The sequence below is a fragment of the Bacillus cereus group sp. BfR-BA-01350 genome, from assembly GCF_022663775.1.
Taxonomy (GTDB): domain Bacteria; phylum Bacillota; class Bacilli; order Bacillales; family Bacillaceae_G; genus Bacillus_A; species Bacillus_A paranthracis.
This window is the reverse complement of the sequence record NZ_JAKUGD010000005.1, coordinates 1-115,343: the sequence shown is the minus strand read 5'-3', so window position 1 is coordinate 115,343 and position 115,343 is coordinate 1. Positions and strand designations below refer to the sequence as shown.

The following is a 115,343-nucleotide window of genomic DNA, read 5'->3' as shown; positions in this document are numbered from 1 at the left end:
GCACGAGCTACGGTTTGTACTTTCTCTAAGTTTGCGTTTGTTTTTACGCGCTTAAATTGTTTGTTCTTAAAAACTGTTTTTCCATTCTTATCTAATCCATTGTTTAAGACGAGACGTAAAGTTAAATCCATTACGATTGTTTCGACTGCCATGTTTATCACCCCCTTTCACTATATAAATAGGATGCAAATGTCATGTTTTGGCGTGAAATTTATTCTTTTTTTTGGTACTCTTAAAAGAATAAGAGAGGGGTTTCGGAAGAATGAATCGTAAATGGTTATTTTGGATTCCTGTTTTACTATGGATGGGGCTGATTTTCTATTCCTCGGCACAACCATATAAAAAGCAGGATATGCGTTCGGATATTGAACAATATGTAAATGTGGAGTTTGTGAAAGAGCATTTTTCATGGGTATCTATCGATTACGGTGGTGGTACACCTGTTAGTATTGCAAATAAAGGTGTAGGCGGATTTATTGAGTTTTTCCTTCGTAAAGGTGCTCATTTTATGGTGTTCTTTATGCTCGGTTCATTGACGTATTATGCATTTCATCGATCGGGTTGTTCGAGAAAACGATGTTTCATGTACGCGCTCCTTTTCGTTGCGGGATATGCAACGTTTGATGAAATTCATCAATGGTTTACGGGCGATCGTACACCGATGTGGCAAGATTCATTACTGGATACGTGCGGCGGATTAACAGGTATTATAATAAGTAATTGGTTTTGGAATAGAAAAAAGAGCTAATCTCGAAAAGATTAGCTCCTTTTGTTTATACACCAAGTAATTCTTTTAGTTCATCTGTAGATAGTTCGGTCATCCAACTATCGCTTGTAATGACGGCGTTGTTTAATGACTGTTTTCTTTCTAACATTTCATCGATTTTCTCTTCAAGTGTCCCCGTTGTAATCAGTTTATGAACGTGAACGAAACGCTTTTGACCAATGCGATATGCACGATCTGTTGCTTGATTTTCTACCGCTGGATTCCACCAACGATCGTAGTGAATGACATGGTTGGCAGCTGTTAAGTTTAACCCTGTACCACCTGCTTTTAACGATAAGATGAAGATGTCATACGTTCCGTTTTGGAACTGTTCGATCATTTTGTCACGTTCTTTCTTCGGTACACTACCGTTTAAGAAGAGGACGCGCTGACCGAAATGTTTTTCTAACACATCTTTTAGCATGTTCCCCATACCGATATATTGCGTGAAGATTAAGCAACTTTCATTTTGATCTTTTATATTTTCAATGAGTTCCATGAGCGTGCTCGTTTTCATGGAACGTTCGATGATGTTTTTCGGTTCCGTTTCTTTTAAATAAAGAGCGGGATGATTACAAATTTGTTTAAGTTTGTTCAGCATGAGTAATATAAATCCGCGTCGTTCAATTCCGCTTAATCCTTCTACATTTTGCAATGTATCTTGAACAAGTTGTTCATATAAGGAAGCTTGTTCACCAGTTAGTGGACAGTAAGCTTTCTGTTCTTGTTTATCTGGTAAGTTTAATGCGACTGTTTGATCTTTCTTCGTACGACGCAGTAAAAACGGCGAGATAAAACGTTGAACTTGTTGGATTTTTCCTTCGTCACGGTCCTTTTCAATTGGTGAGACGAAGCGGCGCTGGAATTGTCCTAAGCTGCCAAGATATCCATGATTAATGAAGTCGAAAATAGACCAAAGCTCGGCAAGGCGGTTTTCCATCGGTGTTCCAGTTAATGCGATTTTGTGATTTGCTTGTAAGTTTCGCACTGCTTTAGACTGTTTCGTATGTGGGTTTTTAATATTTTGTGCTTCATCCAAAATAACAGCATCCCAGCATAACGTACTAAGTTCTTCCTCATCAAGCTGAGCTAATGCATAAGACGTTAATACAACATCTGCTGATTGAAGGAAGTCTTTAAATGATTCGCCTTTCGCCCTATTACTTCCATAATGTAACTGAACGCGTAAATTCGGTGCGAAACGCTCAAATTCTTTTTGCCAATTTCCAAGAACAGATGTCGGAGCCACGATTAAAGCAGGACCTGTTTGGAGATTGTTTTCTTTTATATATAGTAAGTAAGTGATCGTTTGAATACTCTTTCCAAGCCCCATGTCGTCAGCTAACAATGCGCCGAATCCAAGCTTTCTTAAATATAATAACCACTCAATGCCATGTTGTTGATACGGGCGGAGTGTAGCGTTTAGTGAAGAAGGGACATCTACTTTCGGAATATCTCCAATGTGCAATAGTTTTTGGAATAGCTCTTCATAATATCCATCTAGTTCAATTTCAATATCGTTAAATGGACTATCTTCTTCTACAATTTCTGTTTCAGCCGTGTTTGATAAATGTTGCTGAAGGACATCTTTCATTTCAAGTCCATATTTATCGGCACGATTCATGAGCTTTCGTACTTCTTCAATAAAGGCTGGATCTAGTCGCATCCATTGACCATTTATATTGAATAACCGTTTGTTTTGTTCAACGAGTTCAAAAAATTCGCTTTCTGATAAATCAATGCCGTTCGTTGAAATGCGCCAGTCAAAATTAACGAGCGTATTCATACCGAAGAAAGATTGCGTTTGCGTTGCATTTTGCTTCAGTTGCACACGTAATTTTGGTTTTGTCGCTTTTAAATTTTGCCACCATGATGGTAGTAAAATCGTAATACCTGCAGCGAGTAATTCGTTACTTGCTTCTGTTAAGAAGTTCCACGCTTCTGTTTCAAAGAGTTCACTTCGGAATGTATCACCGTCTTTTAACCACGGTACGAGCTTACTGAAGCCTTCTTGTGTTTCAAGAATACGTTCTTCATAATCGTGCCATCGTTTTGGTAAAGAATCGATACTTTCATATACATATATGCGATGTGCCCCGCGCTTTGGTGTAACAATTGTTTCAAGCTTCCACATTTCAAATTCTTCTTGCGGCTCTTGTAGTCGTAGTCCGATTGTAAAGGGAAGGTCATCTTCAATGTAACCAATTTTTCGAAGCCAATCTTCTTCATGTAGTGCTGCGTCTAATTGTCTTTTCGTAAAGTCGTAATGTTCATAAAGTCTCTTTGCATCTTCCCATCCGTCATTTGAACGGTTATCTTGTAATATGCTTTCATTTACTGCAGCCGAGAAAAGAGATGCCAATGTTTCATCTTCGATTGGAGTATTTTGAACTTTCCAAGATGGTTGTTTAGGCCAGCGCTCCATATCAGGTACGAAGCTACCGCTTGTGAAGGCATCCCACAATTCGTTCGCATCTTCCGTAAGTGCTGTAATAGGACCGTTCATTTGAATACGGGCAAAGGAGTTCATCGGTTTATTCGCGATGTATTCAAATGCTTGTGCGTTTGTTAGCATAACACCTTGTCTTCCTTCAAAGCTTGCTTCTTTTAGAAACGTGCCGTAGAAGGAAGTGGAGTGCCATGTAAATGCATTTCGTTTCCAACTTGTTACGGATAATGGAGTACCGCTATCATCTTCTCCCCAAAGGAACCAACCGTGACTAACGTGCTGGAGCCTAATTGTTACTTCAGTTTGATTGATCATCGATTAATTTTCCTTTCCGTAATTCCTCTTGTAGTGCACGCAGACGTGAATGTAAGTTTGCGATGTGAATAATGAAAGCATCCCATTCATCGGTACGCTTTAATCGTTTATATAATGTACGTAATTTCTTTAAGTAACGAACTGCACGTCTATATGATTTGCGATTTCGCTCTTCAATGGCTTCGGTAGTAGCAAGGTGATAAAGAGGAAGTGCTGCTTCTGGTGCTTCCTTTTCAATATCTTTCAGCGGCTCTTTCAAAAGTTCAATCGCTTCAAAACCGTGTAAGAGCTGAAGTTCCGTCCATGTGCGATACTGCTTTTTCGCGAGTACGTATTGTTCATAGTTTGCGAAACTATATGGTAATAGCTCTTGCAAAATCATTTCGAGTCCAGCTTGTTCATTTGTATGGGTTGCATACGTTTCATACATGATGACAAATAAGCGAACGATATCTTTTATGAAAATCGTATTTTCTTGCTCCTGTATCGTTGTTTTTACTTGTTTATACGTAAAGGAAAGCCAGTTTTTCGCACGATCCCACTTCATTGTATTTAATAACTCTTCTAACCAGTAAAAGTACAGACTTACAACAGAAGCAGGCTGTTTTTTTAATAAGTCCATCGCTAATAGATCTTCATCATTTAAAAAGAGTAGATGAGAAGATGCTAGTGCTTTGGAAAGTGGATTCATTTTCGTATCGATTCGTTTTTCTTCTTCACGAATTTGCTCTTTATTGTGTAGAAGTTCACTCCATATGTGACGATAAATAAAAAATCTCTCTTGCGTATAGGCGTCGGTCGAGAAGAATACTTCATGAACGAGACGAGCTGTTTCTTGCAAAATTGCTTCAGACTCTGAAGAAGTCGCTTCTGATTGTAAGTCCCGAACGATGGCTTCCACTTTATCTACAAAGAGACGAACGACGTTAACAGGCTGGTGATAAGAATACGTTTTATTTGCTTCAAATTCCTGAATTTCTTCTAATAATTTTTGAAAGCAATAAAGCGCTGCATGTAACCTGAACAATTCATGTATCACGATGATACGCGGAGCTTTCCGCTCGAGTTTCGTATAGAAGTCCGTAAAAATACTCATAAGAAAATACATTTGTTTATAAGTAAGCCGAGCTTGTTCTTTTTTAAATGATTCATATTCGTTATCAAAATAGGATTGCCAACTTTTATAATCCGTTTCTTCAAAAGCTGATGATTGCAATACTTGTCTTGCAGTTCGAATAGGAGGAAGAGAAGGTTTCGTATTATTTTTGAATAAAGTTAATACATCTCCTACTTGCCCGAAACTAGATGCTGCCGATAGTAACACAGCGAGCATATGCTCACACTGCGTTGGTGCGAAGCAATCGCAATAGCTTTCAGCTACGTTACGAATCGGGATATGGACGCTATATACGCTGCCTTCAGCATCTACAGTTCCTGATAGCGTATAGCCATCAAAGTCAACGTTGTAGACAACACCACTACGATATAGGTGCCGAGCTGTAGCGACATGTTCCTGATCAGCTGTTTGCTGTGGATCTAGTCCTTGAACGAACTCATTCGCAATCATCATAATTTCATCTTTCGTAATTGAGTGTTGCAGCATAATATTCCTCCGTACACATATTTCTTTCCTTTACCATTATAAACAAAAAATGCTCAAAACAGAAAAAATGAAATTTAGATTACATTACTTGAAAATCATGGTAATATATAAAATGTTAATTTTGTATATTACTATATATTTATAGGAGGAGAATAGGTTTGTCAGATTTGCAGACGAAGTTAGGCAGTGGAATGAATAAGTTACAAGAAGGAATTGAGCAAGGGAAGATGAAGCTACAAGTTGCACAAGAGATTGCTCAATTGAAAAAGGGAATGCAAGTACAAATGCAGAAAAAGGCAGAGGTTCTATTAGAGGTTGGACAACAAGTATATGTTCAATTAAGAGGGAACGGAGTAAATGAAGAAAGTTTGAAAGAGATGATTGCTCCAGTTCAAGAATTTGATGTGGCTATTTATCAAGCGAGAAAACGCATTGTTGAATTGCAAAAACAACAAGGCGAGAAAGCTACATGTGAATGTGGTGGACCTTTATCGATGAACGATAAGTTTTGTGGTTCATGCGGAAATCCTAACCCAATGTTAGCGGTAGAAAATGACGGTGAAACGGCAAATTGTATTTCATGTGATGAGCATATCGATAAAAACTCTACTTACTGTCCGGTTTGTGGAATTAAGCAAAGTGGGGAGTGAATAAGATGTATTGTCGCACGTGCGGAAAGCAACATGGTGAAGAAGTAAATTATTGCCCAAATGAAGGTAGTATGGAGATGGCTGGAGCTACTGATGTAGTAACGTTAGAACAAGATAACGCGAAATATTGTAAAGGCTGTGGTACTGAAAATGCTCAGCAAAATTTATATTGTCAAAAGTGTGGGCACTCGTTATTTGTTGTAAAGAAAAAAGAACAGGCTATAAAATTACCTACGATGGACGGTGCTCCTAATGTTGAATTCAAAGCAGATAAAGCCGTGTTAAAAACAGGTTTTATTGGTGGGGCTGTTGCAAGTATTCTCATGTTAATTGCAGGATGGATTGGTAGTGTATTATTTGCGTCTATATTAAGTGAGATGATGAGTAAATTTGCGAAAGAGTTAGAAATGCTACCAAGCTTTTATGCAAGTGCAACTGCTACGTTGTTAAATTACCATTTACTTGGTTTTACAGCTAGTGATGATAGTGGATTGATATTATCTTTATCTTGGCATACTCCATTTACATTATTATTAATCATCCCATTTATTATTTTCGCTGGAACAGGAATATGGTTAGGAAAACAGCGTGTTGCAAAAACGATTAAAGATCAAATTTTTATAGCGGCAACAGTTGGTATTATTTACGGCGTCTTTTTATTCATTATAAGCTTTATAGCGTCACAATCTGTTACAATTCCATTCTCGGATGCAGGTAAGATTACAGTTGGATATTCAGCAATTAAGAGCTTCTTGAGCGGTTTTGTATCCGGAACGTTATTTACTTTAGTAGGATTTATTGCTCATACAAGCAAAAACAATATGGCAGCGGCATTTCAAGAGTTAATACCATATGGAGCGTCTATTTATTATGGAATTTCATCTATGATAAAAGGTTTTTTAGTGACAGCGGTAGTAATGTGCATCTTAGCTGTAGCGTTAGTAAGTAATGTAGAAGACAGTGCTGCACCGTTAAAAGAAATGAAAGAATCTAAAACACAAGGTGTATTATTAGCGCTAGAATTAACACCTCAATTATGGAGTATGGCTCATTTTTCTCCATTAGAAGTAGAAAGTCCAGCATTGGATCATGAATTTAAAAAGTTTAGTAAGAAAGCATCTGATAACAAATTAGTATTTTCATTTGTGTCAGGTATTTCTGTAAATGGTATCGGAATGAAGGATATTGTAGTTGCACAAGGCGGAAACCAAGAGGATCTCGCTGAAGTAGAAGAAGTAAATGGTGCATTCCATTACGGTTTATTACTACTTATTATTCCGGCATTCTTTATGTTCATAACTGGGAGAAAATTAGCGGAATTACCAACTGCGAACATGTATATCACACTAGCTGTTTGTAGCGCTTCTTACACAATTATGATGATTGTAATGAACATCATTTCTAAGTTCCAAATTGATGTATCTGGAAATGTAATGAATTTATTTGGAGCGGGCGGTACTGTATTATCTATGCAAAATTCATTTATATATTTAACTATGTTTAGTTTTATTGTGACATATGTGGCGGCATTTGCTGGAATGAAATTAGCCAAAAAATAGGGGGAGAGCATGTTGAAGTTTTGTGGAACATGTAAAAAGAACGTTGCAGACCATTTGAACTTTTGTCCTGAATGCGGAAGCAAAGTTGAAGTAATTGTTGATAACAATGCTGCTTCATACACAGAAGTACAAAATGAGATAAAACCAGCGAAAAGTAAGAAAAATTTATTTTTCATCATCGGTTTCCTCATCGTTGCGGCTGTATTATTTGGGGCGTATAAGTTTGGAGCAAATAAGTTTTCAAAAGAAAAGCAAGTGAATGTAATGATTGAAGCATTCCAAAAGAAAGATGTAAATGCAATTGATGAAATTGTGAAAGCAGATGATCCAAGCTTAAAGATTAAGATAGAAGATATTAAGGCGTACATGCGTTATTTAAAAGAGAATCCTTCGTATAATAAAGAACTACTATCTTATTTACAGAAAGAGACTATAAATCAAAGGTTAGTAAAAGATAAAGCGTCCTTTAAAGATGGACAAATTGTCGAAGACGGAAAAGAGTGGTTCTTATATCCGAAGTATAAGTTCAGTATGAAATCTTATTACATGAGAGTTAGCACCACTGCAAAAAATGCTGAAATATATGTGAATGACAAAAAAGAAACCGAACTTTCTAGTGATAAAACTTCGAAAGAATTAGGGCCATACTTCCCAGGTACGTATGTTGTAAAGGCGACTGCGAAGACTGAACTGACTGAATTAGAAACAGAAGAAGAAGTAGATTTAGCAGATGAACAGAGCGGGAAAGTAGAAGTCGATTTATCACTTGAAGGAAAGTATGTAACGATTTCTTCTGATGAAAATGATGCAACTGTGTTTGTGAACGGTAAAAAACGTGGGAAATTAAATTACGGAAGTTATAATCTTGGTCCTGTATCGACAGACGAAACAGTGGAAGTACATTTAGAGAAAACTACTGATTTTGGTGTGATGAAATCTGAAAGTATTAAAATTGGAGATCAAAGTACGTATTACTTAAAATTCCCGAAAGAAACATCAAGTTCGGCTGTCGGTGACTTTGTACGAAATCATCTTTATGATAATGTGCGTGCGATTTCATTAAATGATTTTAGCCTAATTGAAAATAATTATGATAAGAGCGGGAAATCGTACAAGGAAGACCGTGATTACATACAATATTTACACAAAAAAGGAATTACAGAAGATTTATTAACAATGGAAATTCGTAATGTAGAGCGTCAAAGTGCTACGAAATATAAAGTAACAACATATGAAGAATATCATATTCGTTACGGTGATGGCTCTGTGAAGTTCAAAAGCTTTAATAATGATCATATCGTTACTGTGAATGGAAATGGAAAGATATTGTACCATTCTCTTGGAGCGAATAATACGCTTAAATCAGAGGAAGTATCTGGTCCAACTCGTTAATATGAGAGAGGTTGTTCAATATTTGAACAGCCTCTTTATTTTGTAGCTACTCAATATTTCGTGTCAAACCGTTGATATATTGTAAGTTATGATAGATATAATTGAAAGATCGTTGATATATTTTTTTACCATTATGAGCGCGTCTCTTTTAATATTGCTTGTACATACGGATCATGTAATATTTGCTCTATGATTGGTAACATGTTTTGTTCGAATGGAATGTCGATAGGGAATGGCTTTTGTGAGCCGGGTTTGATTCCATATTGGACAAATTTGTAATGTGTATTTTCTTCAGACTTGAGCACAATTAATTTATAGCGATTATCGTCGCCAGCGAGTGAAAAATCAATAGAAGTAGCGTCATATGTTACTTCATCTTTATATATATACGGTTTTGGTGTACCGATCCAGTCTACTTTTGCTTGTACATTCATGAGTATAGCCTCCTTATAACTATTATAAAAAAATAAAAGCCAGCTCTCAACAAAGAGAACTGGCCTTAGCAGTCATTGGTTATTTTAAAATTTTCACTTTAACAGTTTTGCGTCCCCATTTTTGAGCAGCGCTATCTGATCCAAGTAGGATGTCGATACGGTTACCTTTAATTGCACCGCCAGTATCTCCAGCGATAGCTTCTCCGTAACCTTCTACCCATACTTTAGATCCTAATGGGATTACTTTCGGATCAACAGCGATCATTTTCATGTTTGGGTTCGCTGTTAAGTCATGACCCATTGCAGTTAATACACGGCCGCCATATGTGCCACCGTTTTCGCTCGGATGAGCTGTATATGCTGTAGCTACAACTGTTAACTCACGACCACCAGAAGGTGTGCTAGTTTCAGCAGCCTTTACAGCAGGCTTAGCAGCTTGTTTTGCTTGTGCTGCAGGTGCTTTAGCTGGCGCTTGCGCTTTAGCAGGAGCTGGTTGTTCTTGTTTCTCAATAACAGGTGCTGTACCTGTTAAGAAAGGAACGTGAACGTAAGCTGTTTTTCCGTTATATTCGAATTGTAACCACTCATTTTGTACTTGGTTCGTTGTTTCAATCATATCATCTTTCTTAAGCGTCCCAAGAATTTCTGAGTTTGTGTTCGCTTCAGCACGTACGTTTAATACGTTAGCTGTTACGTAGTAGATGCTTTTAGTGAACTCTGCACTTACGAATGCGTCTTTACCATCTAAAGTGATTTTTGACCATCCGTTCTCTGTATTTTGAACATCTATTTTATTACCGTTTAGTAATTTACCGACAACTTTTGATTCAGTAGTAGGGTTTTCGCGTACATTTAGTACGTCTGTTGTTACAACAGTTTCTGCATTAGCAGATGATGTGAAAATCCCAAGACCAAAAACTGCTGCTGTTGCTATTCCAATTAATTTTTTCATGATAGCCTCCATTGCGTTTGTTTTCGTGTCCTCATTATAGCAACAGATTTTTTCGGATTTCGGGAAAACACACAATTACAAACCATTCGTAATAAGTCGTTAACATGCTGTAATATAACAAAAAATATAGGAAAGCGTTTTTCACTCTATATGATTAGTAGGTTTCTACTTATATTCAAAATATTTAATACAACATATTGTTTTCGTCGTAAATAAAAATATTACATGAGTGTTACATGATGTTTACTAAACGATTACATTCCTTGAGTATTTTACCGTTTTATGGGTAATATAGTTATATAAACATAAACATTTCATTTGTGAAACTATAAACACGTGCTATATACTAGCAAAAAAACCGCATAATTGTTACAAAAAGAAAGGGGTGCAAGGAAGAAAAATGCCCTTTTTTACATCTGTAACACACCTTTTTTGGGGAAATACATTCCCATCCGCATTTTTCTCGCACAATTTGACAGCAGTATTTCGATCTTATAGCTCTTGCAGAGTGAAAAGGTTATACGGAAGGTAAGGCTGTCCATAAGAATTCGAATTGGTGAAGGTGAAAGTAAGAAAATCACCACAAAAATCATAGTTTTCTATCCGATTTTACATATCGGAATTTATGTTATTTACAAAAGTGAAACCTACGAAGGGGGATTTGATGAGGAAACTGACAAAAACATTCATCGTTTCATTAACATTATGTATTGCATTTACACTTTGGGGGATTATTCCCGAATCTATTATTGGAAAAGGTAGCCTAGGAAATGTAACAACTGCAATTCAAACTGCATTAGTTAGTAAGTTTGGATGGTTCTATATTATTTCTGTTTCTATTATTTTAGGTGTGTCTATCTTTTTAATTGTTTCGAAATACGGTTCTATTCGTTTAGGTAAAGATGATGACGAGCCTGATTATAGTTATATGACATGGTTTGCTATGTTATTTAGTGCTGGTATGGGTATCGGCTTAGTCTTCTGGGGCGTTGCGGAACCATTAAACCATTTGTATGCACCTCCGTTTGGAGAGAGTGCAACTGAGGAAAGTGCACGTCTTGCACTGCGTTTTTCATTTTTCCATTGGGGATTACATCCTTGGGGACTATATGCATTTGTAGCGCTTTGTATTGCTTACTTTACTTTTAGAAAAGGAAAAGCAAGTACAATTAGTGCGACAGTAGGACCGTTATTTAAAGGCGGGGACCATGGACGTATTGCTCATTTATTTGATGTGTTAGCTGTTTTCGCGACTGTGTTTGGTGTGGCAACATCATTAGGTCTTGGTGCAAAACAAATTGCCGGTGGTGTTAGTTATTTAACATCCATCCCGAATTCATTAACGACTCAGTTAGTTATTATCGCAATCGTAACAGTGTTATTTATGTTATCTGCGCAAACAGGTCTTGATAAAGGAATTAAATATTTAAGTAATACGAATATTATTTTGGCATTTGCACTTATGATTATTGTATTATTTGCGGGTCCAACAAACTTTATTATGAATTACTTCACCTCAACAATTGGTGCTTACATTCAGGAATTACCAAGCATGAGTTTCCGATTAAGTCCATTAGATGAAGGTGGAAACCAATGGATTCAATCGTGGACAATTTTCTATTGGGCATGGTGGATTGCATGGTCACCATTCGTAGGTACATTTATTGCTCGTGTTTCACGAGGACGTACCATTCGTGAATTTGTTATCGGTGTGTTACTCGTACCGACCGTAATTGGTGCCCTTTGGTTCTCTGTTTTCGGCGGAACTGGTATTCATATGGAGCTGTTCGGTGATGCACATATTTTTGAAAAAGTGAAAGAGATGGGAACAGAAGTAGGATTATTCGCTATGTTTGATCAGATGGGAAGCTTTGGATCGGCTTTATCTGTTCTAGCTATTCTTCTTATTTCTACATTCTTTATTACATCTGCAGATTCAGCGACATTCGTTTTAGGAATGTTAACAACACATGGTAGTTTAAATCCGCCAAACCGCATTAAAATGATCTGGGGTATCGTTTTAGCTGCTCTAGCTTCTATCTTATTATATGTAGGTGGATTAGAAGCCTTACAAACGGCAGCTATCATTGCAGCATTCCCATTCGTCTTCGTTATTTTCTTTATGATGGCAGCATTATTTAAAGAGTTACAAAAAGAAGGGCGTATGAAGCGTCATAAATAATAGAAGGAAAAAGAGCTGATTATGTATCAGCTCTTTTTTATATAGAAGGAACTTGAACTGCAAGTAAGGGAAATAAAATACTTTACAGATTTTCCGAATAGGAAAGCCCACTACGGTGCGATAGTACCCCCTTTAGGGGTGGGATGATAGTGAGGTCAAATGCGATGTACAGATAAAATACCGAAAGTATGTTCTGTACATCAAGTATTTGAAATGGTATAATTTTCATAACAGACAAGTAAAAGTCTCTAAAACAATCTTGTTCTCTGAAAACAGAATACATATGAGGTTGGAGTAACAAATTCTTCTGCTCCGTAAAATGTATTGAGTCGTCAAGTACAAGACGCTAAAACACATTTGAGAACTCAAAATCTGACTCGTTTGGTAATAGAACGAGTGCCGTATCTGCTAGATGCACTGGATATGGAGTGGTGATGGCACACCGCAATCTTGCACGTCAGCGATACTAGAAATAGACGTCGCCTTTGGTAGCAAGAATCCCACTGACGTTAGTCAGCTTGCGGCTTTAGCCGTGGGAGTGTCAATATATTAGTAGTATGCCTTTTATATGGAGAAAAATCGATACATTTCGACAATGTTCGATATATGGCGGATTCTATTCGTATTTTTGACAAAAAATTGTCGGAAATGTGTTGTCACGTTTATATATATGTGCTATATTATTTCCTGTAAGCGATTTCAAATAGTTTTAAAGCGCATTCAAGGGGGACATCTAGAATAATGAAACGTTACGAAAGAAAGTGGAAGCATATTTGTTTGAAACGTGTGGCACATCGTAGTGTCCAAGAAAGCACGGAACCTAAGACTGAAACGCGCAAAGAGCAGCAAGAGAAGCAATTGGTTCTACAAAAATAGCAATCACTTTTTCGTATATAAATGAAGGTCGATCGTTCGTTGGGGGATGGACGTGAAATTACTTTCAGCTAAGGGGTATTGTCTGATATATATTTTATACGGCAATAAATAAGCACAGAGCATACGGCGCTCTGTGCTTATTTTTATTATTTATCTTTTTTGAATCGAACAGTTTTATCCCAGCCAATGACTTGTTTCTTGCTCTTTGCACGTAAGTATAAAATTAAGCTACGAATGAATAAGTACGTAAAGAGCTGTGCGTACGTAAAGTACATGATAACACTAATAAAAATATTAGTTGGTGTAAAGGTTCGTTCCACACTCTGGGCACTAAATAATTGAGAAACATATGTAACATATGCGACATACCACATAAATAGTAGTGGAATGCTATATTGAATTTGGAATATCCCGAGTAACCCAATTACAAACCAAACGTTCGAAATGATTAAGAATAACCAAAATACAACATACACTAAAACTTGTTGTAAAGAATGGACGAGCAGTTTTCCTTTAAAGAAACTTAATGAAGAAAACATTTTTTCTAAAATGTACAAGTTCCCTTGAAGCCAACGTGTACGCTGCTTAATAAGGATTTTTAAATGTTCAGGTTCTTGTTCCCATGTAACCGATTCTGGAACGATTGGCAGGAGATAGCCTTTTTGTGTAATTCGTAATGTTAATTCAGCATCTTCTGCAATTGCATAAGGGTCATAGCCGCCAAGTTCCTCTAATGCAGCGCGGCGAAGAAGCATGTTTGTTCCTGTTAGTGAACCTGTTTGGAATAGTAACCAACGTCCGGATTGCATAAGGAGCTGGAAGATTTGAAATTCTAACGAAATCATTCGTGTTAGCCAGTTTCTTTTTTCATTTACAGTACGAACATGCCCAACAGCTCCAACAGCATCCTCGGTTGTTTCAGCGTGTTCTACGAGCATTCGCAGTGCATGTGGTTCAGGCTGGTTATCTGCATCATAAACACAGAAGTATTCACCATCTGAAATACTAAGGCCATAGTTTAATACACGTGATTTTCCTTTTGGTTCACCAGGTGGAACGCGAATGTGACGAATATGAGCATAAGCTTTGTCAAAATCGTCACCAATTTCAGGTGTCTCATCTTGCGAGTTATCGTTCAATAAATAAACAGTTAGTTTGCCTGGATATTCAATCTTCGCCATCGCCTCTAAAGTATCTTTAATAACGACCCCTTCATTGTGAGCTGGTATTAAAATATCGACGCTTGGGTAATGTTTTAGCGTACGATCTTTTCGTTTACTATTTCGGTGAACTAGACCTGCGAGTGTTAAGAAAGAATAGTAAACGAGTAAGCCAGAGAATAGAAAGGCTGTAAAAATAAGTACATACTTAATCGAAAATGTGATGCTAATCCAAAAAACAAGTACGCAAAACAAGAGGAATAAAAGAAGTATAACGAGTGTCATCATAATAACGTCTGTCCTTTGTTCCCAATTTGCTCGCGTGAAATTTTTATATCTTGGATCGCTTCAGCAGCAAGCCATTGCTCCATTTTTGGCTTTAGGCGGTTCATTACAATGTCAGCACCGGCTTCATTTGTATTTTGTAATAAAATAACGAGCGTATTATTATCATATTTAGCAGCAAGGTCAAAGTCAGCTCTTACCGTTCCAACTAATAAGGAAGCTACACGGTCCATAACACTTTCCTTCGTATATTTACTAAAGGAAGTGAAATCAAAATAAATCATAACGCCTGTTTCATTACGACGATTCATTGCATTGATTAATAATGCTTGTCGTCTCTCAAATTCTTGTCTTGTTAATAATTTCGATTCTCCGATGTATTGTTCTAACGTTCTCACACGTTCGGTTAATTCTTTATTTTCATGAATAACCTTCTTTAATAGATGAGTGGAGATATATACAATGAAGAAATTTGCTGCCATTAGGAAGTGAGTAATAATGTATTCCCATTGTTCTGATGTACTCCATAAGTAAAGCCATGCTTGGTAGAACAGGTAGAATACCGAAATAATGGTTCCTAATATGAAGAAAACAAATGCAGTTTTATCAGGCAAAAATAGAAATAGTACATTAACAATTACATATATAATTGTAAAAATGAGAGCATGCTCATATTGCGTTACATGTACAGTTGTAAAATAAAATAAAATTTGTAAAATCCACATAGAGAGGACTTTATAGAAGTTATCTTTCACAAAACTTTCCTCCTTAAAGATAATCCATACAAGGATACTTGTAGTATGCGCAATTATTAAGAAATAGACCGGATGACTATATTCTTTTTGAGAGAGCAACAATAAGTAGTATCCCTCTTTTGTAAGAAAAAATAAACAGACTTGATAATTATTGTATCATAATGTTTTTATATTTCGGCATAAAGTATTTAATATATACTAAGAAAATAAAAAGTCCCCTCTTTAGAAAGAGGGGACTTGCTTTATTTTATAGGAACATCATACCTGCAACTGCTGCGTTTAAGAAGTTAGCTAGTGTACCAGCGATAACTGCTTTAATCCCTAATTGTGCAATTTGTTTACGGCGAGTAGGAGCTAATGTTCCTGTTACACCTAATTGAATTGCGATAGAAGAGAAGTTTGCGAATCCACAGATTGCGAATGTTAAAATTAGATTTGTTTTTGCAGAGAACTCTGCCATATGTGGTCCTAAGTTTGCGTATGCAACGAATTCGTTGATTGCAAGTTTTTGACCGATAAAGCTTGCTGCTTGTACAGCTTCACCAGGAGAAACCCCGATTAAAATTGCAAATGGTGATAGTAAGTAACCGAAGATTAAATCAAGGCTAAGTTTAATATCGAACCAAGAGCCAATCCATCCTAATAGGCCATTTAATAAAGCAATTAATGCGATGAAAGCCATTAACATTGCTGCTACGTTAATAACAAGTTGCATACCTTCTGATGCACCACGTGCTGCTGCATCAATAACGTTTGCATCTTCACGCTCTGTAGAAAGTTCAACGTTATTATCTACTTTTTCTGTTTCTGGCATAATTAGTTTTGCAATTAATAGACTTGATGGAGCTGCCATAATTGCTGCTGCTAATAAGTGTTCTAACGGAATACCCATTGCTGCATAGCCGACAAGAACTGATCCAGCAACAGCTGTCATACCGCTTACCATAATAGCGAAGAATTCACTATTTGTTAAACGTGCTAAGTAAGGTTTGATTAAGATTGGAGCTTCAGTTTGTCCTAAAAATACAGTTGTTACTGAGTTTAAACTTTCTGCTTTAGAAGTTCCAAGAAGTTTACTTAATGCGCCACCAACGATACTAACAAATTTCTGCATAATACCGAAATGATATAAGATTGCTACTAATGAACTAATAAATACGATTGGAAGTAGTGCTTGAATAACGAATACAAATCCCCAAGGTCCTTTTGCGTTGACTAAATCCCCAGCAACGAACTTAATTCCCTCGTAAGAAAAATTAATTAATCCTTGAACGCCATCTGCAGCGTGTTTTAAACCTGCTTTTCCGGCATCCCATCGTAATACGATAAATGAAAATGACATTTGTAATGCTAGCGCGATTAAAATCGTGCGCCAATTAATAGCTTTGCGGTTGGAAGATAGTAAGAAAGCGATTGCTAATACTCCAATCACGCCGCCAATTCCCCATAAAAGATTCATGCAGTGTATGCTCCTTCCTCATAGTAAAAAAATGTATAAAACAGTTGTCTATACTTCTGCAAATATAACATCTTAAGTAACTTATCATAATGGACATCAGAGGTCAAACGTCTAACGAAAAGTTTAAATAAAAAGAAAATTCTTCAAAAAAACACATATAAAATGATTAGACATGAAATAGGTTATGTTTTTTATGTAAAAATATACATTATGATAACGTTATGGATCATTATTGTAGAATATAGTGTATGAAATAGGAAAATAGATACATTATTTTTTTAGGGAAATAGGTTATACACATTAAAAAAGAGCCTTCTAGTAATCTAGAAGGCTCTAAAAATATAACTTAAGGTGCTTTCGTATAACCTAAGAAGTGCTTACTCCAATAAGAATTGCTTAATGAAGCGATTGCTACACCTTTATCTCCAGCTTGGATAAATGATCCGCCCCCAAGGTAAATACCCATGTGAGAAGGACCCGATTTATAAGTGTTTTGGAAATAAATTAAGTCGCCTGGTTGTGGATTTGAAGTTTGTGGTAGGCTACCCCAATATCCCGCAACACTTTGACGGCTAATGTTATGACCAAATTTCTTAAATACGTGGTAGATGTAGCCACTGCAGTCCACACCGTTAGCAGAAGTTCCGCCCCAAACGTATGGTACGCCTTGCATTCCTTTTGCATATGCAAGTATAGAAGAACTGTTGCCGCTATTATTACCTGTATTGTTGTTATTGTTTTGATTGTTATTTTGATTGTTGTTAGGCTTATTATCTACTGCGCCGCCAACTGGTGTTTTAGAAAGGTAACGTGTTCCGATATAACCAGTTTGACCGTTGTAGTTAATTTTGCTCCATCCAGAGTTTTCAGAGATTACTTGAACCTTCTGTCCTTGTGGAAGTGCGCCTATGATTCTATAATTTGTACCTTCACCACTACGTACATTTAAGGCAGAAGCATTAATGTAGTAGTCACCAATTGCACCTTGATTAGGTTGTTCAGGTTGTTTTGGTTGCTCAGGAGTAGTAGTGCCACCTTTAACGAATTTCATGAATTCGCTACTAACGTAGCCTGTTTTTCCTTGATAGTTAACTTTAAACCAGCTACCTTCAGAGCCAATTACGTTTAATGTCGTACCATTTAATACGCCACCAATTACGCTATGGTAAGTAGCAGGACCTGTACGAACGCGTAGAGATGTTGCGTTAACAACGTAAGTACCACCAGTTTGAACAGTTACATTATTGTTTTGGTTATTATTTTGGTTGTTATTTTGGTTGTTTCCTTGTGTAGCGTTATCGCTAGAACCGCCTTTTGTTACGTAGTCTTTGCTTACGTAAGCCGTTTGACCTGCATAATTGATTTTGAACCAATCTTGAACTTCGCCAACAACTTGTACTACTTGTCCTTTTGTAACAGAACCTACAGTTGTGTGAGAAGTGCTAGGACCTGTACGAACACGAAGGGAAGATACATTTACTGTATAGTTTCCGCTTGCTGGTTTTACAGATTCTTGGTTGTTATTATTCGTATTGTTGTTTGAAGAACCTGTATTAGCAGAAACGCCAGATACAAATTCACCACTTACATAACCTACTTGTCCATTATGGTTGATTTTTACCCAACCATTTTCTTGACCAATTACGTTTAATGTTTGTCCTTCATATACACGTCCTGAAACAGAACTAGAAGTGTTAGGAGCGGTACGTACACGTAATACATCAGCAGTAACTTTATTCTTTCCACCTGTTGTACTTACATTGGAATTGCTTCCACCATTTTTTGATACAAATTCACCACTAACAAAGCCTGTTTTTCCATTCATGTTAATTTTGTACCAACCATTTTCTTCGCCAATCACGTTTAGTGATTGACCGTTATAAACGCGCGAGATGATGTCGTGAGAAGTACTTGATCCTGCACGAACATGTAATACGTCAGCGTTTACCGTATAAGATGAGCTGTTTGATGCAGAAGCTTGGACAGTTGTAGCAGCTTTTTGTGTATTTTGTTCAGGGGCAGCTTGAACACTATCAAGTGTAGGTGCTGCTCCTCCTGCTACAGACACTGCCGCAAGACCGGCAAGGTATTTTTTCATAATTTGTCGATTCCTTTCTGTCTGTAATGTAGTGAAGAAATATTTACCAACTGTTAAAAATTCTAAAGAGCATGTCGATTACTGTCAAGACTTATGCGGGAATCTGAATATGACAAAAAGATTACAAGAAAAAATCAAGGCATAAATCTATACCTTGATTTCCATTTAAATACATATATTGAATGTAGAAAGGATAGAAATTATTCGTGTTTAAGAAGATGACATATTGGATTGTAACAAACTCTGAGAAAATGATCGTTGCAGCATTTTCGTGATAGGGCCAACTTGACCATCTTGGATTGCGGTTCCATCAAGATGAGTCATCGGCAAAATTTCAATCGTCGTTCCTGTAAAAAAGCATTCATCCGCTTGATAAACATCACGAACGCTGAAAAGCTCTTCTTGTACTGGAATACGAAGGGTTTTCGCTAAAGAAAGAACATATTGACGAATAATGCCATTTAAAATAAGGTGATTAGCTGGATGTGTGTAAAGAGTTCCGTTTTTAATGAGAAAGAAGTTAGAGTGGCTGCCCTCAGTTACAGTACCATTTCGTACGAAAAGGGCCTCTTTACAACCTTTTCGTTCCGCTTTCGTAGTAGCTAATATATTCGGTAATAAGTTTAATGATTTAATATCACAGCGTAGCCAGCGCGTATCCGGTTCTGATATGGCACGTACACCATATTCAATCCATAACGCTGGTCTTTCTTTCTTTGTAATATAGGCATAGATTGTTGGAGGGACGTCATATGAGAACGTATGGGTACGAGCTTGTACACCACGAGATACTTGCAAATAAATCGTTCCATCTTCGTGGAAATTATTATTTTCGATTAGTTTATAAAGTAGGGTAATCAGTTCCGCTTTTGAGAAAGGGAGTGTTAATTCTATTTCTTCCATGGAGCGATATAATCTTGTGATATGCGGATCTAATAAGTGAAAGTTCCCTTTATATAGACGAATAACCTCGTAGACACCATCACCAAACTGCAAGCCTCTTTCCTCAAGGTCTATGTACGTTTTTTGTTTCGTTGTATCAATAACTGCATCATTCCAAAGTACAAATCTTTCATATGCCAATTTTCGTCCCATCCTTTCGTAAGTGCATAAGTAAAGTGAAGTTTTCATTCATTTGGAATAAAAATCACTACAGTAATTTTTATGTGAGTAATTCTTTACATATGACGTATATGTATTTGTAAATGGTAGAGAAGTGGTAGTGATTTACAGCATTTCGTATATACAAATTCGAAAATAAGAAATAAGAATCCTGCTTTTAAATAAAAAAAAGCAACATTCTCATGGAATGCTGCACAAGGAGGGTAGCTATCTTTCATAGGGACATCGTCTTATTGAATGTTTTGTGTATGGAAACAAAACATATTGAAAGACAATTATAAGAAAGTAGAAATAAACGATTCACATATTTCTTTAAGGGATCTTATTACAGATGAGAGATAAGAAATATATAGAACCTCGTTTACATATTTTATTATAGAGATACTTCATTAATTTTATATGAATATTTGGTAAAGGTTATGTAATGTTAAAGTTAATGAATATAAGTAATTGTATGGAGAAATATAAAAAAAGAGGCTGAGATTACTCAGCGCTCTTCTTTTCTTCTTTAATAGCTGTCTTTACTTCACCAGTTTTGATCTTGTTGCTTTCAGAGAAGCGAAGTAAGTCACCCTCAATGATTTTGTCAGACATGCTCAATTCATTTTGGGCGCGATCAATAAGTGGTTGAGATTCTTCTTTTGGTAGTTGTACAACTTCGCCAGTAGCACGGTCGTAGAATGTACTGTTCGTGTACATGTACTTATCTGTAACGAAGCTACCATCACGAAGAACAACGAACCCTTTATTGTCAGGTGAGAATACGTCATGACCGAATCGAACGTCATTCGTAGAGTCTACACCAAGTAAGTTTAGAATAGTTGGTTTAATGTCAATTTCACCAGTTGGCTTTGAAATTGTTTTACCTTCTTTTTGACCTGGAACATGAATAAACATCGGTGTTTTTTGTAAGTTCATATGGTCAAACGCAGTAATTTCTTCTTTTCCTAAGAACTGTGCCATTGCACGGTTATGGTTTTCAGAAATACCGTAGTGGTCACCGTAGAATACGATAACTGAGTTGTCGTAAATACCTTCTGCTTTTAGACGTTCAATAAAGTGTTTCATTGCTTCGTCTAAGTAGCGAGCTGTTACCATGTAACGGTCAAATACGCCATCACCAGAATTGTATTCATCAATTAATTTTGTATTGTCATCATAAGTGAATGGGTAATGGTTTGTTAAAGTAAGGAAGCGAGTATAGAACGGTTGCTTCACTTGTTTTAACATATCGATAGATTGATCAAAGTACTCGATATCTTTTAATCCCCAGTTTAATTTCGTTTCTGGCGTAATCTTATAGTCAAGCTCGTTGTAGTAACGATCATAACCAAGTGCCGGATACATAATGTTACGGTTCCAGAATGTTGCGTTGTTTGCGTGGAATACTGCAGTGTAGTATCCTTGCTGACGTAAAATTTCTGGAGTTGCTGTGTATTCGTTGTTACCGTGTGTGAAGAATACAGCACCACGGTCTAGTGGATACATTGAAGTATCTACTAAGAATTCAGCATCAGATGTTTTTCCTTGCCCAGTTTGATGGAAGAAGTTATCAAAGTAATAACTTTCTTTCGTAAATTGGTTTAAGAATGGTGTAACTTCTTGTCCGTTAACTGTTGCACCAATTAAGAATGTTTGTAATGACTCAAGAGAGACAACGATTACGTTCTTCCCTTTTGCAGTACCAAACATATTTGGATCTGGTTTGCTTTGCGTTGTTTTTACGTAGTTCTCTGTTTCCTGTAACTTACTACCGTCAGCAAATGCCTTTTGTGAACTTGATTTTGCTTGTAAGCCAAGATCATACACTTGGTGTACATATAAACCTAAGTTTTTAACAAGCATAACGCGGTCGAATGAACGTGTTAATAGTTCTGGACGCTCAGCTTCTGCCAATCCTAAGTTTGCGAAGAAAATAGCAATTGTTGACACGAAGTATAGGGAACGCATTGGGCGTGCTACACGTTCTGTCGGTGCAAAATTCTTCATCTTCTTCAATAAAATGAAGAATACGATAATATCAGCAAATGCGAGGATAATTTTGTAGTTAAACAATTCTTTTACACTAGAACCTAAACTTCCGAAGTTAGATGTTTGTCCTAGTACTGGTAAAGTAACGAAGTCATTGTAGAATCCGTAGAACATTACGTTACCAACAAGAACGATTGTTAAGACAAAATTAATTCCAAGTGCTATATAGTTACGTTTTTTCCCTTTTGCAAATAATGCAAGACCAACAAGCAGTAATGATGCTGCTAATGGGCTCAGGAATAAAATGAATTCTTGCATGAAAGATTCAAGTTTTAAATCAAAGCTTGTGCGTGTAATAAGATATGTCTTCAACCATAAGGCTAAAGCTACGAATGCAGTGAAACGCACATTTTGAAATTGTGATTTCAAGGTTTCTTTCATTCATTTCCACCCTTTCTCTATCAGGCTTGGTCGATTTTGGAGCGAAAAATGCTAAAATAAAAAATACATAGTTTTCTTGGCCATAATTAGAGGTTCTATATTCACCCATATACGACTATAACTATGCATACCCTTTTAGTTTCTTGTGTTACTCATAAGCATAACGTCATTTCTGTATTATACAACAAAATTCATTTCTGAGAAACACTATAACATTTTACATTTTTTGTATGAGATTTGTCACTACCAGAGAAAACTTTAACATTCGTTTATATGTCCGTCAACTAGAAAATATAACAAAGGTAGAGCAGAATGTTAAGTGAAAGTGAAAAAACTCTTGTTGAGAAATAAGAAATGACAATGGGTAAGTGGTTATCTAGAAACCTATTATATGAAGGGAAATATGTAAAAATTAACGAACACTTGTTCTTTTTGGGTTTGTTTGTTACAATGAAAGTTCATTGATAGATTATGTGTAATTTTGATGAACTTTTACTGAAAACATATTGTAGCTTATTTCTTTTAAAAAATAGGGAGGCCTTTACATGGAGCAAAAATTTTCAGTTGAAGCATTTTGGAAGAAAGTAAAACATGTCGCAAAGCAGGCAGGGCAGTCAGTTATTTATGCAAGTTTACTGTTGTTTTACGTTTTGCAGAAACCAGATGTTCCAAAACGAGTGAAAATTATTGTAATTGGAGCACTTGCTTATTTTATTGCACCGATTGATGCGATTCCAGATTTCGTTGCTGGAATTGGTTATACGGATGATTTAGGGGCGTTAATGGCTGCATTATTACAAGCGTCGCTATACGTCGATGATGCTGTAAAAGATAAGGCGCGAGTGAAGTTGGCAGAATGGTTTGGTTCGGATATAGACACATCCTTTATCGATCAGAAATTAGATCAATAGGTAAGAACTGTCACATGGTGACAGGGCGAACGTAAGCGAGGAAGTGCATTATGCCATCAGGAAGAACGCATACGAAAATAAACTTAATATCCCTTCCGGTTGTTTTGTTTATGCTCTTTTCGTATGGACTAACAAATTTTGATTTTTTATTAACTTTTGCAATTGGCTTTTTAGTAGGTACTACATTTTTAACACCGGATTTAGATACGTATAGTAATGCGTATAATAAATGGGGATTCCTGCGTATATTTTGGTATCCGTATAAGAAGGTGATGCCGCATCGCTCCTTCTTTACACACACAATTATACTTGGTGATGTGATTCGTATTGCATACATGTTAATTGTGTTTTCTCCGTTTTTATTCCTATTAAATGTAATCGCGCTTGACGGGAATTTAATAGAAATGGCGAAGGAACATGAGGTTGAAATTGTAACGTTCGTAATGGGAATTGTTGTGGCAAGCACGCTTCATATTATAGCGGATAAAGTGAATACGCGCCGTAAGAAAATGATGAGAAAAAAGAAGAAACGCAGAAGATAAAAAAACCGTCCCAAAAAGTATTTTGGGACGGTTTTTTCTTATTAATCAAACGTTTGTTTAAAATTAAGCTTTCAGTACTTTTATACCTTTCACGATGTTCCAAATGAAGTAGTATAAGCTAATGATTCCGCAAATACATAAGACAATCATCGTACCGATGCCCAGTGTTACATCCGGTTGATCAGATCCAAGACCCATAACTCCTAAAATAATCATGCCAATGAATGTAGCAATACTTGGGATAATGTGTGTCCATAGAGCACGTTTTGCATGTGGTTTCGTTTCCGCGTCTCCCACAATCCACACAATAATCGGGAATAAGATAGGGGCAAATAATACACTAAAGTATGATAAAGCTGCTAATATTTTGTTTCCGTTCATATATATCACCTCATAAATAATATCCGTTGTTATACCTTTATTATGCAGGAAAGGTAGCGAGCTTTCTATCGATGAACATTACAAGAACGTGACGATTTTGTAAGATTTTTTCGTTAAATGATAAAATTTTCAAAAAAATCTTTTTAAATGGAAATTGTTATGGTACAGTATAAATGAAAGTTATTGAAAACGTTTTCTTAAACGTTTTTTTATTTTTAGACTTAAAGGTATGATGACCTGATAGTCTATTGATGAGGTTATTCTATTTAAAAGGGGATTCTTTAGGGGGAGAGAATAATGAACACATGGACACAAGTTTATGATCCGTTCGGAAACATTTGGATTTCGGCAGCGGTCGCACTTATTCCGATTATCTTTTTTTTCTTAGCTTTAGCAGTTTTCCGCATGAAGGGGTATGTGGCAGGATTTATTACAGTTGTACTGACAATTTTAGTGGCGTTATTCGCTTATAAGATGCCGTTCACGATGGCGATGGCAGCGACCGGATATGGTTTCTTATACGGATTATGGCCAATTGCTTGGATTATCATTATGTCGGTATTTTTATATAAAATATCTGTGAAGACAGGTCAATTCGATGTGATTCGTGCATCTGTATTATCCATTACGAATGACCATCGTTTACTCGTTATTTTAATCGGTTTTTCATTCGGAGCATTTTTAGAAGGGGCAGCGGGATTCGGTGCACCAGTCGCGATTACGGCAGCGCTTCTTGCAGGCCTTGGGCTAAATCCTTTATATGCAGCAGGTCTTTGTTTAATTGCAAACACAGCACCAGTAGCGTTCGGAGCGATGGGTATTCCGATTACAGTTGCTGGACAAGTAACAGGTATTGATCCACATAAAATTGGACAAATGGCTGGACATCAATTACCGTTCTTATCATTATTTGTTCCGTTCTTTATCGTATTTTTAATGGACGGGTTGAAAGGAGTAAGACAAACGTGGCCTGCTTTACTTGTAGCAGGTAGCTCATTTGCAATTACGCAGTTCATTACAGCGACATTCTTAGGACCAGAACTTCCGGATATTACGTCAGCACTTGTAAGTTTAGTTAGTTTAGCGCTGTTCTTAAAAGTATGGCAACCGAAAGAAATTTATCAATCTGGGCAAGCAAATAGAGAAGTAGCCGCAACAACGGCGGCATCGATGCCGAAATTAACGTTAGGAAAAGTAGTAAAGGCATGGTCTCCATTTATCGTATTAACGGTTATGGTAGTCATTTGGAGTCAAAGTTTCTTTAAAGCATTATTTGCTCCAGGAGGCGCGTTAGAAAGTCTTGTATTTAAGTTTGAAATTCCGGGCTTGCACAATTTAGTAATGAAAGCAGAGCCGATTGTAAATAAACCGACGCCTTACGAGGCAATTTTGAAGTTTGATGTATTATCAGCAACGGGAACAGCAATTTTAATTGCTTGTCTCATTTCCATGCTGATTTTGAAAATGAGTGTAAAAGATGCAGTAGTAACATTTAAAGAAACTTTAAGTGAATTAAAAATGCCAATTCTATCTATTGGATTTGTATTAGGATTTGCATTTATTGCAAACTATTCTGGGCTATCTTCTACACTAGCATTAGCACTAGCAGGAACTGGCGGACTATTCCCGTTCTTCTCACCATTCTTAGGATGGATCGGTGTATTCTTAACAGGATCTGATACGTCAGCGAATGCATTATTTTCAAATTTACAAGCAATTACAGCGCAGCAAGTCGGTGTATCTGAAGTACTTCTCGTTGCAGCGAATACAACGGGCGGTGTAACCGGAAAAATGATTTCTCCGCAATCGATTGCGATTGCTTGTGCAGCAGTTGGACTTGCTGGAAAAGAATCAGATTTATTCCGCTTTACAGTGAAGCATAGTTTGTTCTTCGTAATAATTGTGGGGATTATGACTTATGTTCAGGCCTATTATTTAACTTGGATGATTCCGTAAAGAGCGAGAGAAATAAACTTTGCATTTTTCAGATTATCGTGTATGATGAGAAAGTATTGAAAATTAAATCAGTGATAAACTAGGGGTGCCTAACGTATGCGTAGGCTGAGAGAGAAGCGCGTGAACTTCTTAACCCTTTGGACCTGATCTGGCTCGTACCAGCGTAGGGAAGTTAACGGCTTTACATAATGATGTCTTTATGAGCCAGGTCCTTATTTTTTTATGGACCTGGCTCTTTTTATTTTGGCATACGCTGGCCATATCTCGTCCTTGTCACGTACAGGGGGGCAACAAAGGTTATGAAACAGTCTGTTTCAGCTGAGCAAATTGAATTGAAATCGAGTTTACCAGGAAGTAAGAAAGTGTATGTGGATGGACCACGAGAAGGTATGAAAGTACCGATGCGTGAGATTGAACAAAGCGATACAAATGGCGTCCCGAATCCGCCAATTCGTGTGTATGATACAAGCGGTCCTTACACAGATCCTGCGTATAAAGTCGAGTTAGAGAAGGGGTTGCAGGCGCCGCGCCACTCTTGGATCCTAGAGCGCGGAGATGTAGAGGCATACGAAGGACGCGAAGTAAAACCAGAGGATGACGGTGTGAAGGTGGCTTCGAAACATACACCTGTTTTCCCGCAAATGGATCGCAAACCGCTTAGAGCGAAGCAAGGTGCAAATGTTACGCAAATGCATTATGCACGTAATGGCATCATTACGTCTGAGATGGAATATGTTGCGATTCGTGAAGGAGTAGACCCGGAGTTTGTTCGTAAGGAAATTGCGGAAGGTCGCGCTATTTTACCAGCAAATATTAACCATCCGGAAGCAGAGCCGATGATTATTGGACGTAATTTCCACGTGAAGGTGAATGCAAATATCGGAAACTCTGCTGTATCTTCTTCTATCGCGGAAGAAGTAGAGAAGATGACATGGGCTACTCGCTGGGGTGCAGATACGATTATGGATTTATCTACAGGTAAAAACATTCATACGACGCGCGAGTGGATTATTCGTAATGCGCCTGTACCAGTTGGAACTGTACCGATCTATCAAGCTCTTGAAAAAGTAAACGGAATTGCAGAAGATTTAACGTGGGAAGTGTATCGTGATACGTTAATTGAGCAAGCGGAGCAAGGCGTAGATTACTTTACAATTCACGCTGGCGTATTACTTCGTTACATTCCGATTACTGCAAAGCGTACGACAGGTATCGTTTCGCGCGGTGGTTCAATTATGGCGCAGTGGTGTTTATACCATCATAAAGAAAACTTCCTATACACTCATTTTGAAGAGATTTGTGAAATTATGAAGCAGTATGATGTTTCGTTCTCTCTTGGAGATGGATTACGTCCAGGTTCGATTGCAGATGCAAATGACGAAGCGCAGTTCTCTGAGCTTGAAACACTTGGTGAATTAACGAAGATTGCTTGGAAACATGATGTGCAAGTTATGATTGAAGGGCCTGGGCATGTACCGATGCATTTAATTAAAGAAAATATGGAGAAAGAGCTTGATATTTGCCAGGGCGCACCATTCTATACACTTGGACCGTTAACGACAGATATTGCACCAGGTTATGACCATATTACATCCGCAATTGGAGCTGCGATGATTGGCTGGTTTGGAACGGCGATGCTTTGTTATGTAACGCCGAAAGAACATTTAGGTTTACCGAATAAAGATGATGTACGCGAAGGTGTTATTACGTACAAAATCGCTGCGCATGCAGCTGATCTAGCGAAAGGGCACAAAACGGCTCATCAGCGTGATGATGCACTTTCAAAAGCTCGTTTTGAATTCCGTTGGCGCGATCAATTTAATTTATCTTTAGATCCTGAACGCGCGATGGAGTATCACGATGAAACGTTGCCAGCAGAAGGTGCGAAAACGGCTCATTTCTGTTCCATGTGTGGACCGAAGTTTTGTAGTATGAGAATTTCACATGATATTCGTGAATACGCAAAAGAAAATGATTTAGAAACGACAGAAGCAATTGAAAAAGGAATGAAAGAGAAAGCGAAAGAATTTAAAGAAACTGGTAGTCATTTATACCAATAACACGTTACACCTCTTTACTTGATTGATCACACTGTAGTACCTAACTTAAATATAGAAGAAGCCCGCTTTGCTAAGACGGTAGCAAAGTGGGCTTCTGTTGTTTATCCCGCTATTTGTGGGCAGTAAGACCCCCACCTCAAAATTCAGCGGAAGCAAAGAAGTTAGGTGGGGGGCAACTGCCCGTAAAAGCCCGATTGGTTAGGGCTGATAATCAGTGGTGGATGTACAAAACCCCCACTGATTAAAGTTTCACTTTATAAGGCGAAGAAGAGATGTACCCAATAGAATAAGAGGAATAATGTAACGACTGTTGTGAGTGGAATAACGATAAGGGATACACTTAAATAGTCTTTCCATTTTACTTTAATTTTGTTTTGTTTCAGGATATACATCCAAATGAGAGAAGCTAGCGTACCGATTGGTAATAATAGTGAACCGATGTCACTACCAATGATATTTGCGAGATAGATAGTTTTTAATGTGACTGGATCTAATCCCATTTCTGTTAACGTAATGGTACCAATCATAAGTGCAGGGTGATTATTGAAGACATTGGAGAGGAGAGAAACGAGTCCACCCATTGCAAAGCTAGCATAAAGCAGATGTTGACTTACAACTGGTTCAAGCCATTGGACAAGCGCTGCTGTTAATCCTGCGTTGTGGAGCCCGTAAATAATGACATACATAGAGAAAGCAAAAATCAAAATGTGCCAAGGTGTCTTTTTCAAAATGTCGACAGGGTTCGTTCGTAAGTAGTACCATCTCCAAATGAGAAGAACGAGTGAACCGAGTACGGCAACAATCTCGATTGGGATGGATAAGAAGGATGCAACGAATAGAAGACAGCGCATAAGGAAGACGAAGCCTAATACTTTTAGCATGAACCTTGTCCGTTTTTGTTTCGTATCAACTGAATTTTTTCCTTTTAACGGATGAAAGTTTTTCGTGAAGAATATTTCTTCAATATCATATGAAGAAACAGGCAATTTTTTCGGAAGTTTTTTCTTCAAAACCGTATACATAAGCCATGACATAAACAATAGTCCTAATGTTGCAGGTACAAACATCATAGCAGTATGCATATAAAGAGTCATATTCACGATATTTAATGCGATTAAGTTTACGATATTACTTACACCAATTGGTGCACTAGATGCAGTAGCGATTAAAGCACCGCTTAATAAATAAGGGATTTGTTGATGCGGTTTTAATTGAAGATTTTTTAGGAGAAGAATTAAGATTGGCGTTGTAATTAAAATACTACCGTCGTTATTAAATAAAAGAGTCATAAGAAAACATAATAATTGAATATACCAGTATAAGCGGCGCCCGGAGCCTTTTGCTAAGTTTGCAAGTTTCGCTGCGGACCAGTGGAAGAATCCGAAGCTTTCTAATATAACCGCCATAACGATGGTCGCTAATATTGTTATGGAGGCACCGCCAATTTTACTAATAATGTCCATGACGTCTGGTTTTGATACAAGTCCAGTAATCAGGATAATGCCAGCGCCAATTGCTGCCGGCCACGCCTCATTTAAACCACGAGGTCGCCAAAAGATAACAATCATTGTTAAGAAGAATACAATAATAGTAATCCATATTTCAATGCTCATATTTTACCTACCTTTCTACTTTTCCTTAAAGTAATGTAGCTTGTCTTAAGGTTTGTATTGGTAGTATATTCAGCGGAAAATAGGAAGAACTAGACATATAATGGAATAAAGTGAATATGTGTTTTTCAAGCGAAAGGACATGTGTCACGAATAGTGAAATAACTATTGTGAGAGGAGTCTATAAATTAGAAGGGCAGTAAGATAGTAAATGAAATTTATATGGGCGATTATTGAGATATATCGGCGCAACTCAAAATATATCAGCGATTATTGGAATATATCAGCGCAACTCAAAATATATCAGCGATTTTTAAATTATATCGACTTATCGACAAAACATGACAAAAGGAGCCCATCCCAAAATACCTTTTGGAACAGGCCCTACAATATTATTTTTCCTTCAAAAAAGTTCGATCCTTCAAGAATAAATTCCAGAAGAAAATAAATCCTGGTAATAAAATTGCAATCCCAATTGCATATAGAATAAGCAATGCATAGAATGTTTCGACCGTTGTAAAGCTTGTAAATACAGTTACATCAGGATAAATAATATACGGTAAATGCGCAACGCCGTAAGCATAACTTGCAAATGCATATTGAGCGACGACTGCTAAAACGGCAATGCGAGGGTATCCTAGTGTGTCATACTTCTTGTTTGTCCACCAAAGAGAAGAGTATCCGATAATGAATAAAACGATAGAAACTGTAAACCATGTGAATTGCTTTATTAGCCCTTGCATAAGCCAGTGTGTTTCCGGATCCATTACAACGAGGGCAATAATCGCCGTAACGAGCGTTGCAGGACCAAGGATAATCGCGTTTCTTCTATAAATTCTATATGCATCTTCTGAACCTTGTTCTCTCGCAAAATCAGCAAGAAAGAGGGAGGAAAGAAATAGTTCCGAAGTTAGTCCGAAGAGCATATAACAATAAATAACAGGACTAGAAAGAAGTTTTCCATATAGGAGTACTTCTTTTCCTTCAGACATTGTAATATAGGCACCTTCTGTAACAGGTAAAACGGTAATTAATAGGGCTGGAATTAAGAGTCCTGTAATACCTGAAATAATACGAAGAAGGTGTTGGTACTTCGGCAGGGAATAAGCAAATACCATAAATGTACTGCGAATTGCCACGAGTACTAGAATTAACATAACGGGTACGAACATTACCGTTGCTAGGGTAAAAGCGGCTTTCGGAAAGAAGCCAAGAAAAGCGACAACGACAAAGACGAGAAATGTATTTGTTACTTCCCAAGTCGGTGATAAGTATCGGTTGGCAAGCTTGGCAGCTAGCGTTGGATGTTTTGCGTATACCATGCCCCAAAAACCTGCTCCAAAATCGATGGACCCTAATATACTGTATACGAAAATAAGAGCCCATAAGATGATGATTGCAATACTTTCCTCATGCACGAGAATCGCCTCCTTCGTGATGTAAATCATTTGTAAGCGGATGTTTCTTAAAGAATGTCCGTAGTACAAAAACTGTTAAAATACCGAGTCCAATATATAAAATGATGAATAGAATAAATAAAGGACCGACAAAATCAGCGCGTGTAGAAGCATCGACTGTACGTTGCATACCGTAAATGGTCCATGGCTGACGACCGCTACAGCTGAAAATCCACCCAAATTCAATGCCGAGCATCATAACTGGTCCACATGCGGCAGCTCCCCAAAGAAGCCACTTCGGTAGCTCTGTTTCTTTTTTTCGGTAAACAAAGTACCAATATAAGAGGGCAATTGCTGCAACTGCAAAGGTAAAGGCAGCAGTGCCAACCATTAAATTGAACAGTGTATGCGTGTAAAATGGTGGCCATGTTTCTTGTGGGAATTCCTTTAGTCCTTTTACGACAGTGTTAGGGTCTAGTCCTACTAGTAGGCTAAGCATGTTCGGAATTTCTAGTGCATAGTTTAGTTCAAGTGTGTTAGGATCTACAACGCCGCCAATTGATAACGGTGCATGTGATGTCGTTTCAAATAAAGCTTCAGCAGATGCCAGTTTTTCAGGGGAATGCTTATGTAAAGCAATTGCCGATTCGTGTCCCGAAAGCCACATCGTAGCGCCTGTAATAAATGTCACGACGAGTCCTAACAGTAGTCCTTTTTTATGATATGCCACTTCACGTTCACTTACATTCTTCTTTAATAATTTAAATCCGGCGATAGAGGCAATGACGGCAGCTCCAGTTGCGTAGGCTGTAATCACAACGTGGAATGCGCTCGTGCCAAAACTCGGATTAAAGAAAGCTTTCCACGGATCAACGTTAAAAACTGATCCATCTGGTCCCATTGAAAAGCCCGCGGGTGTATTCATCCATGTATTTGCCGATGTAATAAGCACGGCGGATGCCGTGGCACCAATCATGACGAAGAATAGCGAGATTAATCTCATGAATGGAGGTAGTTTGTCAGCTGCATATACATAAATGGACATGAACAAAGCCTCTAAAAAGAAGGCGAAAATCTCAATTTGAAAGGGAACAGAAATAACCTGCCCAACAATTTTGGCAAAACCAGGCCAAAGCAGTGAGATTTGTACACCAACGATTGTTCCAGTTGGAATTGCTACACCAAGAAGGATGGCAAAGGCCTTTGTCCATCTTTTTGCCATAATGGCGTAGTCGGAATCTTTCTTCCAGTGATAGAGTATTTCACTTATAAAAATCATTAATGAAAGTCCGACACCAAGTGTTGCGAAGATAATGTGGAATGCTAGTGAAGAACCGAAAAATGCTCTTGCTAATGTTACCGTATCCATATGTAAACTCCTCTTCTTTTTTGCCATTATTTTCTGATTGAATTGGAAGATTTATTCAAAAAAACTTCCAAAAATATATATGTATTTAAAAAGTGGATATGATAATATTGTGTTTGAATATTCTAAATAGAAAGAAGTTAATATTTTGTTTGTTTTTTAGTAAGGAATATTTTATAATCTTTTATGCGAACATAAGTTCTGTTTTCGAAGTGAAGAAGTTTATGTGAAATGGAGAGGATGTTTTATGTATCCTGAAGTCATTAAAAAGATGGCATTTTCAAAAGAGCATAGAGATTTATTATTGAAGCTGTATAATAAAGAGATTACGCGTAGTGAGTATGATCGACTCGTAGAATCGCTATATAGACCTTCTAAAGAGGCTTGCGAGGGATGATAAAGGAACGGGAGACAATCTAATAGATTGTCTTTTTTAAATTTGTGTATGTTCTGGTAAAATTAAGGTTAGCCTTAATAGGGAGGTGAAAGGATTGCGGAAACGTTTATATATAGGGGTTGGGGTTGTTCTCTTAATCGCTTTAGGTGGAATTGTATTTTGGTCAGCTTTGCAAGGAAACCGTACGGAACATTTTATTTTAAGACATATGGTGAATGAAAATGGGACGTTTGCTACATATCGTTTAGCGGATACAAAGGCAGGAACGGGTGAAGCGAAGGGCCGTGAAGCTTTATCGGAATCAGCGGGACTATGGTTACAATATACACTCGATAAAGACGATCAAGCGTTATTCGATGAACAAGTTAAGGTTATTCAAAATAACTTTGTACATAAGAACCAAATTGTTTTATGGAAAATCTCTGAAAAGGGAGAAATGCAGTCAGCTACAAATGCACTTATTGATGATCTTCGTATTATAGAACAGTTATATCGCGCTTATGAAATGTACAAGGAAGAGCGATATAAAAACTTGGCAGATCAATTGAGTGATGCTGTAATTCGTTATAATAAGAAAGATAATTATTATGTTGATTATTATGATGCAGATGCAAGGAAACAAAATAATTTTGCAACAACGTCATATATAAATCCGCGCGCATTCTCCTATATGAAAAAGTATGGAAAAGTTTCTGCTCAGCAATATGAGGAAGTCGTTCAATTTTTAGCGGATTATCCAAGGCATGGATGGGCATTCCCGAAAGAGTATAAAGCAGATGGTACATTTACGTACGACAAAGAAGTGAATCTTATTGACCAATCATACGTTGCATATCATCGTAGTTTAGGTGGTCTTTCATCAGATGCTTATTTGGAATTTATAAAGAAGAAATTCCAGGAGGATGGAAAGCTATACGGTCGTTACAATTTAGAAACGGGAAAACAAACTGTGAATTATGAATCGCCAGCCGCTTACGGATTAACGATTTTGTACGTACTACAAACAGGTGATACAAAGTTCGCAAAGGAATTATATGATCATATGGCCACATTCCGAAATGACAACGTATTTAGTAGATATTACGGTGGATATGTAACAGGCGAAAATAACAATACGCATATTTTTGATAATGTTTTGCCGCTTTTAGCTGAAATAGAATTAGAGAAGAGTGAAAAATAAAAGGTGCCACCCTATGGGGATGGCATCTTTTATTGTTTAATATTATTTTAAGTCCTAATATTGGAGAAGTAATCAATTACGAATTCACGGAATTTCTGAGCAGTTTTCGATAAGTAACGTTTTTTTGACCAGCTTAACCCAATCGTTCGCTCACAATTTGGTTCAATAATACGTAACTTATTTAATGCTAAAGTAGAGTTTTTTAATAAAGTTAAACTTGGGACAAAGGCGATGCCGAGGCCTTGCTTAATAAGATCGCTAATCACGGTTGGTTCATCTACTTCAAAAGCGATATGTGGAGTGAAGCCAGCTTCTTTACAAAATTCATCTGTTAAGTGCCGAAATCCGTAACCAGTGTTCATACTAATGAACGGTTCATCCTTTACTTCATGCAAATATACACTTTCACGTTCTGATAAACGGTGGCCTGAAGGGACGACTAAGAAAATTTCTTCTGTAATAAGTGGTTCCCAAATAATCTCTTCGCCTTCAATTGGCACAGAAGAAATGCAAAAGTCAATTTCTATATTATCTAGTTGTCGTTTCATAGAAGGAGTAGATGCGAGAAATTGTTGGAATCGAACGTTAGGATGTTCTAGTAAAAAAGAACCAATTAGTTCGGGTAATATTCTTGGAATAGAAACAGCCAACGTAATAGAGCTTTGTTGTAAGTTAGCTAAATCTTTAATTTCTCGTTCGCCTTCACTTAATTCATGAAAAATGCGCTCTACTCGTTTTAAAAATACTTTCCCGAAAGAGTTTAATGTAATTTGTCGACCTTGGCGGTCAAATAATGGAACGCCTAAGTCCTTTTCTAATCTAGCAATTGTTTTGCTAAGCGAAGGTTGTGCGATATGCAATTCTTCAGCAGCTTTTGTCATATGCTCTAATCTTGCGACTGTCTGAAAGTATTTTAGTTGAAGAAGTTCCATTTTGATTCTCCTTTCTATAGACCAAAAGGAATGGATTGATAATTAAAGATGTATTATACAGTATGGAAATGGACGTGTATAGTAAATCTGTTAAACCATTCTAATGGTGTGAAATTCGGAGAAGGAGTATGTTTCATGAAAGGAATTCAACTTGTATTTAAAGATTGGAAAGCGATGTGGCACCATAAACATGGGCGTATCGCTTTAATTTTTTTATTAATCGTTCCTTTAATTTATTCAGGGTTCTTTTTAGCTGGATATTGGGATCCGTACGGACGATTAGATAAATTACCTGTTGCGATTGTAAATTTAGATAAGGGTGCTGCGATGGATGAGAAAACAATTCGTGCAGGAGACGATTTTGTAAAAAATTTAAAAGAGAATAAGGAACTAGCTTTTCATTTCGTATCAGAAAAAAATGCTGATGAAGGGCTAAAAGAAGATAAGTACTATATGGTTGTTACGATTCCAGAGGATTTCTCTAAAAAGGTAAGTACACTTATGGATGAGAAACCAGAGCCAGCGCAGCTTCAGTACAAAGTAAATCCGGGTAAAAACTTTGTAGCAGCGCAAATTGGAACGACAGCTGTTGAAAATATGAAAACAAAAATTTCAAATAGTATTACGAAATCTTATACAGAAGGTGTCTTTTCAAAGTTTCAAGACTTAGCACAAGGGTTGAGTGATGCAAGTAATGGTGCTGGGAAGTTACAAGAAGGAACGACAGATGCAAGAAATGGGGCAAATCAGCTTGCAGATGGTATTCATCGTTTAAGTGACGGGACATCAAAAGTGAAAGAGGGAAGTGAAAAACTTGCTTCTAGTCAATCAGCTTTAACTGATGGAGCGAATGAGCTGAGTGAAGGGGCAAAATCCCTTCATAGTGGTATGGAGTTATTAGCACAAGGTGAAAAAAACTTACAATCAGGGGTTAGTGAATTAAGTGCTGGTACAAATGAATGGGTGAACGGAAGTGAGAAACTTGCTGACGGGCAAGTGAAAGCGGACAATGCAGCAAATAGTGTAAAACAACAATTAGAAGAGTACGTGAAAAGTCATCCAGAAGTGCAGCAAGATCCTGATTTTCAAAAAATCGTTGCTACTTCTAATGGATTAGCTAAAGCAACAAACACCTTAAATAATAGCCAGCAACAATTGACGCAAGGTGCAAAGAAGCTTGCGGATGGTCAACATAAGATGGAAGAAGGTATAAATACATTCGGAGTTAAGTTAAATGAGGCTACTGCTGGAACGAAAAAGATAGCAGATGGTGCGGCGAATTTAGCTAGTGGATTTACGAAATGGGGAACTGGATTTACATCATTACAAGAAGGTGTAAATCAACTTGCGAGCGGGGGAACAGAGCTGAATCATGGTGCTGATCAGTTAACGAACGGACTTGTTAAACTTGACGATGGTGCGAAAGAACTTTCTACGAAATTAGGAGAGGGCGCAGAGAAGATAGCAGATGTTCGGAATGATGATGCACGCAATACGATGTTCTCAGAGCCGGTTCAATTAGTGAAATCAACAGTTTCTGACGTGCCTAATTACGGTTCAGGTATTGCACCATATTTCTTATCGCTTGCATTTTATGTTGGCGGAATTATGGCATCAAATATTTTACCGCTTGGCCGTAGACAAAATATGAAAGTAAGCGGAACGGTACATTTTATTAATAAATTAGGATTAGTATATTTAATTGGACTTATTCAAGCATTACTAGTGGATGTGGTTGTGCTAGGAGTTATGAAATTAGAAGTTGCAAGTGTGCCACTCTTTGTTTTATCAAGTATCGTTATTTCCTTTACGTTCATGACGTTTATTCTTATGTTAGTAACGGTATTTGGTCTTGTTGGAAAGTTCTTAGCGGTAACGCTTCTCGTCTTGCAATTAGCGACGAGCGGTGGGACTTTCCCAGGAGAATTAAATATAGCTGTTCTTAGCAAGATTGGACAATTTCTCCCAATGTCCCATTCTCTTAGAGGATTGCAAGATGTGATTTCTTTAGGAGATTGGTCGCAATTACAAATGCAAATTTTAATATTGTTATGCTATCTCGTTGTTGCTGGTGGAATTGCTTGGATTACGAGCCATATACAACATAGGGAAACGAATGTAGAAAAAGTTTCTTAAAATGAAAGAAGCTATCCGATTTTTTCGGATAGCTTCTTTTTTATTTACGTTCCATTACCGCAAAGTAATTGTTTTCATTATCAGCAAAGTTAAAAGCTCTGCCAGTAGGTAAATCTACAACTTGTCCAACAGTAACGTTTTTCTCAGAAAGATCTTTATATAGTTGATCTAAGTTGTTAGAGAAGAACATAAGTGAAGGAGTACCTAAGTTTAATTCAGGTTGCATCTTTGCAATTAACGCTTTATCGTGAAGGACGATGCTTGTCCCTGCTTCTTTTGCTGGCGCAATTTCAATCCAGCGAAATCCTTGTCCATTATTTTCTTCCGCAATAATTTGGAACCCTACTGTCTCAGTCCAAAATTGCATGGCTTCATCTTGATTATTTACATATAACATAATTTGTCCAATTTGATTAATCATAGGTGTATCCTACTTTCTTTTCTTGTATGGAATTCTATTATATCAAAGATATGGTTTGCATACTTTTTCGTGATTTTTTCGAAGTACGATCTTCGCCCATCTCACATTTGCCCTAGGAGACGGTCCTGTAATCCATGTATGAAATGGTAGTGTACTGCATATGACCATTGTTGAAATCGAGATTGTGGCTGTTATTGTAAATAATAATAAGCTATACAATATTGTGTTTTCTTGCAGTATGAATAAAGAAAGAAACTTTGTACATAGTTGCAAGAAGAAAAAGTGAGCTAAATAAGCACCATACGTGTAATTCCCGATAAATCGTAAAGCTTTATATAAGAAACCGCGTCGTTGTACGATTGTAATCGATAGCACGTAAAGTATGATAATTTCGCATACGATATATAAAAACATAGATGGCTTTAAATAAGTCGAAACGGTTAAATGAATAGAGTTTGCTCCGTAAAAACTAAATAACTCATAATTGATGAATAAAAATAAGATAAAAAATAAGATTGTAATAAGCGGAATATGTTTTATGACAAATGTACGCCACGCTTTTAGTGCGACAGCAGCGATTCCTCCCATGACGAAATAGAATGAGTAGAAGAAAAAGGAACGGTCTGTATAATGTAAAATGGTTGAGCTAGTCAATTTCTCTCCATTAAAAATGTAGTGCGAAGAATACCACATTAAGAGGAAATATAGGCAAGCAAAGACGGTCATATATTTATATATGTCTTTTTTATTTTCTGTTCGTTTTTGAAACCAATAAAATAGTGTGCACAGCAAAGGGAACAGTAGGTGAATTTGAAACATCATAATCACATACCAAAGATGGGGTGCGGCTGTTCCGAGTAATAAACTTTTTATTCCGCCTTGTAATGTGATCATATCGTTTGTTGTTAATAAGTAAAGAATAGACCAGAAGAGATAAGGAATGAGTAAATGTGCGGCTTTTTCAGAAATATATTCTTTGTATACTAATTGCTTTGTATAGTGACGAATTAAGTGGAAGCCGACGATAAATATGAATGCAGGTGCTGAAAATTTTGCAAGGTTAAATAGCATGCCCATAATGAGGGATTGCTCAAGTAAGACATTTCCTTGATTCATTGTATATAATAAGGAACTTTGCAAGACGACAGCAAGGAATGCAATGCTTTGCAGAACTTTAAATTCAGGTGCGCTTTGAGTCATTATGTCCATCTCCTTTTCCATACATGATTATAGTACGGAGAATGGATAATGGATGTGGAATATTTGTGAAGATTTTAACAAATTTGTGGCGGAATAGATTATATCGACGATTTTTCGGATATATCGTTCATAACTTCAAATATATCAACGATTTTTTCAATATATCGACGTTTCGACAAGGGATATCGACTTATCAACAAATAACGACAAAAAGAGGATGCTCAAAACGAGCATCCTCTTTCTATCTATTAAGCAAATTTGTTTTTGATCCAGTTCTTACCTTCTACAAGGCGAGCTGTCATTACGGCACAAGCGTTATCTGCTGTTACGTTTAACATCGTTGCAGGAGGATCAATGATTGTACTGATTGCTGCGATAATTGGCAATGCTTCTGGCGGGAAGCCATATAAAGAAACGATTAACATTTCACCAATCATACCGCCGCCTGGAATAGCGCCCATTACTGTTCCTACTAATAGAGAAACAACAAGTGCGATTGCTAATGTTTTCGGTCCTTCGAATTCCATGTTGAAAATACCGAATAAGAAAGCAATTTTTAATACGCCGCCTAAAACAGAGCCGTCTTTATGAAGTGTAGATCCAAGAAGGACAACTGTTTCACGAACGTCAGAAGAGATACCCATTTTCTTCGTTGCTTCTAAGTTCGCTGGAATACTTGCGGCACTACTACAAGTTGCAAGAGATGTAACTGTAGGAGAGACCATGTTCTTCCAAAATACTTGTACACCTTGCTTGCGACCTGCAAGGTATGCATAGAACGTAAAGAATACAAAGAAGTAAATAAGAGACGCTGGATAGTATACCATTGCTGCTCGGAAGTAAGTTCCAAGAAGCTGTGGTCCGAATTCACCAACTAATGCTGCGAAGTAAGCAGCAAGTCCGATTGGAGCGTAGTACATAATGAAAGATACGACTTTCATTGAAATTTCTGCACCAGCTTGTAAGAATGTAGCGAATGGTTTTCCTTTTTCACCAACTGCTGAAGTTGCAATCCCCATTAAAATAGAGAAGAAAATAAGAGCTAACATATTTTCACGAGATAGTAACTTCGAGAAGTCAGATACTGTTAGAATACCGACGATTTGATCTGCAACACTAACTGCTTTTTCAGCTTTGTCAGGTTGGGTTAGTTCTAATACAACACCTTGTGCTGGCGGGAATACTTTCACGACAATAATCATAAAAATAGCAGCTAAAATACTTGTAAATAAGAAAGTCCCAGCCATACTAGACATAATTTTACCGAAACGTTTTAATCCATCCATATTAGCAATGGATGACGCGATGCTAAAGAACACTAACGGTACAACAATCGTAAACATTAAGTTTAAGAAAATGTCACCAAGCGGCTTTAAAGCAACTGCATCGGCACCCATGAAATAACCAATGAAACCACCAATTAGGATAGAAGATAATAAAATAAGTGGAAAGCGATATGCCTTCATAAATATATCCTCCTATCAATTAAAAAAATCATACTGAATTATTATAGCGAGTTAAAGCCCTCTTTACTAGGAGAATACGGATAGATGGAATAGCGTGAAAACCGAGAAATTTTTGTTTTTAAGCTCGGCATACAGCAGGAAATCTAGACATATATATTTGTAACCTAGTTGTGGTAAGGGATGCACCATAATTTAGGTTTAGAAAAAGGGGGAGGGAAGCGAGATGAATATTTTGCTTTGCTGTGCAGCGGGAATGTCTTCCAGTTTGATTGTTACTAAAATGGAGAAAGCAGCAGAGGCAAGAGGAATAGAGGTAAAGATTTGGGCTGTATCAGGTTCTGAAGTAAATAGCCATATTGATAAAGCCGATGTACTTTTACTTGGGCCACAAGTACGTTATTTATTACCGAAAATGAAGGAATTATGTAAGGAGAAAGGGGTACCTGTTGATGTCATTCAATCCGTTCATTACGGACTTTGTAATGGGGAAGCTATCTTGCAAGCAGCTTTGTCAATGAAACCATGAGGAGAGTGGGATAGATGATACGGTTTTTAGAGAAATATGTAATGCCGGTAGCAGGGAAGGTTGCAGAGCAGAGGCATTTGCTAGCAATTCGTGATGGACTTGTATTGACGATGCCGTTCTTAATTATAGGATCAATTTTTCTTATTATTAGTACATTACCAATCCCAGGGTATAGTGAATTCATGGCGAGTTTGTTCGGGAAAAACTGGAACGTAGCATTAGGGTATCCAGTTAGTGCAACTTTTAATATAATGGCTTTAATAGCCGTTTTTGGAATCGCTTACAGGCTTGGGGAATATTATAAAGTGGACGCTTTAGCATCCGGGGCATTGTCGCTTGTGACATTTTTACTTGCAACTCCATTTCAAGTTTCATATATCATGCCGGGTACGAAAGAAAGTATACTGGTAGATGGAGTAATTCCAGCGGCATTAATGGGAAGCCAAGGTTTATTTGTAGCGATGATTATTGCAATTATATCTACTGAAATATACCGATTTCTTGTACAAAAAAAGATGATTATAAAAATGCCTGAGACAGTTCCGCCGGCAGTAACGCGTTCATTTGCAGCGCTTATTCCTGGGTTTATTGTTGTGACAGTTGTTTGGATCATTAGATTGATTTTTGAACACACAACTTTCGGAAGCATTCATAATGTTGTAGGGAAGCTACTGCAAGAACCGCTGAGTATACTTGGTGCTAGTCTTTGGGGAGCAGTTATAGCGGTTATTCTCGTTCATGTCCTTTGGGCGTGTGGAATTCATGGAGCTACAATTGTGGGCGGTGTAATGAGCCCGATTTGGTTATCGTTAATGGATCAGAACCGGATTGCTTTTCAAGCGGGCCAAGATGTACCGAATACGATTACCGCACAGTTTTTTGATTTATGGATTTATATGGGCGGCTCTGGTGCAACACTAGCCTTAGTTGTCGGAATGTTATTGTTTGCGCGAAGTCAGCAATTAAAAAGTTTAGGACGATTGTCAATTGCACCTGGTATTTTTAATATTAATGAAATGGTAACTTTCGGTATGCCAATTGTCATGAATCCACTTTTACTTATTCCATTTATAGTAGTTCCTGTTGTATTAACGATTGTTTCTTATTTCGCAATGGAATGGGGATTGGTAGCTCGCCCAAGTGGTGCTGCTGTAACATGGACGACACCAATTCTATTTAGTGGATATTTAGGATCGGGTGGCAAAATTTCAGGTGTGATTTTGCAACTCGTTAACTTTGCACTAGCGTTCGTCATATATTTACCGTTCTTAAAAATATGGGATAAACAAAAAATAGCGGAAGAAAAGGGGGCGTAAAGAACTAAAATGGATACGGTAGAAACGAAGGCCTTTCACTTAATCTTGCATGGGGGAAATGCGAGAAGTTGTTCAATGGAAGCAATTGATTGCGCGAAGCGTGGAGAGTTTACAGAAGCAGAAGCGAAATTACAAGAAGCGTTAGAGGAATTAAAAGAGGCACACCGTGTACAAACGGATCTCATACAGAAAGAAGCCGGTGGTGAAAAGACCGAAGTTACCCTTCTGATGGTGCACGCACAAGATCATTTAATGAATGCAATTACGGTGAAGGAATTAGCGAGTGAATTTGTAGAATTATATAAGAAGATGTCGGTAGCTGAATGAACCTTGCGTATGCAAGGTTTTTTATGTATGTGTCTGTACCATCAGTGGAGTGTTTGTTCCACTGATGGTATTTACAATCCTCCTTTTTACAAATGAGTAAGAGTGATATTTAATCGACAGTAACAATTTCTCCTATACCACGAATCAGTTTTTTTATATGCATCTCATTTGGTTTCAATATACTTACGATATAATCAATCGCTATTTGCGGTTCAACGGTTGTACCGCACGTATAACAGTCGATAGCTGCAAAGTTTTTTTCGGGATAAGTGTGAATAGAAAGGTGGCTTTCTGATAGTAAAACTAAAACAGTAACGCCATGCGGATCAAATTCTTTTGTACTTACGTTTAAAACGTGGGCACCAGATTGATCAGCAGCGTGAACTAAATGATGTTCTAAAAAGTACATATCATCTAATAGGGAAAAATCCACTCCCCACAAATCTACTATTATATGCTTACCGAAAGTAGAATATTCCATAAGGTAGCACTCCTTCCTGTGATATCGTCAAAACTCCATTTCCTGTTTATAACATTGATGCAGGATAAGGTTCGATTCTGAGTTTAGAAGAGCGAGATTACGTTGTTCTAAATGTTCTTCTCTAAATTGAAATAAAGGAGAAAGAAGAGAAGGTAATGTTCGAGGTGTTGGCACTACATATAATTGCTCAATTTGATCGAGTACATAGGCAGAATTAGCGGCAATATGAAATCCCCAGTCAGTTCCGAAAGAAGGAACGATTGTATGATAACTTTTCACAGTTAATCCCGCATGTTCAATTGTGTTACCGATACTCCAATATACTAGAGGTGCATCAGCGGGTGAGTTAGATTGGCAGACGAATGCACCATCTTCTGTTAAGAATGTAGCTATCCGAGCAAAAAGTTCGCTTGTATATAAAGTACTTAAAATTTCTGTTGCTGGATCAGGAAAATCAATAATAATTACATCGTATAAGGATGAAGGAGAATTTAGAAATTCTTTCGCATCACATACGTGCACATTCACGCGACTATCCAAAAATGCATTGTTGTTTAAAGATACTATTTCTGGAACATTACGTGCCATATTAATCATTGCCTCATCTAAATCAACAAGGTCTACATGTAGCACAGTTTCATATTTCAAAACTTCTCGCAGGGCAAGACCATCGCCACCGCCTAATATGAGAACACGTTTTGGATCAATTACTTTTGACATAATTGGATGCACAAGTGCTTCATGATAAATTTGCTCATCGACGGAACTGAATTGTAGTTGCTTGTCCAAATATAAACGGATATCACTAACTTGTACCAAATTAATATTTTGATAACTACTTTGTTCCGCAAATAAATTTGTATGTTCACCAGCTTGTATTTCTTTTAGAGAAATTTCATCCCATATATCTAGGTTGTGTGAATCCGTGGGTACTATGACTACATTTTCCGTTTGTGCTTGCTTGTCCTGTTTATCCTGTTTATCCTGTTTGTCGTGCTTATCCTGTTTGTCCTGTTTGCCATGCTTGTCCTGCTTATTTTCTACCGCCTGCTGTTCTAGTTCAAATTTGTTAGAGTCTAATTCAGAACGTTTGTCTTTTTTATAGCTTGTTATTCTATAAATCTTTATTTTGCTTTGTTTTCTATGTTTTGGCATAGGAATCCCCTTTCGAATTGTGTTACTTTACTCTATTCTATGTGATTTAGTAGAGTTTGCTTGGACAATAGATAGAGGAGTTTTTTTAATAGATTTTTACGCTAAAAAAATTTTTTTAGTGTTTTTTTGTTTTAAACACAACTAGACAACTAAACACTAATCTATTTTCATACAGTTATGTGTTAAAAGCGTGTTGTTTTATAACACACTGTGTGTTTTTTGGTCGACACACTAATTGAAAGCGTTAACACACAAAGAAAATGGTCGAAAAAGTGCTGAATTTAGTGGTTTTAAAAAGTTGGCACGCTAATTGCATTAATAAATAGCGTAAAGAAAAATAAATAAAATATAAATTTTTTATACTACACAAGGGGGATTTTCAAATGAATATTTTATTATGTTGCTCAGCAGGGATGTCTACAAGTTTACTAGTTACAAAAATGGAAGCGGCTGCAAAAGCTCGCGGTCTAGAAGGAAAGATTTGGGCTGTATCTGGGGATGCAGTAAAAACAAATATCGATCAAGCAGATGTATTATTACTAGGACCACAAGTTCGTTACATGCTTTCTTCAATGAAAACGCTTGCTGATGAGAGAAACGTTGGAATCGACGTTATCAATCCAATGCACTACGGCATGATGAATGGAGAAGCAGTTTTAGATCATGCATTGACACTTAAAAAATAATTAGGGGGGAAGTAAAATGCAAAAGTTTATTGCATTTATGGAGAAATATATTGTTCCTGTCGCTGGTAAAATCGGGTCGCAACGTCATTTAGCTGCGATCCGTGACGGATTTATCGCAGTTATGCCACTTATTTTAGTTGGTGCACTGGCATCACTAATTAATGGTTTTCCATCTGAAGCTTTCCAAGATTTCATGAAAGGTTTGTTTGGTGAAACGTGGAAACAAGTTGGCGGTGGAATGTGGACTGGTTCTTTTGCGATTCTAGCACTGATCATAGCATTTACAACAAGTTATAACTTAGCAAAATCTTACGGCGTTGATGGTTTGTCAGCAGGTATTATTTCATTTGGTGCGTTAATTATTCTTACGCCAACAACACCGAAAGAAGGCGGATTGAACTTAGTTTGGACAGGTGCACAAGGGTTATTCGTAGCAATTATTGTGGCACTCCTTGTTACTGAAGTATTCCGTTTCTTCGTACAAAGAAACATTACTTTTAAAATGCCTGATGGAGTACCACCAGCAGTTTTAAGATCTTTTGCAGCTATAGTTCCAGCATTTGTTATTTTAACAGTAGTTGCGGGTATTCAATTAGCAGTGAAATTAGCTGGTACAAGTGTTCATGAATTTATCTTTAATACGATTCAATCACCACTGCAAAGTTTAGCAGGGACATTACCAAGTGCAATTGTCATTGTACTCCTTGTTCATCTTCTTTGGTTCTTCGGTTTACATGGTCCGAATATCGTTGGTGGTATTATTGAGCCATTATACTTACCGGCATTAGAGAAAAACATGAAGTTATTCCAAGGTGGTACATCTGCATTTGATGTTCCAAACATTGTTACAAAACCATTCTTTGATACTTTCGTATATCTGGGTGGTTCTGGTGCAACATTAGCGTTCTTAGTAGTTGTATTACTTGTAGCAAAAAGTGCACAATTACGCGGTGTATCTCGCTTATCAATTGGACCAGGTGCATTTAATATTAACGAACCAGTAATCTTTGGTACGCCAATTATTTTAAATCCAGTTTTATTCTTACCGTTTATCATAACACCAATTGTATTAGTAATTACTTCTTATACAGCTATATCTATTGGTTGGGTACCAAAAACAGTTGCGATGATTCCATGGGCAACACCACCAATTATTAGTGGTTATCTTGTAACAGGTGGGCATCTTTCAGGCGCAATTCTACAGTTATTCAACTTTGTAATTGCGATGGTAATCTATTATCCATTCGTTGTATTATGCGATCGTTCTGTTGTTCGTACTGAAAAAGCAGCAGCACAAGGAAATAACAACTCTGTACCTATGTAACACAGTAATTGTTCTCACAGATAACATTATCTGTGAGGACAATCACCTTTATATCATGTTCAAAAAGATGAGACCCATCTACAAGAACACCAAACTATCATTCATAAATTAATATTTTAATAGAAATGTTCAAACTGAAGGGGTATGTAAGTCGGTTGAACGATAATAGAGAGGGCGGTAATTATGATGACTACAGCAGAACAAATTCCATTCCAATTGATTTTAAATAGTGGTAATGCACGAAGCTTTGCGATGGAGGCACTTCAATTTGCCAAACAGGGGAAAATGGCAGAGGCTGATGAAGCGATGGTAAAGGCGAAAGAAGCGATTAATGAAGCGCATCATTTCCAAACGGAGCTCATACAATCAGAAGCAAGAGGAGAAAAAACAGAGATTAGTGTTCTTTTAATTCACGCACAAGATCATTTAATGAATGCGATTACAGTAAAAGAATTAGCAGCAGAGTTTATCGATCTTTATAAAAAGCTTGAAGCGAAAGGGGAATAAAGCATGACTGGAATTAAAATTGCTACAATCGGCGGTGGATCTAGTTATACACCAGAGTTAATTGAAGGATTTATTAAACGTTATGATGAGCTTCCTGTTCGTGAAATTTGGTTAGTAGATATTGAGGCAGGAAAAGAAAAGTTAGAAATCGTTGGTAACTTAGCGAAACGTATGGTAAAAAAATCTGGTTTACCAATTGAGGTACATTTAACGCTTGATCGTCGCGAAGCATTAAAAGATGCTGACTTCGTAACGACGCAGCTTCGCGTAGGTTTATTAGAAGCTCGCGCAAAAGATGAAGCAATCCCGTTAAAATATGATGTAATCGGTCAGGAAACGAATGGTCCTGGTGGTTTATTCAAAGCATTGAGAACGATTCCTGTTATTTTAGATATTTGTAAGGATATGGAGGAGCTTTGTCCGAATGCATGGTTAATTAACTTTGCAAATCCAGCTGGTATGGTAACAGAAGCTGTTCTTCGTTATACAAATATTCAAAGAGTAGTTGGTCTATGTAACGTTCCAATCGGAATTCGTATGGGTCTTGCGAGATTACTTGAAGTAGATGCAAGTCGTGTACACGTTGACTTCGCAGGTTTAAACCATATGGTATACGGACTAGACGTATACTTAGATGGCGTCAGTGTAATGGATCGTGTGTTAGAGCTTGTAACAGATCCAGAAAAGCAAATTACGATGGAAAATATCGCAGCGCTTAACTGGGAACCAGACTTTATTCGTGGCCTTCGTGCAATTCCATGTCCATATCACCGTTACTACTACAAAACACGTGAAATGTTAGAAGAAGAGAAAGAAGCTTCGGTTGAAAAAGGTACACGTGCAGAAGTAGTAAAACAATTAGAAGATGATTTATTCGAGTTATATAAAGACCCGAATTTAGATATTAAACCACCACAATTAGAAAAACGTGGAGGCGCTTATTATAGTGATGCAGCATGTAGCTTAATTACGTCTATTTACAATAATAAAGGTGATATCCAGCCTGTTAATACACGAAACAACGGAACGATTGCAAGCTTACCACATGATTCGGCTGTTGAAGTGAACTGTATTATTACGAAAGAAGGTCCAAAACCAATTGTAGTGGGAGATCTTCCAGTACCAGTTCGCGGTTTAGTACAACAAATTAAATCATTTGAGCGCACAACAATTGAAGCTGCTGTTACAGGGGATTATCATAAAGCGCTGCTTGCTATGACAATTAACCCACTTGTACCATCAGATAAAGTGGCAAAACAAATTTTAGATGAAATGTTGGAAGCGCATAAAGAATATCTTCCGCAGTTCTTCAAAAAGGTAGAGAAATAAAAGCGGCGCTATTTAGCCCGCTTTTTTTATTCTATTAGGAGGTGTTACGATGATTAAATTAATTGTAAATGCAGATGATTTCGGTCTTACAGAAGGTACAAATTACGGCATTATTGATGGACATATAAATGGACTTGTAAATTCAACGACGATGATGATGAATATGCCAGGAACAGAGCATGCGGTACGCTTAGCAAAAGAGTATAAAACATTAGGAGTAGGCGTACATCTCGTATTAACAGCAGGGGAACCGCTTCTTGGAGACGTACCATCACTTGTAAGTAGCGATGGATTGTTTCATAAACAAAGCATCGTATGGGAAGGGAAGATAAATCCGGAAGAAGTGGAGCGAGAATGGACTGCTCAAATTGAGAAATTCTTATCTTACGGATTAACGCCAACTCATTTAGATAGTCATCACCATGTGCACGGCTTACCGATTTTGCACGATGTTCTTGAGAGATTAGCGACTACATATAATGTTCCGATCCGTCGTTGTGAGGAAGAGCGAGCAGTACGCCCATTTTCTGACGTATTTTACAGTGACTTTTACGCAGATGGTGTGACGGAAGATTACTTTGCGAAGTTAAAAGAAAGAGTACAAGGTGAACAAACGGTAGAAATTATGGTTCATCCAGCGTATATTGATCCAGAGCTTGTGAAGCGTTCTTCTTACGTAATGGATCGCGTGGAAGAATTGCGCATTTTAACAGAGAGTGAGTTGCCTGAAGGAATAGAGCTTGTAAAGTTTTAATAGAAAAAAGACGGCTACATTATGCCGTCTTTTTTTATTTACAAAATGGATAGAATATATCCGCCAAAGGCTCCAAGTATAACGATAACCCAAGGTGGTGTTTTCCAAAAAGCGAGCAAGCAAAATAGAAGAGATGCAAAAACAAAATCTACAGCATTCATAATCGTGCTTGTCCAAATCGGATCATAAAAAGCTGCTAATAAAATACCGACAACGGCCGCATTGACTCCAAGTAGTGCGCCTTGTATGAAAGATATTTTTCTCACACTGTCCCAAAAGGGTAAAACACCAATAACGAGTAAGAAAGCAGGAAGAAAAATCGCAATGGTTGCGAGTATTGCCCCAAGCGTTCCGTTTAACACTGCTCCTATATAAGAAGCGAATGTAAATAGTGGTCCTGGCATTGCTTGTGTTAATCCGTATCCAGCTAGGAACTGTTCTTTCGTCATCATTCCGTTTTGTACGAACTCACCTTCAAGAAGGGGGAGGACGACGTGTCCGCCTCCAAATACAAGTGCACCAGAGCGATAGAAACTATCAAATAAAGCGATGTAATAAGAGAACGGTCTTAATATTGGTAGCAGTAGTAATAGTCCGAAGAATAAGACGAGACAAGAAACTGCTATCTTTTTTGAAATAGGTACTTTTATATGTTGAGATTGGCTAATTGGTTGATTGCGATATAAAAACCAACCGATAAAGCCAGATATGATAATGAGAATGACTTGTGTCCAGCTACTTGGCCATAATAAGGCGATTGCGGCAGTTGCAATTGCAATCGTCGCACGATTTCGGTCTGGCGTTAATTTTTGCGCCATTCCCCATATGGCATGAGCGACAATAGCGACTGCTACAAGTTTTAGCCCATGAATCCAGCCAGCACTTCCAAGATCGAACTGATTAAAGAATGAAGCGAAGAAAACTAAAACGAGCACAGACGGTAGTGTGAATCCAATCCATGAAATAATAGCTCCTAATAGTCCGCCCCTTAATAATCCAACCCCCATACCGACTTGGCTGCTAGCAGGACCAGGAAGGAATTGACTTAGTGCTACTAAATCTCCATAGCTCCGTTCATCCATCCATTTTCTTTTTTGTACATATTCGTGGTGGAAATAGCCGAGATGGGCGACGGGGCCACCAAACGAAGTAAGTCCTAATTTAAATGAGACGAGAAAAATCTCTAATAATGTGTGAAAAGTGTATTTGTTTTTTTTCAAAATGACCTCCTAGAATGTTTTTCTAAGTGCATTATACAAGAGGTAGTAAAGCAAAAGGAACGATTCTAATGTAAAGATTGTGTGAATCTTTTCTTCGTAATTAAAGCTTGAAAAAGTCATAAATGATTATGTATAAACCATAAAGTAGTAGAAGTAGTGCTGGGAAATTTATATAAGGAGAATGCCCGTATGACAACACATTTCTTTGCGAGGTTAACAGGTAAGAGGGAAATACCTCCTGTAAATACAGAAGCTTATGGCGTAGCAGAGTTTATATTTAGTGAGAATTTAAAGAAGTTGCAATATCGGGTCATATTGAAAAACATCGAAAAAGTTACATCATGCCAAATTCATTTAGGGAAAGCAAATCAAATTGGTCCAATTGTTTTAAGTTTATTTGGTCCATTAAAGCAAGGTATTAGTGTTAATGAAGGAGTCGTCACTGGTGTAGTTAATGTGGGGGATTTTGAAGGGCCTTTACAGGGGCGAGCGTTTGATAGCTTACTGCAAGAAATCATTCAGGCGAATGTATATGTAAATGTTTATACGAAGTCCCATAAGAAGGGTGAAATAAGGGGGAGAATTAGGAAAGTAAAGAAGTAGCAAAAAGGCTGTTCATCTGGAACAGCCTTTTTTGCTATAAGGTACAAATTTTAATGAATATAGCCGGTAAATCGATATATCTTGAAAATCGCTGATAAAATCTGAGTTGCGCTGATATATTTTGAAAATCGCTGATGAAATCTGCGTTACGGTCGATATATTACAAAACTGCCACGATTAATTTTTTACAGGCTGATTTTTAATGAAGAAGTCCATAACATAAAACACTTCGTCATCAGGTATTTGTATTTCAAATGTATTTTCAATTGGCTGCAATGCTTTTTTTACTTTCATATACATCCAGTATTCATCTTGTCTTCGTTTCTCTTTATCTGGATGAGGGAGGAGGCTTTCTCCTTTTTGAAGACGGTCAACCATACAACTCATATGCAGAATAACACCCATTAAACTGTCAGGAGTTAGCTGTAAGGAAATTAATTCTTGAATTGTATTCAATGCGTAACGGATCGTTTTAATAAGTAATGCTCCGTCGTTACGCTGCATTTGTTGTTCAAGGATATCAGCCATTTTTGCATATGTTTCTTCATACGTAATTAATTCTTGAATTGGCTGAATCGCTGTGTAGTTTACAATGTCTTGGAAATGATATGTTAAGCATGGCACTTGCACATCGAAATTCGTGACGATACAAATGATATTCCGCTCTTTTTTTATGTTCTCAATCATTTTCGTTAAATCTTTTTCATGGACGATACTAATCGGAATGATTTCAATTAAGTCTTTGTCAAATCGTAAATAGTTCTCCAACATTTTTTGAATAGCTAAAGCACTGCCTTCCCCAGTTAAACAAGCTGTCAAAATAACAGATTTCATTGGTGATAGCGGTTTTTTCTTTTCTTCTTGTACGTTTAAGTAAAACGGTGTTAAGTTCTTCACCGTTTCATATAATGCATCTAACGAGTAGCCAAGCTGAGCTTTTCGAGCCGCTTCTAGTGCATGTGGAGTGCTTGTCATGGAAAGAACACGCACTGGAATTTTGAACTCAGTTTCTAATATATCACCAATATAAGCGAGAGATCCCATATCAACGAGTAAGAGAAGCCCGTTTACATTTTGGAGTGTTTTCATATACACTTTCACACGCTCTAAGAAATCTTTCGGCGATTCATGTAACGGCATATCGATACCGGTTACTTCGTTAATGCCGAGCAGTTCATTTGCGACGTTTGCCATTTCTGTTGCTATGCCGTTGCCGTGCGCTAATATTAATACTTTTACTTCTGTTTGTGAGGCAGGAATTGGATCAACAACGAAGAACATTGTTAAAAAGCCTGCTTCATCGATAGGCATTGTTATTTGTAATTCGTCTTCCAGTAGTTGAATGCATTGCATAGCTACGGAAAAAGCTTCTTTATATTTCGTACGAATTTGATTTAATTGCGGGTGATGAATTTGTTTTCCGGCCTGTAAACGTTGTAGAGTTGTCTGTACATGTAAACTTAAAGCGAGAAATACTTTTTCATCGAACGTTTTGGATAAATGTTTTTCAGCAAGTTCAGCAATTTTTTCACAAACGGAAACGATATTACGATCTACAATTTTAAAAACATTTTCATGACTTGTCTTTTTTGACATTTGGTTAAAATATTGTACGAAAAAGCTTTGAATATCATTTTCTATTAGTAATTCTAATTCTTCCTCTTCAATACCACGAGCTTGAAGTTCTTCATATTTATAGTCAATATAATCGTAAATAGAAGACTGTTTTTCATTTTCTATTTTATGATTACTCCAACCTTCATCACCTGTAAATATAAATGTTTCATTCGGTATTTGGTATAGATGACGGCTCTTTCTTTCAATGAATAGTCCTTCTTTCATATACCAAGGTAAGTCTGTGCTTGAAACATAGACAGAATCACGTTTCTTTGTCACGAAGTCAGAATAGGCTTTCGCACAGGCAATTTGTACATCCGTTTTTAATTGGCCGATGTTATTGGGACAATTGTAAAAGACGAAAGCACGCATTGCATTCGGGCTAACGTGAATTTCTTTTCGCAAGCGAATTGCTTCATTTGTGAAAAATAGTTGCAGTAAAGCAAAACGTTCTTTATGTGTACGCTCACGAAGTGGTGGCAGCGTGACAGTCATTGGTATACGTCTTGTAAATGTTTTTAATAAAAATGAATTTGGTTCTTCTGTTGTTGCAGTAATGATCAATACTTGTGCTTTACGTTCGTTTTCTGTTTCTCCAAGGCGGCGATATACTCCGCGGTCAATAAAGGTGAAAAGCATTTCTTGTCCCTCTGGAGGAAGGCGATGTACCTCATCTAAGAAAAGGATCCCTTCATGTGCTTTTTCAATTAACCCTTTTTGATCACTTGCCCCTGTATACGCTCCTTTTTTAATCCCAAATAATTGCCCGAGTAGTAGCTGTGGGTTATTTGCATAATCAGCACAGTTAAAGACGATAAATGGTGCATTTTTAGGAAGCTGTTCAACTTCAATTGCATATTCGTGCATTAAAGAAGCAAACATGGATTTTCCGACGCCTGTTTCTCCGAGCAGTAAAGTATGCATACCGTTTGGAGGATAGAGAATAGAAGCTTTCGCTTTTTCGATTGCGATTTTAAGGCTCGTATTTTCAACTGCAAATGTATCTAATGAAGTTGTTTCTTTTGAATGCGTTTCCAACGAAGGGTTCGTTTCTATATAAAAACGAACAGGACGCGTATTTGTTTTTAATAAACGTTTATCTTTTACGAGTTTGTTTAAGTCGCTACTTACATTGGCTCGATCTAGCTGCAACAGGGTAGCGAGTTCTGATGCAGTTACACCTTCTGTATAATTGCTTTTTTGTATTGCGTTAAAAATGAGATCTATTCGTTTCATTTCTATTCACCTCGAAACTTCATCACTATTTAAAATTTTACACAAAAATGGGAAGGGTGGGAAGAGAAAAATAAAACAGCTTTAGCACATAGGCACTAAAGCTGTTACAATCTTGTGTCTTTCCAAAAGTTTACTTCGAGATGAGAAGATGGATTATAGGGAAGAAGCTTGTATCCTTGTGACTGTAAGTAATCAATTACTTGTGGCAGTATTTGTACGGTTACACTCGAATCATGCATTAAAATTACTTCGACTTGTTCATCGCTCTGATTACGTACCCTTTCTAGTATGGCAGAAGGGTTATCATAGCTTTTCCAGTCGTATGTATCGATTGTCCAATCCCACATTTTATACTGGGCTGATACAAGTGCATCACGGTAATTCTTTTTTAAATAAGGCATGCTACCATACGGGACACGAACGAGATGTGAATTTAATTTTGTAACTTGCTGAACGATGCTTTGTGTTTGTTCCATCTCTGTAATTAAAGCAGATGGATTACCGGTGTAAAGGCGTTTTACATCATGTGACATACTGTGAAGCCCGATATAATGTCCGTCTTTAATTAATCGTTGCATTGTCTTTTTATAATGTGGCACTTTTCCACCAATAACAAAGAAAGTTGCTTTTCCGTTCTTTTCTTTTAAGATGTTTAAAATTTGCGTAGTATATTTGTTTGGTCCGTCATCAAATGTTAAGTACGCGATTTTTTTGGTAGAAGAGGTAGTTTCGGTATTTGGATGATGTTCAGCAGGGGGAATGGTAGTCGCTCCTGCATGAGATGACGCGTACATAGTAATCGTTAAAAATAAAATAATGTATTGAAATACTCGCTTGATCATAACATTCACCCTCAGTTTGACAATCAAGATGTAAAAAAGAAAATATAATCCTTTTCTTATTATGTATATCTTTCTCCAATAGTGGAACTCTCAAACAAGCTATATTTTGGAAATGTAAAATAATGAATAAAAAATAGCATCCTCTTATAAGAAAGAGGATGCTATTTGAATATTTCATAATAGTAAAGGCTATACTACAATTAGTCTTCGCGTTTTTTCACTTTTTTATAAAAGGAAATAAGTGGTTTGTAACGTTCATGTACAAGTCCAATTACTTCAGCAATAATCTCTGTAAAGAAGATTAAAACGAAAAGAAGAATAATGGATAACCATAATGTTGCACTAGTAAAAATAATAGCATTTACGCTAAAGAAGATACCAAACGCGTATATAATTAGTACCGTTTTGCGATGTGAGAAGCCCATTGCAAGTAAACGGTGATGTAAATGCGATTTATCTGGTGCTGAAATAGGTTTTTTATTTACGATACGACGGATAATTGCAAATGCCGTATCAAATACAGGTACGCCTAAAATGATAACTGGAACGATAAAGCTGAATAGCGTTACACTTTTGTATAATCCAAGTAACGATATAACAGAAATACAGTATCCTAAAAATAGTGCTCCTGTATCTCCCATGAAAATTTTTGCTGGATGGAAGTTGTAGAATAAAAATCCAATTGTACTTGCAAGTGCAATTAGTGCTAGAGGTAAAATGATAGCCGTTCCAGTACCCCATGGGCTAGTGAAGGCCATGTATGCTAGCGTTGCCAGTACGATAGATGAAATACCAGCGGATAATCCATCTAAGCCGTCAATTAAGTTGATGGCATTTGTAATACCTACAATCCAAAATACTGTAATTGGGTAAGCAAGCCATCCAAGTTCAGTATCCCCGAGGATTGGAATATATAATACTTGCACTAATAATCCACTTTTTACAATCATAATGGCAACTACTAGTTGTCCACCGAATTTTACCTTCGCAGATAACTCGTACATATCATCTAAAATACCGATGATTACAATGATAATCGCACCTAGCGTTATCGATAACATTCTTTGTTCGTATAAGCCACCGACAACAAATCCAACAGCCACACCAATAAATATTGCTAACCCGCCAAGACGAGGCATGATCTTTTGGTGCACTTTACGCGCGTTTGGCTTATCTGTTGCTCCTATTTTAAAAGCTAACTTAATAACTAAAGGAGTAACGACGAGTACAGTGATGAAAGATGCCAAAATGGCATAAATCACTTGTGAGTCCATTAATACCCCACCCTTTTATAGTCTAACGTAATTTTTTTTTTAATATATTTATCTGAAAATTATGATGTTTATTTACAGGCTCATAACATATGGTATCACAAAAAGATTAGAATTCAATCTTTTTTTCGTTTTATGGTAAATGGAAGCGGATAGAATATATGACAATGGTATACAGAATGTTGAATCGTTTGAGAAGGTTAATCGTATTGGGCTTTGGAATATGACATTTTCTCTTTCTCTTTAATAGCGAATAATTTTATTTCAATATTATAAGTGTTACACGTAGAAATGAGTAAGTTCCGTGTTAAAATGTGGGAATTTTTCAAGCCTGAATGTGCAGCTTTAATCTCGGTAAAATTTCTATTGGTTTTATGGACAATATTTAATTTTACAAAAACTTAAAAAAGAATGAAGAAAGCAATTCATATAATAAAGAAGTAAAAGAGTTTTCTCATTTTTAATGTGAGAGGGGGAAGCACAGGGGAAATTCTATGCATTCGTATATTTTCTATTGTATATTCCTGTGCGAAAAGGAAATGAAAATTACGATAATAGGTACCGGATACGTTGGATTGATTACAGGAGTAGGATTGGCAGTATTGGGACATTCGGTTACAGGTTTTGATATAAATGATGAGAAAATGGAACGGATAAAACAAGGGGATCTGCCTATTTATGAAGCTGGCTTATATGAATTAATACATGATGCGTGTGAGAATAATCGTTTAACTTTTACAACAAGTAAAGAAGAAGCATTTCATGATGCAGAATTTATATTTATTACAGTTGGAACGCCATCGTTATTAGATGGGACAGCAGATTTAACATATATTCAAAATGCATGTTTTGATATTGGAGCATATGCGACTAAAGACATTATTGTTGTTACAAAAAGTACTGTTCCTGTAGGGACGAATGGTGCTATGAGGGGATGGATTGAGGAGACATTACAAAATAGGCATGAATTACATATTGTATCGAATCCCGAATTTTTACGGGAGGGTTCAGGGATTTACGATTTTTTTCAGGGAGATCGTATTGTAATTGGAGCTGATAATGAGGAAGCGGCGCGAAAAGTTGAGAATTTATATAGTAAATTACATTTGCAAACGTATGTTACAGATATAAAAAGTGCAGAGATGATTAAATACGCATCGAATGCCTTTTTAGCGACAAAAATTAGTTTTATCAATGAAATTTCAAATATATGTGAGAAGGTAGGAGCTAATGTATTAGATGTTGCAAAAGGAATGGGAATGGATAAGAGAATTGGGTCGTCTTTTTTAAATGCGGGCATTGGTTACGGGGGATCGTGTTTTCCGAAAGATACGAAAGCGCTTGTGCAAATTGCAGGGAATGTGGCACATGATTTTCGTTTGTTAAAAGCCGTCATTGAAGTAAATAATAAACAACAGCTATTATTGATTGAGAAAGCGAAGAAAGTAATAAATATGAACAAGAAGCGGATTGCAGTGCTGGGAGCAGCATTTAAACCGAATACAGATGATATAAGAGACGCACCGTCCCTTATTATGATACAAGAATTAATGAATATAGGTGCAGACATAGTATTATATGACCCGAAGGCGATTCAAAATATGAAAAATATCTTTGGGGAGACTATACAATATAGCGAATGTATAGATGAATCGATTAGAGGGGCGAGTGCGGCTTTTATCGTGACAGAATGGGAAACAATCAGGGCTTATCCGTTAGAAAAGTACGCACAACTCATGAGAGAACCTATTTTATTCGATGGAAGAAATTGTTATACTAATAAGGATGTTGAGAAACAAGGAATAGATTATTATTCTGTTGGAAGAGAAAGTGTTTGTAAGAGGGATTTTTCCATTAGTCGTTAAAAAGGCATGTATTCATGTATATTCTTATATGTCATAATAGAATTTGTAACTAGTGAAAGAAAAGAGGCAATGAAATGACTGAACGTTTAAAAGTAATGACAATTTTCGGGACACGTCCAGAAGCAATTAAAATGGCACCTCTTGTGTTAGAGTTGCAAAAACATCCAGAGAAAATTGAATCGATTGTGACTGTAACAGCGCAACATCGTCAAATGTTAGACCAAGTATTAAGTATCTTTGGAATTACACCAGATTTCGATTTGAATATTATGAAGGATCGCCAAACTTTAATCGATATTACAACGCGTGGTTTAGAAGGTTTGGATAAAGTAATGAAAGAAGCGAAGCCGGATATCGTACTTGTACATGGTGATACGACGACAACGTTTATTGCAAGCTTAGCTGCTTTCTATAATCAAATTCCAGTAGGTCATGTCGAGGCAGGACTTCGTACATGGGATAAATATTCTCCATACCCAGAAGAGATGAATCGTCAATTAACAGGTGTAATGGCAGATCTTCATTTCTCACCTACAGCGAAATCAGCAACGAACTTACAGAAAGAAAATAAAGATGAATCACGCATTTTCATAACAGGAAATACAGCGATTGACGCACTAAAAACGACTGTAAAAGAAACATATAGTCATCCTGTACTAGAGAAACTTGGAAGTGATCGTCTTGTACTTATGACAGCTCACCGTCGTGAAAACCTAGGAGAGCCAATGCGTAATATGTTCCGTGCAATTAAGCGTCTTGTTGATAAGCATGAAGACGTACAAGTTGTGTATCCGGTTCATATGAACCCTGTTGTTCGGGAAACTGCAAATGATATTTTAGGCGATCATGGCCGCATTCATTTAATTGAGCCGCTCGATGTAATTGATTTCCACAATGTTGCAGCTCGTTCATACTTAATGCTAACTGATTCTGGTGGTGTACAAGAGGAAGCTCCGTCATTAGGTGTACCAGTTCTTGTTCTTCGTGATACAACAGAGCGTCCAGAAGGTATTGAAGCAGGTACGTTGAAATTAGCGGGAACAGACGAAGAGACAATCTTTAGTCTTGCAGATGAGTTGTTATCAGACAAAGAAGCTCATGATAAGATGTCAAAAGCATCTAATCCGTACGGTGATGGCCGTGCATCAGAGCGTATTGTAGAAGCAATCTTAAAACATTTTAATAAATAAAAAAACAGCCAAATCGCATGCGATTTGGCTGTTTTATTGCTGATTTCTCATAATCCACTCTGCATGAGCATTCGTAGAAGGAGGGGGATCAGTTGGTGTTTTGTTCTGATTCTGATTCGTTTCTTTCTTCGCTTTCTCGTTAGAGTTCGAATTTGAAGAAGGAGTGGATTCCGTTTTTGTTGTTGAATTTTCTTGCGTGGTTACCTTTTCTCCTAGTTCTTTTTTAATTTCGTTACGTACTGCCTCAACACCGTTTGGATCTGGAAGGAAGTAATAAATACCACCTATTTTTTTGTCTTCTCCTTCAAGTTTGAGTGTTTGTATTGTGGAAGGATCAAACCCAGAAAGTTTCTTGTAAAGAGCAAGGCCATCAGAAATAGGAATGTCAGTTTTTATATATTTTCCAACGACTGCTGTCAAATCTTTAATTTTAAATACGGTAGAGGTGGAATTTAGTTTTTGAACAACAGCAGCTAGTAATTGTCTTTGTCTAGCGGCACGACCATAGTCACCATTCGGATCTTGCTTTCGCATACGAACGTAAGCGAGTGCTTCTTCACCATTTAATTCTTGTTGTCCTTGCTTAAATTCGATTTTTTTGTAGTAATCCACGTCTGAACGCTCCCAAAAATCGAAGGGGACATCAACAGTCACACCGCCAACAGCATCAACAATACCTTTAAAGCCTTGGAAATCAATTTTAAGATAATGGTCGACAGGCACTTTTAGAAAACCTTCGACAGTTTTGATTGCCATTTCTTCTCCGCCGTAAGCATGCGCAGCGTTAATTTTGTCCTCTTTATTCTTTCCGACAATTGGAACGCGACTATCACGAGGGATACTCATAAGCGAAATCTTTTGCGTTTTCGGATTGACTGTCGCAAACATTAATGAATCTGTACGACCGTTTTGACCGTCTGTTGCATAATCTTCTATACCCATAATAAGGAGTGTAAAAGGCTCCTTTGTAATTTCTACATCTTCGGTTCTCAAATCCGATTTTTCACGAGTAAAACCACTATACATCCCCATGAGAGAAGAGTAGGAATTTAATATATAAAGTCCTACACTGCCAAATAAAAATAAGAAAATAAGGAAGTAGAAAAACTTTCTTCTTCGTTTCTTTTTTATTCTGCTATTTTGGAGATGATAATAACGTTCTTCCATATATAATCTCCTTAGTTCATTTGTAGGAAAGTAATTCACTACATTAATCTTTAAAGGCGATACAGTATTTATTCTTAGATAACATCTTGTTCTAAGTACAACATATCTCCTTCTGTAATTGTACATTTCCCATTTGTTAATTCAATCATCCAATCCGTGAATGGTTGTTTTCCATCTTCTTCTACATACGTATCAAATGTGACATTTTCGAGGTAATGTATATCTTTAATGGCATATTTTGAATTGCGTAATTCATTTTCAATTTTGCCAAGTAATGTGTAATCAATTTCGGTCTGCATAACACGCATTAATTTTCGCTCGACAACACCGACATGATTAATGCCTTCGCTTGTACATTTTCCATATGCGCGAATTAATCCACCAGCGCCCAGTTTGATGCCACCAAAATAGCGGGTAACGACAACGACGGTATCTTTTAAACCGCGTTTTTTTAGTACCTCTAACATAGGTACGCCAGCTGTACCGCTAGGTTCACCATCATCATTTGCTTTTTGAATTTGATCTTGTTCGCCAATTAAATAAGCAGAACAATTATGTGTTGCATTCCAGTTTTGTTTTTTGATTTTTTGTATGAATTCTTGAGCCTCTTCTTCGGTTGTAGCACGACTAACATAACAGATGAATCTTGATTTTTGAATAACAATTTCGTGTTCACCGTAGTCTTTTATTGTTAAATATTGTAATAACACTTGTATACGCTCCTATCCATCAAAATGACTAGTACTTTACATTTTAAAAGCGGGCGTTTTTATATTCAAACATTTTTTATAAATAAGCTGAAATTTTTGGTGAGTGTTTTACCTTTTTGTTGTAATTTGTCGAGATGATGAGTATAATTTCAAACCCGCATTTTCATGTATGGATGCACCATTTTTAGTTTTCGTGTAAAATTAGGAAATAAAAACTTTTTTATAAGGCAGGTACGAAAATGAAAACAGCTATTGTTACTGATAGTACAGCATATATACCGAAGCATATTCGTGATGAACTCAATATATATATGATTCCATTAAACGTTGTGTTTGGAACGGAATCTTATCAAGAAGAAGCTGAAATTTCAGCAGATGATTTTTATGTAAAAGTACGTGAGCAAGAAGAACTTCCAAAAACTTCTCAACCAGCAATCGGAAAGTTTGTTGAGCTATATGAAGAATTATCTAAGGATTATGATGCAGTTATTAGCATTCATCTTTCAAGTGGGATTAGTGGTACATATCAAACTTCAACGACAGCTGGTCAAATGGTAGAGGGTATTGATGTATATACGTACGACTCTGAAATTAGTTGTGAAGTACAAGGATTCTACGTGCGTGAAGGTGCAAAGCTAGCAAGCGAAGGGAAGGATTCAAAAGAGATTATCGCCCGTTTTGATGAAATGAAGAAAACGATGGACGCTTATTTTGTAGTAGATGATTTACACCATTTACAACGTGGAGGCCGATTAAATAGTGCGCAAGCTTTCATCGGTAGTCTGTTACAAGTAAAGCCGGTTTTATATTTTAGAGACAAAATCATTATCCCGTTTGAAAAGATTCGTACGCGTAAAAAAGCGTTAAAACGTATCATTGAAATTTTTGATGAGCAAGCAAGTAAAGGTGTACCTATGGAAGCAGTTATCATTCATGCACAACGTGAAGAGGAAGCGAATGAATGGAAGGCAGAATTAGAAGCAAAATATCCTCATGTTACAATCCGTACAGGTTATTTCGGTGCTGTAATTGGAACGCATTTAGGTGAAGGTGCACTAGGTCTTGGATGGTATACGAAGTAATAAAGATATAAAAAGCTCTCTTTCGGAAGAGGGTTTTTTTACGGATATTTTACGTGAAGTTGACAAGTTAATATTTGGAAATGGTAAAATGTACGTAAAATAAAATAACGAGGAAAGTTTTATAACTTACTTTTTACAAGAAACTATATTATAATAGAAGAGAGGTGAAACATATGGAGCATAATTCTTGTTTATGTCCAAAGTTTGAGTCAGCTTTTACTTTGCTTAGTAAGAAATGGACTGGCTTAATTATTAAATCTTTGCTGGAAGAGTCAAAACGTTTTAGAGAAATCGCAGATATTATACCGAATATGAGCGATCGTATGTTATCAGAGCGTTTAAAGGAATTGGAAAGCGAAGGCATTGTAGTTCGTAATGTTTATCCAGAAGTACCAGTTCGAATCGAGTACGGCTTAACGGATAAGGGAAAAGCGTTAGAAAGTGTTATGGATGAAGTCCAAAATTGGGCTGAGAAATGGATGAAATAACGTTTTGATTTCATCCGTATTAGTATATTTAATAAAACGTAAGGGAAACCTTGCGTTTTTTTCTTTGCTTACAAAAAGTATTTGAAATTCTACACATACGTACAAAAATATGCATATTTTGCGATAGTGTTACATATAATATTACATTTGTTTTACAAAAGCGTAACATTAGCAAAAAAAATCCCGAATTATGGTATAAATTTTATAGGTTATATACGGAAAAAGAAAAAAGAAAGCGGTGTAAAAAATAAAATGAAAAAGCTAAAAATGGCATCTTGCGCATTAGTGGCAGGGTTAATGTTTTCAGGACTAACACCAAATGTATTTGCAGAAGATAAAATTTCTGACGTGAAATCACAAATTAATACACAAAATGACACTTTACATAAACAACAACAAGAACGTGATGAATTACAAAAACAAATGAATGACTTAAACAAAACAATTCAAGGTTTAGATAAGTCTGTTCAAGAGAATGCTGCAAAGCTTGATGAAACAACGAAAAAAGTTGCGGACACTGAGCAATTAATCGAAAAGAAAAATAAAGATATTGCAGAATTACAAACGAAAATTGCAAAACGTGAGGAGTTATTAAGAAAACGTTTAGTTGCACTTCAAGAGCAACCAAACACAAACGTTGTAACAGAAGTTCTTGTAAACTCTAAAAACGTTGCAGATTTAGTTGATCGTTTAAATTCAGTTTCTAAAATTCTTGAGTCTGACGAAGATATCATGAAAACACAACAAGAAGATCAAGCGAACGTGAAAAAAGATGTTGAAACGGTAAAAACAAAGCAAAAAGAATTAAAAGAAGCACAAGCTCAAATTGAAACTGCTAAGAAAGAACTTGACGCTGAAAAAGAGAAAAAAGCAGCGGCAGTAAACGATTTAAGCGGTAAAATGGATACAGTTGTAACTTCAATGACAAGTACGGAAAGTCAATTGAAAGATCTTGAAAAACAAGCATTACAATTACAACGTATTGCTGAACAAGAAGCGCAAGAAAAAGCTGCACAAGAAGCTGCTGCTCAAAAACAAGCAGAGCAAGCTGCTAAAGATGCGCAAGCTCAACCAGCACAAGCGGCACCTGCTCAGCCAGCAGCGCCAGCAAACAACGGTGGACAAGCTCAAAAAGAAGAACCTAAAAAGGAAGAGCCTAAAAAAGAAGCACCTAAAAAAGAAGATAAAAAACCAGAACCGACACCAGGCCCAGCTCCAGCTCCTGGCGTAATTGGTAAAGCACAACAATACTTAGGTTTACCATATGTTTGGGGAAGTGCATCTCCATCAAACGGTGGTTTTGACTGTAGTGGATTCATTTCTTACGTATTCGGTGTAGGTCGTCAAGACGTTGCAGGTTACTGGAACTCAGTTTCTAAAGTAAGTAGCCCACAACCTGGAGATTTAGTATTCTTCCAAGGTACTTATAAACCAGGCCCATCTCACATCGGTATTTACGTTGGTAATGGCCAAATGATTCATGCTGGTGATAAAGGTATTGCTTACGCTAGCTTAAGCAGTAGCTACAACCAAAAACATTTCTTAGGATACGGTAGATTCTAGGATTTATAATCGAATAAAACATGTGTATAAAGTCGATAGCTTACTATTTTATAAGTAGGTTATCGGCTTTTTTGCGTTTTTACGAGATTATAAGAAAGGCTTATAGTAGTGCTGGAGGTGAGTGCTAATGCTTGCTGGAAAACAGTTGCTATTAGAAGAACTCTCTTCAGATTTACGGAGAGAATTAAGTGATTTGAAAAAGAAGGGAGAGGTTGTATGTGTACAAGGTATAACAAAGAATACTTCTAAATATATATGTCAGCGCTGCGGAAATATAGAGCAGCGGCTATTTGCATCATTTTTATGTAAAAGGTGCGGTAAAGCATGCGCGTATTGTCGGAAGTGTATCACGATGGGGAGAGTTAGCGAATGTACTGTACTTGTTCGCGGGATTCATGAAAGAAACGGAGACGGGGAGCTAAATCCATTACAGTGGAATGGGGCTTTATCGATTGGTCAGGAGTTGGCGGCGCAAGGAGTTATAGAAGCGATTAAGCAGAAAGAATCTTTTTTTATTTGGGCTGTGTGCGGGGCTGGAAAAACAGAAATGTTATTTTACGGTATAGAAGAGGCGCTCCAAAAAGGAGAAAGAGTTTGTATCGCAACGCCAAGGACTGACGTTGTACTGGAATTAGCGCCGAGATTACAAGAAGTGTTTCCAAGTATAACTGTAGCTGCTTTATACGGAGGGAGTGTAGATCATAAAAAAGATGCAGCGTTAGTCGTTACAACGACTCACCAACTGTTACGTTACTATAGAGCGTTTCATGTGATGATTGTAGATGAGATTGATGCCTTCCCGTATCATGCAGATCAAATGTTACAGTATGCAGTTAGGCAAGCAATGAAAGAGAAAGCAGCGCGTATTTATTTAACTGCAACCCCTGATGAAAAGTGGAAGCGTAATTTCAGAAAGGGGAAACAAAAAGGTGTTATTGTGTCAGGACGATACCATCGTCACCCGTTACCAGTTCCTCTATTTAGTTGGTGCGGAAATTGGAAGAAGAGCCTCCATCATAAAAAAATTCCTCGCGTGTTACTACAATGGTTAAAAATGAACTTAAATAAAAAGTATCCTATTTTTTTATTTGTTCCTCATGTGCGATATATAGAAGAAATAAGTCAGTTGTTGAAAGGGGTGGATAATAGAATCGATGGCGTGCATGCAGAAGATTCGATGAGAAAAGAAAAAGTAGCATCTTTCAGAAAGGGAGACATTCCGTTATTAGTTACAACGACAATTTTAGAAAGAGGAGTAACTGTGAAGAACTTACAAGTGGCTGTGTTAGGAGCTGAAGAAGAAATTTTTTCAGAGAGTGCGCTCGTACAAATTGCAGGCCGAGCGGGGCGTAGTTTTGAAGAGCCATATGGTGAGGTTATGTATTTTCATTACGGTAAGACAGAGGCAATGGTACGCGCGAAAAAACATATTCAAAGTATGAACAAAAATGCGAAAGAACAAGGATTGATCGATTAATGCATTGTTTACTTTGTGATGAGTATATGGTGGAAACAGTTAGTTGGTACACCTTCTTTGTAAAGTCCCCCAAAAAATATGTATGTGATAGATGTGAGCAAAAACTTTCCTATATTATAGGAGGAATTTGCATGGATTGTGGTCGTCCTTTAGATGACTTACCTACTCGATATAAAGAAAATGACATTTGCATGGACTGTGTAAGATGGAGGAATGAGGAAGGATATCGTCCTTTTAAAAATCGTTCGTTGTACGTGTACAATGATGACATGAAAGGTATACTAGCGCAGTTTAAGTTTCGAGGTGATGCGGAGTTAGTTCATATTTTTTATCAATCTTTTCGGGAGTTATTTCAAAAGTATTTTACGGACGTTTCAACTGTTATTGCTGTTCCGCTTAGTAGGGAACGGGAATATGAACGAGGTTTTAATCAAGCAGAGTTATTAGCAGCATGTTTGCCTGTCAAAAATTTTTATTCATCATTAAGAAGGAAGGAAACAGAAAAGCAAAGTAAGAAATCGCGTAAAGAAAGGCTTTCGGGAAGTAATCCTTTTTATTTTCAGAGAGAAGAGATGTTTCATGGTCAACACATTTTACTTGTTGATGATGTATATACGACAGGAATTACAGTGAGACAAATTGGAAGTCTTTTCTATGATAAAGGAGCAAGCGAAGTTTCTAGTTTGACGCTCTGTAGAAGTTAATCTGTAACTGTCGAAAGAGATAATAAAAAGACGATAAGTCTTCTTTGACTTCGTATGTTGTCATTCGTTATAGTGAAATTATGGGGCAAATGCCCTGATTTTTAGAGTGAAGGGAATGGAATGAACATGCAAGGAAGAGTAAAATGGTTCAATGCAGAAAAGGGATTTGGGTTTATTGAGCGTGAAGATGGTGATGATGTGTTTGTTCATTTTTCTGCTATTCAACAAGATGGATATAAGTCATTGGAAGAAGGGCAACAAGTTGAGTTTGATATTGTAGAGGGAGCACGTGGACCGCAAGCAGCTAATGTTGTAAAACTGTAGGTATATTGTTTTTGGGAAGAGAAAGCTGCGCTTGTGGCAACGTTATATATATGGTAGAACCTCTTGTTTTTTTGCAAGGGGTTTTTGTTATAAAATGAGTTGTCAAAAAGTTGTTTCTTTTCTGTAACGAATTGTCCACAGTTATATTCGTTATTCACGATGTTAATAGGATAAAATAAAGATAGAAACGATGCATCTTTTCATTTCAACAAAAAACGATAAAAAAATCGCAATTCCACTAATTTTTTTAAAAAAGTTAGAAGGAGTTTTTAAGCCGGTGTCGAAATTATAGTACATAGGCTTGAAAGGAGGAATTCATCTATGAAATTCAACATTCGTGGTGAAAATATTGAAGTAACTCCAGCATTAAAGGAATATGTAGAGAAAAAACTAAGTAAGTTAGAGCGTTATTTTGATACATTCCCAGAGATTAAAGTTAATTTAAAAGTATACTCTGACAAGCAACGTGTCGAGGTAACAATTCCATTTACTGATTTATTACTTCGTGCAGAAGAAACTAATAGCGATATGTACGCTGCTATCGATTTAGTAGTTGATAAACTTGAGCGACAAATTCGTAAACATAAAACAAAAGTAAATCGTAAGTTACGTGAGAAAGGTTCTATGAAAACGAACTTTATCCTTCCAGAAGCAGTAGCTGTTCTGGATGAGGTAGAAGAGGATGAACTAGAACTTGTACGTACAAAACGATTCGATTTAAAACCGATGGACGTTGAAGAGGCAATCCTACAAATGGATATGCTAGGACATAATTTCTTCGTCTTCACAAATGCTGATACAAATGAAACTAACGTTGTATATGGCCGTAAAGATGGGAAATATGGTTTAATTGAAACTAAATAATAATTCAAAAGCGCAGCCGAAATGGCTGCGCTTTTTTGTATTTTTATTTTTCGCAGCAAGGTTAAAAAGCTTTGTAAGTAGCCGATTTCATTAAGAAGTGATTTTAGGCATTATTTCGTTAAAATCGCATGAGAAAATTCAAAACTTAGAGAAGTGAGTTACTCGTTATTATTTGGAACAAGCATAGGAATGTAGCTATCTTTACAAGTAATTCTTTGCTAGGAGTATATGATTGTTTTTGAAAATTTAACAAAATGTTCGCAAGTGTAAAAGTAATATTAAATATTCTGAAATCAATTGAAGATATGTTGAGGTGTTGTTACTATAATATCGTATTATATGGATTTTATTCATTCAGTGGAAAAATAAAATCAATATAATGCTACAAATTATCGGAGGTGCTTTTAGTGAGCATTAAGAAAAAAAGTCGTTTTATGCTTGGATCTGTTTTATCTTTAGGTATTTTAGCTAGTACTTTCGTTTTAACCGAACCAGCTAATGCTGATACAAGGGATGATCATGTAGAATTTACCTTTAGACTTTGGAATGCATATGATTATACTAATGCACGTCCTAAAGAGACACCTACTTCTATGTATATGCGTGTGAAGAGTAGTGAAAAGGGCGGTGGTTCTTTCAACGTTTGGACAGAAGCAGATAAAAATAAAGGTAAAGGTGATAGAGATTGGGTAAATGTTTCAGGTGAGTCAGGTAAGCATGAAGGAACGGTGCGACCAGGTAAAACGTATCTTTTCCAAAATTACGCATATGAAAACTATGGAAAAAATGTACCTGTGAGATTCGGTGGTTATTCTAGAGAAAATAATGCTTATCCTACTGCTTGGAGTCCTGATAGTGTAAGACCTAGTGGATCTTACACTGAATATTGATTTAGAAATTATAAATTAAAATTATTTATTGTGTAACGTTAGAAAAAGTCGTCTAGTTCGTCATCTGGATTATACGACTTTTTCTACTATTTCATTTTTTGAATAGGAGGGGCTGCAATGAAGCTTATTTCAAAATATATTTTATTCTGTTGTTTTATATTAATTATTTGTTTATTAGCTTCTTGCCATAAGAAAGTAGATGAACCTATTGTAAATATTGAAGATACTTTAACGGAAAAAGATAATTTGAAAAGTATTCAGTTGAAAGAAATTAATAAAAATACTGTTTTTGAACAAGTATTTATGGAAAATGAAACTGGTGATGATTTCTTTCAAGGGCAAATAGATAGAAATGATATTGCAATAAAAGATAATCTTTCAAATAAAAAAATAAATTCAGGAGTTATACCAGAAAATTATTATGTTTTTTTGACAGGTGTTACGAGTAAGAAAAAACCAACGTATCTTTTGGGACGGATTGAACAAATTGATGGAAAAATAATTCAGTGGAAACAAGAAGTTAAGAGTGTAAAAAGAAAAGGTACAAATGATGTTTATCAGTATGAAGTTGAGTTTCCTAAATTTGAAGGAGAGAGAGCAAATGTTTCTTTTCGTTACATCTGGTTAAATAGAGAAAATAAATGTTATGGTGTTGCGGATCAACTGTTCATATTAAAAAAGATTTGAATTTCATTAATGGTTTATGGAGGAGCTGTAGATGAGTTACTTTTTAAGAAGGATTTTAAAAGGCAAAATGTTTTGGTTGTCTTTATTTATTATGTTAGTAATTATTACTGCTCAATATATTTCTATGCTAGTAACAACTAAAGGATTTAATGATACTGGGATTATAAAGGTATCACCGTATTTATCTAATATTTTATATTTTACTAGATTACCATTTTATAGTGAGTTTTATCTACTTATATTTCCTATGATCTCTGCAATGGCTGTAGCAGGGATTTATAGAATCGATAAAAATTACGGATTTATTTATCCTGTTATTTCTAAAATGGGAACGGGTTATTATTTTAAGCTACTTTATTTTATTAATTTTATTGTATCTTTTTTTATTATAAGTGTCCCTTTACTATTTAACTTTTATTTATATGCAATGACTTATCCAACAGTTGCTCCGCATCCGGTATTAAATTATATGGCTGCTACTGTTTCACCAACAGCTCAATTTCATACGGTTTATTATGAGTATCCTACTTTATATTTTCTTATGTATGTATTTTTAAATGGTTTATACGGTGCGGTTTTGTCAAGTTTGGCTTTATCAGTTTCGTTTTTTATAAAACGAGTTTATTTTATTTATTTAGTGCCATTTATTTTACATATTTTTTGGCTTGGTATTGGAAAGGGAATTCTCAATCCTAAAGATTATTTAATTAAAGATCTCGGTTTTTTTGAATTAAAAATTTTTCTTAGTGTATTGTTATGTATTTGGTTTTGTTCTGTAGTTCTTTATTTACAGGGGAGTAGGAAGCATGTTCTTTTATAATGTAATGAAAGAAACTATAAGGATGAAATATATTTGGTTAAGTATTCTTTTTTTACTTAATGTCAGTATCATAGGTTGTTTGTTCAATTATTTTGAACCTGGAATTGTAAAAGAGAAAATGAACGAATTGGAAACCTTGTATAAGGTTATGTCGTTTTATAATTTGTCGACCATATTTATTCCTTTAACAATCGTTTTTTCTGTATATTCTATGTCGAATTTTTTTAGTGTTTATGTTGTTTACAGAGTGAATAATGCATTGAAATTAGTTTCTATCTATTATTTGAAACTAATTGTTTTTGTTTGCTTTTTTGCTGGGAGTATGATTTTACAGTTGTTTTTGATGTCAAATATGATGGCTGTAACTAGTATTGATGTAAATTATCCATTATTATTGTGCATTCAACTATTTGCGAATATTTTTATATGCATGATAAGTGCTTTCTTGCAATTATTTTTACCTAGTTTACTTGTAATAATATGTATGATTACTGCTGTTTTATTAGATAGATTTATATTACATGGATTTTTATTTACAAATGCTTTTTATATAAATGTGTTTGAAGATGCTACTGGTTTACTTATACGCTTATTTGGATGTTTTTCTATCTTTTTTATAAGTGTATGGATTTTATCTAAAAAAAGTTATATTTCTATGAATGATGAGACAGAGGTGATCTAGTTTACATTATGATTTTATATTATTTGTTAAAAAGAGATTTACATGTAAGGTTTCGAGATTCCATCAAGATAATGGCTTTTTTATTCTTAATTTACGCTATGATTGTAGTTACTTTTTTATACAATCAGCCTCTTAGTAATGGTAAAGAATCTGTATTAGTAGATGTTACCTTTTATCGATTTTTTCATGGAGTAGACTTTGTGGATTTATCTTATTTTTATAAGGAGGGGCGATTTTCTATCCCTTTTTATTGGATATTCTTTCAAATCGTTCCTTTGTTGCTAGTAGGGAAGTTTGCCCTTTCAGATATTCAACAGAATGGTGTTTATTTATTTCCTCGTGTTAAGAAGAAGCATTTTCTGTGGTTAACGAAAATGCTATCTTTGTTTTTTTACATAGTTTGTATTTGGGTTGTTATGTATTTTATTTGGTTTACGGTGTACTATTTGCTTCCTTATGGCGAGAGTTCTTTATATAGTCAATTTCCTTATAAGATATTAGGTACTATGCTAATTCAAATCATTATCAGCTTTTTATTAGCTTTAATTTTTGAGCTTTTAACGTTCTATATGCCAATAACTATTGTTTTTGTACTAATGTTGTTGTACCTATTTTTGTCTATTTTCTTTCATAGTATTTATTTTTTAGGATCTTTTGTTATGCCAAATCGTTGGTATTTTGTTGATCACAGTTCAATTCAATTGACTTTAGGTAATAATCAATCTATTCAATGGAATGATTTACTTCTAATAGGAGTAGTAATTGTTGTTGTAATGATTTTATTAGGTAGTTTTTGTTTTAAAAAACTAGATGTGATAGGTGAATAATTTATGGACAATTATATTAAATGTGAATGTATGACGAAAAGATTGAAGGGAAATATTGTGTTAGATAATATTAGTTTGTCAGTAAAAAAAGGAGAGTTTTTAGTTTTGAAGGGGCATAATGGTTCTGGTAAAACAATGATTTTACGTGCTATATCAGGATTAATGCGTTTAAATTCTGGAGCTGTTTACGTAGATAATGAAATGATTGGAAAACAAAAGCAATTCCCGGATTCTATGGGGATATTGATTGAATATCCAAGTTTTATTCCAGGGTATACTGGTTTTCAGAATTTGAAATTTTTATCATCGATTAACAATAAAATCTCTGATGAGGAAATTTATAATATTATTCAAAGGGTTGGACTTGATAAAACAGATAAGAGAAAGTATAAAAGATACTCTTTAGGTATGAAACAACGTTTAGGGATAGCGCAAGCTTTAATGGAGCAACCAACACTATTGTTATTAGACGAGCCAACGAATGCTTTAGATAGTGATGGGATAAAAGATGTTTTGGATATTTTGAAAGTAGAAAAGTCTAAAGGAACGACTATTGTTGTAGCCAGTCATGATGTGCATGTTCTAGATAATGAAATGGTAGATCGTATTGTACATGTTAATAATGGAAAGTTGGTAGATTAAGAGTGACAAGAAAACATGTCTTAATAAGCGTTGGATTGTGTCTGTTGCTATGTATATTTGCTAGTTTATTAAGATTTAAAACATTAAATCTTAATAATGAATCTTATAAAGTGGTAAAAGATGAGTTTTTATCTAATAGAACTTTTGAAGATGGGCAAGGAGTTACTTTTCATGCACTTAATCCTCTTGATCCTACAAAAGTTTATGATCCTTATGAAGACCGTGAAGTAGTGACGTATGTATTACCTTTAGATATTACAAATACAATGAATCGGGATATTAATTTGCTTAGTAATAAGTCTATTTCTAATACAATGTTTTATTCTAAAATAGGAGAGTTTTATAATGTAATTCCGTATTCAATGGAATTACCTGAAAAATATCAGTTTGAGCCTGTAATACCTGCTGGTAAAACAGTGCGAGGATATATAGGGACAAATTATTTTATAGGAGATGACCCTTATAAAAATTATAAAAACTTTTCAAATGAATCAACTAAAGTGAAATTCATTTCTTTTATGAAGGATCAGAAAGGGAAATATCATGAATTAGAAATACCGATAAATTAATGCATGATTGATACAAATATATTTTAAGTGTGCTTTTTGGGTGCCGTGGTTGAGTAGATCTTGCAATATAATATTATCTTTTAAAGTCGGAGGTTTTGCGTAGGTGTAAGTATCCATGGATGCTGCACCTGCGAAATTTCCGGCTTTTTGTAATTATCGATTTAGATTTAATACGAAATTTGTAACGTGAAATTGAAATAGCGAGACAGAGAAAAGGAACGTAACAAATAAAATAAAAACTTTTTTTGAATATAAGGCCCGACATTTTGCCGATTGTTGTCATAGTTATAAGACAAGTGTTACAATTATCATTAGGTATATACATTTTAGTTTTTTTAATTAGGAGAAAAATTGGCATAACATACATTTGATTTTTATAACGACTGATTGTAATAGAGAAAAAGAAAAACAATCGGAAGTTTTATTTTAATAAAAAAGAGGAGCGTATTTCCTATGATCGGTATTTTAAAAAAGGTATTTGATGTAAATCAACGCCAAATTAAACGTATGCAGAAGACAGTTGAGCAAATTGATGCATTAGAGCCATCTATTAAGCCATTAACTGATGAACAATTAAAAGGGAAGACGCTTGAATTTAAAGAACGTCTAACAAAAGGTGAAACAGTAGATGATCTACTACCTGAAGCTTTTGCGGTTGTTCGTGAAGCTGCGACTCGTGTTCTTGGAATGCGTCCGTATGGTGTACAGTTAATGGGTGGTATTGCCTTACATGAAGGGAATATCTCTGAGATGAAAACGGGTGAAGGTAAAACGTTAACATCTACATTACCTGTATATTTAAATGCTTTAACAGGAAAAGGTGTTCACGTTGTTACAGTCAATGAATACTTAGCACAACGTGATGCGAGCGAAATGGGACAACTTCATGAGTTCTTAGGATTAACAGTAGGAATTAATTTAAACAGTATGTCACGCGAAGAGAAACAAGAGGCTTATGCTGCTGATATTACGTATAGCACAAATAATGAGCTTGGATTCGATTACTTACGTGACAACATGGTTTTATATAAAGAGCAGTGCGTTCAACGCCCACTGCACTTTGCTATTATCGATGAAGTCGATTCTATCTTAGTCGATGAAGCACGTACGCCACTTATTATTTCTGGACAAGCTCAAAAATCAACAGAGCTGTACATGTTTGCAAATGCATTCGTTCGTACGTTAGAAAATGAAAAAGATTATTCATTTGATGTGAAGACGAAAAATGTAATGTTAACAGAAGATGGTATTACGAAAGCGGAGAAAGCTTTCCATATTGAAAACTTATTTGATTTAAAACATGTAGCGCTTCTTCACCATATTAATCAGGCACTTCGTGCGCACGTTGTTATGCATCGTGATACAGATTATGTTGTACAAGAAGGCGAAATCGTAATTGTAGACCAATTTACTGGTCGTCTTATGAAAGGTCGTCGTTATAGCGAAGGGTTACACCAAGCTATCGAGGCAAAAGAAGGCGTAGAAATTCAAAATGAAAGTATGACGCTTGCGACAATTACATTCCAGAACTACTTCCGTATGTACGAAAAGTTATCTGGTATGACTGGTACAGCGAAAACAGAGGAAGAGGAATTCCGTAACATTTATAATATGAACGTTATCGTAATTCCAACGAACAAACCGATTATTCGTGATGACCGTGCAGATTTAATCTTCAAATCAATGGAAGGTAAATTTAATGCTGTTGTTGAGGATATTGTAAATCGTCATAAACAAGGGCAACCAGTTCTTGTCGGTACAGTTGCGATCGAAACGTCAGAACTTATTTCAAAAATGTTAACGCGTAAAGGTGTACGTCATAACATCTTAAATGCGAAAAACCATGCGCGTGAAGCGGATATCATTGCAGAAGCAGGTATAAAAGGCGCTGTAACGATTGCGACGAACATGGCAGGTCGTGGTACAGATATTAAGCTTGGAGACGATGTGAAAAACGTTGGTTTAGCCGTTATCGGTACAGAGCGTCACGAAAGTCGTCGTATTGATAACCAGTTACGTGGTCGTGCTGGTCGTCAAGGGGACCCAGGTGTTACGCAATTCTACTTATCAATGGAAGATGAACTAATGCGTCGCTTCGGTTCTGATAATATGAAAGCGATGATGGATCGCCTTGGTATGGATGATTCTCAGCCAATCGAAAGTAAAATGGTTTCTCGTGCAGTAGAATCTGCGCAAAAACGTGTAGAAGGAAATAACTATGATGCACGTAAGCAGTTACTACAATATGATGATGTACTTCGTCAGCAACGTGAAGTTATTTACAAACAGCGTCAAGAGGTAATGGAGTCTGAGAACTTACGCGGTATTATTGAAGGTATGATGAAATCTACAGTAGAGCGTGCGGTTGCACTTCATACACAAGAGGAAATTGAAGAAGATTGGAACATTAAAGGTCTTGTTGACTACTTAAATACAAACCTTCTGCAAGAAGGAGATGTGAAAGAAGAAGAATTACGTCGCCTTGCTCCAGAGGAAATGAGCGAGCCAATTATCGCGAAATTAATAGAGCGTTACAATGACAAGGAAAAGCTTATGCCAGAAGAGCAAATGCGTGAGTTCGAAAAAGTTGTTGTATTCCGTGTTGTAGATACGAAATGGACAGAGCATATCGATGCGATGGATCACCTTCGTGAAGGTATTCATTTACGTGCTTACGGTCAAATTGATCCACTTCGTGAGTATCAAATGGAAGGGTTCGCAATGTTCGAATCAATGATTGCTTCTATTGAAGAGGAAATTTCTCGTTACATTATGAAAGCTGAAATTGAACAAAACTTAGAGCGTCAAGAAGTTGTTCAAGGTGAAGCTGTTCACCCATCTAGCGATGGCGAAGAGGCGAAGAAAAAACCAGTTGTAAAAGGTGACCAAGTGGGCCGCAACGATTTATGTAAATGTGGTAGCGGTAAAAAATATAAAAACTGCTGTGGCATTGGGAAGTAATATAGGGCGGTAGCCCAGGCTGCTTTGCAAACTTTTACATCAAAAATGTATAATTAAGAAGGATTAAACTCTCTCCGTCATAAGTGGAGAGAGTTTCCCTTGTTTTCATACGAAAGTAACAGCAATTACATAGAGGTGAAGGAAATGGAATTAGTAGAAATTAGACAGGAATTAGAGAAAATGGCTAAGAGATTAGCGGCTTTTAGGGGGTCTCTTTGACCTCCCTACTAAGGAGAAACAAATTGCAGAATTAGAAGAGAAAATGATGGGCGCAGGATTTTGGGATGACCAACAAGGCGCACAAGCTGTAATTAACGAAGCAAATGCACTGAAAGATATGGTTGGAAAGTTCCGTCAGCTAGATGAGACGTTCGAAAACCTGGAAATTACGCATGAGCTTTTAAAAGAAGAGTATGATGAAGATTTACATGAGGAACTTGAATCAGAAGTAAAAGGCTTAATTCAAGAAATGAATGAGTATGAGCTGCAGTTACTACTTAGCGATCCTTATGATAAAAATAACGCCATTTTAGAATTACACCCAGGTGCTGGTGGAACAGAGTCACAAGATTGGGGCTCTATGTTACTACGTATGTACACACGTTGGGCTGAAAAACGTGGGTTTAAAGTAGAAACTGTTGACTACTTACCAGGTGATGAAGCTGGTATTAAGAGCGTTACTTTATTAATTAAAGGTCATAACGCTTACGGTTACTTAAAAGCTGAGAAAGGTGTACATCGTCTTGTACGTATTTCACCATTCGATTCTTCAGGCCGTCGTCATACATCGTTCGTATCTTGTGAAGTTGTACCTGAGTTCAATGATGAAGTTGAAATTGAAGTGCGTACAGAAGACTTGAAAATTGATACGTATCGTGCAAGTGGAGCGGGTGGACAGCACGTTAATACGACAGATTCAGCAGTTCGTATTACGCATACACCGACAAATACGGTTGTAACGTGTCAGTCAGAGCGTTCTCAAATTAAAAACCGTGAGCATGCGATGAAGATGTTAAAAGCGAAATTATATCAAAAGAAATTAGAAGAGCAACAAGCGGAGTTAGATGAAATTCGCGGAGAACAAAAAGAAATCGGATGGGGTAGCCAAATCCGTTCTTACGTATTCCACCCATATTCTCTTGTGAAAGACCACCGTACAAATACAGAGGTCGGTAATGTGCAAGCAGTTATGGATGGAGAAATTGATCCATTTATTGATGCTTACTTACGTTCTCGCATCTAATAAGCTAAGTGAAAAAAGGCCAACAAAATTGTTGGCGCACGTTGAGGATATAGAGGACATACAGAGTGCTATTTTATTTATATGGATGAAGTACAGAGGAAGAGAAGTTGGAAACGACAACTTCTCTTTTTGATGGGATTATATGTAGCATACAATGTTGTATATTGTTTTGTAAAAAGTAGAAAATAGTAAAACAGATTGGCAATAGAGTAAGGCTTTCTACAGAAATTTTCTAAATTCCCGTTCAAAAAGAATCCTTTATAGAAGTTTATAAGTTGTTCACAGAATTGAAACAACTTATAAAAGCTTTATATCATTAGGGTTCTCACTTTATTTTTGAAGAATATGAAATATACCTTAGTTTTTCTATATAAAGATAATGCTTATAATGAAAATGAGTGTGTTAGGAATGAAAAGAATATCAACAATGGGGAGTGATAGAAGTGAAAAAGAAATTATTGGCTATTGCGCTAGGAACATCAGTCGTTTTTGCTTTAGGAGCGTGTGGAAATAAAGAAGAGAGTAAGCCTTCGAACCAGTCTGCAAGTACAGACAGTGCAGAACAAATTTTCCAAAGAAGTTGTGCTGGGTGTCACGCAACAGATTTATCAGGAGCAACTGGACCTGATTTAAGAAAAGTAGGCGGGAAGTACGACGCTGCAGATATCGAAGAAATTATTAAAAAAGGTCGCGGTTCAATGTCGCCAGGACTTATTCAAGGTGAAGATGCGAAAAAAGTAGCTGAGTGGTTAGCTGAACATAAATAAAAAGGGGTAAAATGGACGAGTTGATTCATATAATCAACTCGTTTCCCTTTTTTTGGAATGTAACATAACTGTAACAAAAATGTATCCAAACTGGAAACCGTTTGATGTTACAATGAGGTTTGTAGAATTTTGCTGAAATATATTACATAGAGTAGTATTGCTTAGAAAAAGAGTATAAGTAGACTACCTTCAACAAGAGTGGTTTAAAAGAGAATAAAGGTTTAGCTTTTATTTTCAAATGTACAGAAAAGTATTTCGAAAAAAATCATTAAGTATTGGGTGATAAATAATGATAAAAATGACGAATGTTTATAAGGAGTACCCGAATGGTATGAAAGCCATTGCTGGTCTCACAGTTAACATTAAACAAGGCGAGTTTGTATACGTAGTTGGACCGAGTGGAGCCGGAAAATCTACATTTATTAAAATGATGTATCGTGAAGAGAAGCCATCTACAGGATCAATTAATGTAAATGGTCTTACTATCGAGTCATTAGCAGAAAGAGACGTTCCATATTTCCGTCGTCAATTAGGCGTGATTTTCCAAGACTTTAAATTACTACCTAAATTAACGGTATATGAGAATGTTGCGTTTGCCTTAGAAGTAATTGAAGAAGAGCCAGATGCAATTCGTGAGCGTGTAACAGAAGTGTTAGGTCTTGTAGGTCTTGAAGATCGTGCAGACGCACTTCCAAGCGAACTTTCAGGCGGGGAGCAGCAACGTGTTGCGATTGCGAGAGCAATTGTTAATAGACCAAAGGTTGTAATTGCCGATGAGCCAACAGGTAACTTAGATATTGAAACAGCTCTTGATATTATGAAGATTTTCACGCGCATTAATGAGCGTGGTACAACGATCGTTATGGCGACACATAACGCAGATATCGTAAATACAATCCGTCATCGTGTAATCGCGATTGAAGGCGGAAAAATTGTTCGAGATGAGATGGAGGGAGGATACGGATATGAAGGCTAAGACCCTTAGTCGACATTTGCGAGAAGGTGTAAAGAATCTATCACGTAACGGATGGATGACGTTTGCTTCTGTTAGTGCAGTAACAGTTACATTATTACTTGTAGGTGTCTTTTTAACAGCGATTATGAATATGAACCATTTTGCGACGAAAGTAGAGCAAGATGTAGAAATTCGTGTACACATTGATCCAGCAGCAAAAGAAGCTGATCAAAAGAAATTAGAAGATGATATGAGTAAGATTGCAAAAGTAGACTCTATTAAATATTCTTCTAAAGAAGAAGAGTTAAAACGTTTAATTAAAAGCTTAGGCGATAGCGGAAAGACATTTGAGTTATTTGAACAAGATAACCCACTTAAAAACGTATTCGTTGTAAAAGCAAAAGAACCAACAGATACAGCAACAATTGCGAAAAAGATTGAAAAAATGCAGTTTGTAAGTAATGTTCAGTACGGAAAAGGGCAAGTTGAACGATTATTTGATACTGTAAAAACTGGTCGTAACATCGGGATTGTGTTAATTGCTGGTCTTTTATTCACAGCGATGTTCTTAATCTCTAATACAATTAAAATTACAATTTATGCTCGTAGTACAGAAATCGAAATTATGAAACTTGTAGGTGCAACAAACTGGTTTATTCGTTGGCCGTTCTTATTAGAGGGATTATTCCTAGGAGTATTAGGATCAATTATTCCAATTGGCTTAATTCTAGTTACGTATAATTCATTGCAAGGTGTGTTTAACGAAAAACTTGGCGGAACAATTTTCGAACTTCTACCATACAGCCCATTCGTATTCCAATTAGCTGGTTTACTAGTGTTAATCGGGGCTTTAATCGGTATGTGGGGAAGTGTAATGTCAATTCGTCGCTTCTTAAAAGTATAAAAAGTTGCAAACATAATTCGTACAAGCTTATCATATAGTAGAAATAGGTAAAGGCATCACACACTGTGTGATGCCTTTTGCTACACCACCTGTGTGTTTTGGAAAGGGGAATTCCGCATTGAAACGTAGAGTTGCAATTATTGGAATGGTTGTTGCATTTTTAATTGGTGCTGGCGGAATGTTTGCAGGTATGTCTTTATTTGGGGTTAACCCAGCAGAAGTAACGCAAACAATTTCGAATGGAAACGCTAGCACTGCGCAAGGGAATTTGGCAAAAATTAATGAGGCGTATGCACTAATTGATTCACGTTATGTGGAAGACGTGAAAGATGAAAAATTAGTCGAAGGTGCAATACAAGGCATGTTGTCTACGCTGAAGGACCCTTATTCCACGTATATGGATAAAGAAACGGCTAAACAGTTTAGTGAATCGCTTGATCCCGAGTTAGAAGGGATTGGGGCTGAGGTGAACAAAACGGACGGTAAGCTTATTATCGTATCTCCAATTAAAGGCTCACCAGCAGAAAAGATTGGAATTAAACCGAATGACCAAATTTTATCTGTAGATGGAAATAGTGTGAAAGATTTATCACGTGAAGAAGCAGTATTAAAGATTCGTGGTAAAAAAGGAACGACTGTTGCGATTGAAATTAAGCGTGCAGGAGTAGCTGATCCGATTGTATTTAAAATTAAGCGTGAAAAAATTCCAATCTTCACAGTGTTTAGCTCTGTGAAACAAGAGAGTGGAAAAGATATCGGTTATATGCAAATCACTTCTTTTGCTGAAAATACAGCGAAAGAATTTAAGGATCAGTTAAAAGAGTTAGAGAAGAAAAACATAAAAGGCTTAGTTATTGACGTACGTGGTAATCCAGGTGGCTACTTAAATAGTGTAGAAGAGATACTAGGAGAAATTATGACGGATAAAAAGCCGATGCTACAAGTAGAGCAAAGAAATGGTGAGAAGAAGAAATTCTCTACGGAACTAAAAGAGAGAAAGCCATATCCAATTTCAGTATTAATTGATAACGGAAGTGCTTCTGCTTCAGAGATTTTAGCGGGTGCGCTAAAAGAGGGAGAAGGATACGATTTAATTGGTGAAAAAACGTTTGGCAAAGGTACTGTTCAGCAAGCTGTTCCATTTAAAGATGGCAGCAATATCAAATTAACGATGTTCAAATGGTTAACACCGGATGGAAACTGGATTCATAAAAAAGGAATCAAGCCAACTGTAGAAGTGAAACAACCAGATTATTATCATGCAACACCAATTCAAATTGAAAAGACACTTTCATACAATGCAAATGATGTACAAGTAAAACATGCCCAAGAAATGCTTAAGAGTTTAGGATATGTACCAGGACGTGAAGATGGCTACTTTAGTAAAGAGACAGAATCAGCACTGAAAGCATTCCAAAATGCGAATAAGATGGAAGCGACAGGACAGCTCGATAAAAAGACAGCTGAGGCGATTCAAACGAAAATTATTGAAAAAATCCGTTCTGGAGAAAATGATCTACAATTACAGTCAGCATTAAAATTAATGGCGAAATAAAAAGAAATACAGGCAGTTTGCTGCCTGTATTTTTTTGTGTTAAACAAACGCTTGTCCAGTTATGATAATATAAAAAGAAAGAATGATATAAATGGTGGTGAATGGGTTCGTGGAGGCATGGATTTTTGAAATAATGCGGGCAGTTGGACGTTTTTTCTTACACCCTGCTGTCTATGTATTTTTAATAAGTAGTATCTTCGTTGGATACTTACGTATGTTACGAGAACGAAAAGATTTTTCTTTTAAAGTTTATGATATTTGGTTTGAACTGCGAACATCTTTATTTGCGGGGATTGGATATGGATTCGTGGTATCTATTATTACGATTGGGCTCGGACTTGTTGTTTCTAAAGCGAGCTTATGGGCCATTTTACTTTGGACATTACTATTTGGATTAACTGCTATGTACCGATATTTATCAGCAGCTTATACGTTCAGTATCGCAATTGTATGTGTTCTATTATCTTCTAAGCTACCAGTTTCCTTCTTACAGCTTGGAGAAGGTGAAGAGAATACAATTGTGTCCCTTGCTATTTTGCTAGGCATTATGCTCGTTGTAGAGGGCTTGTTGATTTCTAAAAATGCAGTAGGATATTCGACGCCGAAGATTAGGAAGGGTAAGCGTGGACTAAAGATTGGTTTACACGAATCAAAGCGTTTATGGATCATTCCTATTTTTATTCTCGTACCAGGTGACGCAGTAACGCAGTTTATTTCATGGTGGCCTGTCGTTTCAATCGGTTCTGATACATATTCTTTATTCCTCGTTCCATTTTTAATTGGATTTATGAGAAGGATTAGAAGTTATGAGCCGACGGAAGCTTTATTATTTACAGGAAGACGTGTGTACGGATTAGCAGGACTTGTGCTTGTTTTAGGAATCGCAAGTTATTGGTGGCACGTACTTGCCATTATTGCAATGGGCGTTGCAATGCTTGGACGATTCACGATTTCCATGCAAGAGAAAATTTCTGATGAGACAAGACCGGCGTATTTCGCTGCACGTAATGATGGACTTGTTGTATTAGATACTATCCCGAATACAATTGGGGCAGAGCTGAATTTACTACCCGGAGAAATGATTACGAAAGTAAATGGAGTCATTCCAAGAAGCGCTGAGGAATTTTATAATGCGCTTCAAACGAAGACGACAGGAGCATTTTGTAAATTAGAAGTATTAGATACAAATGGTGAGCTTCGCCTTGCTCAAACGGCATTATACGCCGGAGGACATCACGAATTAGGTATTGTATTTGTTCAGCAGGAGCATGAGTGGGATTCGGAAGCGATGTAATAAAATATGATACGAAAGAAAAGACTGTATAGCATTATAGCTATACAGTCTTTTTTTCTTATAATTTATGGTTTTACTTGAGCATAATGTTGTACAACAAACTCGCGAAACGTTTGTGCAGCAAGTGATAAATAGTGTTTTTCATTCCACAATAAATGAGACGTCCATTGGCAAATAGGCTCTTCAATATGTAGAAGCGTTAGTGGTGGCAATTCTTTTTTTGCTGCGATTGGCAAGAAGGCAACACCAAGGCCGGTACGTACTAAGCCGCTGATGGCTGCCGGTTCATCTCCTTCACATACGATATTGGGTGTAAAACCAGCTAGCCTGCAGAAATTGTCTGTGATTTCACGGAAGCTGTATCCTGGTTTTAGGGAGATAAATGGATCATCGGCTACTTCGCTTAGCTTGATACAATGGCGATCTTTGAGGCGATGTGTACTTGGTACAGCTAGTACAATCTCTTCAGTCATTAATGGAAGACTATAGATTCCAGGTTGTTCAATAGGCGAAGGAGTGAAACAAAAGTCAATTTCACCTTTTTCAAGGAGCTGAACTTTCAATTCTTCTGTGGATGCTTGTGTAATGCGGAAGTTAATTTGTGGATATAAGGCTAAAAAAGGCGTCAGTAGTTCCGACACTCGATTTAAGGTTGTAGTAGCTATGAAAACACTCCCATGCTCTAATCCAGCCATGTCTGTAACTTGTCGTTTGCCTACTTCGAGCGCTTCAAGGGCTGTATCCACTTGCTTGAGAAAAGCTTTTCCGAAAGTGTTTAGCTGGATTTTCCGTCCGATTCGATCAAATAAGGGAACTCCCAACTCTTCTTCTAATCGAGAGATAGTAACACTTAAAGCTGGTTGGGAGATATGAAGTTCTTGTGCCGCTTTCGTTATATGTTCCGTCCGAGCGACTGTCTTAAAATACTTGAGTTGCAGCAATTCCATAAAATATATTCACCTTCCCTTATATACTGTAGGTTATTAATATGATAGTTATTTTATATTTTTGTTTATCAATAATCAATTTTATAATATGAGTGTGAAAAGAAATATTGTAAAAGTTTATATATAGATAAAAATGAGGTGGATGATTTTTGGACATTCAAAAATATTTAGAACATATTCAATCTGAAAGAAGAGAGGTAAGTTTCAATTATTTATCTCATCTTCAAAAACAACATGTACTCAACGTACACTTTGAGAATCTTGATATTCTTGCAAAAAAACCTTTGTCTTTGCGTGAAGAAGACCTGTATCAAAAAATTGTTCATGCGAAACGGGGAGGCGTGTGCTACGAGTTAAATGGAATATTTTATTTTCTGTTAGAAGAATTAGGTTTTAATCCATACCTTATGGCAGGAACTGTATATGTAAGAGAAGGAATCTGGGCTCTTGAAAATGCTCATTTATTTATAATCGTCCCAATTGATAACAAAGAGTACTTGGTGGATGTAGGCATGGGGGGGAATTCCCCAAGAATTCCTGTTCCGCTCAATGGAGAGGAAGTTGTGGATAGTGATGGTCTTTATCGAGTAAATAAAGATGCAGCAACATCATTTTATTATTTGCAAAAAAAGACTGATGATGACTGGGAGATTCTATATCGATTTGAACAACCTTCTCATAAATGGGACTTGGAGAATATTCATCCAATCTGTGTCTTAACTGAAACAGCTCCAGAATCAATGTTCAATAAAGTATATTTCCTTTCAAGAGTGACAGAAAATGGGCGCATCACCTTGTTAGGAGACACGCTAATTATTGTGGATGGAAAAGAAAAAACAAAAGAAAAGCTAGAAAAACATGAGATTGAAGAAACTGTTCGTCGTTATTTTCAAATTCAAGTGTAGTGAGGGGATTTTAGGGTGGGTTAATACGTAACTTTAGACCTACCAGTTAAACCGTTTAATGCACAGTTGGAAGTTACCGGATAGAACAGAGAAGCAAAAGATTTATCGGGAGTATGATAAGTTTTGAACTATGTAAAGAATGTAGTTGTGAAAAAATAAAAGGAACGAAATTTATCAGTAGAGCACTTCTTTTTGAATACGATCAGTAACATACAGAAATGAAGCCTAATTTCTCATGGGTATAAATGAGGAGTTAGGCTTTTTATATTTATCTACTTTTTTAATTTTATAGACGGATAACTTGAATAATTATTTGATAATGGTTATCATTTAGGGAGTCTTTTTAATTTTGGAAAATGGAGGGAAGATATGCTACGTAAATTTTTTTCTTACTATAAACCTTACAAAGGTTTATTTATACTCGACTTTTCTTGCGCAGTTGTCGCAGGATTACTAGAGCTTGGCTTTCCACTTATCGTAAATCAATTTATTGATAAGTTATTGCCAGGGCAAAACTGGACGCTTATTTTATGGGCTTGTTTCGGGTTACTTGCAGTTTATATGTTAAATGCAGGTTTGCAATACGTTGTTACATATTGGGGACATATGCTTGGTGTTAACATTGAAACAGATATGAGGCAGAAATTATTTGATCATATTCAAAAGCTATCATTCAGATTTTTTGACAATAATAAAACCGGTCATCTAATTTCGCGTCTTACAAACGATTTAATGGAAATTGGAGAAATTGCTCACCACGGGCCAGAGGATTTATTTATCGCTGTTATGACTTTAGTTGGGGCGTTCTCATTTATGATGATGATCAACTGGAAGTTAGCGCTATTAACGTTCTTTGTCATTCCATTCTTATTATGGTTAGCGCTTTACTTCAATAAAAAAATGACAGGTACATTTAGACGTTTATTCTCAGACGTTGCTGATTTCAATGCATGTATTGAGAACAACGTTGGTGGTATTCGCGTTGTACAAGCATTCGGAAATGAAAAGTTTGAGAAAGAGCAATTTGCTGTGAACAACGCTCGTTTCCGTACAACGAAATTAATGGCATATAAAATTATGGCATTAAATTCATCGATTAGTTATATGCTTATGCGTCTCGTAACGCTCTTCGTCTTAATATGCGGTACATGGTTTGTTCTGCAAGGTGAATTAACGTACGGTGGATTTATCGGATTTGTTTTATTAACGAATATTTTCTTCCGCCCAATTGAAAAAATTAATGCGGTAATTGAAAGCTATCCGAAAGGGATCGCCGGTTTTAAAAGGTATGTAGAGCTTCTTGAAACAGAGCCTGACATTGTAGACTCTAAAGATGCAATGGAAGTGAAGCATGTACACGGTGATATTCAATATAACAACATTACGTTCGGTTATGAAAATAAAGAACCGATTTTAAATGATATTAGTTTGAAAATCCACGCAGGTGAAACGGTTGCGTTCGTTGGACCATCTGGAGCTGGGAAAACGACGTTATGTAGCCTATTACCACGTTTTTATGAGCAATCATCTGGATCGATTCAAATTGATGGTATTGATACGAAAGATATGACGTTATCTTCACTTCGTAAGCAAATCGGTATTGTGCAGCAAGATGTGTTCTTATTCTCAGGAACGATTCGTGAAAATATTGCTTACGGAAATTTAAAAGCATCAGAGGCTGAAATTTGGCAGGCGGTAAAGAGAGCTCAATTAGAAGATTTAATTTACTCGCAACCAGACGGTTTAGATACTGTTATCGGTGAGCGCGGCGTGAAACTTTCAGGCGGACAGAAGCAACGTTTAGCGATTGCTCGTATGTTCTTGAAAAATCCGCCAATTTTAATATTAGATGAAGCAACTTCTGCGCTAGATACAGAGACGGAACTTGCGATTCAAAAATCACTTGCTGAACTATCTGTCGGTCGTACGACGTTAGTTATCGCTCATAGACTTGCAACGATTAAAAATGCAGATCGCATCGTCGTTGTAAATAAAGATGGGATTGCAGAACAAGGTTCACATGATGAATTAATTGAGCAAGGCGGAGGATACAGCAGGTTATACGAAGCGCAGTTTAGTTCGTAAATATAATTTTTGCCGAATTAGCGCACCATAAGTAAGTGGAAATCTTATATGGGAGGCTATACGGTATGATTGTAACAACAACTTCTACAATTCAAGGGAAAGAAATTATTGATTATGTCGATATCGTGAATGGAGAAGCGATTATGGGGGCGAATATCGTTCGTGACCTTTTTGCTTCTGTCCGTGACGTTGTCGGTGGTCGCTCAGGCGCTTACGAAAGCAAATTGAAAGAAGCACGTGACATTGCAATGGAAGAGATGAAAACTCTCGCAAGACAAAAAAATGCGAATGCCATCGTTGGTATCGATGTGGATTACGAAGTAGTTCGCGAAGGGATGCTAATGGTTGCTGTGAGCGGGACTGCTGTCCGTATATAAAGTAAAAGGCCGTGCTGATGAACTGCACGGCTTTTTGTATGCTATGTCGAAGATTCAATATTTCTTGGGAAATGCGGAAGGTCCCGTCGATATATAGGGAAGACATTAGAGTGCTTCTTTACATTTCCGGATTTTAACTAATAATGTTTCGTATTCTTGTTTGAGAGATGTGATGTCATCGTGATGACTTGGTATGGAAATTCGGCCGATGATTTCTGTTAATTTTGTTTGTAATCGTAATAATTCTTGTGCAGTAACGTTTACAGAAGCATCGGCTGTTCTGTTTGTGTATTGCTCGTAATTACCGTGGAATACTCTTGGTTCACTTTCATCTACTTGTAGAATATGGTCTGCAACAGAACGAATGAAGGCACGGTCATGGCTAATGAAAAGTATAGTGCCAGGATATTCTTGTAACATGCTTTCTAATTCTTCTTGCGTCGCTAAGTCTAAATAGTTTGTCAAACTTATTTCTGCTTGTGATTTTTGAATTCTTTATTATAAATTTGTGCCTTCGCCAGCGCCTCAGCATCATTTTGAATTTCATCTAACCCATTCGCATCTCCAATAATATAACCCTCAAACGATGAACCAATAAAATCAAAGATATATTGGAACTGGGAGATAAGCGGTAATGCTTTTAGTTTCGGATTATCGCCGCCAACGATAACAACGTACATTTTTTTACCTTTCATTTTCTCTTTGAAATGAAGTGATGTATCGCGTAAGCTTTGTGACCAGCGATCAACAAAGTTTTTCATATGTCCGCTCATTCCGTACCAGTATAGCGGTGTAGCAAAGATAATTGTGTCGTGCTCTAACATGCGTTTCGTTAACTGCTCGTAGTCATCATCTACAGGTTGGAATCCTTCTGCATCATGACGTTGGTCTGTAATAGGATGGACTGTATGGTCTCGCAAGTAAATTTGTTCTGTTTCAATGCCCTCTATCATCATATGTGTTAAAGCTTCTGTATTTCCGTTTTGTCTTGAACTGCCATGTATAACAAACATGTTATCATTCCTTTTCTTTTGCTTGTTTTAGGAGTGAAACGTGTTTTTGCAAATTTGTTTGAATGTTGGAAAGCAATGAGATTTGCTTTGTTACTTCATTGAGTTTATCTTCGTAAAGTGTAAGGATGCTGCTGCACGGATTGTCGTATAGGTGTGGCTCTATTTCAAGGCAGCGCAGCATCCTTGCCGTCTCTTCTAAATTTAAGCCGATTTGTAAGTACATTTGAATAAGCTCCACTTTTTCGATAGCACTTTCATCAAAATCACGATAGCCATTTGCGAGGCGCTTCGAAGGGAGTAATCCCTTTTCTTCATAATGTCTTAGCGATCTTTCACTAACGCCAGTTTCTTTTGATAATTCCCCGATTCGCAATGTGTTTCACTCCTTTTACATGTATTGTAAACCTTCACACTAATGTGAAGGTCAATGCTGTTTTTTCGCAAAAGAATTCACATGATTTAAAAACACTTGAATAGCTTTAGATGGGATGAAATATTTGCCGCGGACGATGGAAAATGGCCGGATGAGTTGTTCATTTGGAACTTCGACGTGGAATAGTTCTTTTGCAAGTAGCTCTTTCCGTACAGTCCAATCAGAAAGGATAGCGATGCCAAGCCCAGCACTCACCGCTTCCTTCACGCTTTGAATACTGCTGAATGTAAAGGAACGCTTTAGTTTTAAATGGTGTTGATGAATAAAACGGTCACTATAAGCACGTGTACCAGAACCACTTTCTCTTAATACCCATACTTGATCTTGGAGTGTCTTTTCATTTATTTCATTTGTGCGGAGCAGTGGATGGTTTGGTGGAACGACGAGCTTCATTTCATCTTGCATAAACGTTTCAACGTCAACGTCGGCGTATACGACTTGCCCTTCTACTAAGCCGATATCAATTTGATTAGACCGAAGACTTTGCAAAACGTCTTCTGTGTTTGAGATAAAAGTATGAACTTCGACGTGTGGATTTTCATTCGCGTAGTCAGCTAGTATTTTCGGAAGTAAGTATTCGCCAATTGTAAAACTAGCACCGATGCGAAGTGTTCCTGTTACAACGTTATGTAGCTCGTTAATTTCTTGCTTAGCATCTTCGTAAAGAGAGAGCATTTGCTTTGCATGTATATATAAAATGTTTCCGGCCTCGGTCACTTGAACGTGCTTTGGAGAGCGCTGAATGAGTGTAGTCCCAAATTCATTTTCTAAGTTGCGTATATGCATACTTACGCCAGGCTGTGAGAGGTTTAATAATTCTGCTGCACGGGAGAAATGTTTCTGCTCAACGACAGTAACAAAGATTTTTAAAATATCTACGTTCATATAATCGGCTCCTTTCTTTTCTATCATCTTATCATAAGTATTTCTGATGATAGAGATTTGGTATTGGTATTAAACTTATTATAGAAACTCTCTTATAATATAAGTAGAAAGAACATGCATGTTCCAATACGATTATTGGAGTGGTTCAAAGTGGAACAAACACTTGTTATACAAAAGAAGAAGCGTTTTGGATTTTCGCAAGGAATTGGGATTACACTATTAATCGCAATCGTGGCGAAATATTTAGCGGAGCTTCCATTTTTAAATATTATGGGACAATTAGTAATTGCTATTCTAATTGGGATGGTTTGGCGTGCGGCAATTGGAGTTCCTCACGATGCGATTGCAGGGACGAACTTTGCGAGTAAAAAATTGCTTCGCTTTGGGATTATCTTACTTGGAATGCGATTAAATCTTGTTGATATTGCGAAGGCAGGGCCGAAAGTATTGGTCATCGCAGCGGTTGTTATTACATTCACGATTTTCGTTGTATATGGGCTAACGAAAGTGTTTAAAGTAGAGAAAAAACTTGGGATTTTAACAGCATGTGGGACAGCGATTTGTGGGGCGGCCGCGGTCGTGGCAATTGCACCGCAAGTGAAAGCGAAGGACGATGAAACGGCAGTTGGAGCTGCAATTATTGCTATTTTAGGTACGATATTTACACTTATTTATACGTTATTATATCCAGTGCTTGGCTTTTCTCCGTACGGCTACGGTGTATTCTCGGGTGCGACGCTGCATGAAATCGCTCATGTCATCGCAGCTGCGGCGCCAGGAGGCAGCGCGGCTGTAGACATCGCAGTTATCGTGAAATTAACGCGCGTAGCAATGCTTGTACCAGTAGCGATTTTAATTGGAGTATGGTTTGGGAAGAGTGAGGGAAGCAAGGAAAAAAGATCATGGCGCGACCTTCCAATTCCGTGGTTCATTTTCGGATTTTTAGCGATGAGTGCGGTGCATTCTCTTGGCGTGATTCCAGAAGTTGTTGCGGGATATATTGTAGTCATCGCTTATATGCTTATCGCAATGGCGATGGCGGGGCTTGGCTTAAATGTAGAGTTTAAAACGTTCCGGAAGTTAGGAAGCAAAGCATTCGTGGCAGGGCTAATTGGCTCGGTTTGCTTATCGGTGCTTGGATATGTTCTTGTATATGCGTTAGGATTTATGTAGTAGAGGAGAAAGCTGTTTCCGAAGGTATTTGGGGACAGCTTTTTCTTATGCTTATCTTGCTACGGATGTCGGTAAGTCGATATATTTGGAAAATCGCTGATATAAATTTAATTTCCTCTGTACTTTGTTAGAAAAGATGTTCAGTGAAATGTTTTTCTAAAATTTGTAAAGATATCTTTACTTATATCTGGAAAATATTTATAATTCAAGTAAAGATATCTTTACTTTTGAAGGTGGAGCCTATGGGTGTAAAAAATAAAATTAAAGAATTAAGAAAGCAACATCATATAACACAAGTTGAAATGGCAAAGGCGATGCAAGTGACACGGCAGACGATTGTGGCGATTGAAAACCATCATTACAATCCAAGTCTAGAGTTATCCTTAAAAATCGCCAAATATTTTGGAGTGAAGGTGGAAGAAATATTTACGCTAGAGTAAGGGGAGAGAAAATGAACAATGCTAGAAAGTTGTATATCGGTGCGTTTTTTGGATTGTTGTTGGGAGACATTATAGTTCATATTATGAATCCGGCTATACCAATTTTACCGCTCGTAGTTAGTAACATTTTAGCGATTGTATTTCTAGTGTTTTATACAAATTACAAAAAGCGTAAGTACAAAGAAGAGGAACTTCCCGATATAGATGAGCGAGTAAATGAAAATATAAAGAAGCATGTAAACGTCTCATTTGTATTCGCATTTCTTTTGCTTATTGTTTATATTGCTACGAGTAAAGCAATAGGCAGGGCTGTTATACCTGTGCAAGAGATATTTATAATATGTAGTTCCTTATTTGCAGGTAGTCTCATCATAGGAGTGGTGATAGGAAAACGAGCATAGCGATAGGAGGAATGAAAAATGCAGGATGAGTTTGAGAGATTTCAGTCAGATAAAGCGTTTAAATATTTAGGGTTGTTTTTAGCGATTAGTTTAGCCATATGGAGTTTGTACAATTTAATAGTTTACGGAAGTGCTGGTATGCCGTTTGTGTTATTTGTACTAGGGCAGTTTGTTTATTTCTTTGTGAACTATTGGCCGAAATGGAAATATAGAAATAATAAAGAGGCTGATCATGTATGAGTAAGCAAGATGTTATAAGGTTTATAGGAAGTTTATTTTTAGCGGGTCTTATTTTAAATGCGAGTTTAATAATGTTAAGTATTTCGTGGAGAACTATTTTCATATCGAATGTAGCGCTAGTTATTTTATATGGAGTTTCAGAATATAAAGAACAGAAGCGTTTGAAAGAAGAGGGAGTGCCGTCGATTGATGAGCGTGTTGTGAATAAGATGAAGTCATATTTTACGATTTGTATGATAAGCTTCGTTTTTTTGTTCATTATGTATCTTTGCGTAAATAAGTATTTAGATAGGCCAGTAGTACATGTAAATGAGTTATTATATATTGTTATTTTTGGTTTATTAATAAGTATGGCATCAACGAGTATTTTCGCAACAAGGAATAGATAGAAAAAGGGGAACTGGGATGGGATTACCGGTGTTATGTGTCGCTACAGTCATATTTGCGCTTCTTTGGGGAATGCAAAATTTTTCTCGTAATCCAGTGCCAAGCATTTGTATTGTGATTGGTACTGTAGGTTTATCGTATTATTTATTACTATTAGCTCATTATCATAAAACAGCAACGAGCGTTGTTGTTGGAGCACTTATTTTATTTTGTGGGCGTGCTGTACACAAGGGGTTATTTCCATAAAAGCTGTTTATACAAAGAGTATAAACAGCTTTTTGTATTTTTTTACAAAAGGCTTGAAAGTTACGTAACGTCATCTTTTATAATGAAGGAGAAGAGGTGATGGTAGTGATTTCAATTCAACAATTGACGAGAGAAACAGGGGTTACGGTACGTACATTACGTTATTATGATCAAATAGATTTATTAAAGCCGAGTGGTAAAACAGAGGGTGGACATCGGTTATATAGTGAAGCGGACGTTATTCGTTTGCAACAAATTTTGTTTTTAAAGGAAATGGGATTTTCATTAAAAGAAACTGCGAATATGTTAGTAAAAGGTGAGCTCGATTTAAAAAATTCGCTTGAAAAACAACTTCGGTTTGTACAGGAAGAACAAAAGAAATTTAATCGAATGGAGAGTGTTTTACAAGCAGTTGTTTATTCGGTAGATGTGGAAGGAGAACTCGATTGGAAAGTTATGTTTGAACTGATTCAGCTTTCGAAGCAGTCTTCTCGTATACGTGAAATATTTCAAAATGAAGTATTTTCAAAGGAAGAACAAAAATTGCTTCATAATTTACCAAACATGAGTAAGGAAGATCCGAATGTTTTAGAATGGGTAGATTTATTAAAGCAATTCCGTACTTTTATGAAAGACGGTAAAGAAGTAGCTAGTGATGAGGTACAAGGGGCAACGAAGAAATTAATACAGAAATGTTTAGAAATGGCTAATGGTGATGAAGCGTTTTTAGATAAGTTATGGGAAGTTAGAAAATCGAAGGAAGATTCACAGAAAATGAGCATGTATCCAATTGAAGAAGAACTTTTACTATATATGGATGAAGCTTTTCGTATCTATGATGAAAAGGAGAGGGCTAAATGAGTATGCTCGCAGAATATCGTTGGTATTTTTTAATTGGGGCAGAAATTGTATTTTGGTTATCGGCTATCGGTTTCTTTTTACTCCGTTACGGATTTCGTTTGAAAAAGGCGAGTTTTATTATGGGAATTGTGCTACTCGTAAATGAAGTGTTTATTTTAAGTTTAGGGGTAGTGGATTACTATCAAACAGGAAAGTTTTCTAACTTTCAAATCATTACTGTAATCATTTTATTGTATGCAGTCTTTTACGGGAAAAAGGATTTGAAGAAGCTTGATATATTTGCGCAAAAGCTAGTTGCGAAATGGCGGAATGAGCCGGCGCCTATTATAGAAGAACAGGTAGAATTAACAGGTATGGCTTATGCGAAGCAGGAAATAAAAAATTGGGTAGTGCACCTTAGTTTGTTTGTTGTTGTGCATATTTTCTTTTTCTTTCTGTACGGTCTTGCCCCGGTTGAACAATGGCGTAATTGGTTAGAAACGGGAATTGTTTTAAATAAAGCAGCGAGTCGGGTTAGCCAAGTTTGGGCGATTATACTTTTAGTGGATACAGTTATTTCATTTTCATATGTTCTTTTTCCGAAGAAGGAGAAGGAGAAAGAGAAGCTACTTTCTTAGAGGAAAGTAGCTTTTTTAGTATACCGATAGTTTGTATAGGAGAGGATGACAGTAGGAAAAAGAGCTGATTTTAAATGAAGTGGAATCTTAATCAGTGTGGTGCTTACTGTTTGTTCATGCGGAAGAAGATTTGATAAGGAAGGAAGTGTACTCTCCTTCCTTTTTCTATATATATTGTCGAAAACTTTACCGAATATCTGTTCGTTTTTTTAGGTTTTTTATGGGCATTCGTGGTAAAATAATAATACAGATTTTTATGAGGAGGTCGGATTTTCTTGGAACGTCAATTTGAAATTGTCTCAGCGTATTCCCCGCAAGGTGATCAGCCGGTAGCTATAGAGAAGCTTGTAGAGGGAATTAATAGTGGAAAGAAAAAGCAAGTGTTGCTTGGGGCGACAGGAACGGGTAAGACATTTACGATTTCAAATGTCATTAAAGAAGTGCAAAAGCCAACGCTTGTCATGGCTCACAATAAAACGTTAGCAGGACAGTTATATAGTGAGTTGAAAGACTTTTTCCCGAATAATGCAGTTGAATATTTTGTTAGTTATTACGATTATTATCAGCCAGAAGCGTATGTGCCACAAACAGATACGTTTATTGAAAAAGACGCACAGATTAATGATGAAATTGATAAATTACGTCACTCAGCAACGTCTGCATTATTTGAACGGGATGATGTAATTATTGTTGCGAGTGTTTCATGTATATATGGTTTAGGTTCTCCGGAAGAATACCGCGAGCTAGTTGTTTCACTTCGAGTTGGTATGGAAAAGGATCGCAATCAATTGCTTCGTGAACTTGTTGATGTGCAGTATGGGCGTAATGATATTGATTTCAAGCGTGGTACATTCCGTGTGCGCGGAGATGTAGTTGAAATCTTCCCGGCATCACTTGACGAGCATTGTATCCGAATTGAGTTTTTCGGTGATGAAATTGATCGTATTCGCGAAGTAAATGCTTTAACGGGGGAAGTATTAGCAGAACGTGATCATGTAGCAATCTTCCCAGCATCTCACTTCGTTACACGTGAAGAAAAGATGAAGGTCGCTATTGAAAATATCGAAAAAGAATTAGAAGAGCGTTTAAAGGAATTAAATGATAACGGTAAGTTGTTAGAAGCGCAGCGTATAGAACAGCGTACACGTTATGATTTAGAAATGATGCGTGAGATGGGCTTTTGTTCAGGTATTGAAAACTATTCCCGTCATTTAACACTTCGTCCAGCGGGAGCAACGCCGTATACGTTATTAGACTATTTCCCGGAAGATTTCTTAATTGTTATGGATGAGTCGCACGTATCAGTGCCGCAAGTAAGAGCGATGTATAACGGGGACCAAGCGCGTAAGCAAGTGCTTGTGGATCATGGATTCCGTTTGCCATCAGCTTTAGATAATAGGCCGCTCACATTTGATGAGTTTGAAGAGAAAACGAATCAAGTTATTTACGTTTCAGCAACGCCAGGACCGTATGAATTAGAGCAGTCGCCAGAAGTAATAGAACAAATTATTCGTCCAACAGGGCTTTTAGATCCGCCAATTGATATACGACCAATTGAAGGGCAGATAGACGATTTATTAGGAGAGATTCAAGATCGCATTGCAAAAAATGAACGTGTATTAATTACGACTTTAACGAAGAAGATGTCAGAGGATTTAACAGACTACTTAAAAGATGTAGGAATTAAGGTGAATTACCTGCATTCTGAAGTGAAAACATTAGAACGTATTGAAATTATTCGGGATCTTCGCCTTGGTAAGTTTGATGTTCTTGTCGGTATTAACTTATTACGAGAAGGATTAGATATTCCAGAAGTATCACTTGTAGCGATTTTAGATGCTGATAAGGAAGGATTCTTGCGTTCAGAACGTTCATTAATTCAAACAATTGGCCGTGCAGCACGTAATGAAAACGGCCGCGTTATTATGTACGCAGATCGTATAACGAGATCGATGGGAATTGCAATTGAAGAAACGAAGCGTCGTCGCACTATACAAGAAGCTTACAATAAAGAGCATGGTATTACGCCGAAAACGATTCAAAAAGGTGTGCGTGATGTGATACGTGCAACGACAGCTGCTGAAGAGACAGAAACATATGAAGCAACGCCAGCTAAGAAGATGACGAAAAAAGAGCGTGAAAAGACAATTGCGAAGATGGAAGCAGAAATGAAAGAAGCAGCAAAAGCGTTAGACTTCGAGCGTGCAGCTGAATTAAGAGATTTACTATTAGAATTAAAAGCGGAAGGGTGAAAAGAGTGAGTAAGAGCAAGGATTTTATCGTTGTAAAAGGTGCTAGAGCACATAACTTAAAAAATATTGATGTAACCATTCCGAGAAATCAGCTTGTCGTTGTAACGGGATTGTCTGGTTCGGGGAAATCATCATTAGCATTTGATACGATTTATGCAGAAGGGCAGCGCAGATACGTAGAATCGTTATCTGCGTATGCACGCCAATTTTTAGGACAAATGGATAAACCGGATGTAGATACGATTGAAGGATTGTCACCAGCAATTTCAATTGATCAAAAAACGACGAGTCGTAATCCACGTTCAACTGTTGGAACGGTAACGGAGATCTATGATTATTTACGTTTATTATTTGCGCGAATTGGTACGCCAATTTGTCCGAATCATGGCATTGAAATTACATCACAAACAGTAGAGCAGATGGTAGACCGGGTCCTTGAATATCCTGAACGTACGAAATTACAAGTGTTAGCTCCTATCGTTTCTGGTCGTAAAGGTGCACATGTGAAAGTGCTTGAAGATATTAAGAAGCAAGGATATGTTCGTGTACGTGTTGATGGTGAAATGCTTGATGTGTCTGAAGATATTGCGTTAGATAAAAATAAGAAGCATTCCATTGAAGTTGTAATAGACCGTATTGTTGTAAAAGAAGGGATCGCAAGCCGTCTTGCAGATTCTCTTGAAAGTGCATTAAAGCTTGGCGGGGGCCGCGTGTTAATCGATGTGATGGGAGAAGAGGAACTTCTATTTAGTGAACATCATGCTTGTCCGCATTGTGGTTTTTCAATCGGGGAATTAGAACCGCGTATGTTCTCATTCAATAGTCCGTTCGGTGCATGTCCTTCTTGTGATGGACTTGGCTCAAAGCTAGAGGTAGATTTAGAACTTGTTATTCCGAACTGGGATTTATCATTAAATGAGCATGCGATTGCGCCTTGGGAGCCGACAAGTTCACAATATTACCCACAGCTTTTACAATCTGTATGTAATCATTACGGCGTTGATATGGATGTGCCTGTGAAAGATATACCGAAAGATTTATTTGATAAAGTATTGTACGGGAGCGGTGAAGAGAAAGTTTATTTCCGCTATGTAAATGAATTTGGTCAAGTAAAGGAAAATGAGATTTTATTTGAAGGTGTTATTCCAAATATTGAACGTCGTTATCGTGAAACGAGTTCGGATTACGTTCGTGAGCAAATGGAAAAGTATATGGCAGAGCAAGCTTGTCCGAAGTGTAAAGGTGGACGTTTAAAGCCTGAGAGTTTAGCTGTTTTCGTTGGCGGAAAAACGATTGCTGATGTGACGAAATATTCTGTTCAAGAAGTACAGGAATTCTTCTCAAGTGTGGAGCTAACAGAGAAACAACAAAAAATTGCTCATTTAATTTTAAGAGAAATTCAGGAGCGCGTTGGGTTCTTAGTGAACGTCGGTTTAGATTATTTAACGTTAAGTCGTGCCGCAGGAACTTTATCAGGTGGTGAGGCGCAACGTATTCGTTTAGCAACGCAAATTGGTTCTCGTCTTACTGGCGTACTTTACATTCTTGATGAGCCTTCTATCGGTTTGCATCAGCGCGATAACGATCGTCTTATTCGTACATTGCAAGAAATGCGTGATTTAGGTAATACGTTGATTGTCGTTGAGCATGATGAAGATACGATGATGGCAGCTGATTATTTACTTGATATCGGGCCTGGCGCAGGTATTCACGGTGGACAAGTCGTATCAGCAGGTACACCAGCTGAAGTGATGCAAGATGAGAATTCGCTAACAGGGAAGTATTTAAGCGGTAAAGAGTTTATTCCAGTTCCACTTGAAAGACGTAAAGGTGACGGACGAAAAGTGGAAATTGTCGGTGCAAAGGAGAATAACTTAAAGAACGCGAAAATGTCATTCCCGCTTGGTACGTTTGTAGCCGTAACGGGTGTATCTGGTTCTGGTAAAAGTACGATGATTAATGAAGTACTATATAAATCGTTAGCGCAAAAGTTATATAAAGCGAAAGCGAAGCCAGGTACTCATAAAGAGATTAAAGGTCTTGAGCATTTAGATAAAGTAATCGATATAGATCAATCGCCAATCGGTCGTACACCGCGTTCTAACCCTGCGACTTATACAGGTGTATTCGATGATATTCGTGATGTGTTTGCCCAAACGAATGAAGCGAAAGTGCGTGGATATCAAAAAGGACGTTTCAGCTTTAACGTAAAAGGTGGACGTTGTGAAGCATGCCGTGGTGATGGAATTATTAAAATCGAAATGCACTTCTTACCAGATGTATACGTGCCGTGTGAAGTTTGTCATGGTAAACGTTACAACCGTGAAACGTTAGAAGTGAAATATAAAGATAAGAACATTTCTGAAGTCTTAGGAATGACAATTGAAGATGGGGTAGAGTTCTTCGCTAACATCCCAAAAATTAAGCGTAAACTTCAAACTCTTGTAGATGTTGGACTTGGTTATATGAAATTAGGCCAGCCAGCAACGACGTTATCTGGTGGTGAAGCACAGCGCGTGAAGCTAGCTTCTGAATTACACCGTCGTTCTACAGGACGTACACTATATATTTTAGATGAGCCAACGACTGGTTTACATGCACATGATATCGCACGTCTTCTAGAAGTGCTGCAACGTCTTGTTGAGAGCGGTGAGACGGTACTTGTAATTGAACATAATTTAGATGTAATTAAAACAGCGGATTATATCGTTGACCTTGGACCAGAGGGCGGAGACAAAGGTGGACAAATCGTTGCTTCCGGAACGCCAGAGCAAGTAGTGAAAGAAGAGCGTTCGTATACGGGTAAGTATTTAAAAGAGATTTTAAATCGTGATAAAGCAAGAATGAAAGAGAAAATAAAAGAAGTAGAGTTATCGCAATAAGGGTATTACGAAAAACCGAGTGGAAATGACACTCGGTTTTTCGTTCATAGGGGGAGAACATGGAGTTTATAGATGTTTTAAGAAAGAAAAATATGAAGGTAAGAGAGTTTCAAAGTTGGGGTGTATATTTTCGCAAGCGCTGGGAGGATAACTTTGCAAATCATGTAAGTGATGAGGAAAAAGAAGATATTTTTCTTTATGGAGATAAGTATGCATGTGGGTATCTATGGCACATATTTAGTTATGAGAGAAAGAAGTGTGTAGAGGGAGAAGAAGCGGAGAACACGTTTCATAATGAAGTGAAAAAGGAGTGCTACATCTTCTATCAACACTGTGATGAGGTACTACTAATAAAAGATGCGAGTTTATTAAGTATGGATGATATATTGCGTGAAACAGATGATATGTATAAAGGCGATGTTTATATTGTAGATAAAGATTTCACTTGGACTTTTGTAAAAACGCATGAGCATAGATGGTGTGGGCCGTATTTCGCTAAGAAGTGTTAGTAGGTATACAAGCATGAAGAGTAGAATAAGTTGATATAAGTGTTTGCATGATACTTGCGTTTATTATCTATTAGCGTATGATGAAATATATATGTTAAAAGGATGTGTAAAGAAATGAGATGGATTGTATCACTTCTTGTAAATAGCGTTGTGTTAATCGCTGTATCGGGACTTTTAAAAGGGATTGCACCAGACGCGTTTTACGTAGCAAATATACAAACTGCAATTATTGCGAGTATTATTTTGGCTGTTTTAAATGTGTTTGTAAAACCGTTTTTAATTTTAATTACGCTACCAATTACTGTTGTAACTTTCGGTTTCTTCTTAATTGTTATTAATGCGATTACGTTAAAAATAGCAGATTCATTATTAGGAGACGCATTTAATATATCAGGTTTCGGTGTAGCGATCGTTGCGGCAATTTGTATTTCAATTTTTAATATGATTATTGAAAAGGCAATTGTGGAACCTTTATATGAAAAAAAGAGAAAATGACAAAAAGAAAAACATTTCATGATATGTATGAAATGTTTTTTTCTATTTATTAGAAACCGTATTTCTTGTTTCCAGAAAAAAATGGTACAATATCCGGTAGAATGGAATTTTACATCAAATGAGACTGAACCCGCAGCGGAGTGGAGGTTTATACATATGCCGAAAGTAAGGACAAAAGATTTAATTGAACAATTTCAATTGGAGTTAATAAGTGGTGAAGAAGGAATTCATCGTCCGATTGATACAAGTGATTTATCACGACCTGGAATTGAAATGGCAGGATTTTTTACATATTATCCAGCTGATCGCGTGCAGCTTCTTGGGAAGACGGAGCTGACGTTCTTTGACACGTTAACGTCAGAGCAAAAACAAGAGAGAATGAAAGCGCTTTGTACTGAGGAGACGCCATGTATTATTGTAACTCGTAATCAAGATGTACCAGATGAGTTGCTGCAAGCATCGCGTGAATCGGGCATGCCTTTATTACGCTCTTCTCAAACGACAACGAGATTATCAAGTCGTTTAACAAATTATTTAGAAGGTAAGTTAGCACCAACAACAGCTGTTCATGGTGTGTTAGTAGATATTTACGGCGTTGGTGTTTTAATTACAGGACAAAGTGGTGTCGGTAAAAGTGAGACAGCTCTTGAGCTTGTAAAACGTGGTCATCGCCTTGTTGCGGATGATAGTGTAGAAATTCGCCAAGAAGATGAAGACATGTTAGTCGGAAGCTCACCAGATTTAATTGAGCATTTATTAGAAATTCGTGGTCTAGGCATTATTAACGTTATGACGTTATTCGGTGCAGGGGCAGTGCGAAATTATAAGCGTATTACACTTGTTATTAATCTTGAAATTTGGGATCAAAAGAAAAATTATGATCGCTTAGGTCTTGATGAAGAGAAGATGAAGATTATTGATACAGAACTTACGAAGATTACACTTCCAGTTCGTCCTGGTCGAAACTTAGCTGTTATTATTGAAGTGGCAGCGATGAACTTCCGTTTAAAACGTATGGGAGTCAATGCAGCACAGCAGTTCTCAGAACGATTAATGAGTGCGATTGAGTTAGGAAATCAGGAGTAAACATTGGAGAGGGAGGTCATACATATGCTGTTAGGTTCTGTACCACAGCTTGACCGCGTAGCTATCCAACTTGGACCGTTTCCTGTTTATTGGTACGGGATTATTATCGGTACAGGTGTGCTATTAGGTCTTTGGCTAGCAACTCGCGAAGGAGAAAGGCTAGGTATTCCAAAAGATACATTTGTTGACCTTGTATTAATTGCAGTACCGATCGCTATTCTATTTGCGAGAATGTACTATGTTATTTTTGAATGGGAATATTACGCGCAAAACCCGAGTCAAATTATTAATATTCGTCAAGGTGGTTTGGCGATTCATGGTGGTTTAATCGGAGCTGTTATTACAGGGATTCTTTTTGCGAAACGTCGCGGGGTTTCATTCTGGAAGTTGGCGGATATTGCTGCACCAAGTATTTTACTAGGACAAGCAATTGGCCGATGGGGAAACTTTATGAACCAAGAGGCGCATGGTGATGAAGTAACGAGACAGTTTTTAGAAGGCCTTCATTTACCGGATTTCATTATTAATCAAATGTACATTGATGGTGTGTACTACCACCCGACGTTTTTATATGAATCGTTATGGAATTTTGTGGGAGTAATTCTATTACTTGCATTAAGAAAAGTGAATTTACGCCGTGGGGAATTATTCTTCACATATTTAATTTGGTATTCAATAGGACGCTTCTTCGTAGAAGGGTTACGTACAGATAGTTTAATGCTAGGACCGCTTCGTATTGCACAAGTAATGTCAATTGGACTTGTTGTTATTTCTATTATTTTCATTATTGTGAGACGAAAAATGGGGCAAGCTGATAAAAGATATTTAGAAAATTAGAGAAAAGTAGCATCTTATTATAAGATGCTGCTTCTTTCATATTCAGGAAAGAGAAAGGACTAAGGCAATGAAAATAAATACAGTGTTATTTGATTTAGATGGAACGTTAATTAATACAAACGAACTTATTATTTCTTCTTTTTTACATACTTTACATACATATTATCCAGATCAATATAAGCGTGAAGATGTATTGCCATTTATCGGTCCATCTTTACATGATACTTTCAGTAAGATTGATGAAAGTAAGGTTGAAGAGTTAATTACGAGTTATCGTCAATTTAACCATGATCATCATGATGAATTAGTAGAAGAATATGAAACTGTATATGAAACAGTTCAAGAGTTAAAAAAGCAAGGCTATAAGGTTGGTATTGTTACAACGAAAGCACGACAAACTGTTGAGATGGGATTAAAGTTATCGAAGCTTGATGAGTTCTTTGATGTTGTCGTGACAATTGATGATGTCGAGCATGTGAAACCACATCCAGAACCGCTTCAAAAAGCGCTTCATTTATTAGATGCGAAACCGGAAGAAGCATTGATGGTTGGGGATAATCATCATGATATTGTTGGCGGACAAAATGCGGGTACGAAAACAGCTGCGGTTTCATGGACATTGAAAGGTAGAGCGTATTTAGAGGCTTACAAGCCAGACTTTATGCTAGATAAAATGAGTGATTTATTGCCGATTTTGTCCGACATGAATCGTTCGTAAAGATAAGTAGAGGAGCGATTTAAGTGCGACGGACAACGCGCTATCCTGTTTCAGGAGAAAATTCATTATGGAACGTGTATAAAACAGTGTCTTTTTGGAAGGTAATGAAGAATTTTATTATTATCCAAATTGCACGTTATACACCTTTTTTATCGGTCAAGAATTGGTTATACCGCACATTTTTGCGGATGAAAGTAGGAAAGAAAACATCGTTTGCGCTTATGGTAATGCCAGACATTATGTTCCCGGAAAAGATAACTGTGGGAGAAAATTCGATTATAGGCTATAATACAACGCTTTTAGCACATGAATATTTAATTCGAGAATATCGACTTGGAGAGATCGTTATAGGAAATGAAGTGATGATTGGAGCAAATACGACTATATTACCAGGTGTGAAAATTGGAGATGGTGCGATTGTTTCAGCTGGCACACTCGTTCATAAAGATGTACCGAGCGGTGCTTTCGTAGGTGGAAATCCAATGCGTGTTATTTATACAAAAGAAGAAATAGATGCTAGAGAAGGTTGATGCTAAAAATGTAACATTTCTCTTCTTTTTTAATGAATAAAAAGGAAATAATTGAGTATAATATACTGTTTTGTTTTTTACGGAATCGTTTATACTTATAGATAGAAGAATGTGTGAACGAAGAAAACAAAAAACTGGAGGATATATGGGGAAAAATCAAAGAATATATAAGGAGAACGGACAAGTTATCTCTTTTAATCAATTAGCGGACTTCTTTTATAAAAAAGGGATGAGGGCTTACAAAGGACAAAAATTGCAAGATGCAATTAAATATTTTCGAAGAGCGGCACAAAGCGAGAAGGAGCCGTTTATTTTATGTCAATTAGCAACAGTATTATCTGAGGCTGGTGAATATCAAGAGTCGAATCAAACCTTCTTTAAGCTTGTTAGATCTAATCCAGAACTTGAACAATGTTATTATTTTATTGCAAATAATTATGCGTATATGGGTCTATTTCAGCAGGCGAAGAAGTATGCGGATCGCTATTTAGAAGTTGCAGAAGAGAAGGAATTTGTTGAAGATACATTAGAATTACTTGAAATTATGGAAGAAGAAGCGATGGGTGCGGAAGAGATTGAGGATGAAGATGATTTAATTGTTATGCAGGAAGAAGCCAATCGTTATATTCGTAACGGACAATTGGAAGAAGCAATTGCTACATTAGAAATTGTTACGAAAGATTATCCGGAATTTTGGTCGGGGCATAATAATTTAGCCATTGCGCATTTTCAATCTGGTAATGTAGATAAGGCGCTGAAATTAACGGAAATGATTTTAGAGAAAAATCCTGGTAATATACATGCGCTTTGTAATACACTTATTTTTCTATATTCAATTGGAGAGCATAAACAAGTAGAGGTGTTAGCTGCTCAGTTAGTTTCGGTATATCCGATTTCGTTTGAACATCGTTTGAAACTTGGGACGACACTTGCAACAATTGGTCATTTCGAGCCTGCATATAAATGGTTCAAATTATTAAAGCGTCAAGGATACGAAGGAGACGTTAGTTTCTATTATTGGTTTGCATATTCTGCGTATATGGTGAAAGATCAGCAAGTAGCTGAAAAAATGTGGCAACATGTTGTAGAATTGCACCCTGATAAAAAGGGAAAAGAACCGTGGAATGCATTGAATTTAGCGGATGAAGGACAAAATGTGTTATTTGAAGAATTACGAAAATCATTCCAGCAAAGTGCGACGCTAGAGGAACAAATGCTAGCTTTATATTTAATGAATGAATTATCAACGCCGGAGAAGGTTGGATTCTTCTTTGATGTAACGCAGGCGAAGAATGGTGTTCCAATCGTATCGCAACTTGCAAAGTATTTCTTTTTACTGAATAGCCATAAGAGTATTCCAGCTGATTTACAGCAATTTGAACAGTGCGCGCGAATCGCGGATGCTTTATACAATTATACGAAAAAAGATGATGAATTAATCGAAGAGTGTTTACAATTTTGGTTTTGTACGTTCATACGTTTATATACATCTGGGGCAGTTTTTACAAATGTATACGGCTGGTCAGCTGCGGTTGAATATATCGTACGCAGTGAACAAGGAAATAAGATGACACAGTCGGAGCTCGGAGATGTGTATAATGTATCTGTAGCGACTGTTCGAAAGTATGTGCAAGCTGTTAAGCGTACGCACACATAGATAAGCAAATCATTGGGAAAAAAATGATGCGAACAGTATAATGAGGGTAACTTAATTGTGTAGGAATGGATAGGAGTGAATAGTGTGTCAGAAGAAAAAATTTATGATGTCATTATTATTGGTGCAGGACCAGCTGGTATGACAGCTGCAGTATATACATCTCGTGCAAATTTAAGCACATTAATGCTTGAGCGTGGTATTCCAGGCGGGCAAATGGCAAATACAGAAGATGTAGAAAACTACCCAGGTTATGAGTCTATTTTAGGACCAGACTTATCAAATAAAATGTTCGAGCATGCGAAGAAATTTGGTGCTGAATATGCATACGGTGATGTGAAAGAAGTCATCGATGGTAAAGAATACAAAACAATTATTGCTGGTAAAAAAGAATATAAAGCACGTGCAATTATCGTTGCAAGTGGTGCAGAGTATAAAAAAATTGGTGTACCAGGTGAAACAGAACTTGGCGGCCGCGGTGTATCATATTGTGCGGTATGTGATGGCGCATTCTTTAAAGGTAAAGAACTTGTAGTTATCGGCGGCGGAGATTCTGCTGTTGAAGAGGGTGTGTTCTTAACACGCTTCGCATCAAAAGTAACGATCGTTCACCGTCGTGACACGCTTCGTGCACAGAAAATTTTACAAGATCGTGCTTTCCAAAACGAAAAAGTAGACTTCATTTGGAACCACACGATAAAAGAAATTAACGAAGCAAATGGTAAAGTAGGAAGTGTAACACTTGTAGATGTAAACAGTGGAGAAGAGAAAGAAGTCAAAACTGACGGCGTATTCGTATACATCGGTATGTTACCACTATCAAAACCATTTGTTGAACTAGGTATTACAAATGAAAATGGTTACCTTGAAACAAACGAGCGTATGGAAACGAAAGTTCCTGGTATTTTCGCAGCAGGTGATGTTCGTGAAAAAATGCTACGTCAAATTGTAACTGCAACAGGTGATGGTAGTATTGCAGCACAAAGTGCACAACATTACGTAGAAGAATTATTAGAAGAACTAAAAACCGTATCAGAAAAATAAGGGATAACATACCTTTTGAGAAGAAAGCTACCGATAGGAGCTTTCTTCTTTTTTTGTGTGAAAATGTCAAAGTTTTGTCAAAAAATATTGGGATTATAAGCTTTCTTATTGATATACTGGACTTTACGGAAAAAATCACTATAAGAAATGAGGAATTTATTCAGTATGGAATGGCGTAATATATATCGTGGATTTTGTATGGGCGTTAGTGATTTAATTCCTGGTGTGAGCGGCGGTACAATCGCTGTTGTGTTAGGGATTTATGAACAATTGCTTGCGGCAATTAGCGGATTCTTTAGTCGTGAATGGAAAAAACATTTAGGATTTTTAATTCCACTTGCAGCTGGTGTGGCAGCAGCGTTTTTAACGTTAAGTCATGTTATTAAATATTTACTTGCAAATCATTATGAACCGACTCAATTTTTCTTCCTCGGTTTAATTATTAGTATATTACCGATGTTAATGAGAGAAGCTGATGCAAAGTCGTCGTTTAAAGGTAAGCATATTGTTTTATTAATCGTTGCAGCAATTCTTGTTGCGATCACAGCTTTCTTTAAACCAGATAAGACAGCAGATCCAATTACGACGTTAACAATTTTAAATGCAATTGGTTTATTTTTCGCAGGATGGATGGCTAGTATGGCGATGTTACTTCCTGGAATTAGCGGATCGTTTATTCTATTAATTATTGGTGTATATCCGACAGCAATTAATGCTTTAACTACCCTCAACTTACCTTTAATTGCAGTTATTGGTGCTGGCGTTATGGTAGGGTTCGTTGTAAGTAGTAAAGGAATTAGTTTCTTATTAGATCGATATAAAAGTATGACATTTGCGGCAATTATTGGACTAGTTATCGGTTCGATTGTAATTGTGTTCCCTGGTATTCCAACTGGAGGATTTTCAATTATAAGTTCAATTATTACCTTTATTTTAGGATTTGCGATTGTTACTTATTTCGGTAAGAAGTAAGGGCTGGAGTCCCCTTGGCGATAAAAGTCGTTAAGGGGATTTTTCATGCTATTCACGGAAAGTCCAGGCATTTACATTGCTTGTTATAAAAAGCTTTTTTAAAATTGTTGAGTAGCAGTGCTTAGCGAAAGGGGGACTGGCTCCTTCGTTGTAGCAAACTGTTTTTGATAGTATAATGAAATGAGTATGCAGTGAGAAATTTGCTGCAAGTAGCTGAGGTGAAGAAACATGCAAAGAGTGACAAACTGTGTGTTAATTAGAGATAATGAAGTACTCTTACTCCAAAAACCTCGCCGGAATTGGTGGGTTGCACCAGGCGGGAAAATGGAGCGTGGTGAGACTGTAAGAGATTCCGTTGTTCGCGAGTATCGTGAAGAAACAGGTATTTATTTAAAGAACCCAGCGTTAAAGGGGGTCTTCACCTTTGTCATCCAAGAAGGTGATAAAGTTGTTTCTGAATGGATGATGTTCTCCTTTTTAGCGACAGATTTTGCAGGAGAAAACAAACTAGAGAGCGAAGAAGGCATCATTGGTTGGCATACATTTGATAAAATTGATGATTTAGCAATGGCACCAGGAGATTATCACATTATTGATTATTTAATTAAAGGAAATGGCATAATCTACGGTACATTTGTATATACCCCAGATTTTGAGTTGCTTTCATATCGATTAGATCCGAGTTAAACCGTCAAGGAGAGGATACGATGACAGAGAATAATGATATAAAAATGGTAATTATTACAGGAATGTCTGGAGCTGGAAAGACAGTAGCTTTACAAAGTTTTGAAGATTTAGGATATTTCTGTGTGGATAATTTACCACCGATGTTATTGCCAAAGTTTATTGAGCTTATGGCGGATTCAAAAGGAAAAATGAATAAAGTAGCACTTGGTATTGATTTACGTGGCCGAGAGTTTTTCGAACATTTATGGGAAGCGCTTGATGATTTATCAGAACGTACATGGATTATTCCTCATATTTTATTCTTAGATGCGAAAGATAGCACACTTGTAACTCGTTATAAAGAAACGAGACGCTCGCATCCACTTGCACCAACTGGTCTGCCGTTAAAGGGAATCGAAGCAGAGCGTAATTTATTAACAGATATGAAGGCACGCGCGAATATTGTGCTTGATACATCTGATTTAAAACCGAAAGAATTACGTGAAAAAATTGTTCACCTATTTTCAACTGAAACTGAGCAAGCATTTCGTGTAAATGTTATGTCATTTGGATTTAAGTACGGTATTCCAATTGATGCAGATTTAGTATTTGATGTTCGTTTTTTACCAAATCCATATTACATTCCACATATGAAGCCATTAACAGGACTAGATGAAGAAGTTTCATCGTATGTGCTGAAATTTAATGAGACGCATAAGTTTTTAGAGAAATTGACTGATCTTATCACTTTCATGCTGCCTCATTATAAAAGAGAAGGCAAGAGTCAACTTGTAATTGCAATTGGATGTACAGGTGGACAGCATCGTTCTGTTACGCTTACAGAATACCTTGGAAAACATCTGAAACCAGAGTATAGCGTTCATGTATCTCATCGTGATGTGGAGAAGAGAAAGGGTCATTAAGGGATGAAAAAAGAGAGAAAACCTAAAATTGTTATCATGGGAGGCGGAACGGGACTTTCTGTTTTATTACGAGGATTAAAACAATATCCGGTTGATATTACAGCAGTTGTTACAATCGCTGATGATGGTGGCAGTTCAGGTAGATTACGTGATGAGCTAGAAATTCCACCCCCAGGTGATATTCGTAACGTACTTGTTGCGTTATCAGATGTAGAGCCACTGGTGGAAGCTTTATTCCAGCATCGTTTCACAACGGGAGATGGGCTGAAAGGTCATGCGTTAGGAAATTTATTATTGGCAGGTATGACCTCGATTACAGGAGACTTCTTCCATGCTATTACAGAAACGAGTAAAGTTTTAAATGTTAGAGGACGTGTATTACCAGCAGCGAATCAAAGTGCAGTACTACATGCGGAACTAGAAGACGGAGAAATTGTAACAGGTGAATCAAAGATTCCTTATTTCGGAAAGAAAATTAACCGTGTCTTTTTAACTCCAGAAGATGTAGAGCCGTTACATGAAACGTTGACTGAAATTAAACGAGCTGATTTACTTGTTTTCGGTCCAGGAAGTTTGTATACGAGTATATTACCGAATTTAGTTGTTAACAAAATTGGGGACGCTGTTCTTGCTGCAAAAGCAAAGAAGGTATATGTGTGTAATGTTATGACGCAAGCTGGTGAAACGATGGGATATACTGCGTTTGATCATGTGCAGGCGTTACATGATCATTTAGGTGAACCATTTATTGATACTGCAATTGTAAATAACCGTGATATTCCTTGTGAATTACGTCAGTTATATGAGGAAGAAATGTCAGCGCCAGTTGTAGTAGATGAAGAGCGTTTTACTGAAAATAATATTAATGTGATTCAAGATCAATTAGCGAAGTATGATGACCGTGTTGTAAGACACGATACATTAAAACTAGCTTCTATTTTATATTCACTGTTGTAGATGTGCGTTGCCTCGTTTGAGGTAACGCTCCTCATTTCATATAGGACAAGATTTTTGTTCCACAATAATCGTATAAGGAGGTGTTGACTGTGTCATTTGCATCAGAAACAAAGAAAGAGTTGACGAATCTGGAGATGAAGGAATGTTGTGAGAAAGCAGAATTATCAGCGTTACTTCGCATGAACGGATCGCTTTCTTTTTCAAATCGTCGTCTATCAATCGATATTCAAACGGAGAATGCGGCAATTGCAAGAAGGATTTATACGCTTTTGAAAAAAGGATATGACGTGACGGTAGAATTGCTTGTTCGTAAAAAAATGCGATTGAAGAAAAACAATGTATATATCGTAAGGCTTGTTGAGAAGTCACGCGAAATATTAGCTGATCTTCATATCGTTCGAGACGACTTTTCATTTATTCGAAATATATCACAAGAATTAATTGAGAAGAAATGTTGTAAACGATCGTATTTACGCGGTGCATTTTTAGCAGGTGGTTCAGTAAATAACCCAGAAACATCATCTTATCATTTAGAGATCTTTTCGTTATATAAGGAACATAATGATGCTATATGTGAACTGATGAACGGATTTGATTTAAATAGTAAGACGTTGGAAAGAAGAAAAGGGTACATTACGTATTTAAAAGAAGCAGAAAAGATTACAGAGTTTTTAAATATTATAGGTGCTCATAATGCACTTTTAAGATTTGAAGACATTCGAATCGTACGTGATATGCGTAATTCTGTAAATCGCTTAGTGAACTGCGAAACAGCTAATTTAAATAAAACAATTGGTGCAGCGCTAAGGCAGATTGAAAATATCCGTTATATTGATGAGACGGTTGGTCTTGATATATTGCCGGATAAACTACGAGAAATTGCGCAATTACGAAGAGATTATCAAGATGTAACATTGAAAGAGTTAGGTGAGATGGTATCCGGGGGGAAAATTAGTAAATCGGGTATTAATCATCGTTTGCGTAAAATTGATGATATTGCAGAGAAATTACGCGCGGGGGAAACGGTAGCAAAAAAATAAGAGGTTAAAGGGGAAATGGAGCTGTGGTTCAAAAAAGAGTTCAGGTTTCATTAAAAAACGGTTTACAAGCACGTCCGGCTGCGTTGTTTGTACAAGAGGCAAATCGCTTTCATGCAGATATCTTCATCGAAAAAGATGGGAAGACAGTAAATGCAAAGAGCATAATGGGGATTATGAGCTTAGCAATTGGAACTGGTAGCATGATAACAATTACAACAGAAGGTTCGGATGCAGAAGAGGCTTTAGAGGCACTAGCTGCATATGTACAATAAGAAGCTATCGCGCATGTGCGATAGCTTTTTTGTTGTTTGGGGCTTGTTGGTGGGGGTATGTGGGGTATGCGTACTTGTCGAGAATTGTCGGTAAGTCGATAAGTTGTGTCGAAACGTCGATATATTAAAATAATCGCCGATATAATTGGAGTTACGGTCGATATATTTGAAAAATCGCCGATATATTTAGAGGGATACTGAGTGGGGTATGTTCGTGCGGAGATTTAACTATAAAAAAGCGCCCTGTAATAGGGCGCTTTTTTATAGTTGTATCTAGCTCCAGCGGCTAGAATCTCCGGTCGCTTCGCCCCTTCATTCGAGGCAAAAAGCGCCTCGGAATCAGGGGCTCCATCGCCCTGCGATTCTGAACGAGCCGCTTTCGCTTTTAGTTATTAACGATTTGTAAAGATCTTATCGATTAAACCGTATTCTAAAGCTTTTTCTGCTGTCATGAAGTTGTCGCGGTCTGTGTCGCGTTGTAGTACTTCAAGAGGTTGACCTGTGCGGTCAGCAAGAATTTGGTTTAGTTTTTCACGTAAGAATAGGATACGTTTAGCAGCGATTTCGATTTCAGTCGCTTGACCTTGTGCCCCACCAAGTGGTTGGTGAATCATTACTTCACTGTTTGGAAGTGCATAACGTTTTCCTTTTTCACCTGCTGCAAGTAAGAATGCACCCATAGATGCAGCCATACCGATACAGATTGTTGATACTTGCGGTTTAATAAACTGCATTGTATCGTAAATTGCCATACCTGCTGTGATAGAACCACCAGGGCTGTTGATGTAGATATGAATATCTTTTTCTGGATCTTGAGATTCCAAGAATAAAAGCTGGGAAACGATTGAGTTAGCTACGTTGTCATCAATTGCGCTACCAAGCATAATGATGCGGTCTTTTAATAGTCGAGAGTAAATATCGTAAGCGCGTTCTCCACGATTTGTTTGTTCAATTACTGTAGGAATTAAATTCATCTGTTATTTCCTCCTTATAAAGCTTTCTTAGTCTTATAATACAATTATGGTCAATAAAGGTCAAACGAAACCACTTTAAATCAAAAAAATATGTAGTTGTACCATGAAATATTCGCTATGTTTTTGAAATTCCCTGCTTATGTATCTTCAACATCATAACCGAATTACATAAATTTAAACGTTATAAAAACTGTAGAAAAAAAGAAAAGAACGCCTTTTTTACTGAAGCGTTCTTTCGATATTTATTCTTTTAAAAGATAGGTCACTTTATTTAAAATCTTTTCGATTTGTTTCGCGTTTTTACTATACATTTCGCTTGCTGATTTCGACTTTGTTTCTAAAGAAAATAGTTCAAGATCAGCATGACATTTTTTTAAAGATGCCAATAATAAAGGTTTGTTTTGAGGAGAAGGCATTTGTAGTTTGTCATTATAAATGTCGATAGTAAGTTGTCCATATGAATCCACTTGACCGAGAAAGACGTTTTCAATGACAACACCGAGTTTCTCGAGCTCAGAATGTAACCAAGCTCGGTTATGTCCGCTTGCTGAAAGAGGTTCATCTAGTATATTGCCATCCATAATAACAGTTTGTGGTTCTTTTTCGTTTGCTACTTTTAAACCGATGTCTTTTGCTGTGAGTGGTTGGCGATCTTTCTTTAATAATACATTTAATTCTCCGCTCGGTTCTAGTACAGCAAATTCAACATCAGCTACGCTGAAGGCATCTTTTCCACGAAGAAGTTCCAGTAATTCGTCACTTGTATATTTTTCTTTCTTTAAGTTGTCTTCGAGTATCTTTCCATCTTTTATTAATACGGTAGATTTCCCTTCAAAGAAGTCCCGAGCTGTTTTGTTCTTTAAAGAAAGGATTCCTGTTAAAAAAGGTACCACAGCGAAAATGAGTATCGCAAAGACGCCGTGAAAAAATTTTGAATCGAGCCCTGTAGATACTTGGGCAGCGATGTCACCGATTGTCATTCCGGCTATGTATTCAAAAAAGGAGAGCTGAGAGATTTGTCTTTTCCCTAACCATTTCGTAATAGCGAATAAAATAATTAATATGAATACAGAGCGAAGAATGACAAGTGTCCATTCCGGCAGGTGAGACATAGTCATTTCCTCCAGTCTACTTAAAACCCTTTATATTGAGGTTCTTCACGTTCTAATACTGAAACTCTATTTTGTAAATCAGCGATGATGCTGTCCATTTCTAACATACATTCATGAAATACACGTTTTGATTCTGCGTCCTGTGAATGTAGTGAAAGGGAGCTCAAACTTGCTTGAGCGCCCCTTACACTAGCAAGGCAGGTTTTGACGCTAGCGATAACTGTCATACGAACACCTTATCCTTTCGGTTTGAATAGCAATGCTCCGATGAAGCCGAAAATAATAGCTGCGGATACACCGGCGCTCGTTACTTTAAACATGCCGGTAATAACGCCAACGATGCCATGTTTTGCAGCTTCTTCCATTGCACCGTGAACGAGGGCATTACCGAAGCTTGTAATAGGTACAGTTGCCCCAGCTCCAGCGAAATCAATTAATGGTTCATACAAATTGAATCCATCTAATATAGCTCCAGCAACAACGAGTGTTGCCATTGTATGAGCTGGTGTTAGCTTTCCAACATCAAACATAAGTTGGCCGATTACACATATAAGTCCGCCAATGACGAAAGCCCAGAAAAAAATCATTGCGTTGCACCTCCAAATTCAATCGAAACGGCGTGAGCGATACACGGAATCGTTTCTTCTTGTTGGAATGTAAGTGGAGATAGTAAAGCGCCTGTCGCAACGACAAGTATTTTATTAAACTCTCCTCTTTTCATTCGGTTTAATAAGTGACCGTATACGACCGTTGCGGAACACCCTGGTCCACTAGCGCCAGCGATGACAGGTTGCCCTTCTCTATAAATGAGCAGCCCGCAATCTTGAAATTGTTCGCTCGTTACTTTCGTTCCGTGTTTATGTAATAAGTCATAAGCAATTTCGCGTCCTACATGTCCGAGGTCACCCGTTACGATTAAATCGTAGTAAGAGGCATCAATTTGTCGTTCGCGTAAATGGGCTTCAATTGTATCAACGGCAGCTGGAGCCATTGCACCTCCCATATTAAATGGATCTGTTAATCCCATATCAACCACTCGTCCGATTGTGGCAGATGTTACCCTAGGACCGTGTCCAGTATCGCTTAAAATAGCAGCTCCTGCTCCGGTTACTGTCCACTGCGCGGTAGGTGGTTTTTGCCCACCATATTCGGTAGGATAGCGGAACTGTTTTTCTACAGCTGTATTATGACTGGATGCACCAGTTAATAAATATTTTGCGCCTTTTGCATTTACGATACTTGCTCCAAGTGCTAAACCTTCCATAGAAGTAGAACAAGCGCCGAATAGTCCGAGATAAGGAGTGCCCAGTGTACGGCAAGCAAAGCTTGTAGGGGTAATTTGATTAATTAAATCGCCTGCGAGTACAAATTGAATATCGTCTTTACGAAGTTTTGCCTTTTCAGTAGCGCGGCTACAAGCTTCTTCGAACAAAATTTTATGTGCTTTTTCATAGGAATCTTGTCCGAGCCATAAATCTTCATGGAGGGTATCGAAGTCTTCTGGAATTTTGCCTTTAGCTTCAAACGGCCCGCCAACGACTCCCGTCGAAATAATAACTGGTTTGTTTTCAAATACCCACGTTCGGTGTCCTTGTAACATTTATAGCCCTCCCCATTGAACGAGAATCGTTTTAATAAGTGCGATGACGAAAGCGGAAAATACACCAAATAAAATAACAGAACCAGCTAATTTAAACATGTTACCACCAACGCCGAGTACAAAACCTTCTGTGCGGTGTTCGATACATGCGGCAATAACGGAGTTACCAAATCCAGTGACAGGTACAGCTGTGCCTGCTCCGGCAAACTGACCAAACCGATCGTATATACCAAATCCAGTTAATAACATGGAGATGAAAATAAGAGTTGCGACTGTTGGATTTCCTGCTGAGCGTTCAGTGAAATCAAAATATGTGATATAAAATGTAGAAATGAGTTGTCCGATGAAGCAAATAAAACCGCCGACGAAAAAGGCCTTTATACAATTTTTCAAGACAGGGCGCTTCGGTTCTCGTTCTTGTTCGAATTTTTTATACTCCTGTTGTACAGGGGTTAAGTTTTTATCTTTACTAGACATTGCGATCCTTCCTTTTCTTAAAAAAAAGCGTTAAGTGTTAGACTCCATTTTTTTACCAATGAATTTTAATTGTTTATTAATTTCATCTTTAGATACTTCTTTTTCCTTAATTTTTCTTTCGAGTTTTTCGAGTAACATAAAGATTTTTTTATCTGTACTGACACGAACATCGAAAGTAGGATGCTCATCACTTAGCTGCTTTTGAAGCTTCTTACGAAGAGGTTTTAATCCAAACCTTTCGTGATGCTCCGGTATAACTGCTATGTAGAGATCTAAATTTGAATTTACTGCCGCGCTTTTTATAATCCCATCCATAGCGAGAGCCCTTTTCTTCGCTCCTTGTGATATAGATTGATTAAAGGATTCCGTACTCATCTTTGTTAATTTAGGACCTTTCTCTTTCTCCGTTCGTTTTGCTTCTTCTTTCACTTTTTTATCTAAAGGACTATTATCACATCCGGTAAAAGAGCTAAATAGAAGGGCAAATAATGCGGTTATGAGGCCGAGTTTTCGCATAATTATCATTCCATTTCTATTGCAATATGTAATGTGATAGAAAAAGGATGACTGCATATCATCCTTTTTCTATTTCACAGCATGACGAATCCGTTATTGCTGTGAGTATTGTGGTTCTTCTTGTTGGACTTCTTCAACACGTGGGTTTAAAGAATCGATAATCGTTTGTGTTTGCTGCGCAGCTGTTTGGAAAAGTTGCTTAGCTTGTTGGTTATCCGTATCAAGAGCGAATCCCTCTAAGCTAGCTTGTGCACTTTTTAATCCAGAAACAGTTTGCTTTAATTTTGTAATTACAGTCATTGAATGAAGCCCCCTTTGGAATATCAATTCAAAGATTATAATTTGTGAGTTGGGTTGAATTTATGATTGGAAAATTTAGGGGTGAGTGCTTTGTTAATATACTCATAACTAAGCGGCATAAAGGATTACGGGGATATTTTTATTGATTTAGATGGATTTTATTGCTATTATTATGAGAAGAAAATGAAGTGTTTTCTATTATCATGCGCCCATAGCTCAGTCGGATAGAGCGGTGGTTTCCGGTACCACGTCTGCCGGGGGTTCGAATCCCTCTGGGCGCGTTATATAAACTTTAATATTATTTTGTGTTGTGCAGAGGCCCTTTGTATGTGGTAAGTAAAAATACCATGTGCAAAGGGTCTTTTTGATATTATCGTTAGTCAATTATTGTTTCTTTAATCTTGAATTTAGAACTGAGATTCCTAACTTACATTTTGTAGGTTAGGAATTTTTTTATTTTAAAAATGTTAAAAATATGCAATTTTGCGAAGTTATCTAAAAAGTTTAAATCTTGTAAATTTATAACTGTAGAGAACAACAAACAAATAAATAAATAGAAAAAACGAGAGGATGAATGAAATGTCAAAAGGATACAAGTTCACAAAAGAAGAGTTAGTAGAGGCGTGGAAAGATCCACAAGTAAGAGAGAAGTTAAAAGACTTACCGAAA

112 protein-coding genes, 1 tRNA gene and 1 riboswitch (1 of these 114 running past the window's edge) are annotated in these 115,343 nt (G+C 36.9%); of the genes, 73 read left to right on the top strand and 40 right to left on the bottom strand.

The features are described 5' to 3' along the window. A protein-coding gene (locus tag MR147_RS13530) for a DUF1659 domain-containing protein (RefSeq protein ID WP_000257702.1) crosses the window boundary here: on the bottom strand, positions 1 to 152 show its 5' portion. The gene continues 73 nt to the left of window position 1, outside the view; only the first 152 of its 225 coding nucleotides appear in the window; the start codon lies at positions 150 to 152; the stop codon falls past the left edge of the window. A 110-nt stretch (positions 153 to 262) separates the two neighbouring features. On the opposite strand from MR147_RS13530, the gene MR147_RS13525 reads away from it, so the two are divergent. Next, positions 263 to 748: a VanZ family protein gene (locus MR147_RS13525; RefSeq protein WP_074606565.1), complete on the top strand. Its 486-nt coding sequence runs from the start codon at positions 263 to 265 to the stop codon at positions 746 to 748. A 25-nt stretch (positions 749 to 773) separates the two neighbouring features. Here MR147_RS13525 and MR147_RS13520 read toward each other — a convergent pair whose 3' ends face one another. Together MR147_RS13520 and MR147_RS13515 are read right to left on the bottom strand one after the other, a co-directional pair. Beyond that, on the bottom strand, positions 774 to 3,530 hold the full coding sequence (locus MR147_RS13520; RefSeq protein ID WP_074606567.1) for a DEAD/DEAH box helicase: 2,757 nt from the start codon (positions 3,528 to 3,530) through the stop codon (positions 774 to 776). Then, complete coding sequence (locus tag MR147_RS13515; RefSeq protein ID WP_074606569.1) at positions 3,514 to 5,133, bottom strand: SWIM zinc finger family protein; 1,620 nt, start codon at positions 5,131 to 5,133, stop codon at positions 3,514 to 3,516. Before MR147_RS13515 ends, MR147_RS13520 begins: the two co-directional genes overlap by 17 nt. Before the next feature lie 158 nt (positions 5,134 to 5,291). On the opposite strand from MR147_RS13515, the gene MR147_RS13510 reads away from it, so the two are divergent. The 3 genes from MR147_RS13510 to MR147_RS13500 are packed head-to-tail and all read left to right on the top strand — an operon-like array spanning position 5,292 to position 8,734. After that, on the top strand, positions 5,292 to 5,783 hold the full coding sequence (locus MR147_RS13510; protein WP_033692244.1) for a zinc ribbon domain-containing protein: 492 nt from the start codon (positions 5,292 to 5,294) through the stop codon (positions 5,781 to 5,783). A gap of 5 nt (positions 5,784 to 5,788) precedes the next feature. Further along, positions 5,789 to 7,342 (top strand): acetolactate synthase large subunit family protein, encoded by a 1,554-nt coding sequence (locus MR147_RS13505; RefSeq protein ID WP_074606571.1) that lies wholly within the window; start codon positions 5,789 to 5,791, stop codon positions 7,340 to 7,342. Between the two features lie 12 nt (positions 7,343 to 7,354). Beyond that, positions 7,355 to 8,734: a zinc ribbon domain-containing protein gene (locus tag MR147_RS13500; RefSeq protein ID WP_074606654.1), complete on the top strand. Its 1,380-nt coding sequence runs from the start codon at positions 7,355 to 7,357 to the stop codon at positions 8,732 to 8,734. A 131-nt stretch (positions 8,735 to 8,865) separates the two neighbouring features. On the opposite strand, the gene MR147_RS13495 is transcribed toward MR147_RS13500, so the two are convergent. Together MR147_RS13495 and MR147_RS13490 are read right to left on the bottom strand one after the other, a co-directional pair. Continuing rightward, positions 8,866 to 9,168 carry a DUF3910 family protein gene (locus MR147_RS13495; RefSeq protein ID WP_074606573.1) on the bottom strand — a complete coding sequence of 101 codons (303 nt, stop codon included), beginning with the start codon at positions 9,166 to 9,168 and terminating at the stop codon, positions 8,866 to 8,868. A gap of 79 nt (positions 9,169 to 9,247) precedes the next feature. Next, positions 9,248 to 10,120: a cell wall-binding protein EntA gene (locus tag MR147_RS13490; protein ID WP_000733320.1), complete on the bottom strand. Its 873-nt coding sequence runs from the start codon at positions 10,118 to 10,120 to the stop codon at positions 9,248 to 9,250. A 664-nt stretch (positions 10,121 to 10,784) separates the two neighbouring features. Between MR147_RS13490 and opuD the strand changes: the two genes are divergently transcribed. Then, entirely contained in the window at positions 10,785 to 12,302 is a 1,518-nt protein-coding gene (gene opuD, locus MR147_RS13485) for a glycine betaine transporter OpuD (protein ID WP_001230127.1), read from the top strand. Between the two features lie 1,022 nt (positions 12,303 to 13,324). Here the strand turns inward: opuD and MR147_RS13480 are convergent. The 6 genes from MR147_RS13480 to MR147_RS13455 all read right to left on the bottom strand — a co-directional run bounded on the left by MR147_RS13480 (position 13,325) and on the right by MR147_RS13455 (position 22,469). Next, positions 13,325 to 14,626: a glycosyltransferase family 2 protein gene (locus MR147_RS13480; protein ID WP_074606575.1), complete on the bottom strand. Its 1,302-nt coding sequence runs from the start codon at positions 14,624 to 14,626 to the stop codon at positions 13,325 to 13,327. Further along, a complete protein-coding gene (locus MR147_RS13475) occupies positions 14,623 to 15,378 on the bottom strand; it encodes a GGDEF domain-containing protein (protein WP_074606576.1) in 756 nt (251 codons plus the stop codon). Before MR147_RS13475 ends, MR147_RS13480 begins: the two co-directional genes overlap by 4 nt. Before the next feature lie 247 nt (positions 15,379 to 15,625). Further along, positions 15,626 to 16,837, bottom strand: a complete 1,212-nt coding sequence (locus MR147_RS13470) for a NupC/NupG family nucleoside CNT transporter (protein ID WP_001051025.1) — start codon at positions 16,835 to 16,837, stop codon at positions 15,626 to 15,628. A 346-nt stretch (positions 16,838 to 17,183) separates the two neighbouring features. After that, positions 17,184 to 18,935: a C40 family peptidase gene (locus MR147_RS13465; RefSeq protein ID WP_074606578.1), complete on the bottom strand. Its 1,752-nt coding sequence runs from the start codon at positions 18,933 to 18,935 to the stop codon at positions 17,184 to 17,186. Positions 18,936 to 19,145: 210 nt separating this feature from the next. Continuing rightward, positions 19,146 to 20,030, bottom strand: coding sequence for a D-amino-acid transaminase (locus MR147_RS13460; protein WP_049112924.1), 885 nt, complete (start codon positions 20,028 to 20,030; stop codon positions 19,146 to 19,148). Positions 20,031 to 20,540: 510 nt separating this feature from the next. Then, positions 20,541 to 22,469 (bottom strand): LTA synthase family protein, encoded by a 1,929-nt coding sequence (locus MR147_RS13455; protein ID WP_000665331.1) that lies wholly within the window; start codon positions 22,467 to 22,469, stop codon positions 20,541 to 20,543. A 545-nt stretch (positions 22,470 to 23,014) separates the two neighbouring features. Here MR147_RS13455 and MR147_RS13450 point away from each other — a divergent pair. Together MR147_RS13450 and MR147_RS13445 are read left to right on the top strand one after the other, a co-directional pair. Next, positions 23,015 to 23,380 (top strand): YkvA family protein, encoded by a 366-nt coding sequence (locus MR147_RS13450; protein ID WP_000435501.1) that lies wholly within the window; start codon positions 23,015 to 23,017, stop codon positions 23,378 to 23,380. 50 nt (positions 23,381 to 23,430) lie between these two features. Next, positions 23,431 to 23,922, top strand: a complete 492-nt coding sequence (locus MR147_RS13445) for a metal-binding protein (RefSeq protein WP_001139083.1) — start codon at positions 23,431 to 23,433, stop codon at positions 23,920 to 23,922. Between the two features lie 63 nt (positions 23,923 to 23,985). Here the strand turns inward: MR147_RS13445 and MR147_RS13440 are convergent, their stop codons facing one another. Further along, positions 23,986 to 24,303, bottom strand: coding sequence for a magnetosome magnetite crystal formation protein family (locus tag MR147_RS13440; RefSeq protein WP_061529301.1), 318 nt, complete (start codon positions 24,301 to 24,303; stop codon positions 23,986 to 23,988). Positions 24,304 to 24,600: 297 nt separating this feature from the next. Between MR147_RS13440 and lldP the strand changes: the two genes are divergently transcribed. Further along, a complete protein-coding gene (lldP, locus tag MR147_RS13435; protein WP_242304408.1) occupies positions 24,601 to 26,259 on the top strand; it encodes an L-lactate permease in 1,659 nt (552 codons plus the stop codon). A 71-nt stretch (positions 26,260 to 26,330) separates the two neighbouring features. After that, positions 26,331 to 26,446, top strand: a riboswitch (TPP riboswitch). Between the two features lie 112 nt (positions 26,447 to 26,558). Then, complete coding sequence (gene thiC, locus MR147_RS13430; protein WP_242304406.1) at positions 26,559 to 28,319, top strand: phosphomethylpyrimidine synthase ThiC; 1,761 nt, start codon at positions 26,559 to 26,561, stop codon at positions 28,317 to 28,319. Between the two features lie 254 nt (positions 28,320 to 28,573). Here thiC and MR147_RS13425 read toward each other — a convergent pair whose 3' ends face one another. The 3 genes from MR147_RS13425 to cydA form a co-directional block, all read right to left on the bottom strand. Continuing rightward, positions 28,574 to 29,932 (bottom strand): arsenic transporter, encoded by a 1,359-nt coding sequence (locus MR147_RS13425; RefSeq protein ID WP_000021134.1) that lies wholly within the window; start codon positions 29,930 to 29,932, stop codon positions 28,574 to 28,576. 389 nt (positions 29,933 to 30,321) lie between these two features. Next, positions 30,322 to 31,347, bottom strand: coding sequence for a cytochrome d ubiquinol oxidase subunit II (locus tag MR147_RS13420; protein ID WP_000544181.1), 1,026 nt, complete (start codon positions 31,345 to 31,347; stop codon positions 30,322 to 30,324). Next, positions 31,340 to 32,695, bottom strand: a complete 1,356-nt coding sequence (gene cydA, locus MR147_RS13415; protein ID WP_000381959.1) for a cytochrome ubiquinol oxidase subunit I — start codon at positions 32,693 to 32,695, stop codon at positions 31,340 to 31,342. Before cydA ends, MR147_RS13420 begins: the two co-directional genes overlap by 8 nt. Positions 32,696 to 32,939: 244 nt before the next feature. On the opposite strand from cydA, the gene MR147_RS13410 reads away from it, so the two are divergent. Continuing rightward, positions 32,940 to 33,089 (top strand): hypothetical protein, encoded by a 150-nt coding sequence (locus tag MR147_RS13410; RefSeq protein ID WP_000283184.1) that lies wholly within the window; start codon positions 32,940 to 32,942, stop codon positions 33,087 to 33,089. 94 nt (positions 33,090 to 33,183) lie between these two features. Then, the gene (locus MR147_RS13405; RefSeq protein ID WP_242304404.1) at positions 33,184 to 34,269 is read left to right on the top strand and encodes a transcriptional regulator; all 1,086 of its coding nucleotides are present in this window, start codon (positions 33,184 to 33,186) and stop codon (positions 34,267 to 34,269) included. Positions 34,270 to 34,316: 47 nt separating this feature from the next. Here MR147_RS13405 and MR147_RS13400 read toward each other — a convergent pair whose 3' ends face one another. Next, a complete protein-coding gene (locus tag MR147_RS13400) occupies positions 34,317 to 35,201 on the bottom strand; it encodes a LysR family transcriptional regulator (RefSeq protein ID WP_074606587.1) in 885 nt (294 codons plus the stop codon). Between the two features lie 135 nt (positions 35,202 to 35,336). On the opposite strand from MR147_RS13400, the gene MR147_RS13395 reads away from it, so the two are divergent. Beyond that, positions 35,337 to 37,337: a YhgE/Pip domain-containing protein gene (locus MR147_RS13395; RefSeq protein WP_074606588.1), complete on the top strand. Its 2,001-nt coding sequence runs from the start codon at positions 35,337 to 35,339 to the stop codon at positions 37,335 to 37,337. Between the two features lie 40 nt (positions 37,338 to 37,377). Here MR147_RS13395 and MR147_RS13390 read toward each other — a convergent pair whose 3' ends face one another. The 3 genes from MR147_RS13390 to MR147_RS13380 all read right to left on the bottom strand — a co-directional run bounded on the left by MR147_RS13390 (position 37,378) and on the right by MR147_RS13380 (position 40,424). Further along, positions 37,378 to 37,758 (bottom strand): VOC family protein, encoded by a 381-nt coding sequence (locus MR147_RS13390; RefSeq protein WP_074606590.1) that lies wholly within the window; start codon positions 37,756 to 37,758, stop codon positions 37,378 to 37,380. 42 nt (positions 37,759 to 37,800) lie between these two features. Further along, positions 37,801 to 38,958 (bottom strand): acyltransferase, encoded by a 1,158-nt coding sequence (locus MR147_RS13385; protein WP_242304402.1) that lies wholly within the window; start codon positions 38,956 to 38,958, stop codon positions 37,801 to 37,803. A 248-nt stretch (positions 38,959 to 39,206) separates the two neighbouring features. After that, entirely contained in the window at positions 39,207 to 40,424 is a 1,218-nt protein-coding gene (locus tag MR147_RS13380) for a dicarboxylate/amino acid:cation symporter (protein WP_000649370.1), read from the bottom strand. Between the two features lie 223 nt (positions 40,425 to 40,647). On the opposite strand from MR147_RS13380, the gene MR147_RS13375 reads away from it, so the two are divergent. Genes MR147_RS13375 through MR147_RS13365 form a run of 3 tightly spaced genes read left to right on the top strand, consistent with a single transcriptional unit; the run spans position 40,648 to position 42,593 of the window. After that, entirely contained in the window at positions 40,648 to 40,950 is a 303-nt protein-coding gene (locus tag MR147_RS13375; RefSeq protein WP_001023546.1) for a PTS sugar transporter subunit IIB, read from the top strand. Between the two features lie 14 nt (positions 40,951 to 40,964). Beyond that, the gene (gene celB / locus MR147_RS13370) at positions 40,965 to 42,266 is read left to right on the top strand and encodes a PTS cellobiose transporter subunit IIC (protein ID WP_046198048.1); all 1,302 of its coding nucleotides are present in this window, start codon (positions 40,965 to 40,967) and stop codon (positions 42,264 to 42,266) included. A 9-nt stretch (positions 42,267 to 42,275) separates the two neighbouring features. Continuing rightward, a complete protein-coding gene (locus MR147_RS13365) occupies positions 42,276 to 42,593 on the top strand; it encodes a PTS sugar transporter subunit IIA (protein WP_046198049.1) in 318 nt (105 codons plus the stop codon). A 109-nt stretch (positions 42,594 to 42,702) separates the two neighbouring features. On the opposite strand, the gene speD is transcribed toward MR147_RS13365, so the two are convergent. Continuing rightward, a complete protein-coding gene (gene speD, locus MR147_RS13360; protein WP_074606594.1) occupies positions 42,703 to 43,074 on the bottom strand; it encodes an adenosylmethionine decarboxylase in 372 nt (123 codons plus the stop codon). A 27-nt stretch (positions 43,075 to 43,101) separates the two neighbouring features. Then, complete coding sequence (locus MR147_RS13355) at positions 43,102 to 44,229, bottom strand: polyamine aminopropyltransferase (protein WP_242304400.1); 1,128 nt, start codon at positions 44,227 to 44,229, stop codon at positions 43,102 to 43,104. Positions 44,230 to 44,612: 383 nt separating this feature from the next. On the opposite strand from MR147_RS13355, the gene MR147_RS13350 reads away from it, so the two are divergent. From MR147_RS13350 to chbG, 5 genes are all read left to right on the top strand, one after another. Further along, positions 44,613 to 44,915, top strand: a complete 303-nt coding sequence (locus MR147_RS13350) for a PTS sugar transporter subunit IIB (RefSeq protein WP_001023569.1) — start codon at positions 44,613 to 44,615, stop codon at positions 44,913 to 44,915. Positions 44,916 to 44,931: 16 nt separating this feature from the next. Beyond that, positions 44,932 to 46,239, top strand: coding sequence for a PTS cellobiose transporter subunit IIC (celB, locus tag MR147_RS13345; RefSeq protein WP_001168828.1), 1,308 nt, complete (start codon positions 44,932 to 44,934; stop codon positions 46,237 to 46,239). Between the two features lie 183 nt (positions 46,240 to 46,422). Beyond that, positions 46,423 to 46,746: a PTS lactose/cellobiose transporter subunit IIA gene (locus MR147_RS13340; protein WP_000989050.1), complete on the top strand. Its 324-nt coding sequence runs from the start codon at positions 46,423 to 46,425 to the stop codon at positions 46,744 to 46,746. A 3-nt stretch (positions 46,747 to 46,749) separates the two neighbouring features. Next, on the top strand, positions 46,750 to 48,075 hold the full coding sequence (celF, locus tag MR147_RS13335; protein WP_242304398.1) for a 6-phospho-beta-glucosidase: 1,326 nt from the start codon (positions 46,750 to 46,752) through the stop codon (positions 48,073 to 48,075). Positions 48,076 to 48,124: 49 nt separating this feature from the next. Further along, positions 48,125 to 48,829 carry a chitin disaccharide deacetylase gene (gene chbG / locus MR147_RS13330; protein ID WP_074606599.1) on the top strand — a complete coding sequence of 235 codons (705 nt, stop codon included), beginning with the start codon at positions 48,125 to 48,127 and terminating at the stop codon, positions 48,827 to 48,829. Between the two features lie 38 nt (positions 48,830 to 48,867). Here chbG and MR147_RS13325 read toward each other — a convergent pair whose 3' ends face one another. Next, complete coding sequence (locus MR147_RS13325) at positions 48,868 to 50,049, bottom strand: chromate transporter (protein ID WP_242304396.1); 1,182 nt, start codon at positions 50,047 to 50,049, stop codon at positions 48,868 to 48,870. A gap of 189 nt (positions 50,050 to 50,238) precedes the next feature. Between MR147_RS13325 and exsM the strand changes: the two genes are divergently transcribed. Next, the gene (exsM, locus tag MR147_RS13320; protein ID WP_074606603.1) at positions 50,239 to 50,652 is read left to right on the top strand and encodes an exosporium regulatory protein ExsM; all 414 of its coding nucleotides are present in this window, start codon (positions 50,239 to 50,241) and stop codon (positions 50,650 to 50,652) included. Between the two features lie 177 nt (positions 50,653 to 50,829). Here exsM and MR147_RS13315 read toward each other — a convergent pair whose 3' ends face one another. From MR147_RS13315 to MR147_RS13305, 3 genes are all read right to left on the bottom strand, one after another. Beyond that, a complete protein-coding gene (locus tag MR147_RS13315) occupies positions 50,830 to 53,505 on the bottom strand; it encodes a sigma-54-dependent transcriptional regulator (protein ID WP_242304394.1) in 2,676 nt (891 codons plus the stop codon). Between the two features lie 104 nt (positions 53,506 to 53,609). Next, entirely contained in the window at positions 53,610 to 54,347 is a 738-nt protein-coding gene (locus tag MR147_RS13310; protein ID WP_074606606.1) for a polysaccharide deacetylase family protein, read from the bottom strand. A gap of 200 nt (positions 54,348 to 54,547) precedes the next feature. Further along, a complete protein-coding gene (locus MR147_RS13305; RefSeq protein WP_074606608.1) occupies positions 54,548 to 55,621 on the bottom strand; it encodes a glycosyltransferase family 4 protein in 1,074 nt (357 codons plus the stop codon). A 491-nt stretch (positions 55,622 to 56,112) separates the two neighbouring features. Between MR147_RS13305 and MR147_RS13300 the strand changes: the two genes are divergently transcribed. Then, positions 56,113 to 57,483: a UDP-glucose dehydrogenase family protein gene (locus tag MR147_RS13300; RefSeq protein WP_080493690.1), complete on the top strand. Its 1,371-nt coding sequence runs from the start codon at positions 56,113 to 56,115 to the stop codon at positions 57,481 to 57,483. A gap of 74 nt (positions 57,484 to 57,557) precedes the next feature. Continuing rightward, on the top strand, positions 57,558 to 58,673 hold the full coding sequence (gene wecB, locus MR147_RS13295) for a non-hydrolyzing UDP-N-acetylglucosamine 2-epimerase (RefSeq protein WP_000140134.1): 1,116 nt from the start codon (positions 57,558 to 57,560) through the stop codon (positions 58,671 to 58,673). Between the two features lie 33 nt (positions 58,674 to 58,706). On the opposite strand, the gene MR147_RS13290 is transcribed toward wecB, so the two are convergent. Both MR147_RS13290 and MR147_RS13285 read right to left on the bottom strand, forming a co-directional pair. Further along, entirely contained in the window at positions 58,707 to 59,840 is a 1,134-nt protein-coding gene (locus tag MR147_RS13290) for an LCP family protein (protein WP_000392774.1), read from the bottom strand. Between the two features lie 74 nt (positions 59,841 to 59,914). Then, complete coding sequence (locus MR147_RS13285) at positions 59,915 to 60,550, bottom strand: YigZ family protein (protein WP_000926683.1); 636 nt, start codon at positions 60,548 to 60,550, stop codon at positions 59,915 to 59,917. A gap of 239 nt (positions 60,551 to 60,789) precedes the next feature. Here MR147_RS13285 and MR147_RS13280 point away from each other — a divergent pair, with 239 nt between their 5' ends. The 21 genes from MR147_RS13280 to MR147_RS13180 all read left to right on the top strand — a co-directional run bounded on the left by MR147_RS13280 (position 60,790) and on the right by MR147_RS13180 (position 81,848). Continuing rightward, entirely contained in the window at positions 60,790 to 61,632 is an 843-nt protein-coding gene (locus MR147_RS13280; RefSeq protein ID WP_242304392.1) for a DegV family protein, read from the top strand. 173 nt (positions 61,633 to 61,805) lie between these two features. Continuing rightward, positions 61,806 to 62,120, top strand: coding sequence for a winged helix-turn-helix transcriptional regulator (locus MR147_RS13275; protein WP_000400857.1), 315 nt, complete (start codon positions 61,806 to 61,808; stop codon positions 62,118 to 62,120). 147 nt (positions 62,121 to 62,267) lie between these two features. Next, positions 62,268 to 63,683 carry a C40 family peptidase gene (locus MR147_RS13270; protein ID WP_139302710.1) on the top strand — a complete coding sequence of 472 codons (1,416 nt, stop codon included), beginning with the start codon at positions 62,268 to 62,270 and terminating at the stop codon, positions 63,681 to 63,683. A 127-nt stretch (positions 63,684 to 63,810) separates the two neighbouring features. Next, the gene (comFA, locus tag MR147_RS13265) at positions 63,811 to 65,160 is read left to right on the top strand and encodes an ATP-dependent helicase ComFA (protein ID WP_074606610.1); all 1,350 of its coding nucleotides are present in this window, start codon (positions 63,811 to 63,813) and stop codon (positions 65,158 to 65,160) included. Continuing rightward, positions 65,160 to 65,864, top strand: coding sequence for a ComF family protein (locus MR147_RS13260; RefSeq protein WP_074606611.1), 705 nt, complete (start codon positions 65,160 to 65,162; stop codon positions 65,862 to 65,864). Before comFA ends, MR147_RS13260 begins: the two co-directional genes overlap by 1 nt. 126 nt (positions 65,865 to 65,990) lie before the next feature. Then, entirely contained in the window at positions 65,991 to 66,188 is a 198-nt protein-coding gene (cspC, locus tag MR147_RS13255) for a cold shock protein CspC (protein ID WP_001162041.1), read from the top strand. A 321-nt stretch (positions 66,189 to 66,509) separates the two neighbouring features. Beyond that, the gene (gene hpf / locus MR147_RS13250; RefSeq protein WP_000671190.1) at positions 66,510 to 67,052 is read left to right on the top strand and encodes a ribosome hibernation-promoting factor, HPF/YfiA family; all 543 of its coding nucleotides are present in this window, start codon (positions 66,510 to 66,512) and stop codon (positions 67,050 to 67,052) included. A 407-nt stretch (positions 67,053 to 67,459) separates the two neighbouring features. Next, a complete protein-coding gene (locus tag MR147_RS13245; RefSeq protein ID WP_074606613.1) occupies positions 67,460 to 67,942 on the top strand; it encodes a hypothetical protein in 483 nt (160 codons plus the stop codon). Positions 67,943 to 68,059: 117 nt separating this feature from the next. Beyond that, a complete protein-coding gene (locus tag MR147_RS13240) occupies positions 68,060 to 68,629 on the top strand; it encodes a hypothetical protein (RefSeq protein WP_074606615.1) in 570 nt (189 codons plus the stop codon). A gap of 31 nt (positions 68,630 to 68,660) precedes the next feature. After that, a complete protein-coding gene (locus tag MR147_RS13235; protein WP_074606616.1) occupies positions 68,661 to 69,449 on the top strand; it encodes a hypothetical protein in 789 nt (262 codons plus the stop codon). Then, the gene (locus MR147_RS13230; RefSeq protein WP_074606618.1) at positions 69,436 to 70,131 is read left to right on the top strand and encodes a hypothetical protein; all 696 of its coding nucleotides are present in this window, start codon (positions 69,436 to 69,438) and stop codon (positions 70,129 to 70,131) included. The genes MR147_RS13235 and MR147_RS13230 overlap by 14 nt, the downstream gene beginning before the upstream one ends. Positions 70,132 to 70,202: 71 nt before the next feature. Further along, positions 70,203 to 70,958: a hypothetical protein gene (locus MR147_RS13225; RefSeq protein ID WP_074606660.1), complete on the top strand. Its 756-nt coding sequence runs from the start codon at positions 70,203 to 70,205 to the stop codon at positions 70,956 to 70,958. Between the two features lie 3 nt (positions 70,959 to 70,961). Continuing rightward, positions 70,962 to 71,600: an ATP-binding cassette domain-containing protein gene (locus MR147_RS13220; RefSeq protein ID WP_074606620.1), complete on the top strand. Its 639-nt coding sequence runs from the start codon at positions 70,962 to 70,964 to the stop codon at positions 71,598 to 71,600. A 41-nt stretch (positions 71,601 to 71,641) separates the two neighbouring features. Continuing rightward, positions 71,642 to 72,169 (top strand): hypothetical protein, encoded by a 528-nt coding sequence (locus tag MR147_RS13215; protein ID WP_074606662.1) that lies wholly within the window; start codon positions 71,642 to 71,644, stop codon positions 72,167 to 72,169. Positions 72,170 to 72,622: 453 nt separating this feature from the next. Further along, positions 72,623 to 75,130 (top strand): preprotein translocase subunit SecA, encoded by a 2,508-nt coding sequence (secA, locus tag MR147_RS13210; RefSeq protein WP_048553050.1) that lies wholly within the window; start codon positions 72,623 to 72,625, stop codon positions 75,128 to 75,130. Between the two features lie 144 nt (positions 75,131 to 75,274). Then, a protein-coding gene (prfB, locus tag MR147_RS13205; RefSeq protein WP_096001716.1) for a peptide chain release factor 2 occupies positions 75,275 to 76,373 on the top strand; the annotation gives its coding sequence in 2 pieces (ribosomal slippage) (positions 75,275 to 75,346 and positions 75,348 to 76,373; 1,098 coding nt in all). A 443-nt stretch (positions 76,374 to 76,816) separates the two neighbouring features. Then, the gene (gene cccB, locus MR147_RS13200; RefSeq protein WP_000727968.1) at positions 76,817 to 77,140 is read left to right on the top strand and encodes a cytochrome c551; all 324 of its coding nucleotides are present in this window, start codon (positions 76,817 to 76,819) and stop codon (positions 77,138 to 77,140) included. Positions 77,141 to 77,429: 289 nt separating this feature from the next. Beyond that, positions 77,430 to 78,116 carry a cell division ATP-binding protein FtsE gene (ftsE, locus tag MR147_RS13195; protein WP_000594318.1) on the top strand — a complete coding sequence of 229 codons (687 nt, stop codon included), beginning with the start codon at positions 77,430 to 77,432 and terminating at the stop codon, positions 78,114 to 78,116. Next, positions 78,106 to 78,999, top strand: coding sequence for a permease-like cell division protein FtsX (gene ftsX / locus MR147_RS13190; protein ID WP_000645019.1), 894 nt, complete (start codon positions 78,106 to 78,108; stop codon positions 78,997 to 78,999). Before ftsE ends, ftsX begins: the two co-directional genes overlap by 11 nt. A 118-nt stretch (positions 79,000 to 79,117) precedes the next feature. After that, positions 79,118 to 80,554 (top strand): S41 family peptidase, encoded by a 1,437-nt coding sequence (locus MR147_RS13185; RefSeq protein WP_000830290.1) that lies wholly within the window; start codon positions 79,118 to 79,120, stop codon positions 80,552 to 80,554. Positions 80,555 to 80,645: 91 nt separating this feature from the next. After that, entirely contained in the window at positions 80,646 to 81,848 is a 1,203-nt protein-coding gene (locus tag MR147_RS13180; RefSeq protein ID WP_074606621.1) for a PDZ domain-containing protein, read from the top strand. Positions 81,849 to 81,913: 65 nt separating this feature from the next. Here the strand turns inward: MR147_RS13180 and MR147_RS13175 are convergent, their stop codons facing one another. After that, a complete protein-coding gene (locus MR147_RS13175; RefSeq protein WP_074606623.1) occupies positions 81,914 to 82,795 on the bottom strand; it encodes a LysR family transcriptional regulator in 882 nt (293 codons plus the stop codon). 149 nt (positions 82,796 to 82,944) lie between these two features. On the opposite strand from MR147_RS13175, the gene MR147_RS13170 reads away from it, so the two are divergent. From MR147_RS13170 to MR147_RS13160, 3 genes are all read left to right on the top strand, one after another. Further along, positions 82,945 to 83,700, top strand: a complete 756-nt coding sequence (locus tag MR147_RS13170) for an arylamine N-acetyltransferase family protein (protein ID WP_074606625.1) — start codon at positions 82,945 to 82,947, stop codon at positions 83,698 to 83,700. Between the two features lie 369 nt (positions 83,701 to 84,069). After that, a complete protein-coding gene (locus MR147_RS13165) occupies positions 84,070 to 85,785 on the top strand; it encodes an ABC transporter ATP-binding protein (RefSeq protein WP_000944619.1) in 1,716 nt (571 codons plus the stop codon). Between the two features lie 65 nt (positions 85,786 to 85,850). Continuing rightward, entirely contained in the window at positions 85,851 to 86,162 is a 312-nt protein-coding gene (locus MR147_RS13160; RefSeq protein ID WP_000637521.1) for a YbjQ family protein, read from the top strand. Between the two features lie 105 nt (positions 86,163 to 86,267). Here the strand turns inward: MR147_RS13160 and MR147_RS13155 are convergent, their stop codons facing one another. Genes MR147_RS13155 through MR147_RS13140 form a run of 4 tightly spaced genes read right to left on the bottom strand, consistent with a single transcriptional unit; the run spans position 86,268 to position 88,493 of the window. Next, positions 86,268 to 86,627, bottom strand: coding sequence for a macrolide transporter (locus tag MR147_RS13155; RefSeq protein WP_074606627.1), 360 nt, complete (start codon positions 86,625 to 86,627; stop codon positions 86,268 to 86,270). 2 nt (positions 86,628 to 86,629) lie between these two features. Beyond that, positions 86,630 to 87,175, bottom strand: a complete 546-nt coding sequence (locus MR147_RS13150) for a flavodoxin family protein (RefSeq protein WP_074606629.1) — start codon at positions 87,173 to 87,175, stop codon at positions 86,630 to 86,632. Positions 87,176 to 87,179: 4 nt separating this feature from the next. Next, complete coding sequence (locus tag MR147_RS13145) at positions 87,180 to 87,548, bottom strand: MerR family transcriptional regulator (protein ID WP_001219201.1); 369 nt, start codon at positions 87,546 to 87,548, stop codon at positions 87,180 to 87,182. A gap of 51 nt (positions 87,549 to 87,599) precedes the next feature. Beyond that, entirely contained in the window at positions 87,600 to 88,493 is an 894-nt protein-coding gene (locus MR147_RS13140) for a LysR family transcriptional regulator (protein WP_074606631.1), read from the bottom strand. Between the two features lie 150 nt (positions 88,494 to 88,643). On the opposite strand from MR147_RS13140, the gene MR147_RS13135 reads away from it, so the two are divergent. From MR147_RS13135 to MR147_RS13020, 24 genes are all read left to right on the top strand, one after another. Further along, positions 88,644 to 89,666 carry a YeiH family protein gene (locus tag MR147_RS13135; RefSeq protein WP_139302712.1) on the top strand — a complete coding sequence of 341 codons (1,023 nt, stop codon included), beginning with the start codon at positions 88,644 to 88,646 and terminating at the stop codon, positions 89,664 to 89,666. A 242-nt stretch (positions 89,667 to 89,908) separates the two neighbouring features. Then, complete coding sequence (locus MR147_RS13130; protein WP_000538359.1) at positions 89,909 to 90,106, top strand: helix-turn-helix transcriptional regulator; 198 nt, start codon at positions 89,909 to 89,911, stop codon at positions 90,104 to 90,106. Between the two features lie 11 nt (positions 90,107 to 90,117). After that, the gene (locus tag MR147_RS13125; RefSeq protein ID WP_074606635.1) at positions 90,118 to 90,507 is read left to right on the top strand and encodes a hypothetical protein; all 390 of its coding nucleotides are present in this window, start codon (positions 90,118 to 90,120) and stop codon (positions 90,505 to 90,507) included. 18 nt (positions 90,508 to 90,525) lie between these two features. Next, the gene (locus MR147_RS13120) at positions 90,526 to 90,747 is read left to right on the top strand and encodes a hypothetical protein (RefSeq protein WP_074606637.1); all 222 of its coding nucleotides are present in this window, start codon (positions 90,526 to 90,528) and stop codon (positions 90,745 to 90,747) included. Next, on the top strand, positions 90,744 to 91,136 hold the full coding sequence (locus tag MR147_RS13115) for an ATPase (protein ID WP_074606639.1): 393 nt from the start codon (positions 90,744 to 90,746) through the stop codon (positions 91,134 to 91,136). The genes MR147_RS13120 and MR147_RS13115 overlap by 4 nt, the downstream gene beginning before the upstream one ends. A 16-nt stretch (positions 91,137 to 91,152) precedes the next feature. Next, positions 91,153 to 91,380 carry a hypothetical protein gene (locus MR147_RS13110; protein ID WP_000524149.1) on the top strand — a complete coding sequence of 76 codons (228 nt, stop codon included), beginning with the start codon at positions 91,153 to 91,155 and terminating at the stop codon, positions 91,378 to 91,380. A gap of 99 nt (positions 91,381 to 91,479) precedes the next feature. Beyond that, entirely contained in the window at positions 91,480 to 92,241 is a 762-nt protein-coding gene (locus MR147_RS13105) for a MerR family transcriptional regulator (RefSeq protein ID WP_139302713.1), read from the top strand. After that, entirely contained in the window at positions 92,238 to 92,858 is a 621-nt protein-coding gene (locus MR147_RS13100; protein ID WP_242304390.1) for a hypothetical protein, read from the top strand. Before MR147_RS13105 ends, MR147_RS13100 begins: the two co-directional genes overlap by 4 nt. A gap of 275 nt (positions 92,859 to 93,133) precedes the next feature. Then, positions 93,134 to 95,110 (top strand): excinuclease ABC subunit B, encoded by a 1,977-nt coding sequence (gene uvrB, locus MR147_RS13095; protein WP_000441051.1) that lies wholly within the window; start codon positions 93,134 to 93,136, stop codon positions 95,108 to 95,110. Positions 95,111 to 95,115: 5 nt separating this feature from the next. Then, positions 95,116 to 97,992, top strand: a complete 2,877-nt coding sequence (gene uvrA, locus MR147_RS13090; protein ID WP_000045569.1) for an excinuclease ABC subunit UvrA — start codon at positions 95,116 to 95,118, stop codon at positions 97,990 to 97,992. A gap of 59 nt (positions 97,993 to 98,051) precedes the next feature. Beyond that, positions 98,052 to 98,501 (top strand): DUF4275 family protein, encoded by a 450-nt coding sequence (locus MR147_RS13085; RefSeq protein ID WP_074606645.1) that lies wholly within the window; start codon positions 98,052 to 98,054, stop codon positions 98,499 to 98,501. A gap of 114 nt (positions 98,502 to 98,615) precedes the next feature. Continuing rightward, positions 98,616 to 98,996, top strand: coding sequence for a phage holin family protein (locus MR147_RS13080; protein ID WP_001267308.1), 381 nt, complete (start codon positions 98,616 to 98,618; stop codon positions 98,994 to 98,996). Positions 98,997 to 99,152: 156 nt separating this feature from the next. After that, positions 99,153 to 100,082: an HPr(Ser) kinase/phosphatase gene (gene hprK / locus MR147_RS13075; RefSeq protein WP_001127250.1), complete on the top strand. Its 930-nt coding sequence runs from the start codon at positions 99,153 to 99,155 to the stop codon at positions 100,080 to 100,082. A gap of 24 nt (positions 100,083 to 100,106) precedes the next feature. Beyond that, positions 100,107 to 100,919: a prolipoprotein diacylglyceryl transferase gene (lgt, locus tag MR147_RS13070; protein ID WP_074606647.1), complete on the top strand. Its 813-nt coding sequence runs from the start codon at positions 100,107 to 100,109 to the stop codon at positions 100,917 to 100,919. A gap of 67 nt (positions 100,920 to 100,986) precedes the next feature. Beyond that, the gene (gene ppaX, locus MR147_RS13065; RefSeq protein WP_074606649.1) at positions 100,987 to 101,637 is read left to right on the top strand and encodes a pyrophosphatase PpaX; all 651 of its coding nucleotides are present in this window, start codon (positions 100,987 to 100,989) and stop codon (positions 101,635 to 101,637) included. 23 nt (positions 101,638 to 101,660) lie between these two features. Next, entirely contained in the window at positions 101,661 to 102,167 is a 507-nt protein-coding gene (locus MR147_RS13060) for an acyltransferase (RefSeq protein WP_070807161.1), read from the top strand. 145 nt (positions 102,168 to 102,312) lie between these two features. Then, positions 102,313 to 103,824: a tetratricopeptide repeat protein gene (locus tag MR147_RS13055; RefSeq protein ID WP_000517738.1), complete on the top strand. Its 1,512-nt coding sequence runs from the start codon at positions 102,313 to 102,315 to the stop codon at positions 103,822 to 103,824. 84 nt (positions 103,825 to 103,908) lie between these two features. Next, positions 103,909 to 104,865 (top strand): thioredoxin-disulfide reductase, encoded by a 957-nt coding sequence (gene trxB, locus MR147_RS13050; protein WP_001288072.1) that lies wholly within the window; start codon positions 103,909 to 103,911, stop codon positions 104,863 to 104,865. 165 nt (positions 104,866 to 105,030) lie between these two features. Continuing rightward, on the top strand, positions 105,031 to 105,837 hold the full coding sequence (locus MR147_RS13045) for a DUF368 domain-containing protein (protein ID WP_000455203.1): 807 nt from the start codon (positions 105,031 to 105,033) through the stop codon (positions 105,835 to 105,837). 228 nt (positions 105,838 to 106,065) lie between these two features. Continuing rightward, on the top strand, positions 106,066 to 106,524 hold the full coding sequence (locus tag MR147_RS13040) for an NUDIX hydrolase (RefSeq protein WP_001190080.1): 459 nt from the start codon (positions 106,066 to 106,068) through the stop codon (positions 106,522 to 106,524). Between the two features lie 20 nt (positions 106,525 to 106,544). After that, a complete protein-coding gene (gene rapZ, locus MR147_RS13035) occupies positions 106,545 to 107,426 on the top strand; it encodes an RNase adapter RapZ (RefSeq protein ID WP_000138457.1) in 882 nt (293 codons plus the stop codon). A gap of 3 nt (positions 107,427 to 107,429) precedes the next feature. After that, a complete protein-coding gene (locus MR147_RS13030) occupies positions 107,430 to 108,383 on the top strand; it encodes a gluconeogenesis factor YvcK family protein (protein WP_000712175.1) in 954 nt (317 codons plus the stop codon). Between the two features lie 89 nt (positions 108,384 to 108,472). Then, the gene (gene whiA / locus MR147_RS13025; RefSeq protein WP_000006561.1) at positions 108,473 to 109,423 is read left to right on the top strand and encodes a DNA-binding protein WhiA; all 951 of its coding nucleotides are present in this window, start codon (positions 108,473 to 108,475) and stop codon (positions 109,421 to 109,423) included. Between the two features lie 23 nt (positions 109,424 to 109,446). Next, positions 109,447 to 109,695: an HPr family phosphocarrier protein gene (locus MR147_RS13020; RefSeq protein ID WP_000250307.1), complete on the top strand. Its 249-nt coding sequence runs from the start codon at positions 109,447 to 109,449 to the stop codon at positions 109,693 to 109,695. Between the two features lie 392 nt (positions 109,696 to 110,087). Here the strand turns inward: MR147_RS13020 and clpP are convergent, their stop codons facing one another. The 8 genes from clpP to MR147_RS12980 all read right to left on the bottom strand — a co-directional run bounded on the left by clpP (position 110,088) and on the right by MR147_RS12980 (position 114,674). Further along, complete coding sequence (gene clpP / locus MR147_RS13015; RefSeq protein ID WP_001049162.1) at positions 110,088 to 110,669, bottom strand: ATP-dependent Clp endopeptidase proteolytic subunit ClpP; 582 nt, start codon at positions 110,667 to 110,669, stop codon at positions 110,088 to 110,090. Between the two features lie 242 nt (positions 110,670 to 110,911). Then, a complete protein-coding gene (locus MR147_RS13010) occupies positions 110,912 to 111,781 on the bottom strand; it encodes a DUF421 domain-containing protein (protein ID WP_074606650.1) in 870 nt (289 codons plus the stop codon). A 20-nt stretch (positions 111,782 to 111,801) separates the two neighbouring features. Next, a complete protein-coding gene (locus MR147_RS13005; RefSeq protein ID WP_000215900.1) occupies positions 111,802 to 112,008 on the bottom strand; it encodes a DUF1657 domain-containing protein in 207 nt (68 codons plus the stop codon). A 9-nt stretch (positions 112,009 to 112,017) separates the two neighbouring features. Then, on the bottom strand, positions 112,018 to 112,368 hold the full coding sequence (gene spoVAE / locus MR147_RS13000) for a stage V sporulation protein AE (RefSeq protein ID WP_000575919.1): 351 nt from the start codon (positions 112,366 to 112,368) through the stop codon (positions 112,018 to 112,020). Next, positions 112,365 to 113,381: a stage V sporulation protein AD gene (gene spoVAD, locus MR147_RS12995; protein WP_000938965.1), complete on the bottom strand. Its 1,017-nt coding sequence runs from the start codon at positions 113,379 to 113,381 to the stop codon at positions 112,365 to 112,367. The genes spoVAE and spoVAD overlap by 4 nt, the downstream gene beginning before the upstream one ends. Beyond that, a complete protein-coding gene (spoVAC, locus tag MR147_RS12990) occupies positions 113,382 to 113,858 on the bottom strand; it encodes a stage V sporulation protein AC (protein WP_000095399.1) in 477 nt (158 codons plus the stop codon). Positions 113,859 to 113,888: 30 nt separating this feature from the next. Next, entirely contained in the window at positions 113,889 to 114,374 is a 486-nt protein-coding gene (locus MR147_RS12985) for a YhcN/YlaJ family sporulation lipoprotein (RefSeq protein WP_001228539.1), read from the bottom strand. 93 nt (positions 114,375 to 114,467) lie between these two features. Further along, complete coding sequence (locus tag MR147_RS12980) at positions 114,468 to 114,674, bottom strand: DUF1657 domain-containing protein (protein WP_000216166.1); 207 nt, start codon at positions 114,672 to 114,674, stop codon at positions 114,468 to 114,470. Positions 114,675 to 114,879: 205 nt separating this feature from the next. Here MR147_RS12980 and MR147_RS12975 point away from each other — a divergent pair. Beyond that, positions 114,880 to 114,955, top strand: a tRNA-Arg gene (locus MR147_RS12975). Between the two features lie 289 nt (positions 114,956 to 115,244). Next, positions 115,245 to 115,343, top strand: a 99-nt coding sequence (locus MR147_RS12970; RefSeq protein WP_313897175.1) for a mersacidin/lichenicidin family type 2 lantibiotic, incomplete at its 3' end; no start/stop codon positions are given.

What these genes read in the sequence shown, in the direction of transcription:
- MR147_RS13525 (WP_074606565.1), top strand. Translation starts at nt 263, where the DNA reads ATGAATCGTAAATGGTTATTTTGGATTCCTGTTTTACTATGGATGGGG.
- MR147_RS13520 (WP_074606567.1), bottom strand. Translation starts at nt 3,530, where the DNA reads ATGATCAATCAAACTGAAGTAACAATTAGGCTCCAGCACGTTAGTCAC.
- MR147_RS13515 (WP_074606569.1), bottom strand. Translation starts at nt 5,133, where the DNA reads ATGCTGCAACACTCAATTACGAAAGATGAAATTATGATGATTGCGAAT.
- MR147_RS13505 (WP_074606571.1), top strand. Translation starts at nt 5,789, where the DNA reads ATGTATTGTCGCACGTGCGGAAAGCAACATGGTGAAGAAGTAAATTAT.
- MR147_RS13495 (WP_074606573.1), bottom strand. Translation starts at nt 9,168, where the DNA reads ATGAATGTACAAGCAAAAGTAGACTGGATCGGTACACCAAAACCGTAT.
- MR147_RS13490 (WP_000733320.1), bottom strand. Translation starts at nt 10,120, where the DNA reads ATGAAAAAATTAATTGGAATAGCAACAGCAGCAGTTTTTGGTCTTGGG.
- opuD (WP_001230127.1), top strand. Translation starts at nt 10,785, where the DNA reads ATGAGGAAACTGACAAAAACATTCATCGTTTCATTAACATTATGTATT.
- MR147_RS13480 (WP_074606575.1), bottom strand. Translation starts at nt 14,626, where the DNA reads ATGATGACACTCGTTATACTTCTTTTATTCCTCTTGTTTTGCGTACTT.
- MR147_RS13470 (WP_001051025.1), bottom strand. Translation starts at nt 16,837, where the DNA reads ATGAATCTTTTATGGGGAATTGGCGGCGTGATTGGAGTATTAGCAATC.
- MR147_RS13465 (WP_074606578.1), bottom strand. Translation starts at nt 18,935, where the DNA reads ATGAAAAAATACCTTGCCGGTCTTGCGGCAGTGTCTGTAGCAGGAGGA.
- MR147_RS13460 (WP_049112924.1), bottom strand. Translation starts at nt 20,030, where the DNA reads ATGGGACGAAAATTGGCATATGAAAGATTTGTACTTTGGAATGATGCA.
- MR147_RS13455 (WP_000665331.1), bottom strand. Translation starts at nt 22,469, where the DNA reads ATGAAAGAAACCTTGAAATCACAATTTCAAAATGTGCGTTTCACTGCA.
- MR147_RS13450 (WP_000435501.1), top strand. Translation starts at nt 23,015, where the DNA reads ATGGAGCAAAAATTTTCAGTTGAAGCATTTTGGAAGAAAGTAAAACAT.
- MR147_RS13445 (WP_001139083.1), top strand. Translation starts at nt 23,431, where the DNA reads ATGCCATCAGGAAGAACGCATACGAAAATAAACTTAATATCCCTTCCG.
- MR147_RS13440 (WP_061529301.1), bottom strand. Translation starts at nt 24,303, where the DNA reads ATGAACGGAAACAAAATATTAGCAGCTTTATCATACTTTAGTGTATTA.
- lldP (WP_242304408.1), top strand. Translation starts at nt 24,601, where the DNA reads ATGAACACATGGACACAAGTTTATGATCCGTTCGGAAACATTTGGATT.
- thiC (WP_242304406.1), top strand. Translation starts at nt 26,559, where the DNA reads ATGAAACAGTCTGTTTCAGCTGAGCAAATTGAATTGAAATCGAGTTTA.
- MR147_RS13425 (WP_000021134.1), bottom strand. Translation starts at nt 29,932, where the DNA reads ATGAGCATTGAAATATGGATTACTATTATTGTATTCTTCTTAACAATG.
- cydA (WP_000381959.1), bottom strand. Translation starts at nt 32,695, where the DNA reads ATGGATACGGTAACATTAGCAAGAGCATTTTTCGGTTCTTCACTAGCA.
- MR147_RS13410 (WP_000283184.1), top strand. Translation starts at nt 32,940, where the DNA reads ATGTATCCTGAAGTCATTAAAAAGATGGCATTTTCAAAAGAGCATAGA.
- MR147_RS13400 (WP_074606587.1), bottom strand. Translation starts at nt 35,201, where the DNA reads ATGGAACTTCTTCAACTAAAATACTTTCAGACAGTCGCAAGATTAGAG.
- MR147_RS13395 (WP_074606588.1), top strand. Translation starts at nt 35,337, where the DNA reads ATGAAAGGAATTCAACTTGTATTTAAAGATTGGAAAGCGATGTGGCAC.
- MR147_RS13390 (WP_074606590.1), bottom strand. Translation starts at nt 37,758, where the DNA reads ATGATTAATCAAATTGGACAAATTATGTTATATGTAAATAATCAAGAT.
- MR147_RS13385 (WP_242304402.1), bottom strand. Translation starts at nt 38,958, where the DNA reads ATGACTCAAAGCGCACCTGAATTTAAAGTTCTGCAAAGCATTGCATTC.
- MR147_RS13380 (WP_000649370.1), bottom strand. Translation starts at nt 40,424, where the DNA reads ATGAAGGCATATCGCTTTCCACTTATTTTATTATCTTCTATCCTAATT.
- MR147_RS13375 (WP_001023546.1), top strand. Translation starts at nt 40,648, where the DNA reads ATGAATATTTTGCTTTGCTGTGCAGCGGGAATGTCTTCCAGTTTGATT.
- celB (WP_046198048.1), top strand. Translation starts at nt 40,965, where the DNA reads ATGATACGGTTTTTAGAGAAATATGTAATGCCGGTAGCAGGGAAGGTT.
- MR147_RS13365 (WP_046198049.1), top strand. Translation starts at nt 42,276, where the DNA reads ATGGATACGGTAGAAACGAAGGCCTTTCACTTAATCTTGCATGGGGGA.
- speD (WP_074606594.1), bottom strand. Translation starts at nt 43,074, where the DNA reads ATGGAATATTCTACTTTCGGTAAGCATATAATAGTAGATTTGTGGGGA.
- MR147_RS13355 (WP_242304400.1), bottom strand. Translation starts at nt 44,229, where the DNA reads ATGCCAAAACATAGAAAACAAAGCAAAATAAAGATTTATAGAATAACA.
- MR147_RS13350 (WP_001023569.1), top strand. Translation starts at nt 44,613, where the DNA reads ATGAATATTTTATTATGTTGCTCAGCAGGGATGTCTACAAGTTTACTA.
- celB (WP_001168828.1), top strand. Translation starts at nt 44,932, where the DNA reads ATGCAAAAGTTTATTGCATTTATGGAGAAATATATTGTTCCTGTCGCT.
- MR147_RS13340 (WP_000989050.1), top strand. Translation starts at nt 46,423, where the DNA reads ATGATGACTACAGCAGAACAAATTCCATTCCAATTGATTTTAAATAGT.
- celF (WP_242304398.1), top strand. Translation starts at nt 46,750, where the DNA reads ATGACTGGAATTAAAATTGCTACAATCGGCGGTGGATCTAGTTATACA.
- chbG (WP_074606599.1), top strand. Translation starts at nt 48,125, where the DNA reads ATGATTAAATTAATTGTAAATGCAGATGATTTCGGTCTTACAGAAGGT.
- exsM (WP_074606603.1), top strand. Translation starts at nt 50,239, where the DNA reads ATGACAACACATTTCTTTGCGAGGTTAACAGGTAAGAGGGAAATACCT.
- MR147_RS13315 (WP_242304394.1), bottom strand. Translation starts at nt 53,505, where the DNA reads ATGAAACGAATAGATCTCATTTTTAACGCAATACAAAAAAGCAATTAT.
- MR147_RS13310 (WP_074606606.1), bottom strand. Translation starts at nt 54,347, where the DNA reads ATGATCAAGCGAGTATTTCAATACATTATTTTATTTTTAACGATTACT.
- MR147_RS13305 (WP_074606608.1), bottom strand. Translation starts at nt 55,621, where the DNA reads ATGGACTCACAAGTGATTTATGCCATTTTGGCATCTTTCATCACTGTA.
- MR147_RS13300 (WP_080493690.1), top strand. Translation starts at nt 56,113, where the DNA reads ATGCATTCGTATATTTTCTATTGTATATTCCTGTGCGAAAAGGAAATG.
- wecB (WP_000140134.1), top strand. Translation starts at nt 57,558, where the DNA reads ATGACTGAACGTTTAAAAGTAATGACAATTTTCGGGACACGTCCAGAA.
- MR147_RS13290 (WP_000392774.1), bottom strand. Translation starts at nt 59,840, where the DNA reads ATGGAAGAACGTTATTATCATCTCCAAAATAGCAGAATAAAAAAGAAA.
- MR147_RS13280 (WP_242304392.1), top strand. Translation starts at nt 60,790, where the DNA reads ATGAAAACAGCTATTGTTACTGATAGTACAGCATATATACCGAAGCAT.
- MR147_RS13275 (WP_000400857.1), top strand. Translation starts at nt 61,806, where the DNA reads ATGGAGCATAATTCTTGTTTATGTCCAAAGTTTGAGTCAGCTTTTACT.
- comFA (WP_074606610.1), top strand. Translation starts at nt 63,811, where the DNA reads ATGCTTGCTGGAAAACAGTTGCTATTAGAAGAACTCTCTTCAGATTTA.
- MR147_RS13260 (WP_074606611.1), top strand. Translation starts at nt 65,160, where the DNA reads ATGCATTGTTTACTTTGTGATGAGTATATGGTGGAAACAGTTAGTTGG.
- cspC (WP_001162041.1), top strand. Translation starts at nt 65,991, where the DNA reads ATGCAAGGAAGAGTAAAATGGTTCAATGCAGAAAAGGGATTTGGGTTT.
- hpf (WP_000671190.1), top strand. Translation starts at nt 66,510, where the DNA reads ATGAAATTCAACATTCGTGGTGAAAATATTGAAGTAACTCCAGCATTA.
- MR147_RS13240 (WP_074606615.1), top strand. Translation starts at nt 68,060, where the DNA reads ATGAAGCTTATTTCAAAATATATTTTATTCTGTTGTTTTATATTAATT.
- MR147_RS13235 (WP_074606616.1), top strand. Translation starts at nt 68,661, where the DNA reads ATGAGTTACTTTTTAAGAAGGATTTTAAAAGGCAAAATGTTTTGGTTG.
- MR147_RS13230 (WP_074606618.1), top strand. Translation starts at nt 69,436, where the DNA reads ATGTTCTTTTATAATGTAATGAAAGAAACTATAAGGATGAAATATATT.
- MR147_RS13225 (WP_074606660.1), top strand. Translation starts at nt 70,203, where the DNA reads ATGGCTTTTTTATTCTTAATTTACGCTATGATTGTAGTTACTTTTTTA.
- MR147_RS13220 (WP_074606620.1), top strand. Translation starts at nt 70,962, where the DNA reads ATGGACAATTATATTAAATGTGAATGTATGACGAAAAGATTGAAGGGA.
- secA (WP_048553050.1), top strand. Translation starts at nt 72,623, where the DNA reads ATGATCGGTATTTTAAAAAAGGTATTTGATGTAAATCAACGCCAAATT.
- ftsE (WP_000594318.1), top strand. Translation starts at nt 77,430, where the DNA reads ATGATAAAAATGACGAATGTTTATAAGGAGTACCCGAATGGTATGAAA.
- ftsX (WP_000645019.1), top strand. Translation starts at nt 78,106, where the DNA reads ATGAAGGCTAAGACCCTTAGTCGACATTTGCGAGAAGGTGTAAAGAAT.
- MR147_RS13180 (WP_074606621.1), top strand. Translation starts at nt 80,646, where the DNA reads ATGGTGGTGAATGGGTTCGTGGAGGCATGGATTTTTGAAATAATGCGG.
- MR147_RS13175 (WP_074606623.1), bottom strand. Translation starts at nt 82,795, where the DNA reads ATGGAATTGCTGCAACTCAAGTATTTTAAGACAGTCGCTCGGACGGAA.
- MR147_RS13165 (WP_000944619.1), top strand. Translation starts at nt 84,070, where the DNA reads ATGCTACGTAAATTTTTTTCTTACTATAAACCTTACAAAGGTTTATTT.
- MR147_RS13160 (WP_000637521.1), top strand. Translation starts at nt 85,851, where the DNA reads ATGATTGTAACAACAACTTCTACAATTCAAGGGAAAGAAATTATTGAT.
- MR147_RS13150 (WP_074606629.1), bottom strand. Translation starts at nt 87,175, where the DNA reads ATGTTTGTTATACATGGCAGTTCAAGACAAAACGGAAATACAGAAGCT.
- MR147_RS13140 (WP_074606631.1), bottom strand. Translation starts at nt 88,493, where the DNA reads ATGAACGTAGATATTTTAAAAATCTTTGTTACTGTCGTTGAGCAGAAA.
- MR147_RS13130 (WP_000538359.1), top strand. Translation starts at nt 89,909, where the DNA reads ATGGGTGTAAAAAATAAAATTAAAGAATTAAGAAAGCAACATCATATA.
- MR147_RS13125 (WP_074606635.1), top strand. Translation starts at nt 90,118, where the DNA reads ATGAACAATGCTAGAAAGTTGTATATCGGTGCGTTTTTTGGATTGTTG.
- MR147_RS13120 (WP_074606637.1), top strand. Translation starts at nt 90,526, where the DNA reads ATGCAGGATGAGTTTGAGAGATTTCAGTCAGATAAAGCGTTTAAATAT.
- MR147_RS13115 (WP_074606639.1), top strand. Translation starts at nt 90,744, where the DNA reads ATGAGTAAGCAAGATGTTATAAGGTTTATAGGAAGTTTATTTTTAGCG.
- MR147_RS13110 (WP_000524149.1), top strand. Translation starts at nt 91,153, where the DNA reads ATGGGATTACCGGTGTTATGTGTCGCTACAGTCATATTTGCGCTTCTT.
- MR147_RS13105 (WP_139302713.1), top strand. Translation starts at nt 91,480, where the DNA reads ATGGTAGTGATTTCAATTCAACAATTGACGAGAGAAACAGGGGTTACG.
- MR147_RS13100 (WP_242304390.1), top strand. Translation starts at nt 92,238, where the DNA reads ATGAGTATGCTCGCAGAATATCGTTGGTATTTTTTAATTGGGGCAGAA.
- MR147_RS13085 (WP_074606645.1), top strand. Translation starts at nt 98,052, where the DNA reads ATGGAGTTTATAGATGTTTTAAGAAAGAAAAATATGAAGGTAAGAGAG.
- MR147_RS13080 (WP_001267308.1), top strand. Translation starts at nt 98,616, where the DNA reads ATGAGATGGATTGTATCACTTCTTGTAAATAGCGTTGTGTTAATCGCT.
- hprK (WP_001127250.1), top strand. Translation starts at nt 99,153, where the DNA reads ATGCCGAAAGTAAGGACAAAAGATTTAATTGAACAATTTCAATTGGAG.
- lgt (WP_074606647.1), top strand. Translation starts at nt 100,107, where the DNA reads ATGCTGTTAGGTTCTGTACCACAGCTTGACCGCGTAGCTATCCAACTT.
- ppaX (WP_074606649.1), top strand. Translation starts at nt 100,987, where the DNA reads ATGAAAATAAATACAGTGTTATTTGATTTAGATGGAACGTTAATTAAT.
- MR147_RS13055 (WP_000517738.1), top strand. Translation starts at nt 102,313, where the DNA reads ATGGGGAAAAATCAAAGAATATATAAGGAGAACGGACAAGTTATCTCT.
- MR147_RS13045 (WP_000455203.1), top strand. Translation starts at nt 105,031, where the DNA reads ATGGAATGGCGTAATATATATCGTGGATTTTGTATGGGCGTTAGTGAT.
- MR147_RS13040 (WP_001190080.1), top strand. Translation starts at nt 106,066, where the DNA reads ATGCAAAGAGTGACAAACTGTGTGTTAATTAGAGATAATGAAGTACTC.
- rapZ (WP_000138457.1), top strand. Translation starts at nt 106,545, where the DNA reads ATGACAGAGAATAATGATATAAAAATGGTAATTATTACAGGAATGTCT.
- MR147_RS13030 (WP_000712175.1), top strand. Translation starts at nt 107,430, where the DNA reads ATGAAAAAAGAGAGAAAACCTAAAATTGTTATCATGGGAGGCGGAACG.
- clpP (WP_001049162.1), bottom strand. Translation starts at nt 110,669, where the DNA reads ATGAATTTAATTCCTACAGTAATTGAACAAACAAATCGTGGAGAACGC.
- MR147_RS13010 (WP_074606650.1), bottom strand. Translation starts at nt 111,781, where the DNA reads ATGTCTCACCTGCCGGAATGGACACTTGTCATTCTTCGCTCTGTATTC.
- MR147_RS13005 (WP_000215900.1), bottom strand. Translation starts at nt 112,008, where the DNA reads ATGACAGTTATCGCTAGCGTCAAAACCTGCCTTGCTAGTGTAAGGGGC.
- spoVAE (WP_000575919.1), bottom strand. Translation starts at nt 112,368, where the DNA reads ATGATTTTTTTCTGGGCTTTCGTCATTGGCGGACTTATATGTGTAATC.
- spoVAD (WP_000938965.1), bottom strand. Translation starts at nt 113,381, where the DNA reads ATGTTACAAGGACACCGAACGTGGGTATTTGAAAACAAACCAGTTATT.
- spoVAC (WP_000095399.1), bottom strand. Translation starts at nt 113,858, where the DNA reads ATGTCTAGTAAAGATAAAAACTTAACCCCTGTACAACAGGAGTATAAA.
- MR147_RS12985 (WP_001228539.1), bottom strand. Translation starts at nt 114,374, where the DNA reads ATGCGAAAACTCGGCCTCATAACCGCATTATTTGCCCTTCTATTTAGC.
- MR147_RS12980 (WP_000216166.1), bottom strand. Translation starts at nt 114,674, where the DNA reads ATGACTGTAATTACAAAATTAAAGCAAACTGTTTCTGGATTAAAAAGT.